Here is a 111,903-nt window from a genome sequence, read left to right on the forward strand (position 1 = left end):
GCCGCCCCGGATCGGCACCGGTCTCGGCGAGCCAGGCCAGCGGCACGGGCGCGAAGGCCTCGTTCACCTCGAACACCCCGACCTCGGACAGCGCCACGCCCGCCTTGCGCAGCACCTTCTCGGTCGCCGGGATCGGACCGGTGAGCATCAGCACCGGGTCGGAGCCCGCCACCGCGCCCGCCCGGTACCGCACGAGCGGCTTCCAGCCCGACTCCCGCGCCTTCTCGGGGGTGGTGACGAGCAGGGCGGCGGCCCCGTCGGAGATCTGCGAGGCGTTCCCCGCGTGGATCACGCCGTCCTCCTGGAAGGAGGGCCTGAGCCCGGCGAGGCTCTCGACGCCGCTGCCCCGCCGGATCCCCTCGTCGGCCACGACACCCGCCACCGGCACGGTCTCCGCCGCGAACGCGCCCGCGTCCTGCGCGGCGGCCGCGCGCTCGTGCGAGAGCGCCGCGAACTCGTCGAGCCGGGTCCGGGTGAACCCCCACTTCCGCGCGATGAGTTCGGCGGACACCCCCTGGTTGAAGGAGAAGTCCTGGTAGCGGGCCAGGACTTGGGGCCCGTACGGTATTCCGCTCGCCCGCGCCGAGCCCAGCGGCACCCGGCTCATCACCTCCACCCCGCCCGCCACGACGAGTTCGTGCTGCCCGGACAGCACCGACTGGACGGCGAACTCCAGCGCCTGCTGACTCGACCCGCAGGCCCGGTTGACCGTCGTCCCCGGCACGCTCTCCGGCCAGCCCGCCGCCAGCACCGCGTACCGGCCGATGTTGCCCGACTGGTCGCCCACCTGGGAGACGCACCCCCAGATCACGTCGTCGACGGCGGCGGGGCCGAGTCCGGTCCGGTCCACCAGCGCGGTGAGCACGGCGGCGGACAGATCGGCGGCGTGCACCTCCGCCAGACCCCCGCCCCGTTTCCCGACGGGCGTCCGCACCGCCGCCACGATCACCGCTTCCCGCATCACGCGTCCTCCGCCCGTCCCGGTACCGCCCAGTCGCCGGTGAACCGCGCGACGCGCTTCTCCGCGAACGCGGCATACGCCTCCGGGGCGTCGGCGGAGGCGAAGTTGACCGACTGCGCCCGCGCCTCGTTCGCCAGGGCCTCCCGCAGGGTGCGGTCGGCGCCCTCGTGCAGCAGCGCCTTGGTCTGGGCGAGCGCGACCGGCGGCCCGGCCGTCAGCCGGGCGGTGACGTCGTCCACGAAGGCGTCCACCTTGTCGCCGTCCACCACCCAGGTGACCAGACCGAGCGCCCGGGCCTCGGCCGCGTCGATCGTCTCCGCCAACAGGGCCAGCCGCTTGGCCTGTTGGAGCCCGACCAGTCTCGGCAGCAGCCAGGACCCGCCCAGGTCCAGGGACAGCCCGCGCCGCGCGAAGATCTGCGAGAACGTCGACTCCGGGGTCGCGACGACCAGATCGCAGCCCAGCGCCAGATTCCAGCCCGCGCCCACCGCCACCCCGGTCACCTTGGCGACCGTCGGCACCGGCAGCTCGTGCAGCAGCAGCGCCAGATCGGTCAACGTCCGCATCCGGTAGAGGGGATGGGCCGCGCTCACCCCGTGGGAGACATCGCCGCCCGAGCAGAACGCCCGGCCCGCCCCCGTCAGCACCAGCGCCCGCACGCTCCGGTCGCCGCCCGCCTCGGCGAGGGCCGCCCGCAGCGCCTCCCAGAGTTCCGCGTCGAGCGCGTTCCTGCGGTGCGGGCGGTTGAGGGTGAGGGTGCGCACACCGTCCCTGTCGCTCGTCAGCAGCACGGTCACCGCACGGCCCCCCGCTCCCGCAGCGCGGCGATCTCGCCCTCGCTCAGCCCGAGTTCGGCGAGCACGGCGTCCGTGTGCTGGCCGAGCGCGGGAATCGCGCCCATCGGCGGGTCGTAGCCGGAGATCACCGCGGGCGGCAGCAGCGCGGAAACGGGTCCGTTCGGCGTGTCGATCTCCCGCCACCGGTCGCGTGCGGCCAGATGCGGATGGGCGACGACCTCGCTCGGCGTGTTGTAGCGGGCGTTGCCGATCCCGGCGGCGTCCGCGCGGTCCTGGACGTACGCCAGGTCGTGCCGGGCGCACCAGGCGGCGATCTCCGTGTCCAGCACGGCCCGGTGCCCGACCCGCCCTGCGTTCGAACGGAACCGGTCGTCGTCGGCGAGGTCGGGTCGGCCCAGCAGATCACGGGCCAGCCGGTCCCACTCGCGGTCGTTCGTCGTACCGAGCACCACGGTCTGCCCGTCGGCCGTCCCGTACGCCCCGTACGGCGCGACCGCCGGCGAACTCATGCCGAGCGGCTGCTGGTCGATCCCCGCATACCGGGTGTACGTCAGGGGGTACCCCATCATCTCGGTCATCGTGTCGAACAGGCTCACCGCCACCGACGCGGCCGGCTGCCCCCGCCCCGTGGCGTACAGCAGCGCCACCACGGACAGCGCGGCGTACAGACCGCTAGACACATCGGCCACCGGCGGCCCGGGCTTGGCCGGCTGCCCGGGCCGGCCCGTCACCGCGCACACCCCCGACTCCGCCTGCACCAGCAGGTCGTAGGCGCGCTTGTGGGAGAGCGGGCCCCCGGGGCCGTACCCGTCGATCTCGACCGGGATGAGACCGGGGTGACGGACCTCCAGGTCGGCGGGGGCGATACCCAGCTTGGCGGTGGCACCCGGGGTGAGGTTGGAGACGAGCACGTCGGCGCGGTCGAGGAGCCGGTGCAGCACCGCGAGCCCGGCCTCGGACTTCAGGTCCAGGGCCACCGACTCCTTGCCGCGGCCGAGCCAGACGAAGTGCGCCCCGAGACCGTGCACGACGTCGTCGTAGTGCCGGGCGAAGTCACCGCCGTCCGGGTTCTCCACCTTGATGACCCGGGCGCCGAAGTCGCCGAGGGTGCGGGTGCAGAAGGGCGCCGACACGGCCTGTTCCAGCGCCACGACCGTGATCCCGGCGAGAGGCCCGCTCGCTGTCGCCATGTCAGGCTCCGAATTCCGCGCGCAACTCGTGCTTGAGCACCTTCTGGCTCGCGTTGCGCGGGAGTCGCCCGACGAACCGCACATGGCGCGGCACCTTGAAGTTGGCCATGTGCTCCCGGGCCCAGGCCACCACGTCCGCCTCGGTGAGCCGCGCCTTTGGCCGCGGGACGACGAACGCGCAGCCCACCTCGCCCAGCCGCTCGTCCGGCACACCGACCACCGCGACCTGCGCGACGCCCTCGTGGCAGAGCAGCAGCTTCTCGATCTCGGCCGGGTAGGCGTTGAACCCGCCGACGATGAACATCTCCTTCTTGCGGTCGACGATCGCCAGGTTGCCCGCCGCGTCGACCTGCCCGACGTCCCCCGTGCGCAGCCACCCGTCGGGGCCGACCGCCTCGGCGGTCGCCTCAGGGTCGTCCCAGTAGCCGCGCGTGACGTTGTATCCGCGTACGAGGATTTCCCCGACGCCCCGCCCGTCGTCGGCGGCGATCCTGACCTCCACGCCGGGGATGGGGCGGCCGGTGGTGCGGGCGACCGTCTCCTCGGTGTCGCCGATGCGCGTCGTCGTGACCAGGGCCGTCGACTCGGTCAGCCCGTACGCGCTGAGCACGATGTCGAAGGACAGCTCCTTCTTCATCGCCCGGATCAGGGACTCCGGGACCGTCGTGCCGCCGGTCATGGAGACCCGCAGGGAGGAGAGGTCGCGCGCGGGCCGGCCGGGGTGGTGGAGCAGGTCGTGGAAGATCGTGGGCGGGCCGAGGAGGATGCTCACCCGCTCCCGCTCGATGATCTCCAGCGCCCGCCCGGCGTCGAAGACCGCCATGGGCACGACGGTCACACCGTGCAGGAAGGACGCCAGCCAGCCCGCCTTGTAGCCGAAGCAGTGGAAGAACGGCGGGACGACCAGGAAGGTGTCCGAGGCGCGGAAGGTGTACTCCTCGGACATCCAGCCGTACGCGCGCAGCGACTGGCCGTGGGTGAGGATCACGCCCTTGGGATGGCCGGTCGTGCCGGAGGTGAACATCACGTCGGAGACGTCGTCCGGGGTGATCCTGTCGATCGCCGTCTGGGCGACGGACTCGTCCAACTCCGCGCCCGCGTCCAGGAACTCCGCCCAGGACAGCCCGGCCGAACCGCGTGGGCCCAGCAGGGAGACCGTGGTGCCGAGCGCGGGCAGAGAGGGGTCGGCCGCCCGCAGGTCGGCCAGGTGGTCGGTGCCGAGGAAGGACGCGGCGGCGAAGAGCGCCCGCGCCCCGGACCTGCGCAGGATGTAGGCGATCTCCCCCGCCTTGAAACGGGTGTTGAGCGGGACGACCACCCCTCCGGCGCCCTGGATGCCGACGGCGGCGACGATCCACTCCGTGGAGTTCGGAGCGCACAGGCCGACCCGGTCGCCCGGCCGGATGCCCAGCGCGACCGCCGACCGCACCGCCCGGAGCATCAGCTCCCGCAAGTCCCGGAAGCTCAGCCGCAGTTCGCCGTCGATGAGCGCCGGTGCGTCGCCGAACCGCTCGGCGGCCCGCCGGATGACGTTCGGGATGCTCAGGAACTCCAGGTCATGACGCACGGGTTGGTCCATCAGTCGGCTCCGTCGGTCAGGCGCAGCACGCGCTTGGCGATGATGTTCCGCTGGATCTGCGACGTGCCGCCGTACACGGAGGCGGCCCTGGAGTACAGGAACTCGGCGAAGACCTCCCCGCCCGGCCCGTGCAGTTCGTCCGGGAACACCTGCAACGCCGTTCGGTACAGGCGCTGTTCGGCCCGGGTCATCAGCAGCTTGTCGATCGACGTCTCGGGCCCGGCGGCCTGTCCGGCGCGCCGCTCCGCGATACGCCGGCGGGCGTGCGCGAGAAGCACCTCGTAGTCGACGAAACACCGCCCGATCTCCGACCGCAGCCCGTCGGGAAGCTCCCCGCCCCGTTCCCGGGCGGTCCGCCGCAGCCGCTCCACGAGCAGCCCGTACTTCGACAGATGGCCGGTGTCCAGCGCGTTGCGTTCGTACGACACCGTCGTCATCGCCAGCGCCCAGCCGTCCCCCTCGGCCCCGATCCGCTCCGAGTCCGCGAGCCGTACGCCGTCCAGGAACAGCTCGCAGAACTCGTCGTCGCCGTTGGCCGCCCGCAGCGGGCGCACGGTCACCCCGGGCCGGTCGAGGGGGAGCACGAACGCGGTGAGGGAGGAGTGCGGGGGAGCGGCGCGGTCGGTGCGGGCCAGCAGCAGGCAGTAGCCGGAGTACTGGGCGTAGCTCGTCCAGAGTTTCTGCCCGCGCACGCTGTAGTGGCCGTCGTCGAGGCGTTCGGCGTACGTCGACATCCCCGCGAGGTCGGAACCGGCGCCCGGTTCGCTGAAGCCCTGGCACCACACGTCGTCCCCGGCGAGCATGCGCGGCAGCAGCCGGCGCCGCTGTTCCTCGGAGGCGAACTCCAGCAGGGCGTGGGCGAGATACCCGATCCGGGGCACACCGGGCGCGCCGCGCGCCCCCAACTCGTCGCTGACGGCGACCTGGTGAAGCGCCGTCAGGCCGCGTCCGCCGTACTCCTCGGGGACGTCGAGGCCGACCCAGCCGCCGGAGTGCAGCAGCCGGTGCCAGCGGTGCAGGAAGAGGGGGAGCGGCTCGTCCGGGAGGCGCTCGGGGAGGGGGTGCCCGGCCAGCCAGGCGCGGAAGCCGGCACGCAGCCGCTCCAGGTCGGCCGGGTCGCCGAACTCCAGGGGGAGGTCCGCGGGAGTGGTCATGCAGCCGCCTCCCCTTCCGCCAGCGCGGGCAGCAGGTCGGCGGTCGTCGCGAGGACGTTCGCCCCCAGCAGGACCCGGCGCAGATACAGATGGGCCACGTGCTCCCAGGTCTGCGCGATCCCGCCGAACACCTGCATTCCGGTGTACACCGCCTCCACGGCCGAGGAGTTGACCTCCGCCTTGGCGACCCGCGCGGCGGTGAGCGCCCGGTCGGCCGGCTCGTGGTCCAGGCACCAGGCGGCGTACCGGACTGCGCTCGTCCCCGCCTCCACCAGGACGGTCGCGTCGGCCAGCAGATGCCGTACCGCCTGGAAGGACCCGATCGGCCGCCCGTACTGGCGGCGCTCGCGGGCGTAGTCCACGCTCAGGGCGGTGAACGCGCGTGCCGCGCCGACGAGTTCGCTCGACACGATGACCAGCGCGTACGCCTGCCAGCGCCGCAGCCCGTCCGGGGTGAGCCTGCCGACGACCGGGCCGGGGTGCGCGGTGCGTACCCCGCGCAGCAGGTCGGCGGTCGGGGCGGGGGCGCCCAACCCGGCCCGGGTCACGGTTCCTTCGGCGTCCACGCACAGGGCGCCGTCCGCGCCCGAGGAGTCCCAGGCGACCAGTTCCGAGGGGGCCACGCCGGGGAAGCGGAGGTCGGGGGCCAGGGCGACCGTGGGGGTTCCGCCGGGGTCGGCGGGGGATCCGCCCGCCGACGCGCCGGGCGCGCCGCGGGCGCTGGTCGGGTGGCCGCGGCGGGCCCTGGGCGCGGACGCGGTCGCCTCCGCCGCGGCACCGGTGAGACGGATCAACTCGGGGGCGAGCAGGACCGTACCGAGCAGGGACGTGGTCAGCGGGTGGGCGCCGTGCTCCTCGGCGAGCAGCGCGCACTCCTGGACGGTGGCCGCGGGCGGTGCCGTACGGCGCAGGCCGCCGAGGCCGAGCGCGTCGAGCGCGTCCTGGGCGGCCGTGCGGCCGGCGGGCTTCGCCTCGTCGGCGGAGCCGACCCGGTAGCGGGCCGCGAACGACCGCAGCAGATCGCGGACCAGCAGGAACTCCTCGGACTCCACGCTCACTCCTTCTCGGTGGCCGCCCGGCGGCGGTCGGCCCGGGAGGCGAGCTCCTCGACGATGCGGATGTGGTCCGGGCTGGTCATCGTGGACCGCTCGGCGAGCAGCGCGGCCTCCATGCCGCCGCGCGAGACCTGCTCGACGACCGCCGCCAGGGCCGCCTTCGTGGCCCGCAGCGCCTCGGCGGGCTGGGCGGCGAGACGGTGGGCGAGGGCCAGCGCCTCCTCCATCAGCCGGTCGCCCGGCACGACCCGGTTGGCCAGGCCCAGTTCGACCGCGGTGGCGGCGGGGATCCGGTCCCCGGTGAAGAGGTACTCCTTCACCCGCAGCAGGCTGGTCAGCAGCGGCCACAGGGTGACCCCGCCGTCGCCCGCCACCAGGCCGACCGACACATGCGGGTCGGCCAGATAGGCGTCCTCGGCCATCAGGACGAGATCGCAGCCCAGCGCCAGCGAGCAACCCAGGCCCACCGCCGGGCCGTTGACCGCGGCGATCACCGGCAGTGGGAAGCGGATCATCTCGGTCTGGATCGTCCGGTCCAGGCGGATCGACCGCTCCCGCAGCTCCGGGTCGGTGTGGTGGCGGCGCAGATGGCCGAAGTCGCCGCCCGCGCTGAACGCCCGGCCCGCGCCGGTCAGGACGACCGCCCGGGCCTTGCCGTCCTCCGCCAGCTCGCGCCACACCTCGGAGATCCTGCGGTGGAGGTCCTCGGACACTCCGTTGAGCCGGTCGGGGCGGTTCAGTGTGACGATGCGGACGTCGCCGTCGGAGGCCACGGTCAGTACGGGACTCACCTCGCTCATACCCGGATGGTAGGGAAGGTCAGACCGAAACTGTCAATGGTGTTGCACGAATACGAGAATCACATTCTCGCACGCTTCAGATCGAGGTACGGTGATCCACCTCGGCCGCCGCCTGCGCGAAACCGCATACGTGCCGGGTCATCCGCCGTGCGGCGGCCGCCTCGTCGCCGGCCCGGATCGCGTCGGTGATCCGGGCGTGGGCGCGGGCGGTCAGCCCACGGATGCCGGCGTCCATGAACGGCTCCAGGTCGGTGGCCGCGTGGATCGACCGGGAGAGCGCGCTCATGAACCCGATGAGCAGCTCGTTCCCGCTCGCCTGCGCCACCACCGTGTGCCAGCGCACGTTGGCGCGCAGAAACCGCTGGATGTCCTCATCGGCCCCGACCAACTCCGCGTGGGCCGCGTCGAGTTCCGCCAGATCCCGGTCGGTGCGGCGGCGGGCCGCCAGCGCGGCGCACGCCGGTTCGATCGCCTCGCGCGTCTCGTGCAGCGCCTCCAGGCGGATGCGCTGGCCCCGGATCACCAGCTGCACCGTGTTCGCCAGCGACTCCCGCCCGGGCCGGTGCACGAAGGCCCCGCCCCCGCGTCCCGGCCGGATCTCCAGCAGCCCCTCGACCTCCAGGATCCGCAGCGCCTCCCGCACCGTCGCCCGGCTCAGCCCCGTCTGCTCCACGAGCTGCCGCTCCGGGGGCAGCGCCGTGCCCTCCCGGAACTCCCCGGACAGAATCCGCTCCCGCACCTCCGCCGCGAGCACGTCCGACGCCTTCGGCACGGTCAGCGTCTCGAAACGGGGGGCGGGCTGCTCGGAGGGCGACACGGAAGGGCCTCTCGTCATGGCGTCGGGTTCGGCTCGACCATTGAATAGGCCATCCCCGACCCCTGTCACATGACCATCCCCGACCCCTGTCACATGACCATGCCCCCGTCCACCGGCAGCACCTGACCCGTGACGAAGTTGGTCTCCGTCATCGGCGTCGCGGCCAGCGGTGCGAGGGCGTTCACCAGGATGTTCCTGCGGGCCAGTTCGCGGGCCAGGGACTTGGTGAGGCCGATGACCGCGGCCTTGGCGGCGGAGTAGTTCACCTGGCCGAGCGTGCCGACCAGGCCGGCGGAGGACGTGACGTTGATGATCCGGCCCCGGCCGTCCTCGGGAAGGTAGGGCAGGGCCGCCTGCGCGCAGCGGTGGGCGCCCAGGACGTGGACGTCGAGGAGCCGGCGGAAGGAGTCCTCCGTCAGCTTCTCGAACATGGCCGAGGCGGTGACCCCCGCGTTGTTGACCAGGATGTGCAGGGTGCCGCCGGTGAGCGCGGCCGCCCTCGCCACCGCCGTGTCGGCCGCCGCACGGTCGCTCACGTCGAGGGCCGCGCCGGCCGCCGTATGCCCCGCCGCGGACAGCCTGTCGGCGACGGCCACCGCGGCCGCCTCGTCCACGTCGGTCACCAGTACCGCCGCACCGGCCCGGGCGAGGGCCTCGGCGACGGCGCGGCCGATGCCGCCCGCCGCGCCCGTGACCAGCGCGGAGCGCCCCGTCAGATCGAACAGACCCGTCCCGTCGGTCATCAATAGCTCCTCGGAAGTCCCAGCGTGTGCGATCCCAGATAGCCGAGGATCATTTCCTGGCTGACCGGCGCGATCCGCATCAGCCGTGCCTCGCGGAAGAAGCGGGCCACCGGGTACTCCTCGGAGTAGCCCATCCCGCCGTGCGTCTGCAGCGCACGGTCGGCGGCGTCGAACCCGGCGTCCGCGCACAGGTACTTGGCGGTGTTCGCCTCCCGCCCGCAGGGCCGCCCCCGGTCGTACAGCCAGGTCGCCTTGCGCAGCACCAGTTCGGCCGCGTCCAGCCGCGCCAGCGAGTCGGCGAGCGGGAACTGCACGCCCTGGTTCATCCCGATCGGCCGCCCGAACACCACCCGCTCACGGCCGTACCGTACGGCCCGGTCGAGGGCGACGCGGCCGATGCCGAGCGCCTCCGCGGCGATCAGCATGCGCTCCGGGTTGAGCCCGTCGAGGAGGTAGCGGAAGCCCTCGCCCTCCTCGCCGACCCGGTCCTCCACGGGGACCCGCAGATCGTCGATGAACAGCTCGTTCGAGGTGACGGCGTTGCGGCCCATCTTCGGGATGGGGCGGATGTCGACCCGGTCGCGGTCGAGGTCGGTGAGGAACAGGGTCATGCCGTCGGTACGGCGGCCGACCTCGGCCGGCCGGGACGTCCGGGTCAGCAGCAGGATCTTCTCCGACTCCACCGCCTTGGAGATCCACACCTTGCGTCCGCTGACGACGTAGTGGTCGCCCTCCCGGCGTGCGTACGTCGTGATGCTCGTGGTGTCCAGACCCGCGCCGGGCTCGGTCACCCCGAAGCAGACGTGCAGGTCGCCGGTGGCGATGCGCGGCAGGGTGCGCCGCTTCAGCTCCTCGGAGCCGTGCACCACCACCGGATGCATGCCGAAGATCGACATGTGGATCGCGCTGGCGGCGTTCATCCCGCCCCCGGAGCGCGCGACCTCCTCGAGCAGCAGCGTCGCCTCGGTGATGCCGAGGCCGTGGCCGCCGTACGCCTCCGGGACGGTGATGCCCAGCCAGCCGCCGCCCGCGACGGCGGCGTAGAACTCCTCGGGGAACGCGTGGTCGCGGTCCTTCTCCATCCAGTACCGGTCGTCGAAGTCCTTCAGGAGTCCGCCTACGGCCCCCCGGATCGTGTTCTGGTCCTCGGTCAGCTCGAAGTCCACGGCGGGGCCACCCCTCAGCCGGATCGTTTGAACATATCAAAGGTCAGACCAAAGTGGCTGTCAACTCCTCCTTACGGGTCCGGCGCCGCGGTGTCCGGAGTGTTGGCGGCGGAGCCGCTTCGACGATCCACCCATAGTGCGCGTATGACGCGTACCCGTACGGCGGTGCTGTGCGCCGCCGCCCTCCTCGTCTCCACCCTCCAGACGGCGGCCGCCACCGCCGCCGCCCCGGACCACCATGACCGGGCCTGTGCCGCCACCCGGAACCCGCAGGGCCAGGCCCGCAAGGTCCTCACCCTCGTCCGCGCCGCCCGGAAGGACCTCGACCTCAAGGCCGCCCTGGTCAAGGTCACGGTCGACGGGCGTGAACTCCTCACCGGCGCGGTCGGCGAGTCCATGACGGACGTGCCCGCCACCCCCGCGATGCACTTCAGGACCGGTTCGGTCGGAATCGCCTTCATGGGCACCGTGCTGCTCCAACTGGTCCAGGAGCACAAGGCGCGCCTCGACGACCCGGTCTCCCGCTGGCTGCCGGGCCTGCCGCACGGCGACAGGATCACCCTGCGCATGCTCGGCGACAGCACCTCCGGCCTCCACGACTACGTCACCGACCCGGTGTTCCTGAAGAAGCTGTACGCCGATCCGTGGCAGCACTGGACGCCCGGGGAAGTCGTCGGGATCTCCCTCGGGCACCCCCTGTGGTACAAGCCCGGCACCAACTGGAGCTACTCGCACGCCAACTTCGTCCTCCTCGGCCGCGCCCTGGAGAAGATCTCCGGCACCCCGCTGGAGCGCCTCCTGCGGGAACGCGTCGTGAAGCCCCTCGGCCTGCGCAACACCCGGAACAACGACACCGCGGAGATCCCGCAGCCCGTCCTGCACGCCTACGACGACGAACGCGGCACCTACGAGGAGTCCACGTACTGGAACCCCTCCTGGACCACCGCCCCCGGCGCCGTCCTCACCCAGGACATCTGCGACCTCGCCCGCTCCGGACGGGCCGTCGGCTCGGGCGAACTGCTCTCGAAGCGCTCCTTCCGTACCCAGCTGAACCCGGGCACGGTCGGCCTCGGCCACCCCACCCGCACCTGCCCCGCCACGGTCTGTCTGCCCATGACCGAGGACTTCCACTTCGGCGTCGGCGTGGTCGTCAAGAACGGCTGGGTGGTGCAGAACCCGTCGTTCTTCGGCTACGCGGCCGTGATGGCGTACGAGCCGCGCAAGCGGCTGTCCATCGCGGTGTCGACGACCGTGGGTCCGAAGGCGCCCGCCGGCAACACCGCCCAGACGGTCACCGAACGGATCGCGGAACTCCTGGACCCGGAGCACCCGCTCGCCGGCTGACTCCCGTTGTCAGCGCCCGGCGCGCACCCCGTCCAGGGCGATGGCCAGGACGCGGTCGCGCTGGGCGTCGTCCGTGAAGGCCGTCGCGGTGACGCCGGCGACCAGCCGCAGCAGATCGCCGAAGTCCATGTCCGCCCGGGCCGCCCCGGCCCGCTGCGCCCGCTCGAACAGCGGCCCGCCCGCCGCGTACATCGAGTCACGGCAGGCCTGGAAGATCTCCGACTCGTCCTCCAGCGCCTCGCGCACCGCCCGCTTGGTGACCATGTATCCGGCGAACCGCTCCAGCCAGGCCGTGAGCGCCTTCCAGGGCTCCAGGCCGGCAAGCTCCACGGCCGACCGGCACAGCGCGTTGACCTCGTCCGCGTACACGCTCTCGAACAGCGCCCGGCGGGTCGGGAAGTTCCGGTACAGCGTGCCGATGCCGACGCCCGCGCGGCGCGATACGTCCTCCAGGGACGCCTCGGAGCCGTGCTCGGTGAACGCCTCGCGCGCGGCGGCCAGCAAGGCGTCGTAGTTGCGGGCCGCGTCCTTACGGTTCGGCCGCTGGGCCGCGACGATCTCGCTGACGGGGAACGACTGGGCGGGCACGGCTGCCTCCTGGACGGGACTCGGTCGGAACGGGGGATCGGTTGAAGCGGAGGTATACCTCCGCTATGGTGGAGGGGTGCCTCCACTTTAACAGTCCGAGGCCCCTTCTCCGTTTCCCGAGAGTCCTTCCGAGAGGCTTCTCATGCCCCGCAAGTCCTCCCGCCTCACCTTCGCGGTCCTCGCGACGGGTGCGGGCGTGTTCTCGATGCTCCAGTCGCTGATAGCGCCGGCCCTGCCGACCGTCCAGCACGCGCTGCACACCTCGCAGTCCACGGCGACCTGGGTGATGACCGCGTATCTGCTCTCCGCCTCGATCTTCACCCCGATCCTCGGCCGCGTCGGCGACCTGATCGGCAAGAAGCGCACCCTCGTCGGGGTCCTCCTCGCCGTCCTGGCCGGCTGTCTCCTCGCCGCCCTCGCACCGACCATCGGCGTGCTGATCGTCGCCCGGGTGGTCCAGGGCATCGGCGGCGCCCTGTTCCCGCTCTCCTTCGGGATCATCCGGGACGAGTTCGCCGCGTCGGAGGTCCCCGGCCGGATCAGCGACCTGTCCGCGGTGATCGCCGCGGGCGGCGGCGTCGGCATGGTCGCCGCCGGACCGATCGTCTCCGCGCTCGACTACCGCTGGCTGTTCTGGATCCCGGTCGCGATCGTCGCCGCCGCCACGCTCATCGCCGTACGCTATGTGCCCGAGTCGCCCAACAGGGGCGCGGGGCAGGTCAACTGGCTCGGCGCCGTCCTGCTCTCCGGCTGGCTGGTGGCCCTGCTGCTGCCGCTCAGCCAGGCGAGCGGGTGGGGCTGGGGTTCGGCCCGGGTGATCGGACTGTTCGCCCTCGCCGTCGTGCTGTTCGCGCTGTGGCTGCTGGCCGAGGCCCGCTCCCGCACCCCGCTGATCGACCTGCGGGTGATGCGACTGCCCGCCGTGTGGACCACCAACCTCGCCGCCCTGCTGTTCGGCGCGGGCATGTACGCGATCTGGTCCTTCCTGCCGGGCTTCGTGCAGACCCCGAGCTCGGCGGGCTACGGCTTCGGCGCGAGCGTCACCGCGTCCGGCCTGCTCATGCTGCCCATGCTGGTCGCGATGTTCGTCTCCGGCGTGCTCAGCGGGCGCCTCGCACCCCGCGTCGGCGCCAAGGCGCTGCTCACCAGCGGTGCCGCGCTCGGCGCGGTGGCCCTGGGCTTCCTCGCCCTCTGGCACGACACACAGTGGCAGATCGCCCTCGTCGCGGGCGTGTTCGGCCTGGGCATCGGCCTCGCCTTCGCCTCGATGGCCAACCTGATCGTCGGCAGCGTCCCGCCCGAGCAGACCGGCGCCGCCACCGGTATGAACGCCAACATCCGCACCATCGGCGGCTCCATCGGCGCCGCGGTGACCAGCGTCCTGGTCACCGGCCGGCTCCAGCCCTCCGGTCTGCCGTACGGCTCCGGCTACACCCACGCCTTCACTCTGCTGGCGCTGCTCTGCCTGGGCGCGGCCCTCGCCGCCCTCCTGGTCCCCGTACGACGCCCCGCCCCGCTGTCGGCCCCGGCCGCACGGCAGGCCCCGGCCCCCGAGTCCGCTCGGGTGCGGTAGGGTTGAGCCGCACGTTCCCGCAGCTCACCGCCGTGGGGACGCGGCGGGACGTGGCGCAGCTTGGTAGCGCACTTGACTGGGGGTCAAGGGGTCGCAGGTTCAAATCCTGTCGTCCCGACAGAGTTCATCAGCGGGTCTGCCGACAACGGCAGGCCCGCTGGGTGCATTTGTGTGACAGGTGATGGCAATCCGCGGCCCGCAAGCTACAACGCGGGCGCGTCCCACCGGCTACCCGGGGTACAGCCAGACATTGCCGTGCGAGCCTGAGAGCGCGGGCATGGCCCGTCGCCTGGTGCGCGTCGCGCTGACCGCCTGGGGCCTGGACGACTTGGCCGACGACGGTGCCCTGATCGTCTCCGAGTTGGTGTCCAACTCCGTCCAGCATGCTCAGAGCCATTTCATCCGGGTCACGGTCACCCGCCCCGGGGTGACGCGTGTGCGCATCGGCGTCGTGGACAAGTCGGAGCGGGCCCCGGTGTGCCGGAAGCCGGCTGAAGAGGACGAGAGCGGGCGCGGTCTCGTGCTCGTGAGAGCGCTGGCGAAGGACTGGGGTGCTGATCGGCTGCCGTGGGGCAAGAGGGTGTGGGCCGAGCTGCGGGGGAAGGAACGCGGATGACTGACGAGCGGCAGCCGTGGGTGGGCGACCTGATTCATGACAAGGACGCCGACCGACGCGGCATCGTCACGGATGTGCGCGTCGGCGCGGTGTGGGTGCTGCGGCCGGAGCGCCTGGTCGTAGTGACGCCGAGTGCGGAGATGCGGAAACAGCCGTAGTCACGTGGAAGGCCTGGCTCGGTGATCGTCGCCGAGCCGGCCCCTTTCGGCCGGCCGTGCTTCGACCATGGAACTCATCCGGCTTCATCCGCTAACATAGAATAATTAGATAGATGATTTGGCGGGTTAAGGGCGAGGGAGTGGCCGTGGACTTCGGGCTGACCGACGAGCAGGACCTGTTGCGCGCGACGGCACGGCAGTTCGTCGCCGACGTGTGCCCGGCCGAGCGGGCCAAGCGCTGGGACGAGGAGGGCGTCGTACCGCCCGAGCTGTTCCGGGGCATGGCCGACCTCGGCTGGTTCTCGCTGCCCTTCGCCGAGGAGGAGGGCGGGGACGGGGGAGGGCCGCTCGAGCTGGTGCTGATCGCCGAGGAGCTCGGGCGGGCCAGTTTCGACGTCGCCATGTGCTACATCGGCGTGCTCATTCCCGGCATCACGGTGTTCCGGTGGGGCGACGAGGCCCAGCGCGACTTCATCCGCGAGCGGGTGATGACCGGCCGGCACCGGCTCGCCGTCGGCCTCAGCGAGCCGGACAGCGGGTCCGACGCGGCGGCCCTGCGCACCACCGCCGAGGACCACGGGGAGCACTTCCTGGTGCGCGGCCAGAAGGCGTGGTGCACGGGAGGAGGGCTGCCGGATACCACCATCGCGACCTATGTCCGCACCGGGCCCCGCGAGCCCAAGCACGGTGGGATCAGCCTGCTGCTCGTCGACCCCACGACCGAGGGGGTCGAGGTCCGCCGCACACCGACGCTGGCCCGGCACATCCTCGGCACCAACGAGGTCTTCTTCAACGACGTCCTGGTGCCCAGGGAGAACCTCGTCGGCCCCCGCGACGAGGGCTGGAAGGTCATGCTCTCCAACATCGAACTGGAGAAGGTGATCATCTCCGGGGGATATCTGGGCGCCGCGCAGGCCACCCTCGACGAGATGCTCGAGTACGCCCGCACCCGGCACGCCTTCGGCCGTCCCATCGGCAACTTCCAGGCCCTCGCCCACGCCATGGCCGACCTCCAGACCGAGATCGACTCCGCCCGGCTGCTCGCGTACCGCGCCGCGTGGCTGCTCGCGCAGGGCAGGCCGTGCACGCGGGAGGGCTCGATGGCGAAGCTGAAGGGCTCGGAGACGTATGTGGCCGCCGCTCGGCTGGGGATGCAGGTCTGTGCGGGGCACGGGTTCTCCACCGAGAGCGTGATGAGCTTCCGCTACCGGGAGTCGATCGTCGCCACGATCTCCGGCGGCACCAGCCAGATCCAGCGCAACGGCATCGCCCGCAGCATGGGGTTGCGCAGCTACTGAGTCAGGACGAGCGGTAGCAGGAGGGGGGAGGCACGATGTGCCTCCCCCCTCCTGCTACCGCTCGTCCTGTTCCGCCAGCCAGTCGGCGTGGCGGGCGAAGTGGCCCTGGTCCCGGGTCACCCAGATGCCGGAGGCCCGGGCCAGTACGGCGCGGGTCGGCAGGAGCACCATCTCGCCGGTGATGTACCAGCGTGAGCCCTCACGCCGCTCGACCCGGGCACTGACCTCCAGCGGCCGTCCCACCGGTACCGGCTTGACGAAGCTGACGGTCAGCTCGGCCGTCACGCTCAACACCCGGTGCAGCAGCGGGAGATGGCCGAGGCAGTCGTCCAGCACGGCCGCCGTCCAGCCGCCGTGCGCGACGTCGGGGCCGCCTTCCTGGTCGCGCGGACAGGTGAGGGCGAACCGGGCCACGCCGTCCTCGTCGAGCCGCTCCCGCTCCACCCCCAGCCGGCAGGTGCCCCGCTCGCGGCAGGCGCCGCACAGGGCGACACCGCCCGGGGTGCGGGGCGGTTCCTGGAAGTCCCCGCCGGCCCGGACCACGGGGCCCGTCGCACCGGATGTCGTCGACATTTCCGCAACTCCTCGATTCAGACGTCGGCCAGCAGGGGGCGCAACTTGCCCGCGATGAGCTGGACCTGACGGGCCACCATGTCCTCCGGCATGCCCGCCAGCGACGCCCACAGGAACACGCCCTCCACCGGCAGTCCCTTGACGTAGGTCCTGATGGCGTCGGCGGTCTCCTCCGGCGTGCCGTACAGGAACTGGCCGACACCGGTTGCCGAAAGGCCCGTCTCCCGCCACTTCTCGGGGTCGATCGGGCGGGGGAGGGGCTGGTCGGTGCCCTCCACCATGTACCGGCGGTAGCTGTCCCACTGGTAGGCGAGGTACTTGCGGACCTCCGGCCAGTCGCCCTCCGGGTCCTCCGTGACGAACGTCGTGAACGAGCCCTGCATCCGCGCCGACGACACGTCGTAGCCGCTCTCCGCGAGCCCGTCCCGGTACGGCGTCAGCAGCGCCGGGTTGAGCGACAGCAGCCCGGTGCCGAGGCGGCCGGCCCGCCGGGCGCCCTGCGGACCCTGGTAGCCCAGCCAGATGGGGAAGGGGTCCTGGACCGGGCCGGGGGTGACCAGCGACTCGGCCCACAGACCGCGGATCTCCCGGACCCGCTGGTCGGTCACGGTGTAGCGCTTGGCGAGGTCGGCGCCGTAGAGCCGGTACTCGGGCACCCGGTAGCCGGTGCCGAGGCCGAGGTCGAGGCGGCCGTCGCTGATGATGTCCACGATGGCCGCCTGTTCGGCGAGTTCGGGGGCCGCGTGCAGGGGCGCCGGGATCACCGCCGTGCCCAGGCGCACCCGGCGGGTGCGGGCGGCGGCCGCCGCGGCCATGGTGAGCGGCTGCGGGAGGTAGCCGTCCTCGAAACCGTGGTGCTCGGAGAACCAGACGGAGTCCAGACCCAGCCGGTCCGCCTCCTCGCACATCTCCAGGGCGAAGCCGTACACACGCGACCAACTCCGCTGCCAGGGCGGGGGGTTGCGCATGTCGAAGTAGATGCCCACCTTCATCGTGCACCTCCAGGGGTGTCGTCGGCCAGCCGGATCGTCGCGTGTGCGACGGCGACCCCGCCGCCCGGCGGCAGCAGTCGTACGGGGCGCAGTTCGAGGGATTCGATCTCGGGGAGGTCCTCGACCATCGCCGAGATCCGCAGCACCGTCTCCTCCAGTGCCGCCAGGTCCACGCCCGGCCCGCCCGTCCTGCCGTCCAGCAGCGGCGCGGCCCGCAGCGAGCGGACCATCTCGCGGGCGTCGCGGTCGCTGAGCGGGGTCACACGGCGGGCGACGTCCGCCATGAGGTCGGCGTAGTCCCCGGTGAGGCCGAAGGAGAGGACCGGCCCGAAGACCGGGTCGGCGTCGACGGAGAGGAACGCGTCCGGGCCGGGGCCGGGACCCGGGTCGTGTACGGCGATGCCGTACGCGGCCAGCAGTCCGGCGGCAGCCGGGGCCGTGGGCCCGGCGAGCAGCGCGCGGGCCCGGTCCACGTCGACGCCCGGGAGGTCGGGTACGACACCGGCGGGCGTGGCGCGCCAGGCCTGGTAGGCCGCCGCGTGGCCGAGCGAGGCGGCTGCGGCCTCGGGGAACGTGTACGTCGGTACCACCAGGTCTCCCCGGCGCAGCAGGTCGGCGACGCCCGCGCCGCCCAGGAAACTGGTGACCACCGGCTTGTCGGGTGCCGCCGCCGCGGCGTCGAGGATCGCGGACGCCACCTCGTCGGGCTTGTCCGCCAGCGGCGGCATGAACAGCACGATCGCCGCGTCGATGCCGTCGTCGTCCAGGACGGCGGCCACCGCCTGCCGGTAGTGCTCGGCGCTGGCCATCGGGGTGAGGTCGATGGGGTTGGCGACGTCCGCGCCCGGCGCGAGGACCGGGGCCAGCCGCCGCCGGGTGCGCTCGCCGAGCGCGGGCACCCGCAGACCGCCCGCCGCGCAGGCGCCGACGGTCAGGGCCGCGGGGCCGCCCGCGTTGGTGATCACGGCGATCCGGTCGCCGGGCGGGGGCGGCTGGTGGGCGAGCAGCAGCGCGACGTCGAAGAGTTCCTGGAGGCTGCGGGTGCGGATCACCCCGGCCTGCGCGAACAGGGAACTGACGGCCGAGTCGGCCTCGCCGCCCGGGTGCACGGCGACGATCGGCTTGCGCGGCGCGACCCGGCGGGCGATGCGGGCGAACCGGCGCGGATTGCCGAAGGTCTCGACGTGCAGCAGGACCACCGAGGTCGCGGGGTCCTCCTCCCACCACTGGAGCAGGTCGTTGGTGGACACGTCCACGGCGTGGCCGACCGACACGAAGCCGGAGAAGCCGAGCCCGAGCCGGCGGGCGAAGTCGAGCACCGCGAGCCCGAGCGGCCCCGACTGGCTGGACATCGCCACCCGGCCGGGTGCCGGCAGGGCGGGCGAGAAGGTCGCGGCGAGCCGCGCGGCGGGCGTCGTGTTGACGACGCCCATGCAGTTCGGGCCGACCAGCCGCATACCGGAGGCGCGGGCGAAGCGGGCCAGTTCGCGCTCGGCGGCCCGCCCGGCGGCACCGGTCTCCCCGAAGCCGCTGGAGACGACCACCACCGCCTTGACACCGGCCTCGGCGCACTCGCGTACGACATCGGGCACGGCCTCGGCCCGTACGGCGACCAGGGCCAGGTCCGGCGGCTCGGGAAGGTCGGCGACCCGGGCGTACGCCCGCACCCCCGCGACCCGCTCGGCGTGCGGGTTGACGGGGAACACCGCGCCCTCGAAGCCGCCCCGCAGCAGGTTGGCCACGATCTCGTGGCCGATGGTCAGGGGGTCCCGGTTGGCGCCGACCACAGCGACCGAGCGCGGTTCGAGCAGGGGCCGCAGGGACCGCCGTACGGCGGTGTGTTCGCGGCGCTCGGCCCGGGCCACGGCCTGGGCCTGCGGGTCGATCGCGATCTCGAAGTGCACGATCTGGCCGGGCGGCCCCGCCTCGACCCGGTAGCCGGAGCCGAGGAACACGTTGATCATGCGGGTGTTGTCGGCGAGGACGTCTGCCTCGAGGACCCTGATGCCCCGGGCACGGGCCGCCGCGGCGATGTGCTCCAGGAGCAGCCGCCCGAAGCCCTCGCTCTGGTGGTCGTCCCGGATGGTGAAGGTGACCTCGGCGTGCTCCGGCTCCTCGGGGTCGCGGACGTAGCGCACCAGGCCCGCGATGTCCTCGCCGGCCAGGGCGACCAGCGCCAGCTCGTTGAGGTAGTCGACGTGTGCGCCGCGCCGGATGACGTCGTCGCGCACCCGGACCACCGGGCCGAGCGAGCGGTAGGCCAGGGTCGCCCTGGACAGCCCGGCGACGAAGGCGACCAGCCGGTCGGCGTCCTCGGGCCGGACCGGCCGGACGAACGTCGACCGGCCGGTCCTGACGAGCCCCGGCCGCTCCAGATCCTCCGGATACGGCGGACCGGCCGGACCGTTCACGGGGCTGTCGCCGCTCAGACGGCCGCCTCCTGGGGAGTCGGCTCGGGCAGCCGGAACAGCTCGTTGAAGGTGCCGCGGGTGACCCGGTCGCGGATGTCGTCCGACACGCCGTCGAACAGGTCGTGCAGCGTGGACTGGGTGTGGCCGTAGGTGCCCTCCAGGTGGGGGTAGTCGTCGCCCCACATGACGTTGCGGTAGCCGGTCGCCTCGACGATCTCCACCGAGCTCTTGTCGTGCTGGAAGGAGGCGTACACCTGCTGGCGGATGATCTCGCTGGGCAGCCGGCTCAGCTTGGGGCGGACGAACATGCCGTGCTGGCGGTACGCCTCGTCCATACGGTCGCCGATGGCCGGCACCCAGCCGGCGCCGCCCTCCGCGATGAGGATCTTCAGGTCCGGGTGCCGGTCCAGGGCGCCGCCCGCGACCATGTGGGAGATCACGCGCATGCCCGGATAGGTGGTCTCCATGTAGTTGACCACCGCGCCGCCGGGGCCGCGGAAGACGACGGTCTCGGAGAAGCCGGTGCCGATGTGGAAGCCGATCGTCAGACCGGCCCGCTCGGCCGCCGCCCACAGCGGATCCCAGCGGTCCAGGGCGTACTCCTCGCCCGGCCGGGTCGAGGACGGCAGGAACACCGCCTGGAAACCGAGCTCCGCGACCCGCTCCACCTCGGCGACCGCGTCGTCGATGTCGGCCGTGGAGACACAGGCGGGGGTGATCACGCGCTTGTTCTTGCACAGGATCTCGTCGTACGCCCAGTCGTTCCAGGCCCGCACGGTCTCCCGGGCCAGCTCGGGCTCGGTGATCGAGACCAGCCAGAACCCCATGGAGGGGAAGGCCAGTTGACCCCAGACGCCCTCCTGGTTGAGGTCCTTGAGGCGGACCTCCAGGTCCCAGGCCCCCGGCGGACGCATGGCGTCCATGAAGTCGCCGAGCTGGCGGTCGACGCGCTCGCCGTCGATGTAGAGCACCTCGTACTTCTCGCCGCGCTCGCTGCGCGGCGCCCGGGCGGCCAGCCGCGGCGGCAGCGCCTCGGTCCACAGGTCGGCCGGCTCCATCACGTGGGAGTCCCCCGAGTTGACCCAGATCTTGGTCATGGCGCTCCTTCGGGTAAATCGATGTAATCAGTTAGCGATTTTAGTTGTATGGGTCCGAGGAGGGAAGCCCGGAATGCGGTGGAGATCGGACGGTCACGGAGATCAGCCCCGCCGCCGCTCGATCTCCTCGACCAGCTGCGGCAGCACCTGGAACAGGTCCCCGACCACTCCGTAGTCGGCGAGTTCGAAGATCGGCGCGTCCGCGTCCTTGTTGACCGCGACGATGGTCCGGGAGGTCTGCATGCCCGCCCGGTGCTGGATCGCGCCGGAGATCCCGGCGGCGAGATACAGCTGCGGGGAGACCTGGGTGCCGGTCTGTCCGACCTGGTGGCTGTGCGGGTACCAGCCCGCGTCCACGGCGGCGCGGGACGCCCCGACGGCCGCGCCCAGCGTGTCGGCGACCCGCTCGACGAGCGCGAAGTTCTCGGCGCCGTTCACTCCGCGCCCGCCGGAGACCACGATGTCCGCCTCGGTCAGCTCCGGGCGCTCGCCGCGCTCCCGGGCGGTGCGGGACACGACCGTGACGGCGGCGGAGGCCGGCCCGAAGACGATGTCCGGCTTCTCCACGAGGGGCGTTACGGGCGCGGGCTCGGGCGGGGTGGCGTTGGGCCGTACGGCGATGACCGGCACGCCGACCGTGACACGGGACGTCACCCGGTGCGTGGCCGCGAACGCCGACTGCTCGGTGACCGGGCCGTCCTGGCCCGCGGTCACGTCCACGGCGTCGGTGATCAGCCCCGAGTCCAGGCGGAGCGCGACCCGGGCGGCGGTCTCCTTGCCGTCGGGCGTCGACGGCAGCAGGATCGCCGCGGGGCCGACGCGTGCGGCGAGCTGCGCGAGGGCGTCGACGGCCGGGGTGACGAGGTGCTCCTCGGTCTCCGGCGCGTCCACGACGTAGACCTTGTGCGCGCCGAAGCGGCCGAGCGTGTCCGTCGCGGCGTCGGCACCCGGCCCGAGGACGACGGCCGAGGGTTCGCCGAGACGGCGGGCGAGGGTGAGCAGTTCGAGAGCCGGCTTGCGCACGGCGCCGTCTGCATGGTCGACGAGGACGAGGATCTCGGCCACGGGTGGCTGCTCCTTGCTCTGTGGAAGGCGGGTCAGACGAACTTGCCGTGGGCGAGGAAGCCGGCCAGGGCCACGCCGGCCTCGCCGTCGTCGGTGACGATCTCGCCCTGGGCGCGCGGTGGGCGCCGGGACGCCTGGTCGACGGCCGAGCGGGCGCCCGCCGTGCCGACCTGGTCGGCCGAGAGGCCGAGGCCGTCGAGGTCCGTGGTCCGTACCGGCTTCTTCTTCGCGGCCATGATCCCCTTGAAGGAGGGGTACCGGGCGTCACCGGAGCGGTCGGTGACCGACACGACGGCCGGGAGGGTGCCCCGTACCCGCACGCTCGCCCCGTCGCCCTCGCGCCGGCCGGTCACCGTGCCGTCCTCGACCGAGACGGACAGCTCCTCGACATGGGTGACGGCGGGCACGCCGAGCCGCTCGGCCAGGAGTGCCGGGACGACGCCCGTGGTGCCGTCCGTGGAGGCCATCCCGCACAGGACGAGGTCGAAGCCGGTCTGTTCGATCGCCCGGGCCAGCACCAGCGAGGTGCCGAACGCGTCGCTCCCGCCGATCGCCTCGTCGCTCACATGGACCGCCCCGTCGCCGCCCATGGCCAGCGCCTTGCGCAGCGCGTCGCGGGCGTCGTCGGGGCCGACGGTGAGGAAGGTGATCTCGGCGTCCGTGCCCGACTCGGCGATCCGCAGGGCCTGCTCGACGGCGTACTCGTCCAGCTCGGACAGCAGCGAGTCCACCGACGCGCGGTCGGTCCTGCCGTCCTCGGCGAAGGTGCGGTCCGCCGTGGCGTCGGGCACGTGCTTCACACAGACGATGATCTTCACAACCGCGCTCCCGACCGCTCCAGAAGGTTGAATGAGTGCTAATAGTTAACTATATATTGAGGCGGGAAGCGAGACCCTGGTTCAATCCGTCGAATTGGTTGACTGATTGCGCTGATAGCTGGAAGATCTGGGCAGCTGAGCCGCGAGGAGGCGTCATGGTCGGTGACGGTGACAGGGACACCGGTGAGAGGTACTTCGAGCCACTGGTGGAGACCATGCCGCGTACCGAGTTGCGGGTGTTGCAGGAGGAGCGGGTCCTGGAGCTCGTCGAGTACGCCTACGGCCGCTCCGACTTCTACCGGGAGCTGTGGGACGCGCACGGGGTGCACCCCCGTGACATCCGCACCCTGGAGGACTTCCGGGCGCGGGTGCCGTTCATCACCAAGGACATGATCCGCGCCCACCGGGCCCGCACCGGCGACCCCTTCGGCGGGATGCTCTGCGTCCCGGTCGAGGAGCTGACCTCGGTCTCCTCCAGTTCGGGCACCACGGGCGACCCGGAGTTCTTCGCCGAGATCTGGCAGGACGCCCCGCCCCTGGTGACCGCGCAGGTGCGCGACCTGTGGGAGCTGGGCCTGAGGCCGGGGGACCGGGTGCTGAGCCCGCCCGGCACCTTCCGCAACCTCATGGACGCCGGCTTCCAGGCGCTGGGGGCCGTGGTCATCGAGGTGGACACCTGGATGGGGAACATGGCCGAGGTCGTCGAGGCCCTGCGCACCTACCGCCCCGCCTATCTGCAGATGATGTATCCGCAGATGGTGGAGCTGGAGCACCTGGCCGAGCGGACGGACCTGAAGGAGGCGTTCTCCTCCCTCAAGGGCGCCTCCTGCGCGGGCCAGCCCCTCAGCCGGCGGATGCGCGAGCGGATCCGCGACGACTGGGGCATCGACGTCTACGAGTACACCAGCGCCGCCGACACCGGCACGGCCTGGGAGTGCCGTGAGCACGACGGTTTCCACCTGTGGGAGGACACCGTCTTCGCGGAGTGCGTGGACGTGGACGAGGCGGGCTGGAGCGACGTCGCCGAGGGCGACCTCGGGGAACTGGTCGCCACCGACCTCGACAACCGCGCCGCCCCCCTCATCCGTTACCGCAGCGAGGACCTCGTCCGGCTCTCCCACGACACCTGCGGCTGCGGCCGTACCCACGCCCGGATGTGGGTGGCAGGCCGGCGCGGCGACGAGACCGTGGTCGGCGGCCGGTCCGTGGTGCTGCGGGACATCTGGCAGGCGGTGGAGGACCAGCCGGAGACCACGGCCGGCGTGTTCCAGATCGTCCGCGAACGGCGCGAGGTCGACGAACTGCGGCTGCGCGTCGGCTTCGACGCCCGGCTCACCGAGGACGTCGACGCCCTGGCCGGCCGGCTGACCGAGGCCGTGCGCGAGCGGACCGGCGTCAAGCCGGTGCTCGACCTGCGCACCGAGGAGGAGCTCTTGAGCACCATGACCAGTGTCGCCAAGTTCCCCCGGGTGGTGAAGAGCTGATGGCCCGCGCCGCCACCCTCGCCCGGGCCCGCGACCTCGACCGGCCCGCACTCGCCTACGTCGTCCGCTTCCCCACCGCCGACGGCACCCGGGACATGGAACTGACCTGGGCGGAACTCGCCCGCGACACCGCCTGGGCCACCGAGCGGCTGCGCGGCCACGGGCTTGCCGCGGGACAGCGGGCCCTGCTGACCACCTCCGGCTTCGAGGGCTTCTGGGGCCAGGCGGTCATCGGCGCCCTGCGCACGCTGCGGGTGACGTACGGCATCGCCGAGGCGATGGGCTGGGACCACCGCCGTACCGCCGTCTTCCACCGCGAACTGCGCCCGGACACGGTGATCGGCCTGTCGGCCGAGACCCTGGAGGGACTGGCAGGCACCGGCGACATCGGCGAGATGTTCCGCCCGCTGGCGACCGTGCTGGCCCGGCCCACCGCCGTACCCGTGCTGCGCGGGGCCGGTGTGACCGCCTGTGTGCTGTCCGCCGTCGGACCGGCCCTCGCGCTGGAGTGCCCCGAGCGCGCCGGCGCGCACGTCAACGCGGCCGAGTGGCGCGTCGGCGAGCGGGACGGGCACCTGCTCGTCGCCGCCGGGGAGTCACGCACCTCGGCACTGCCCGAGACCCCGCTCGCCCTCCGCGGCCGGGTCGTCACCGGCCGCTGCGCCTGCGGCAGCGAGGACCCACGGGTGCTGTTCGCCGACGCCGGCCAGCTTGATTCGCCTTGAACATCAGAGAAGTCGAAGAGGAGTTGAAGATGTCCGAAGGAGTGCTCGACGGCCGGGTCGTGGTCGTCACCGGCGCGGGCAACGGCATCGGCAGGGCACACGCCCTGGCGTCCGGCGCGCAGGGTGCGAAGGTCGTCGTCAACGACCTCGGCGGCGGACGCGACGGAGGCGGTGCCTCCGCCGGGCCCGCCCAGTCCGTCGTGGACGAGATCGTCGCGGCCGGCGGCGAGGCCGTGGCCAACACCGACGACATCGCGACCTGGGAGGGCGCCGGCCGCCTCGTGCGGCAGGCCGTGGACACGTACGGCGGCCTCGACGTCCTGGTCAACAACGCCGGGATCCTGCGCGACCGGATGATCGTGTCGATGACCGAGCGGGACTGGGACAGCGTGGTCGCCGTCCACCTCAAGGGCAGCTTCGCCACCCTCCACCACGCCGCCGCCTACTGGCGCGAGCGCGCCAAGTCCGGTCGGAGCAACGACGCCCGGGTCATCAACACCACTTCTCCTTCAGGGGTGTTCGGCAACCCCGGCCAGTCGAACTACGGCTCGGCCAAGGCCGGCATCGCGAGCCTCACCGTCATCGCCGCGGCCGAACTCGCCCGCTACGGCGTGACGGTGAACGCCATCGCGCCGACCGCGCTCACCCGGCTGACCGAGGACATCGAGATGATGCGACGGGCGGCCGAGGCCGAGGACCTCACCCCGGAGGCGATCTCACCGCTCGTGGTGTGGCTCGGCTCCGCCGCCTCCCGTGAGGTCACCGGCCGCGTCTTCGGCGTCGCCGGCAACCGCGTAACGGTCCTGGAGGGCTGGGTGGGCGGCCCCGCCGCGAGCGCCGAATCCCGTTGGACACAGGACGGGTTGACCTCCGTCGTCCCCAACCTGGTGGCCAAGGCGGCGCCCAACGCCGACGCGCTCGGCAACCGGAACGGGGCCTGAGATGACCACCACACAACTGCCGGTCGCCGAGGGCCTGTTCACCTGGCCGCCCGCTCCGCTCCGGCTCATCGGCTCCGAGTGCGCGTCCTGCGGCCTGGTGAGCTTCCCCGCCGCCACGGACTGCGTCCGCTGCGCGAGCAGGGAGTCGAAGGAACGGCTCCTGGCCGACCGCGGCACGCTGTGGACGTACACCACCCAGAACTTCCGCCCGCCGTCCCCGCCGTACGACGGCCCCGAGGAGTTCGAGCCGTACACCGTCGGATACGTCGAGCTTCCGGGTGAACTCGTGGTCGAGGCCCGGCTGACCGAACCCGACCCGGAGAAGCTGCGCATCGGGCAGCCCATGAGCCTGACCCTGGTGCCCTACACCGTGCGGGACGACGGTACCGAGGTCATGACGTTCGCGTTCACTCCGGAGGAGACATCATGACCGAGGCCGTCATCATCGGAGTGGGCCTGCACCCCTTCGGACGCTTCCCCGGGAAGTCGGCGATGGACATGGGCGCGGACGCGGTCCGCCTGGCGCTCGCCGACGCGGGCGTCACCTGGCCACAGATCCAGGGCGGCTACGTCGGCAGCTACGAGGTGGCCAATCCCGACGCGATCGTGGGCCGCCTCGGCCTGACCGGAGTGCCGCTGCGCGGGGTGTTCAACGGCTGCGCCACGGCCGGTACGGCCATCGCGCTGGCCGCCCGCGCGATCGAGACCGGCGAGCACGACCTGACCGTCGCGATCGGCATGGACAAGCACCCGCGCGGCGCCTTCGCCGCCGACCCGTCCGTGGCCGGCATCCCCGCCTGGTACGGGCAGACCGGGCTCTTCCTCACCACCCACTTCTTCGGCATGAAGATCAACCGCTATATGCACGACCACGGCATCTCCGAGGAGACCCTCGCGCGCGTGGCGTCGAAGAACTTCCGCAACGCCGCCGGCAACGACAAGGCCTGGCGCCGCACCCCGCTGTCGGCCGAGGAGGTCCTCGCCTCACCGGTCCTCAACCACCCCCTGCGCCAGTTCATGTACTGCGGCCCGAACGAAGGCGCGGCGGCCCTCGTGCTGTGCCGCGCCGACCAGGCCCACAAGTACACCTCGCAGCGGCCCGTGCGGGTCAGGGCCACCGCCCTGCGCAGCCGCCGGCTCGGCGCCTTCGAGGTGCAGAGCCCGTCCTTCCCGGTCGGGGACACGGTCGACAGCCCGACGGTGGACGCCTCCCGGGCGGCGTACGAACAGGCGGGGCTGGGCCCCGAGGACGTCGACGTCGCACAGCTCCAGGACACCGACGCCGGGTCGGAGGTCATCCACATGGCGGAGAACGGCCTCTGCAAGGACGGCGAGCAGGAACGCCTGATCGCCGAGGGCGCCACCGAGATCGGCGGCCGGCTCCCCGTCAACACCGACGGCGGACTGCTCGGCAACGGCGAACCCATCGGCGCCTCCGGACTGCGCCAGATCCACGAGATCGTGCTCCAGCTGCGCGGCACCGCCGGCGACCGGCAGATCCCCGGTACCCCCCGCGTCGGCTACACCCACCTGTACGGCGCGCCGGGCGCGTCGGCGGTGACGATCCTCTCGACCTGAACGCGGAGCTCGAAACATGGACCAGGACATGCAGGACTTCGCCGCCGAGGCGCGCCGCTTCCTCGACGCGCACGCGGCCAAGGCACCCGGCCGCACCGCCTTCACCTGGGGTGAGGGCGACGACTCGATGGCCTACTTCAGCAGCCTGCCGCCCGAGGAGGAGAAGGAGGACGTGGCGCGGGCCCGGGCATGGCAGCGGACCCGCCACGAAAACGGCTTCGGCTGGATCACCGGCCCGGCCGAGTACGGCGGCCGGGGCCTCACCCCCGTGCACGACCTCGTCTACGACGCCGTCGAGTCCGAGTACGTCGTCCCCGACACCGGAGTGCTCGGCGTGGTCGGACTCGGCATGATCGGCCCGACGATCCTGGCCCACGCCCAGCCCCGCATCAAGGACGAGTGGCTGCCCGCGATGTACCGCGGCGACGCCATCGCCTGCCAGCTGTTCAGCGAGCCCGGCGCCGGCTCCGACCTGGCGAGCGTGGCCACCCGCGCCGTACGCGAAGGCGACTCATGGGTGCTGAACGGGCAGAAGGTGTGGACCTCCGTCGCCCAGCACAGCCAGATCGGCCTCGCCCTGACCCGCACGAACCCCGACGCCCCCAAGCACAAGGGCATCACGGCCTTCCTGGTGCCCATGGACGCGCCGGGCGTCGAGGTCCGCCCGCTGCGGCAGATGACCGGCGGCGCGGACTTCAACGAGGTGTTCCTCACCGACGTACGCGTCCCCGACGACCACCGCCTCGGCGAGGTCGACGGCGGCTGGACCGTCGCCCTGACCACCCTGATGAACGAACGTGCCACCGTCGGCAGCGAGGGCGCCGCCCCGGTGGCCGCGGCCCTCTCCCCGGAACGGCTCTCGGCGCTCATGCGCGCCACCTGGACCTGGGACGACCGCGCCCTGCGTGCCCGGCTCGCCGAGCTCCTCGTCGACGCCCTCGCGACCGAACACCTCAACAACCGTGCCCTGCGCAAGCTGCGGTCCGGCGCGGCCCCCGGCCCCGAGATGTCCGTGTCCAAGCTGATGTACGGTCAGAACCTCACCAGGGCCGCCCACTTCGTCGCCGACTGCCTCGGACCGCGCGCCATCGCGGACACCGGTCAGTGGGGCACGTACGCCTGGACCGAACTGCTCCTCGCCACGCCCGCGCTGCGGATCCTCGGCGGCACCGAGGAGATCATGAAGAACATCCTCGCGGAACGCGTCCTCGGCCTGCCCAAGGAACCGACGGCCACCGCTGCCAAGGAGGTGCGCGGATGAGCGCCGACGAGACCGAGCTCAACGAACTGCGGGCCTCCGTACGGGAGTTCCTGGCGGCCAAGTCGCCCGAGGAAGCCGTACGCAAACTCATGGAGAGCGAGCAGCGCTTCGACGCCGAGGTATGGGCGCAGGCGGCCGACCAGTTGCGGCTGCCGGGACTCGCCCTCCCGGAGGAGTACGGCGGCGACGGCTTCGGACCCGTCGAACTCGGCGTCGTACTGGAGGAGTCGGGGCGTGCCCTGTGGTGCGCGCCGTTCTTCGCGACCGTCGTCCTGGCCGCCCAGGCCCTGCTGGCCTCCGGTGACAAGGAGGCCTGCGCTCGCCATCTGCCCGGCATCGCGGCCGGATCGACCACGGCCACCCTCGCCGTCGCCGAGGACAGCGGCTCCTGGGACCCCGTCCTGATCTCCACCCGGGCCGTGCCCGACGGGGAGAGCGGGTGGAAGCTCAGCGGGCGCAAGTGCTTCGTGATCGACGGTACGACGGCCGATCTGGTCCTCGTCGTCGCCCGCACCGTCGCCGGGCCCTCGCTCTTCGCCGTGGACCGGGACGCGGCGGGCCTCACGGCCGTACCCATGGAGACACTGGACGCCACCCGGGCGATGGCCCGGCTCACCCTCGACTCCGTACCGGCGACACTCGTCGGCGCGGTCGGTGCGGGCGGACGGGTGATGGCCGAGGTCCTGGACATCGCCTCCGTCGGGCTGGCAGCCGAGCAGGCGGGCGGGGCGCGCCGGTGCCTGGAGACGAGCACCGAGTACGCCCGCACCCGGCACCAGTTCGGTCGGCCGATCGGCTCCTTCCAGGCCGTCAAGCACAAGTGCGCGGACATGCTCGTACAGGTGGAACTCGCCGAGGCCGCCGCCCGGGAAGCGGCCCGGCTGGCCGCCGAGGGCGCCGCGGACTTCGCCGTCGCCGCGGCGGTCGCGCACGCCTGCTGCTCACGGGCCTACCTGAGCACGGCCATGGAGAACATCCAGGTCCACGGCGGCATCGGATTCACCTGGGAGCACCCGGCCCACCTCTACTTCCGGCGGGCCAAGTCCTCGCAGCTGCTCTTCGGGGGACCGGCGGTGTACCACGAGCGGCTGCTGGACCGGCTCGGCATCTGACGGCCGTCAGCCCCACTTCCAGGCCTGGTTGCTGCTGCCCGCGCAGCTCCAGGCCTGTACCCGCTGACCGTCCTGGCCGGAGGTCGCGGCCTCCGCGTCCAGACAGAAGCCGTCCGGAACGCTGACGAGGGTCTTGACGCCGGCCACGCCGGAGGTGCCCAGACTCCACCGCTGTGCGCGCAGCCCGCTGCACCGGGTGCTGTGGATCTGGTTGCCGTTCTGCCCGGCGCCGTCGGCGCCGGACTCCAGGCAACGGTGATTGCCCAGGTTGACGACGGTGTAGTGGGCGGCCTGACCGGGCACGGGGTACAGCGCCCACTTCTGCTGCGGGGCGCCCGTGCACTCCCAGACCTGGACCGTCTGCTCCGTCTGGCCCGCCGTGCCGGTGTCGGCGTCCAGGCATCTCGCGACGTCGACGGAGTGGACGCTCTCGGTCACGGTGACCCGGCCGCTGCGGACGGCACCGCGGGGCTTGCTGTAGAGGAGTTGCCTGGTCTCCGGGCCGACCCTCCCGTCGGCGGTGAGACCGGCCTCGGTCTGGAAGACCTTGACGGCGGCGAGGGTCTGCGCCCCGAACCTCCCGTCGACCGTGACCTGAAGGCCGTAGCCCGAGAGAAGGTACTGGAGGGCGGCGACGCAGTCCCCGTGGGAGCCCGAGGCGAGCTCCGCGAGGCAGGAGGCGGTGGCCCGGAGGTCCAGCTTCTTGGGATCCAGTGCGGGGGTTGTCGCGGAGTGCGAGGCCGTCGGGCCGTCGTCCGGTTCCGTCTCTGTCGCCGAGGGGGTGGCGGAGGCCGTGTCCGGTGCGGGGCCGGACGGCTGGGCCGGGTTCTGCGCCGCGGTCGGGGTGGACGTCTGCTCAGGCCCGGCCGCCGCCGGGGTGTCGCCCCGGCTCAGCAGGGCCACGGTGAGGCCACCGGTGACCAACGCGGCCACCGCGGCGGCCAGCACCACGTTCCGGCGCTGGCGCCGGCGCTCCCGGGGCAGGGCCGTGGCGGGGTCGGCGACGGACGGTGACCCCGACGGACCGGTGGCCGGACCGCCGGGCGCGAGTGCGCCGGGCCCGGAGGACGCCGCGGCCCCGGCCTGCGCCGCGGGCACCCCGAGCGCACCGGAGACGGCGGAGGAGGAGCCGGACCCGGGAGAGGAACCGAAGGGGGAGAAGGAGCCGGGCACTGAGGAAGCGCCGGCCCCGACGGAAGAGCCCGCCTCCGGCGCGGTGCCGAAGGGGGAGAAGGGGCCGGGGGTCGAGGAGACGCCGGGTGCGGGAGAGGAAGCGGCCCCTGGGGCAGCGTCGGTGCCCGGGGCGGCGCCGAACGGGGAGAAGGAGCTGAGCTCGGGGGAGGAGTCGCGCCCTGGGGGAAGGGCCGGCCCGGCCTGCGCGGCGGATGCCGGGAACGCGGCGAATCCGGCGCGCTTCCCGGCGCCGGGCGGATCGCCCGCCGGTGCGGCCAGCTGGTGGCCGATGGCCGTTCTGAACACCACGTCCGGTGCCGGTCGCAGCTCGGGTTCCTTCTGCAGACAGAGCCGGACGAACGCGGCCAGTTCCCGGTCGGCGGCCGCCACCTTGGCGAGGACCTCCTCGCGCGGCGGATCGAAGGCGACCCGGTGCAGCACGTCGACGCCGGTCCCCTCGCCGAACGGCGCCGATCCGGTCACCGCGTACGTCAGGGTCGAGGCGAGGGTGAAGACGTCGGACGCGGCGGTCACCTCCTGGCCCCGGACCTGCTCCGGAGACATGAACGCCACCGTGCCCACGTTCTGGCCGGTGGTGGTGATGGAGGTGGAGTCGGCGGCCTGGACGATGCCGAAGTCGATGACCCGGGCACCGTCGGCCGCGAGGATCACATTGGACGGCTTGAGGTCGCGGTGCACGATCCCCGCCCGCGACATGGCCTCGATCGCCCGTCCCACGTCGGCCATCAGCCGCCAGGCCGCCGCCGCGTCGATCGACCCGAGCTCCTCGACGACGTCGTCGAGCGTGGGCCCGGGTATGTACTCGGTGGCCACCCACAGCAGGCCCCCGTCGTCGCCGCTGCCGAGCAGCCGCACGGTGTGCGCCGCCTGGACCAGGCCCAGCGCGCCGACCTCCCGCTCGAAGCGCTTGCGGAACCTCGGGTCCTCCGCGTACTCGGGCCGGATCACCTTGACGGCGGCGGGACCCGGCCCGCCCTCGGTGTTCCGGCCCAGGTAGACCAGCCCCATCCCGCCACTGCCGAGCACCGACAGGAGCACGTACGGTCCCACCCGCTCGGGGTCGGTCCTCCGGAGGGGGACCGGTGCCGGCGGTTCCATCCCGGCCGCCGCGTAGGCCAGCGCGCGGGACCGGCTGTGAAGAGGGTCAGACATGGGGATTCCGGTCTCTCGCGTGACATGTGCGATGTGCGCGACTGATGTCGGTCAGCGGGAGACTATCGCAACCTCCTTGCGGAAAAGACGAGTTGGTGTTCGAATCAATTCCGTGTCGCGTCGCCCAGCAGGGCCTTCGCGATGATCACCTGCTGGATCTGGCTGGTTCCCTCGTAAATGCGGAACAGTCGGGCGTCCCGGTAGAAGCGCTCGACGGCCACCCCGCGCATATAGCCCGCCCCGCCGTGGATCTGCACCGCGCGGTCCGCGACCCGCCAGACCATCTCGCTCGTGAAGTACTTCGTGCAGGACGGACCGATCTTGGTGTCGGTACCGGCGTCGAAGGCGCGGGCGGCCTCCAGGACGGTGGCGCGGCCGGCGTAGTAGTCGGTCATCGAGTCGGCGATCAGGCCCTGGACGAGCTGGTACGAGCCGATGGGCTTCCCCGACTGCCGGCGGGTGCGGGCGTATTCCACCGACTCGTCGACCAGCCGCTCGGCCATGCCGACGCAGAGGGACGAGATGTGCACCCTGCCGTGCGCGATACAGCCCATCGCCGTGTGGAAGCCACGGTTCAGGCCGTCCTCGCCGCCCACGAGGGCCTCGGCCGGTACGCGTACGTCGTCGAAGAACACGTCGGCGGTCCAGGCGCCGAACTGGCCCATCTTGTGGTCCTTGGGCGCCACCGTGAGGCCCGGGGTGCCGGCCGGGACCAGGAAGGTGGAGATGCCCCGGGTGCGCGGGGCGTCGGGGTCGGTCCGGGCGAAGACCATGAAGACGTCGGCGAGCGGCGCGTTGGTGATGTACCGCTTGGCGCCGTTGATCACCCAGTCGTCACCGTCCCGGTGCGCCCGCGTGGTCAGCGTGGAGGGGTCCGATCCGGCGTCCGGCTCGGTGAGGGCGAAGGACGCCAGCACCTCGCCGGAGGCGATCCGGGGCAGCCAGGAGGCCTTCTGCTCCTCCGTGCCGCCGACCATCAGGACATGTCCGGCGATGCCGTTGTTGGTGCCGAACATCGACCGCAGGGACGGGGTCGTGTAGCCCAGCTCGAACATCAGCTGTGCCTCTTCGTACATCGACAGGCCGAGGCCGCCGTACTCCTCGGGCAGCGCGAAGCCGAAGAGGCCCATCTTCTTCGCCGCCTCGCGGATGTCGGCCGGCATCTCGTCCTTCTCGTCGATCTCCGCCTCCAGCGGTACGACGCGTTCCCGGACGAAACGCCGGACCTCCGACAGCACCGCGGTGAAGTCCTCCGCGTCCATGTGGTCTCCCTTTCCCGTCACTTGTCTGTCTCGTCCGGCTTCTCTTCGGGCCGGTAGCAGGCCGCCAGCAGGGCCGCCGCGCTCACCGCGCCCAGCCCGGCCGCGAACACCGCGGGCCCGGCGCCCGACCGCCGGTGCCCGAACAGCCCGTCCACCGAGTACCGGCCGTTGCCCAGCGCGGCCAGCGCCACGGCCGCGCCGCCCACCACACCGGCGTACTCCCAGCCGCCCTTGAAGACGAAGAAGCCCTTGCCGCGGTGGTCGGTACGGGCCGCCACCGCCATCAGGCCGACGGCGGCCGCGGCGGGGAGCGGGCCCGCCACGCCCAGCGCGATGCCCACTCCCGCCGCGATCTCGGTGCCGGCGGCCATCCGGGCGTGCACGGCGGCGGGCCGCAGTCCGAGTGCCTCGAACCAGCCGGTCGTGCCCTTCAGTCCGCCCGGCCCGGCGACCTTGTTCCAGCCGTGGGCGAAGAGCATCGGACCGAGCGTCGCGCGCAGCGCGAGCGCGGCGGCGTCCTGCCCCTTCACTGGCCCACCCCGGTGGCGCGGCCCGCGGGCGCGGCGCCGTACAACCGCGGTACGGCGTCCATGAGTTCCTCGGGGGTGAGCGCCTCGCCCGACCTGCTGGGGTAGACGCCCGAAACGGTCCAGCCCTCGAGGCGGTTGAGCCGGTTGCCCTCGATGCGCAGCACCTGGCCGGTCAGCCAGGACGCGGCGTCGGAGGCCAGGTAGACGACGACACCGGAGGCGTTGGCCGGGTCGCGCGGGTCGAAGCCGCCGGGGCCGGCCTCCAGGGAGGCGCCGACCTCAAGCCCCTCCGTCATCCGGGTCGCCGCGATGGGCGAGATGGCGTTGGCGGTGACGCCGTAGCGGCGCATCTCCAGCGCGGTGAGGACCGTCAGCCCGGCGATCCCGGCCTTCGCGGCGCCGTAGTTGGACTGGCCCTGGTTGCCGAACAGGCCCGTTCCCGAGGTCGTGTTGATGATCCGGCCGGCGACCCGCTCACCCCGTTTGGACGCCTCCCGCCAGTACGCGCACGCGTGCCGCGTCAGCGCGAACGTGCCCTTCAGATGGACGGCGATCACCGCGTCGAACTCGGCCTCGGTCATCGAGAACAGCATGCGGTCGCGCACGATCCCCGCGTTGTTCACGACGACGTCCAGCCGTCCGAACTCGGCGACGGTGTCCGCCACCAGCGCCTCCGTCGCGTCCCAGTCGCTGACCGAGGCGTGGTTGGCGACCGCCCGCCCGCCGAGCTTGGTGATCTCGGCGACCACCTCGTCGGCCGGGGAGTCACCGGTCCGTTCGCCGTGCACGCCGGCGCCGAGGTCGTTGACCACCACGGCCGCCCCGGCCTCGGCGAGCGCCAGGCAGTGCGCCCGGCCAAGCCCCCTGCCGCCGCCTGTCACGATGGCGACCTTGTCGTCGAGGATGCCCACGCCCTACCTCCCTGTTGTGCCCAGCTCGTTGAGTACTTCGTCGGTGTGCTGGCCCAGCGTCGGCGCACCGCCGCGCGGTTTGTCGTCCACGCCCCAGAAGCCGACCGGTGTCGCCACCGTCCGCAGCGGCGGCGCGTCGCCCATACCGGGCTGTTCGACGAAGGCGCCGACCGCCTCCGCCTGCGGATCGGCCGACACCTCCGCCAGGGTCTGCACGGGCGCCCACCACACGCCCTCGGCGTCGAACCGCGTGGCCCACTCCGCCAGCGGCCGGGTCGCGAACTCCTCGTCGAACACGGCGATCAGTTCGCGTACGTGCCCGCGCCGTGCCTTGCCCGTGGCGAACCGCTCGTCCTGCGCGAGGTCCTCCCGCCCGAGCGCCTTGATCACGCCGGGCCAGTGGCGGTTGCCCTCCAGGCCGACCAGCCAGAACCAGCGGTCGTCGGCGGCCCGGTAGCTGTTGTAGAGCGGGGACTCGTGCTCGGTGCGCGGACGGGTCCGGCCGCGTCTGCCGAAGAAGTTCTGCAGCGCCAGGTCGTTGCCGTTGGCGTACGTCCCCGAGCGCAGCAGCGACACGTCGACCACGCCGCCCTCGCCGGTGCGGGCCCGGCGCAGCAGCGCGGCCAGGACACCGGCCACCAGGTTGGCGGCGGCGGTGCGGTCGCCGAGGCCCGGGCGGATACCGGGCGGCGGCTCTCCGGCCGGGTTGAGCATCGCGGCGATGCCGGGCCTGGCCCAGAACGCGGAGACGTCGTACCCGGCCCGGTCGCGCTCGGCGCCGCTCCAGCCGTATCCGGTCAGGGTGCCGACGACCAGGCGGGGATGCCGGGCCCGGATCTCCTCGGGCCCCAGGCCCAGCCGCTCCAGGGCGCCGGGGCGCAGGTTGGTGACGAACACGTCGGCACGCGCGAGCAGTTGCTCCAGCGCGGCCTTGCCCTCCTCGGACCGCAGGTCGAGGACCACGCTGCGCTTGCCCCGGTTGTCGGTCTCGAACGGGGGCGCGCTGTCGATGTCCTGGCCGACGTGGCGCAGCGTGTACCGGTTGGGGTCGCCGGTCGGCGCCTCCACCTTGATCACGTCCGCGCCCCAGTCCGCCAGCATGGTGGCGGCGGCCGGAGCGGCCACCCACATGCCCAGCTCGACCACGGAAAAGCCTTCCAGCGGACGCACGGCCCACCTCCTCAGATCTTCAGACACCGCGGAACTCCCCAGGGCGCCGCTCACGGAACGCCTTCAGCCCTTCCTCCCGGTCCTCGGTGCAGAACAGCACCGAGACGGTCTCCCGCTCGTAGGCGACGGCCGCCGTCAGGTCCATGCCGAGCCCATGGCCGACCAGGCGCTTGCCCGCCGCGAGCGCCAGCGGGGCCCCGGCGGCGAGCCGGGCCGCCAGCGCCTCGGCGGCCCCCAGGGCCCCGCCGGGCGCGGCCAGTTCGTTGACCAGGCCGAGCGCGTAGGCCCGCTCGGCGTCGACGGGCTCGCCGGTGAGGATCATCTGCCTGGCGACGGCCGGCGGTATCAGCCGCGGCAGCCGCTGGGTGCCGCCCGCGCCCGGCAGGACGCCGAGCTTCATCTCGGGCAGTCCGAGCCGCGCCCCGCGCTCCGCCACCCGGAGATCGCAGGCGAGCGCGAGTTCGAGACCGCCCCCGAAGGCGAAGCCGTGGACGGCCGCCACCGACGGCTTGGGGAACTCCTCAAGGAGTGCGAACGCCTCGGTGAGCCGTCCGACGAAGTCCCGGAACTCCCCGGGCCTGGTGAACGACTCGATCTCGCCGAGGTCGGCGCCGGCCGAGAACGCCCGGCCGGCCCCCGTCAGCACCAGCGCCCGTATGTCGTCGTTGTCGCGCACGTCCTCCAGGGCCGCCCGCAGCCGGGCGACGGTCCGCGTCCCGATCGCGTTGAGGCGTTCGGGCCGGTCCAGGGTGAACACGGCGATCCTGTCGCGGAGTTCGACCCGCAGCACGTCGTTCATCGGGTGCACCTCACAGCATCGTCAGGCCGCCGCTGACCGAGAGCGTCTGCCCGGTCATATAGGCGGCGTCGTCGGACGCGAGGAAGGCCACCACGCCGGCGATCTCGTCGGGACGGGCGACGCGGCGCAGCGGGATGGCGCGCACGGTGGCGTCGTACATCTTCTGGCTGTAGTCGGCGACCTGCCCGAGCAGCGCGGTGTCGGTGGGGCCGGGGCAGACGCTGTTCACGGTGATGTTGTGCCGGGCGACCTCGCGGGCCAGGGCCTTGCCGAAGGCGATCACCCCGCCCTTCGTCGCGGAGTACACCACCTCGCCGGAGGAGCCGACCCGGCCCGCGTCCGAGGCGATGTGGACGATCCGGCCGCCGCCGCGCTCGATCATCGCGTCGAGCACGGCCCGGGTCACGGTGATCGTGCCGCGCAGATTGACGGCGATGATCCGGTCCCAGGTCTCCTCGTCGCTGTCGACGAAGCGGCCGATGACATCGACGGCCGCGTTGTTGACCAGCACGTCCACCGGGCCCAGCGCGGTCGTCACCCGTGCCACGGCCGCGCGCACGGCCGCGCCGTCGGAGATGTCCGCGCCGACCCCCGTGGTGGGCACGCCGTACCGTTCGGCGAGGGTGGCCGCGACCTTGTCCGCGGCCTCCGCGTCCACGTCGCATACGGCGACCCGAGCTCCCTGCGCGGCCAGCGCGCCGGCGATCGCCTCGCCGATGCCCCGGCCCGCCCCGGTGACGAGTGCCACCTTGTCCCGTACGCTCACGCGCCCTCCTGACCTGGATCCAAAACAGCGCTATCGTATAACTACTTAAGCTGAATAAGCGAGATGTAGATTGAGGAGCTGAAGATGCGCCGCACGATCTTCACCGAGGAGCACGAGCTGTTCCGCGAGACCGCCCGCGCCTACTACCTGCGGGAATGCGCCCCGTACGGCGAGCAGTGGGAGCGCGACGGACAGGTGAGCCGGGCCGCCTGGGCGGCGGCGGGCAAGGCCGGACTGATCGGCTGGGAGTTCCCGGAGGAGTACGGCGGCCAGGGCATCCGGGACTTCCGCTACAACGCCATCATGGCGGAGGAGATGGCCGCCACCGGCGCGGTCGGCATCGGGCTCGGGCTGCAGAACGACGTCATCCCGCCCTATCTGATGGGCCTGACCACCCCTGAGCAGCGGGAGCGCTGGCTGCCCGGAGTGGCGAGCGGCGAGACGATCTGCGCGCTCGCCCTGTCGGAACCGGCCGCGGGGTCCGACCTCAAGGGCATCCGCACCACCGCCCGCCGCGACGGCGACGAGTGGGTGATCGACGGCTCCAAGACCTTCATCACCAACGGCATCCTCGCCGACCTGGTCGTCGTCGCCTGCAAGACCGACCCCGACGCCGGACACAAGGGCATCAGCCTGATCGTCGTCGAGCGCGGCGCCGAGGGCTTCGAGCGGGGCCGCAAGCTCGACAAGGTCGGGATGAAGGCCCAGGACACCGCCGAGCTCTTCTTCCGCGAGGTCCGCGTCCCCGTCGGCAACCTGATCGGGCAGGAGGGCCGCGGCTTCTACCACATGATGGGCAACCTCCCCACCGAGCGGCTCGCCATCGCCGTCGCCGCGCTCGCCTCCGCCGAGAAGGCGTTCGGCGTCACGCTGGCGTACGCCAAGGACCGCACCGCCTTCGGCCGGCCGATCGGCGAGTTCCAGGCCAACCGGTTCGCCCTCGCCGACATGAAGGCCAGGATCGCCGCCGCCCGCGGCTACCTCGACGGCTGCATCATGGCGCTGGTCGAGGGCGAGCTGACGGCCGACGAGGCCGCCGCGGCCAAGTACTGGACCACGGAGACCTGCTGGGAGGTCATCGACCGCTGTATGCAGCTGCACGGCGGCTACGGCTACGTCAACGAGTACGAGATCGCCCGCATCTGGCGGGACAGCCGGGTGCAGCGGGTGTTCGGCGGTACCTCGGAGATCATGCAGGAGATCGTGGGCCGGTCGCTGGGGCTCTAGGACCTGGCGAGACTCATTGACTAGCTTGGATAAATAGGTTAGCTATTTAAGCTCAAACTGTGTGCGGCATCGAGGAGGCATCCGTGGTCACGGTCGATGTGCGGCTGCACCAGGACAGAGCCAGGCAGGACCTGCCACGGCCCCGGCTGGTCATCGGCGGCAAGGACGTCACCGACGCGAGCGGCGGAGTCCACGAGCACCGCAACCCGGCGACCGGTCTGGTCCAGGCCCGCATCCCGCTGGCCGGCCCCGCCGAGGTGGACCAGGCGGTCGCCGCCGCGCGCCAGGCCTTCGAGGTATGGGGCCCCATGCGCCCCGCCGAACGCCGCCGTCTGCTCACCCGCTTCGCCGGGCTGATCCGCGACCACATCCCCGACTTCGCGGCGATCTGCCCGCTGGAGAACGGCGTCTGCATCGGCGGCTGGGCGGAGAACGTCGGCCCGCACGTCGCCGACTGGACCGAGTACTACGCCGGCTGGGCCGACAAGATCGAGGGCATGGTCGGGGCCGCGTACAGCCCCTACGAGAACGTCGAGTACACCCTCGCCGAGCCCTACGGCGTGATCGGCCACATCATCACCTGGAACTCGCCCGCGCTGTCCCTGGCGATGAAGGTGCCGCCGTCGCTCGCCGCCGGGAACACCGTCGTGATCAAACCGGCCGAGTCCACCCCGTTCTCCGCGCTGCTCTTCGCCGACCTGGCCCGCGAGGCGGGACTGCCCGACGGCGTGATCAACGTGGTCACCGGGCTCGGCGACGCCGGCGCGGCCCTGGTGCGGCACCCCGGCGTCGACAAGATCTCCTTCACGGGCGGCCCCGCCACCGCCCGCCGCATCATGGCCGACGCCGCGCTCGGTCTGAAGCCGGTCGTGTTCGAGCTGGGCGGCAAGTCCGCCAACCTGCTCTTCGCCGACACCGACCTCGACACCGTCGTGCCGTACTGCGCCGCGTTCGCCATGAGCAACACCGGACAGGGCTGCGCGCTGCCCACCCGGCTGCTGGTCGAGCGCCCGGTCTACGACGAGGTGGTGGCGCGCGTGACCGCGGTCGTCGCCCACCTCCCCGTCGGCGACCCGCTCGACCCGACGACGTTCATCGGCCCGCTCATCGACAGCGCCGCCCGCGACCGCGTCCAGGGCCTGATCGACAAGGCGGTCGAGGAACGGGCCGGCCGGCTCGTGCACGGCGGCGAACGCATCGACTCCGACGGCTACTTCGTGACCCCGACCGTCTTCGCCGACGTCGACAACCGCAGCGACCTCGCCCAGCGGGAGATCTTCGGCCCGGTCCTGGCCATCACCCCCTTCGACACCGAGGACGAGGCGCTCGCGCTCGCCAACGACACCGAGTACGGCCTGTCCGCCTACCTCCAGACCCGCGACATCGGGCGGGTCAACCGGCTCGTGCCACGGCTGAGGGCCGGGACGGTCTACGTCAACCCCGGCCCCAACCCGATCACCTCGCCCGCCACCCCGTTCGGCGGGGTCGGGACCAGCGGCTTCGGCCGGGAGGGCGGCCGGGCCGGACTCGACGAGTTCATCCACGTCAAGGGCGTCGGCGTAGCCCGCGCCTGACGAGACCTCACAGGAGCAATCACATGCATCCCGCCCGCCGCCTGACGTTCGGCGACCTCGTCCGCGAACACCGCCGGTCCTATCCCGAAGGCGTCGCCCTCGTCGACGGCGAAGTCCGGCTCACCTGGCCGCAGTTCGACGAGCGCACCAACCGTCTCGCCCACGCCCTCACGGCCGCCGGCGTCGGCCCCGGCGACCGGATCCTCTGGCTGGGCCAGAACTCCTTCCGCATCTGGGAACTCCTCGGCGCCGCCGCCAAGACCGGCGCCATGGTCTGCCCCGGCTACTGGCGCTGGGCGGCCCCCGAAATGGCCTTCGCCATCGAGGACTTCGACCCCAGGGTCATCGTCTGGCAGGACGAGGAGATCGGCGACACCGTTGCCAAGGCGCGCGCCGAACTGGGCGACGACCACCGGGCGCTGTGGCTGCGGCACGACGCGGAGGGCCCCGACTCCTACGAGTCCTTCCTGGCCTCCGGCGCGCCCGAGGACCCCGCCCTCGACGTCGACCCCGACGCCGCGCTCCTGGTGATCTACACGGCGGCGATCAGCGGCCGGCAGTCCGGCTCGATGCTCTCGCACCGCAACCTGCTCGCCATGGGCGCGAGCGCCGCCTGGATGGGTGACATCGGCCGCGAGACCGCCTTCCTCGGCGCCGGACCCATGTTCCACATCGGCAACTACCAGTTCTGGGGCGTCCCGGCCTTCGTCCACGGCGGCAAGAACGTCGTCGTGCGCCGGGTGGTCGCCGAGGAACTGCTGCCCCTGCTGGCCGAGGAGCGCTGCACCCACGCCTATCTGATGCCCCCCACCATCGCCCAGCTCGTCGCGCTGAACCGCGAGGCGGGCCACGACCTGTCCCAGCTGCGGGCGAGCGTCGCCGCCCCGCTGTGGCAGGGGACCGTGCCCACCGACACCAGCCGCTTCACCCGCAACGGCGGCGGCGAGGGCCGCGGCTACGGCCAGACCGAGGTGACCGGGTTCGCCGTCACCGGCGCCCACGGCGGCAGCGGCCTCGGCAACGCCGGCCGGCCCGGACCCTTCACCGCCGTACGCGTCCTGGACGAGCAGGGTGAGGAGTGCGCCCCCGGCACGGCCGGCGAGATCTGCGTCCGCGGCGACCTCGTCCACCTCGGCTACTGGAACCGCCCCGAGACCAACGAGCACCGCTTCCGCTTCGGCTGGTGGCACACCACCGACCTGGGCCGGCGCGAGGCGGACGGCACGATCAGCTTCCTCGGCACGACCACCCGCATGCTCAAGTCCGCTGCCGAGAACATCTTCCCGGCCGAGGTGGAGAACTGCATCGAGGCCCACCCGGCCGTCAAGGAGGCCGCCGTGATCGGCGTCCCCAACGAACGCTGGGCCCAGGACGTCAAGGCCGTCGTCGTCCTCCAGCCGGACGCCGGACCGCTCACCGCCGAAGAGGTCGTCGAACACTGCCGGGCGCGCATCGCCTCGTACAAGAAGCCGAAGACGGTGGAGTTCGTCGACGCGCTGCCCCGCACGAAGGACTTCGCCAAGGACTACGCGGCGCTCGACGAGCGCTTCGGCGGGGGCGGCTACCCGGGCGGCGACCAGCTCGGCGCCGGACGGTGAGCCCCGTGGACGCCCGTCAGCCCGTCGTCGTCGGCGTGTACGCCACCGAACAGGCGCTGTCCCTGCCCCACCGCGACGCCATGGACCTCGCCCTCGAAGCGGTGACCGGCGCCATCGCGGACGCCGGGCTCACCCCGGCCGACGTGGACGGCGCCCAGGTCGACTGGCCCGGACCCGGCGGCGTACCCGGCGAGGGCAGCTCCTGGGCCCGGATGCTCGGCCGCGACCTGCGCTGGACCAGCGACTCGATGCTCGACAACGCCGGCTCGCGCGGCCTGCTGAAGGCGGCGGCGGCCGTCCGCGCGGGCTTCGCCGACACCGTCGTCGTCGGCGGCTGCAAGCTGGTCTCGCGCGGCGGCGGACCCGTCGGAGCGGGGGTGCCGCTGGAGTTCGCCGACGTCTGGGGGAGTTACGTCGTCGCCCAGTTCGCGCTGGTGGCGGCCCGGCACATGCACGAGTACGGCACGACGCCCCGGCAGCTCGCCGAGGTCGCCGCCACGATCCGCAACAACGGCACCACCAACCCGGAGGCGATGATGTACGGGCGCGGCCCGTACACCGCCGACGACGTGCTCGCGTCCCGCATGGTGGCCACGCCGTTCCATCTGCTGGACTGCTGCATCGTCGGAGAGGGCGGCGCCGCCCTGGTGGTCACCACCGCCGAGCGCGCCCGTGATCTGCCGGGTCCCGGTGTCGCCGTGCTGGGCGGCGGGATGGAGTACCACCAGGCCGCCTACGCCAACCCGGCGCTCTACCGGGAGGTCGGCGGTCTCGGCCGGGACGCCGCCCTCCGTGCCTACGCGATGGCCGGGATCGGCCCGCAGGACGTGGACGTGTTCTCGCTCTACGACCCCAACTCCTTCGAGATCATCCGCCAGTTGGAGATCCTCGGACTGTGCGACGAGGGGGAGGGCGGCCCGCTGGCGGCCAGCGGTGCCATCGCCGTCGGCGGCAAGCACCCGGTCAACCCGGACGGCGGCTGTCTCGCCTACGCGTGGAACGGAACCCAGCAGATGACCCTGAAAGTCGTCGAAGCCGTACGGCAGTTGCGCGGCACCGCGGTCCACCGGGTCGAGGGCGCCGAACTCGCCGTCGTCGGCAACGCCGGATCGGGCGCGCAGCACTACGAGATGAGCGTACTGGGGAGGATGCGATGACCGGCCGGCCCGTTCCCGAGCCCACCGTACTGTCGGAGCCCTTCTGGGCCGCCGCCCGGCGCGGCGAACTCGTGGTACCGCACTGCACCGCCTGCGGCCTGCGCTTCTTCACCCCCGAACCCGCCTGCCCCGGCTGTATGTCCCGGGACTGGACGTACGCGCCGAGCGCCGGCCGGGGCACCGTCTACTCGGTGACCGCGGTGCACCGCGCGCCCGGCCCCGGCTTCGACACACCGTTCACGCTGGCCGTCATCGACCTGGACGACGGCGCCACCCTGCTGTCCCACGTGGACGCGGGCGACGCCGGCGACCCCGGCGACGACTGGATCGGGCAGCGCGTACGCGTGGACTTCCGCGCCCTCACCGACGAGATCGCGCTGCCGTACTTCGTGCCGGAGAGCACTCACTGAGGGTGGAGGTGGGCCAGGTGACGCACACACCGGTGCGGGTGCCCAAGATGGCCGAACTGGTCGCGGCGAGGCTGCGGCGGATGATCGTACGGGGTGAACTCGCCGAGGGCGAGGCGCTGCCGTCCGAGACGGCGCTCATGGAGGAGTTCGCCGTGTCCCGGCCGACGCTGCGCGAGGCGTTCCGGGTGCTGGAGTCGGAGTCCCTGATCAGCGTGCGCCGCGGCGCACGCGGCGGGGCCCGGGTGCAGATCCCGGAGGGCACGGTCGCCGCACGCTACGCGGGCGTCGTCCTCGAGTACCGGGGCACGACCCTCAAGGACGTCTACGACGCCCGTACGGTGATCGAGGCGCCGTGCGCCGGACTGCTCGCCGGGCGGCGCACGGAGGAGGACCTGGAGCGGCTGCGGGCTGCCGTCACCGAGGCGGAGGGGCTGATGGAGGACCCTTCGGCGTTCATCCGCGCCCACATGGAGTTCCACGCGCTCGTCGTCGAACTCGCCGGCAACCAGACGCTGGGCGTTCTCAACGGCATGGTCCGGCACATCATCGACCAGGCCAACTGGTCCCATGTCGACCTCGACGCCGGCAGCCCCGAGAACATCCGGGCCAACCGCCGGGGCTTCCGCGCCCATATGGCGCTCGTCGACCTGGTGGCCGCCCGCCGGACCGAGGCCGCCGAGGAGCTGTGGCGGGTCCATCTCCAGGAGGCCGAGGACTATCTGCTGCAGAGCAGGTCCATGACGACCGTCCTGGACCTGCTCGGCTGACGCTCAGCCCGCTCGGAGCTCCTGGACGATCGGCTCCCACACCTCGGCGTCGATCTCGTACGCGGTGTAGAACGACACCCGGTCGACGAGTGCTCCGTACCGGCTCCGGATCACGCCCGCGACCCGCTCCGGCTCCGCCACCACCGCGAAGGTGTTCAGGACCTCGTCGTCGACGAGCCGGGACATCGCCTCCCACTTGTCCTCGCGCCGCGACGTCGACAACGTGTGCAGTTCGTCGCCGAGTTCGCCCCAGCCGTGCAGTTCCAGGACGCCGCGGTAGGCGGGGGTGCTGCCGTAGAAGGCGATCTGCTGCCGGGTGCCCTCGATCGCGCGGGCCATCTCCTCCTCGGTCCGGCCGGTGGCGGTCAGCAGCAGATGGGAGACGGAGAAGTCCGCCCGGGTACGGCCCGACGTGGCCAGCCCTTCCCCGACGGTCGGCAGGGTCACCTCGCGCAGATAGCGCTCGGTGGTGAAGCCGTGTGCGAGCAGCCCGTCCGCGACCTCGCCCGCCACCCGGGTCATCGCCTCCCCGACGGCGGCCACGAACACCTTGGGCGCCCCGCCGGTGGCGGGCGGCGGGGAGAAGAACGGGGACATCAGGGTGTGCGTGTAGAAGTCGCCCTGGAAGTTGAGGCGTTCGCCCTCGTTCCAGGCGTTCCAGATCGCGTGCAGCGCGCTGACGTACTCCCGCATCCGGGCCGCGGGCCGGCTCCACGGCATCGCGAAGCGCCGCTCGATGTGCGGCTTGATCTGGCTGCCGAGGCCGAGCGAGAACCGTCCGCCGGCGTAGTTCTGCAGATCGTGCGCGGTGTAGGCGAGCTGCATGGGGGAGCGGGCGAAGGCGACGGCGATGGCCGTGCCGACCTCCAGCCGTTCGGTGTGCTCGGCCGCGAGCAGCAGTGGCAGGAAGGGGTCGTGCTTGGACTCCGAGGCCCAGAGGCCGTCGTAGCCCGCCTTCTCGTGGTGTCTGGCCTCCTCCACCACCTCGGCGGTGCTCCACACGTTGAGCTTGCCGTCGACCTTCATGCCGCTCCTCCGACTGGTTCCATGCCGATGCGCCGGGCGAGCAGCTCGCGGTGGTACGCGGGGTCGCCGAACAGCAGCTGTGATGTCTTCGCCCGTTTCAGATACAGATGGGCCGGGTGTTCCCAGGTGAAGCCGATACCGCCGTGCACCTGGATGTTCTCGCTCGTGGCCTGGAGACAGGCGTCGGAGCAGAAGGCCTTGGCCAGGCTCGCCACGGCCGGCAGCCGGGGGTCGTCGTCCTGCGCGGCGAGCAGCGCGTAGTGCGCGGCCGCGCGCGCCGACTCCACCTCGAGCAGGACGTCCGCCAGCAGGTGCTTGACGGCCTGGAAGGAGCCGATGGGCCGCCCGAACTGGTGGCGGACCTTGGCGTACTCCACCGCCGTGTCCAGTGCCCGGGAGGCCACCCCGACCTGCTCGGCGGCCAGCGCCACCGCGCCCCGGTCGAGCACCTGCGCCACCAGGTCCCAGCCGTCGCCGTGCGTGCGCAGCCGCTGTGCCGGTACGTCGTGGTAGTCGAGGCGGGCCTGGCGGCGGGTCGGGTCGAGCGTGGGCAGCGGCTCGCGGGTCAGCCCCGGGGCGTCGCCGTCGACCACGAACACGCCGATGCCGTCGGCCGCCCGGGCCACGGTGAGGACCACGTCGGCCGCCGCGCCGTCGAGGACGAAGGTCTTGTGGCCGTCCAGCAGCCAAGTGCCCTCGCTCTCACGGGCGTTGAGTGCGACCCCGGAGGCGTCCCAGCGGGCGGAGTCCTCGGTGAGGGCCAGCGTCGCGACCAGTTCACCGGCGGCCAGACCGGGCAGCAGCCGCTTGCGGGCCTCCTCGTCGGCGGACCGCAGCAGGGCGGTCGTGGCCAGCACCGCCGAGGACAGGAACGGCGCGCACAGCAGGGCGCGGCCCATCTCCTCCATGACCGCGCCCACTTCGACCGGTCCGCAGCCCGCGCCGCCGTACTCCTCGGGCACGGCCAGCCCCTGGAGACCGAGTTCGGTGCCCATCCGGCGCCACAGCGCCCGGTCGAAGCCGTCCGGGGTGTCCATCAGGCGCCGCATCTCGGACTCGGGGGAAGTGTCCGCGAGGAACGCCCGTACCGTGCGCCGCAGTTCCTCCTGCTCCTCGCTGAACGCGAAGTCCATGCCCTGTGCTCCTCTCCGGTTCGGCGACGGCTGTTTCGTGGCGGCCGCGCCGGCGACGGCTGCTTCAGCGACGGCCGCTCTGCGACGGTCGGCCGCTCTGCGACGGCCGCTCTGCGACGGTCGGCCGCTGCGCGACGGCCGCTCTGCGACGGCCGCTCTGCGACGGTCGGCCGCTGCGCGACGGCCGGTTGGCGACGGCCGGCCGCTGCGCGACGGCCGGTTGGCGACGGACCGCTCAGCGACTGCCGCGCGCGGCGATGATCCGCTCCACGGCGGCTGCGTGGTCCGGGGACCGCATGGTGTCCCGCTCGGCGAGCAGGGCCGGTTCCATCACGGTCTCCAGGGCCCGTTCCAGATGCCGGTTCACCGCCCGCTTGGTCTCGCGCAGCGCCTGCGCGGGCTGGGCGGCCAGCCGTCCGGCCAGCTCCATGGCCTCGGCCGACAGCTTGTCCTTCGGTACGGCACGGTTGGCGAGGCCCAGCCGGACCGCGTCCCCGGCACTCACCCGGTCGCCGAGGAACAGCAGCTCCTTGGCGCGGGTAGCGCCGACGAGCAGCGGCAGCAGATAGGCGCCGCCGTCGCCCGCGACCAGACCGACCTGGACATGCGGGTCGGCCAGATAGGCGTCGTCGGCGATCAGTACCAGGTCGCTGAGCAGGGCCAGGCTGCACCCGAGGCCGACCGCGGGACCGTTGACCGCCGCGACGACGGGCAGCGGGCAGCGGAGCATGCCGACGATGATCCGGCGGGCCTCGTCGACCTGCTGCTCCCGGAAGGACTCGTCGCGCTGGACCCGGGTCATGAGGTCGAGGTTGCCCCCGGCGCTGAACGCCCGGCCGCGCCCGGTGAGCACGATCGCGCCCGCCCCCGGGTCGGCGGCCAGTTCGTCCCAGACCGAGGCGAGCCGGGTGTGCAGCTCCTCGCTCATCGCGTTGCGCTGCTCCGGCCGGTTCAGCTCCACCAGCCTGACCGGCCCGACGGCCGTCACCACCAGATCCGTCTGCTCCGTCAGCTCCGTCATCGCCACCGCCGTATGCCTCTAATGAGTAAGTAGAGTTGAATGGTATAACTAATTTAGCTCAACTGGGAACCGGGTCGCCGGGCGAGAGGACGCGCATGCAGTACGAGACCGTACGGGCCGAGACGGCGGACGGGATCCTCACCGTCACCCTGGACCGGCCCGAGAAGCTGAACGCCTTCAGTCCGCAGATGATGCGGGATCTGCTCGACGTCCTCGACGCGGCCGACGCCGACGACGACGTCCGCGTGATCGTGGTGACCGGCGCCGGGCGTGGCTTCTGCGCGGGCGCCGACGTCAGCGCCGGAGGCTCGTCCTTCGACCACCGCAAGGCCGGCGCCTGGCACCGGGACACCGGCGGCCGGGTCGCGCTGCGCCTCTTCTCCAGCACGAAACCGGTGATCGCGGCGATCAACGGACCGGCCGCGGGCGTCGGGGCCAGCATGACCCTGCCCATGGACATCCGGCTGGCCTCGACCTCGGCGAAGTTCGGCTTCGTCTTCGCCCGGCGCGGGATCGTGCCGGAGTCCGCCGCGAGCTGGTTCCTGCCGCGCGCGGTGGGCATGCAGCGGGCCATGGAGTGGGTCGCGACCGGCCGGCTCTTCGGGCCGGAGGAGGCGCTGGCCGCCGGCCTCGTCCGCTCCGTCCACCCCCCGGAGGAACTGCTCCCGGCGGCGTACGCGCTCGCCCGCGAGATCGCCGACAACACCTCGGCGGTCTCGGTCGCCCTGGCGCGCCAGATGATGTGGCGGATGCTCGGCGAGGCCCACCCCATGACCGCACACCGCGTCGACTCGCGGATCATGAGCCAGATCGGCGGCGGCCCGGACCCCACGGAGGGTGTCCAGTCGTTCCTCGCGAAGCGCCCGCCGAAGTTCCCGGGCCGGGTCAGCGCCGACATGCCGCCCGTCTACCCGTGGTGGCAGGACGACGAATTCCGGCCGATCGACGAGTGACACGGACCCCCTGACCAGGCGAGGCCAGGAGATCTGTCCGAAACATTGTCGTATTTTCCGTGAAGTGTTAGCGTCCGCCCCACGTATTCAGCTGAATGCGTTAACCATTCATCGCTTGGACGGTCACCATGAGCGATGGTTCGCTGCACGAGTCCTTGCGTGGTGTCGACTGGGGCGTCGCCACCGCGGACACCCTCGCCGCCCCGCCGCCGCACCGGCTGGAACGGGGCGGGCACTTCCGGCAGTGGACCGACGACATCCGCCAGGTGGTCGGCGTGGTCCCGGACACCCATCGCATGGTCGCGGGCTGGCCGCGGCTCCAGCCCGACGGACCCGGCAGCTGGGACCGGGCGGCCCTGGACCGCTGCGACCGCGCCCTGGACGCCATGCTGGCGCGCGGCACCCGGCCCGGCCTCACGCTCGTCCACCAGACGCTGCCGCCCTGGCTGGACGACTCCGGCGGCTGGCTGGCCCGCGACACCGCCGAGCACTTCGCCGCGTACGCCGCCGAGCTGGGTCGACGCTTCGGCGACCGGGTGGAGCGCTGGATCACCTCCACCGACCTGGCGAGCCCCACGCTGGCCGACCACGTGGCCGGACTGTATCCACCGAGCCGGGGGATCGGCCGGGACGGGCTGCGCTCGGTCCACCACATCCTGCTCGGGAACGGCCTCGCCCTCCAGGCCCTGCGGGCCGCCGGCGCGTCCGGCCGGCTCGGCACCACGGTCACCCTCGTCGGCGGCTACGCGGCCACCGACGACCCCTTCGACCGGCTCGCCCTGGAACGGCTGGAGAGCTGGACCAACCGGATCTTCCTCGACCCGATGCTGCTCGGCACCCACATGGTGACCGAGGACGACGTCTCACCCGTCGAGGCCACCGGCTGCGTCCACCCCGGCGACCTGGAGACCATCGCCACCGCACAGGACGTCCTGGGCCTGTCCTGGCACACCCCGTTCCGCGTCACCGCCCCGGAGAACCTGCCCCGCGTCCTGCCGGCGCGGAAGTGCCCGGGCACGCTGAACGAGGTGAACCGGCTGCTGGCGGGCCTCGGCTTCGCGATCATCCCCTTCGACGACGTCGAGACCACGGCGTACGGCTGGCCCATCCTCCCCGAGGGCCTCGCCGACGCCGTCGCCGGACTCTGCGACCTCTACGACGAGCTGCTGCCGCCGCTGTCCGTCATCGACAACGGCATGGGCGACCTCGACCTCGTCGACGACACCGGCCACGCCGACGGCGCCCGGCGCCGGTCCCTGCTGCGCGCCCGGCTGACCTGGCTGGCCCGGCTCATGGACCGGGGCGTGGACGTGTGCGGATACGAGTACTGGTCGGTGCTGGACAACCTGGAGGCCAAGCTCCGCTACACCCGGCTCTACGCGATGGCGGTCCCGGACCACGAACCCCCGCCGCGCCCCGAGATGCCGTCCGACTGGGTCCACGGCGGTGCCTTCGCCCCCGCCGTCGCCGCCCCCGGCCCCTCCGGGCTGACCCTCGTGCGGGCTCCTGCCCGCCGCTAGTACTCCAGCAGCGGTTCGCTGTCCGGCCTGGTCGGAGGCATCGTCCGGAGTGCCGGGCGACGGCTTCGAGGTCCGGGCCGCATTCTGGTCCTCCTGTCGGGGCGCCTCGTCCCCCCTCCGGGAGGCAGGGTGAGTCAGGCCCGCAGCGGGTTGGTGCGGGTCGCGGCCAGCAGGTACCAGGCGGTGGCCCCGGTGTGCCGGTAGGGGTAGTAGCCGAACCCGAAACCCGTGTCGAGCGGACTGCTCGCGGAGACGATCCCGGCGGCCTCCGGCAGCGTCCCGCTCCCCATGGTCTGGCCCGCGCCGAGTAGCTCCTGGGCGCGCTCGACGGAGGCGATCAGCCGCCGGGCGCGCGCCTCGTCGGAGCCGGCGCGGCGGTCGCGCAGGGCGAGCGCCAGGTGGGCCGTGCCCTCGAACCACACGCCGTTGCGGTCGGGCTTGGGCTGACCGGCGGCGATCGGCGCGTCCTCGTCGGCCAGAAGGCCCGCCGTGCTGAAGGTCACTCCCTCGTACGACTGGCCCGCGGGCACCGTGCTGTTGGGCCGGTCTGCCGTGTCCACGACGGTCAGGTGGGCCTTGGCCCAGTCCAGCGAGCGGGAGTACGCGGGGGAGGCCAGGGCGAGGCGAGTCCAGGTCTGGGTGTCCTCCGGGACGGGGGACTCGTTGACTGTCACGCCGTCGTCGGTGCCGGTGTAGAAGAATCCCCCGGACGGCTCCCACATCTTCTTGACGAAGGCTTCGGAACGCGCGCGCCGCTCCCGCCACACACCGTCCCCGGTGAGACGGGCGAGCCTGCCGAACAGGCCTATGAGGTCGGTGTTGTGCTCGGTCGAGGTGGCGGGCAGTTTCGTGTCGGCGCCGTCGACCCCGAACTTGTAGCCGCCCAGAGGTTCGTCGGTACGGCAGGTCCGCTCGATCCATTCGCCGATCCGCACGGCGCCGGTGAGGAAGCGGTGCGCACCGGTCCGGTCGGCGAGGGCGCTGAGCGCGAGGCCGGCCCACGCCATGTCGCCCGCTGAGGTACCGGTGAAGCCGAACTGGCTGCCGATGTTGGCCGTACCGTCCGCCCGTACGAAGCCGTCCGGCTGCGGAGAGCCGTCGTAGAAGGTGTACGGGCCGACGTTGTAGGCCTGGCGCAGCCGGCCGTCGTCGTGGCCGGGGTCGTGGGACTGGGCGTAGAGAAGCGCGTCACCGAGCAGCACGGCCCGGGACCGGCCCTCGGCCGTGCCGGACGCGAGGTGGGCCAGGATCGCGAGGGCGTTGTCGTAGGTGAACGCCGTACTGAACAGGCCTGCCTGGTCGCTGTAGCTCTGGGCCAGGCGGACGGTGCCGTGATCCGGGTAGGCGTCCATGGCGGCGGCGAGAAAGGCGAGGGCGCGGCGCGGGGCGGACGGGCGCTCCGCGGCCTGGCCCACGCCGGCCGCGGCCACGGTGAGGACGGCGGCGCCGAGTCCGGTCCCGATGAGCGCGCGGCGGCTGAGTCCCGCGTCCTGGCTGCCGGTCATGGGTCTCCTTGCAAGTGTGTGGGGGAGGAGGCACGACGGGCTTGACAGCTCTCGCGGTTCCGTGCTCATTCTGCTTTCGAACCAGGGGCTGGTCAACGACTGTTCCGCGTGGGTCAGTTGAGACGTGCGGGTGGTCGCGAAAATTCGTGGGCTTAATGTCGAAGTCGTGGGTACTCCGTGGTCAAGATGTGTTGAGACCATGTGCACGAGCTTGGTGAGTCGGAGCATGTCGGACGTCGCGCTCAGAGGACACGCGAAAGGCCTGACGGCATGCCGTGGCCTGTCGGACGTACCTTCCAGTTGGACGGACCGGACGAACCATGAGCACGAGCGACTTGTCCGACCCCGCGCCGCGCTCGGCGCCGCCCACCGCCGGGACCCCGGTGGTCGGGGCTGCCGTGGGCGCGATGCGTAACGCGCGCACCCAACTTGGACAAGGATACGGTCGAACGCGACCTCGTCCGACTGGTGCTCACCGTCGTGGAGTTGCTGCGCCAGCTCATGGAACGGCAGGCCGTCCGCCGAGTCGAACGGAACAACCTGACCGAGGAACAGGAAGAACGCATCGGTATGACGCTCATGATCCTCGACGACCGCATGACCGAACTGCGCGAGCGCTACGACCTGAGCCCCGAAGACCTGAACCTCGACCTCGGCCCACTCGGTCCCCTCCTGCCTCGGCAGGAGGCGCGCCACTGAGTGCCGGGCCCGGGCCTTACCGGGACGCGCCCTGGCCGCCGTCGGCCCGGTAGTCCCGGCCCCGGATCAGCCGTACCGGCGTGTAGACGAGTACCTCCTCGTCGCGCTGGTTGCGGACGGTGATCAGGCTGGTCACCACGCCCCGGCCGGGCTTGCTGGACGGACGGCAGCCGGTGGTCTCCACGACGGCGTACAGCGTGTCGCCGACGTACACCGGCCCCCGCACGGTGAGTTCCATGTGCAGGAAGGCCAGACCGGTCCCGTGCAGCACGTTCGTCTGGAGTACGAGCCCCTCGGCGAGGCAGTAGGTGAGGCCCCCGGGGACCAGCCGCCCGGTGTAGCCGCCCTCCGCGGCGTGCGAGGCGTCCCAGAAGAGGGGCTCGGTGAAGCCGCCCCAGGTGACGAAGTTGACCAGGTCGGTCTCGGTGACGGTCCGCCGGGCGGTCCGGAAGACCTGCCCGACCGGCATCTCCTCGTAGGTGAGTCCCCTGACGAGCGGGGGAACCTCGGTCGCTGTCCGTTCCATCGTGTGTACTCCTCGGGTTCTCGGGCTCACAGGTCGAGCGGGTGCTTGGCGCCCACGCCCTCGAAGTCCGGCGTGCGCTTCTCGCGGTGCGCGGCCAGCCCCTCGACCACCTCGTGGCCGCCGAACCCGAAGAACTCCAGGCCGAGCGAGGCCTCGAAGATCGGCTGGGCGATCCGGTACCAGTGGTTGAGGGACCGCTTGGTCCAGCTGATGGCACTGGCCGGCCCGGCGGCCAGCGCGGTCGCCACCCGCAGACCCTCGGCGTGGACGTCCTCGTCCGCCACGCACTTCGACACCAGACCGATCCGCTCGGCCTCCTCGCCGGTGAGCGCCTCGCAGGTCAGCAGGTAGTACTTGGCCTTGGCCATGCCGCACAGCAGCGGCCAGCAGATCGCGGCGTGGTCACCGGCGGCGACACCGAGCCGGGTGTGCCCGTCCACGATCTTCGCGGTGCGCGCGGCGATCGAGATGTCCGCGAGCATGCCGATGACCAGCCCCGCGCCGACGGCGGGACCGTGGATGGCGGAGACGACGGGCTTGGCGCAGTTCATCACGCCGTACACCATGTCCCGCGCCTCGCGCATGACCCGGGCCCGCACCGCGTGGTCCTCGGCCAGCGCCTCGATGGAGTCGAAGGTGCCGCCGGCCGAGAAGGCCCGGCCGGCGCCCTGGACCAGCACGGCACGCGTCTGATCGTCCCGGTCGATGACCCGCCAGACGTCGGCCAGTTCGCCGTGCATCTTCGGATCGACGGCATTGAGGTGCGGCCCGTCGAGCACGAGGCGCAGCACGCCGGGCGCCGGCCGCTCGAAGGTCAGGCTCCCGAACGCTGCGTACGGATCGGTCACGTCGCCCTCCTGGTGTTTTCGGTCTGGTGCAAGCGGTCTGGTGCAATCAGTGCGGATACTATAATTATCTAACTGTATAGTGGAGTGGGCGGGCAAGCGGCAGGCAGGCGAGGACGGGAAACCCGGCATGGATCTCACCTTCAGCGAGGAACAGGACGAACTGCGGACGGTCGTTCGCTCGTTCCTGGCCAAGTACTCCGACGAGCAGGCCGTGCGCCGGCTCGCCGCCGATCCGCGTGGCCACGACCCCGCCGTCTGGCGGCGCATGGCCACCGAACTCGGCCTCCAGGGACTCGCCGTACCGGAGGAGTACGGCGGCTCAGGATTCGGCTACGTCGAGCTCGGCGTCGTCTTCGAGGAGGCGGGCCGCGCCCTGCTGTGCGCGCCGCACTTCGCCACCGTCGCCCTCGCCGCGGAGGCGCTGCTGCGCTGCGACGACGAGCAGGCCCGACGCGACCTGCTGCCCGGCATCGCGGCCGGCGACACCCTGGCCACCCTGGCGCTCACCGAGGACGCCGGACGCTGGGACGCCGAGGGCATCCGCCTCACCGCGCACGAGGGCGCCACCGGCTGGCGGCTGACCGGCGCGAAGACCTACGTCCCCGACGGACATGTCGCCGACCTGCTGCTCGTCGCCGCCCGCACCCCCTCCGGCGTCAGCCTCTTCGCGGTGGCCGCCGACGCGCCCGGCCTCACCCGCACGACGCTGCCCACACTCGACCAGACCCGCGGACAGGCCCGGGTGGAGTTCACCGGCACCCCCGCCCGGCTGCTCGGCGCCGAGGGCACGGCGTGGCCGGTCCTGGAACGCACCCTCGCCACCGCCGCCGTCCTGCTGGCCGCCGAACAGGTCGGCGGAGCGGCGGCGGCCCTGGACGGGGCGGTGGAGTACGCGAAGATCCGCGAGCAGTACGGGCGGCCGATCGGCTCCTTCCAGGGGATCAAGCACAAGTGCGCCGACATGCTCATGGAGATCGAGTCGGCCCGCTCCGCCGCCTACGGCGGACTGTGGGCGCTGGACGCGGGCGACGAGACGGAGATCGCCGTCGCCTCCGCCCTGGCCCGGGTCTGCTGCTCGGAGGCGTTCACCAGGGTCGCCGCCGACGCGATCCAGGTCCACGGCGGCATCGGCTTCACCTGGGAGCACCCCGCCCACCTGTACTTCAAGCGGGCGAAGAGCACGGAGACGCTGCTCGGTACGCCCTCGTACCACCGGGAACTGCTCGCCGCCCGGCTCGGCATCTGAGACCCACGGAGGCTTGGACATGGAAGTGGACTTCGGGTCCGCGGTGCGCGAGTTCCGCGAGGAACTGCGGGACTGGCTGGCCGACCACCTCGTCGGGGAGTTCGCCGAACACCGCGGTGTGGGCGGTCCCGTCGACGGCGCGGCCTGGGAGGTCCGCCTCGCCTGGGACCGCGAGCTGTCCGCCGGGAACTGGCTCGGCGTCGGCTGGCCGAAGGAGTACGGCGGCCGGGGCCTGGGACTGCTCGAGGAGATCGTCTTCGAGTACGAGTACGCCCGCGCCGACGCCCCCTACCGGGCCACCACCAACTCCCTCGACCTGCTCGGCCCGATGCTCCTCGAAGTGGGCTCCGAGACCCAGCGGAAGCGTTTCCTGCCGCCGATCCTCGCCGTCGAGGAACTGTGGGGACAGGGCTTCAGCGAACCCGGCGCCGGCTCCGACCTGGCGTCCGTGCGCACCCGGGCCGAGCGCGACGGCGAGGGATGGGTGGTCAGCGGGCAGAAGGTGTGGACCTCCTTCGGCATGCACGCCGACTGGCTCTACGTCCTCACCCGCACCGACCCCGACTCCCGCCGGCACAAGGGGCTGACCATGCTGCTCCTGCCGACCGACCAGCCCGGTGTGGAGATCCGCCCCATCCGCAACCTCGCGGGCCAGGAGGAGTTCGCCGAGGTGTTCCTGTCCGACGCCCGCACCGGCGCGGACATGGTCGTCGGCGAGGTCGGCCAGGGCTGGCGCACCGCGATGGCCACGCTCGGCATCGAGCGCGGCGCGACCCTGCTGCCCCAGCAGCTCACCTTCGAGCGCGAGGCGGACGCACTCGTCGAACTGGCCCGGGAGCGGGGCGCTCTCGACGACCCCATGCTGCGCCGCCGGATCGTGGACGCCTGGATCTCGGTCCGCATCATGCGCACCACCAATCTGCGCACGGTCGCCGAACTCCTCGCGGGCCGCACCCCGGGCGCCCAGGCCACCACCGCCAAGCTGTACGCCTCCACCCGGCACCAGGAACTCGGCCACCTCGCGATGGAGCTGGCCGGACCGGCCGGACAGATCGTCGGCGAGGACTACGGCCTGGACCGGCGCCAGCGCTCCTTCCTGCTCTCCCTCGCCGAGACGATCTACGGCGGGTCGAGCGAGATCCAGCGCAACATCATCGGCGAGCAGGTGCTCGGCCTGCCGAAGGAGCCACGCCCGTGACCTCGACTTCGCTGGAGCAGCGCCTCGACCGCATCGAGTCCCATCTGGCGATCCAGCAGCTCCCCGTGCGCTACGCGCTGGCCGTGGACGGCCGCGACCTCGACGCCTGGGCGGGCTGCTTCCGCCCCGACGTGGAGATGGGGCGCCATGGCCGGGGCCGGGCGGCGCTGCGGTCGTACATCGAGCCCCTTGTGCGGGGATTCCACCGCTCGGTCCACCAGATCTGCGGCCACCGGGTCGAGTTCACCGGCCGCGACACCGCCACCGGGGCCGTCTACTGCCGGGCCGAGCACGAGGTGGGGGAGCGGTGGATCGTGATGGCCATCCTCTATCTCGACGAGTACGCGCGCGTGGGCGGCGAGTGGTACTTCTCCCGGCGCCGTGAGCAGCACTGGTACGCGGCGGACGTGACCGAGCGCCCCCAGGCGGTCGGCTTCGAGGGCTGGGAGGGCGCGGGGCGGCCCGCGCTGCCCGACGCCTTTCCCGCCTGGACGGATTTCTGGACGGCTTTCGAGAAGGAGACGTGATGGCACGGTTGTCGGGGAGGGCGGCGCTGGTCACCGGCGGCGGTCAGGGGGTCGGCCGGGGCATCGCGCTCGCGCTGGCGGCCGAGGGCGCGGCGGTGGTGATCACCGGCCGCACCGAGCGCACCCTGAAGGACACCGCCGATGAGATCGCGGGGCGCGGCGGCCGGGTGCACACCGTGCTCGGGGACGTCGGCGACCGGGACGACGTCGACCGCATGGTGGCGGAGACGGTACGGGAGTTCGGCCGGCTGGACACGCTGGTCAACAACGCGCAGAGCTCGGTGCAGCGCCCGCTCGAGCAGACGACGTACGCCGACCTCGAACTCACCTACCGCAGCGGCCCGTTGGCGGTCTTCCACGCCATGCAGGCCGCGCTGCCGCACCTTCGGGAGAGCCGGGGGAGCGTGGTCAACCTGGGCTCCTCCGCCGCGGTGCAGGGCGAGGTGAGCTTCGCGGCCTACGCGATGGCCAAGGAGGCGATCCGGGGGCTGACCAGGGTCGCCGCGCGGGAGTGGGGCGCGTACGGGATCCGGGTGAACGTGGTCTGCCCGGCGGCACTGAGCCCGGCGGCGGAGGAGTTCTTCGCCGCGCACCCGGACAAGGCCGAACGCGTCCTGTCCGCCATCCCCCTGGGCCGGATGGGCGACCCGGAGACCGATATCGGCCGCGCGGTCGCCGCCCTCGTCAGCGACGACATGACCTACCTGACGGGCGCCACCCTGATGCTGGAGGGCGGCCGAACCCTCCTCGGCTGACGTCAGACGACCCCTCGGGCGCGCAACCGGGAGAGCTGATCCTCCGTCACCCCCGCCAGCTCGCGCAGGACTTCCGCCGTGTGTTCGCCCAGAGCGGGGGGCGGGGCGTATCCCTCGACGGGGGTTGCCGAGAAGCGGATGGGGTTGGCGAGCAGGGGGAGGCCTCCGGCCTCGGTCAGCATCTCGCGGTGGCGGATCTGGGGGTCGGCGAAGACCTCGGGCATCTCGTTGTACGGGCCGGCCGGCACGTCGTGGCGGTCGAGCACGGCAAGCCACTCGTCCCGGGTCCGGGTGCGCAGGATGTCCTGGAGCACCGGCAGGATCTCCGTGCGGTGGCTGATCCGCGCGGAGGTCGTGGCGAACCGCGGGTCCTGGAGCAGGTCGGTGCGGTCGGCCGCGGCGCAGAACGCGGAGAACTGCTTGTCGTTGCCGGCCACCAGGAACAGCGGCCTGTCGCTGCACATGAACGCCTGGGACGGGATCCCGCCGTAGCCGCCGTTCCCACGCCGCTCGGGCACCTCGCCGGACACCAGGTAGTTCATCGCGAAGTGCGAGAGCGAGGCGAGCCCGCAGTCGAGCAGGGAGAGGTCGATGAACTGGCCCTCCCCGGTCGCGTCCCGGTGCCGCAGCGCCGCGAGGACGGCCGTGGCGGCGTACAGCCCGGTGAGGATGTCGACCATGCTGACGCCGACCTTCATCGGCTCCTCGGGATGCCCGGAGACGCTCATCATCCCGGACATGGCCTGGAAGATCCCGTCGTAGCCGGGCCGCTGCGCGTAGGGGCCGGTCTGCCCGAAGCCGGTGACCGAGAGGTAGACCAGGCGCGGGTTGGCCTCGCGCAGGCTCTCGTGGTCGAGCCCGTACTTCGCCAGGGTCCCCGCCCGGAAGTTCTCGACCAGCACGTCCGAGCGGGCCGCGAGGGCGCGGATCAGCTCCTGCCCCTCGGCGGTCGCGTGGTTCACGGTGACCGAGCGCTTGTTGCGGTTGCAGGAGAGGTAGAAGGCTGCGGTGTCCGTCCCGGGGGCGAACGGGGGGCCGTACGTGCGTGAGTCGTCGCCCGTGCCGGGCCGTTCGACCTTGACGACCTCGGCGCCCAGGTCGGCCAGCAGCTGGGTGGCCAGCGGCGCGGCGAGGATGCGGGACAGGTCGAGCACACGGGTTCCGGACAGGGCGGTCGACGGCATCTCGGGAGCCTCCCTCGACAAGCTTAATGAGTTAGATAAATAATACATACGGAGGCGGTTGCGGTCGTCCCCGCAATTGCTTCAACTAGACAAATCATGTAACTATATCGACCGGCTGACAGGTCGAGACCGGAGGGCGTGCGCATGACCGTCGCGGCGAGGACCCTCACCGATCAGGAACAGCGCGAACGCCGCGAGTGGTTCCGGGCCCGCTGGGAGCGCGGGGTCGCCTTCAACCGCCTGTGCCGCATCCGCGTCCTGCGCTGGGAGGCGGACGGCGTCGAGGTGCTGCTCCCCTACGCCGAGGAGCTCTCCGCCCACGAAGGCGTCTTCCACGGCGGTGTGATCTCGGCACTGATCGACACCGCCGGCGCCGGCGCCGTGATCGCCGGACACGACTTCACCAAGGGGAGCCGGCTCAGCACCGTCTCGATGTCGGTGCAGTACCTCGCGCCCGCCCGGGGCCGGGAGGCCGTCGCCCACGCCCGCTGTGTGCGGCGCGGGCGCCGGGTGCACTTCGCCGACGTCGACGTGATCGCCGACGGCCGCGTCTGCGCCCGGGGGCAGGTCGTGGTGACCATCTCGGGGGAGCGGCCGGGCGTCGGCGACCCCATCGAACCGCTGTCGGAGGAGTGACGCGATGTCCGAGGAAACGCAGGACGACCTGGTCCTGTACGAGGTCGACGAGGACGGCGTCGCCACGCTCACCCTCAACCGGCCCGAGCGGAAGAACGCCTGGAGCATCCCCATGGAGAACCGCTTCTTCGCGCTCCTGGACGAGGCCGCCCAGGACCCGGCGGTCCGCGCCGTGATCGTCACCGGGGCGGGCCGGGCGTTCTGCCCCGGGATGGACATGCAGCGCCTGGAGCAGAACTCGCAGCCGGGCCAGTCCCTCAACCTCCGGGCCCGGGTGCCCATGTACAGCAGGCGCACCCTGCCGAAGCCGGTGATCGCCGCGATCAACGGCGCCTGCGCCGGCATCGGCCTGGTCCAGGCGCTGATCTGCGACGTCCGCTTCGCCGCCCGCGGCGCCCGGTTCACCACCGCCTTCACCCGCCGCGGGCTGGCCGGCGAGTACAACCTGCCCTACGTCCTCCCGCGCGTCGTCGGCCTGGAGAACGCGCTCGACCTGCTGCTGTCCGGCCGGGTCGTCGACGCCGACGAGGCGAAGGAACTCCGGCTGGTCAGCCGGGTCGTCGAACCCGACCAGCTGCTCGACGCCGCGCGCGCCTACGCCCGCGACATCGCCCGCAACTGCTCGCCGCGCGCCCTGGCCGTCGTACGCCACCAGGTGTACGGCGATCTCGACCGGACCTTCACCGACGCCCTCGCCCGCTCCTACTCCGCCATGGAGTTCTTCGCGGGCTCGCCCGACTTCCGGGAGGGCGTGGCGAGCTTCGTGGAGAAGCGGGAGCCGAAGTTCGAGGGCCTGCCGCCGGACTTCGACCCCGCGGACGCCACCCGCGACGCGTTCCTGCCGTACTGACCGAGGAGAGCCCGAGACATGTCAGGTCAGCCGTTCCCCGTCGAGGCCGGGCACATCATGATGTTCGCCCGCGCCATCGGCGACGACAGCCCCGCCCACCAGGGCGAGAGCCCCCTCGCACCGCCCACCTTCACCATGGCGAGCGCCCACTACGACCCCGACTACCATCTGCGGCCCAAGCCGGGCGAGGAGTGGTTCGGGTCGGGCGGCGGCCCCGGCACGATGGCCGAGGGCGGCGGCGGACTGCACGCCGAGCAGCACTTCGAGTACCACCGACCGGTGCGCGCCGGCGAGACCCTCTACGCCCACACCGTGCCCGGCCGCAGCTGGGAGAAGCAGGGCCGCACCGGCCGGCTCCTGTTCAGCGAACGCATCACCGAGTACCGGGACGCCGACGGCGAACCGGTCGTCAGAGCCCTTACCGTGGCCGTCGTGCCCGAGGGCCCCGCCACCCGGAAGGAAGCGTGATGAGCGGCCTGAGCGTCGACGCCGTCAAGGCCGGCGAGACCCGTGAGAGCGTCCTGGTCGACGACCTCAAGCGCACCCGGATCGTCCAGTACGCGGGCGCCTCCGGCGACTTCAACCCGCTGCACACCGACGAGCGCTTCGCCGTCGAGGCCGCCGGGTATCCGGGGGTGTTCGCCCACGGCATGCTGACGATGGGCATGACCGGCCGGGTCCTCACCGACTGGGTGGGCACCGAGGCACTGCTGCGCTACGGCGTCCGCTTCAAGGCCCAGGTCTGGCCCGGCGACACCCTGACCGCCACGGCCACCGTCGAGTCGGTCGAGGACACCCCCGCAGGACCGGTCGCCCACTTCACGCTGCGCACGGTCAACCAGCACGGCGCCGAGGTGGTCACCGGCACCGCGACGGCCCGCCTGGAACCCTGAGCCGGTGACTGCCCGACCGGAAACGTGGACCGCGCTGGTGGGCCGTGCCTACGACCACACCCGCCCCGCCGTCCGCTTCGGTGACCTCACCTGGAGCGGGCGCGAGCTCCTGGACCGCGCGGGCGGCGCGGCCGGCTGGCTGGACACCCTGGGCCTGGCGCCCGGTGCCCCGGTACCCGCGCTGGTCGCCACCTCCGCCGAGGCGCTCGCGCTGGTGGTCGGCGGCGCGGGGTCCGGCCACCCGCTCGCCCCGCTCGGGGTGCGTATGACGGCGTACGAGATCGCCGCGGTCGTGGAGAGCATGGACTCCGAAGTCCTGCTGGCGCAGCCCGAGTTCGTCGGGCTCGCCTACCAGGTGGCCGAGCTGTCCGGGCGCCGCCTCGCCGTGGTCCCCGAACTGCCGTCCAGCTCACGGTCGTTGACCTCCGCACCCGACGAACTCGCCGCCGTCCTGCACACCTCCGGCACGACCGGCCGGCCCAAACCCGTCCCCATGACCCAGCGGCGGCTGGCCGCCCGGGCCGGGGTCAACGGACGGCTGTGCGCGCTCGACCCCGACAGCTTCTACGGCGGCAGCGCCCCCTTCCACCACATCGCGGGGCTCGGCAACCTCGCCGTCGCGCTCGCCGCGGGCGCCCTGATCACCGGGCTGCCCCGCTTCACCGTGGACGGCTGGGCCCGACTGCGGCAGCTCGGCACCACGCACACCAGCATGGTCCCGGCGATGCTGGAGACGCTGCACGCGGCCGGACAGGCCCGCCACGAGACGCTGCGGGTCCTGCAGTACGGCGGAGCGCCCATCCGGCCCGGCACCCTGCGGCAGACGTACGAGGCGATGCCCGGCGTCCGCATGCTCAACATGTTCGGCCAGACCGAGGGCTCGCCGATCAGCGTGCTCACCCCCGAGGACCACCGCGAGGCGGTCGCCGGGCGCACCGAGCTGCTCCGGTCCGTCGGACGGGCCGCCCCCGGCACCGAGCTGAGGGTGCACGGCGCCGGCCCCGACGGGATCGGCGAGATCCACGCCCGCGGCGACCATCTCTTCCGGGTGGACGCCGAGGGCTGGCTGCACAGCGGTGACCTGGGCCGGGTGGCGCCCGACGGGTACGTCTACCTCTCCGGCCGGCACAGCGACATGATCATCCGCGGTGGTGAGAACGTCCATCCGCTGGAGGTGGAGACCGTCCTCGCAGGCCACCCCGGGGTCTCGGACGCGGCGGTCACGGGTGCGCCCGACGAGCGGCTCGGCCAGACCGTCGTCGCCTTCGTCGTGCCGTCCGACCCCGCCGCCCCGCCGGATCCGGCGGGGCTCAGGGCATACGCCCGCGACCGGCTGTCCGGGTTCAAGGTCCCCGTCCGCTGGTGGTTCGTGTCCGACCTGCCCCGCAACGCGAACGGCAAGGTTCTGCGCCGTAGCCTGCGGGAGCCCTGAGAAGGAGCAACAAGTGCCTGACCATGTCGACGACGTGGACCCGCAGAGACTCGCCACCCTCCTGAGCCGGATCCGCCGGGAGGTCGAGCACGGCCCCCTGCCGTCCGCCCAGGTCGCCGTCGCCCGCCACGGCCGCCTGGCGGCCTTCGAGACCTACGGTGACGCCGGCCCCGGCACCCGCTACGTCCTGCAGTCCGTCGGACGGTCGATCGTCGCGGGCGCGGTGTGGAAGCTGATCGGTGACGGACTCCTGGACGTGGGTGAGCAAGTCGCCGCGATCATCCCGGAGTTCGCGCCGAACGGGAAGGAGACGGTGACCGTCGAGCAGGTGCTCACCCACACCGCCGGCTTCCCCTTCGCCCCGCTCGGGTACCCGAAGATGCTGGACCGCGAGCAGCGGCTGGCCGCGTTCGGGCGCTGGCGCCTCGACTACCCGCCGGGCAGCCGCTTCCAGTTCCATCTCACCTCGGCGGCCTGGCTGATCGCCGAGATCGTCGAGCGGCGCACAGGGCTGGCCTTCGCCGACTACCTGCGCGAGCGGATCGTACGGCCGCTGGGCCTGTCCTCGATCGAGCTCGGGGTGCCGGTGGACCGCCAGCCGGGCAGCGTCGCCCCGATGCTCGCCACCGACCGCACCGGCGACGACCAGGAACCCGACCCGTGGGGGCCGTGGTACCTGTCCGACCCGAAGGTGCTGGCGGCCGGAGAGCCCAGCCACGCGCTGGTCGCCACCGCGGCCGACGTCGCGCTCTACTTCCAGGCGCTGGTCCACTCCGGCCTGTGGACGCCGGAGGCGGTGGCCGAGGGCACCAGGATCCGGCTGACCGACCGTCCGCACGGCGAGCAGGTCTACGGCGGTGGCGGCAGCCGCCGTACGAGCATGGCGCTGTTCGTGACCGTGGCCGGCCCCGACGCGGGCAGCAACCTGCCGTCGACCGGCTCGCCCGCGCTCTTCGGCAGCGCCGGAGCGGCCTACCAACTGGGCTTCATGGACCCGGAGTCGGGCCTGTCCTTCGCCTGCCTGAGCAACGGCTACCCGCTCGCCGGCTACGACCACACCCCGCACGGCACCGCATTGCTCACCGACATCGCGAACCTGGCGGCGGGCCTGGTCGGTTAGACCGGGCCCGCCGCCAGGCGGGGGAAGTACGGCGCGCTCAGCGGGTGATCAGCTGCTGGGCGTTGTTGTACATGATGTCGTCCTGGGCCGGTTCGTCGAGTTCCGCGATCAGCTTGCGGAAGTCGGCGGGGGAGGCAAGGCCCTCCGCGTGCGGGAAGTCGGAGCCCATGACGATGGAATCGTGGTAGCCGAGCTTCTTGACGACGCCCACGATGTCGTCCTCGGGGTAGGGCACCACGCGGACGTGCTTGCGGAAGACCTGGCTCGGCCGCTCGTCCAACTGGCCGCCGATCCACGGGCCGTTGCGGCCCATGCCGCGGCTCTTGTCCATGTGGCGCACGAAGTGCGGCACCCACTCGGAGCCGAACTCGGACACCAGCACGTTGATGTCGGGGAACCGGCCGAAGAGGTTGTCGAAGATCAGCGCGGACAGCGTCTCCTCGACGGGCCGCTGCCCGTAGGTGTTCTGCCACTGCCAGGCCGACATCCGGAAGTGGATGGGGTTCGGGTCGAAGCCCCAGGCCGGCGCGACCTGCGAGTTGTAGTAGAACTCGCTGATGTGGTAGCAGACGCTCGCCTTGGCCTCGTTGACCAGCTTCCAGAACGGGTCGAAGTACGGGTCGCCCGGTGAGCGGCCGTACATCGGCCCGGTGGGCAGCAGGATGAAGCGGGCGCCCTGGTTCAGGACGTACTCCAGCTCCTTCACCGCGTGGTCCAGGTCGCGCAGCGACAGCAGGGCCGGGGCGTAGATACGGCCCTGGTGGTTGAAGCCCCAGACCTCGTTCATGTACCGGTTGAAGGAGTGGTAGTTGGCGTAGAGCGGCTCGACGCCCTTCACGTACTCCTCGGCGACGAGTGCCCAGCCGCCCGGATACATGATCGACTGGTCCAGGCCCTGCTCGTCCATGACCCGCAGCCGGGCGTCGCGGTTCTGGTACGACTCGTGCATCGGCTCGAACTGGTAGGTCTCCTCGGGGTTGCCCGAGGCCATCGCCTTGAGCATCTCCTTCAGCGAGCCGGGACGGTAGACCTGCCCGAACTCCGGTTCGAGACAGACCACGATCCGGTCCCCGGCGAGGATCACCTCGCGTCCGTCCGGCAGCGTCACCGGTGCGACAGCCGCACCGAGGAACTCCTTCGGGAGATAGCGGGTGAAGGAGTCCCGCTCCTCGTACATGTGCTGATCGCAGTCGAAGATGGGCTTGCGCTTCTCGGCCATCGCCGTCGCCTCCGGACCCCAGAACTAATCGGTACGCCTTCTATAATTATCTAACTGTTTCTCGGAAGCAAGGGGGAGGCGAGGAGGTGGTGGCGAAGAGTGCCGGGACGGGGTCAGTCGAGGAGTTCGAGCACCGTCTTCGGTCCGGCCGCGTTGACCACGTCGTCCGCGGCGGTGATGTGCCGCTGCCAGAGCTTCTCGGCCTCGTCCGCCTTGCCGGCCTCGATCAGGCCGACCAGCCGCACATGGGCGCGGTGGCCCTTGAGGGCCTGCGCCTGCTGGGTCGCGGCGTCGGTGGCGGCGGCGGTGTAGGAGGCGTTGGCCCGGTCGATGATGTTGCGCAGCATGCCGCACAGCAGGATCAGGGTCTGGTTGCCGGTGAGCTCCACCAGCACGGCGTGGAAGGTGTCCTGCGCCTCCACCAGGTCCAGCGGGTGCTCCAGGGCGGCCTTCTCGGCGGCCACCGCGTCCCGCAGCCGCTTGATGTCCTCCGCCGTGTGCTTGACGGCGACCTGGCGGACGCAGGGCGGCTCGATGAGCGCGGCGGCGCGGTAGAGGTCGCCCAGGGTGGCGCCGCGGTACTCCAGGATCAGCCCGGCGAACCGGGCCGCCACGTCGGCGTCGGGCGCGCTGACCCGGGCGCCGCCGTGCGCTCCGCGCCGGACCGTGATCAGCGACTCCGACTCCAGGACGCGGAACGCCTCGCGCAGGGTCGGCCGCGAGATGCCGAACTGCTCCATCAGGCCCGACTCGGGAGGCAGCGCGTCGCCCGGCGTCAGTTCGCCGCGGACGATCTGCCGGCGCAGATGCGCGGCGACCAGTTCGGCGGTCTTCGGTACGCGCACCTGGCGTCCGACGCGGCCTCGGGCGGGGGCGGGCACGGTCGCCGGTTCGCTTGCGCGGGCTGCCTCGGCCACGGTGGGCTCCTCGTATAGGTCACATATAGCAAAATGAATCGTCTTAGTGCATCGAGGGTACCAGGTCAAGGGTTGGATGATCGTCCCTGATCAGATATAGATGATTCATCTAGCTATTAGCGGGATGGGGCCAGGGCCCGGAGTCCGGCCCCCGACGGGAGTGACCTCCATGACCGAGAATCCGATCCCGGTGATCCGCACCGAGCTCACCGACGAGGGGGTCATGCTGCTCACCCTGAACCGGCCCGAGCGGCACAACGCCTGGACCCTGGAGATGGAGCTGCTCTACAACGAGCTGTTCGACCGGGCCGAGGCGGATCCCCGGGTGCGGGCCGTGGTGCTCACCGGCGCCGGACGCAGCTTCTGTCCGGGGATGGACATGAGCGTGCTGGACGGGGCGTCCTCGGGTGCCCGGCCCTGGCCGACCGACAGCCTGCCCCCGCGCACCCGCCCGATGTCCTTCCCGAAGCCGGTCGTGGCCGCGATCAACGGCGCCTGCGCCGGCATCGGCTTCAACCAGGCGCTGATGTGCGACATCCGCTTCGCCGTGCCGGAGGCCAAGTTCGCCGCCGCGTTCAGCGCGCGCGGCCTGGTCGCCGAGGACGGGGTGGCCTGGCTGCTGCCCCGGATCGTGGGCTACGGCAACGCGGCCGACCTGCTGCTCTCCTCACGGAAGATCACCGGTCCGGAGGCCCTCGCGATGGGCCTGGTCAACCGGCTGGTCGAGCCGGCGCAACTCCTCCCCGCGGCGCTCGCGTACGCGACCGAGCTGGCCCGCTCGGCCAGCCCCTACGCGATGTCCCTGATCAAGCGGCAGCTCGCCGACGACCAGGCGCGGACCTTCACCGAGAGCCGCGACAGCGCCGCCGCGCTGCTGGCCACGGCCAAGCGTGCCCCCGACTACCGCGAGGGCGTGCTCAGCTTCATCGAACGCCGGCGACCCGAGTTCGCGGGACTCGAAACGGAACGGGAAGCGACCCGGGAAGCGGCACGGGAAGAGGCGTCCGCGTGACGCGCGCCGAGGTTCCGCTGCACCGCCGTACGGTCACCGTCACCGCGTACGAGGAGGACGGCGGGGAGATCTCCGTCGAGGCGGAGCTGAGCGACGAGCGGCCCTGGGAGGCGTCGCCGGGCGGGGTCGTGCACCGGATGGCGCTCGCCGTGCGGGTCCGTCTCGACGACATGGTGATCACGGCCGCCGACGCGCGCATGCGGGAGTTCCCGCACACCGAGTGCCCGCTGATCGCCCCGGCCTTCGGGAGCCTGGTCGGACTGAGTGTCGCCGCCGGCTACAACCGGGTCGTCCAGGAGCGCTTCCGCGGGGTCTCCGGCTGCACCCACCTCTACGAGCTGACCCGCGCGCTGGGCCCGGCCACCGTCCAGGCGGCGATCTCCGCGGGCGCGTTCCGCCGTGCCGCCGACGGCTCGGGGGTCCACAACCCGCGTGCCACCGCGGGCGTCCTCAACAGCTGCCACATCTGGGCACCGGACGGCGTGGGCCTGCGCAAACTCGACGCGGGCTGGCGCCCGGGCACGGGCCCACGCCCGGTCCCGCCCCTCAAGACGTTCACGCACCCACCGGGTTAGGCACCCCCACTCGCCCACCAGGTCAGGCACCCCCGCTCGCCCATCGGGTCAGGCGCCCCTGCTCGGCCGCCGCGTCGGGCGAGCCCACGCGGCCCCTGGCCCAGGCGTGTTTGCCGGGCTGTCGGTCGGGTGAGTTGCTGGGTTGCCGGGTCGGGCGTGTTTGCCGAGCCCGCCGCATGGGCGCCCCCACTCGGCCGCCGCATTGGGCGAGCCCACGCGGCCCCTGGGCCAGGCGTGTTCGCTGGGCTGCTGGGTAGGGCGGGTTCGCCGAGTTGTCGGTTGGGCGGGTTCGCCGAGCTGCCGAGTTCGGCGGTCTCGTTCAGTGGCCGAGGTAGGCGAGTTCCGGGAAGTGCCGTTGGTAGGCGTCCAGCAGGCGCTTGGCGACGGCGTAGGAGTCGATCAGTGGGTGGATCGTCAGCGCCTTCACCGCATCGGTGCGGTCGGCGGTGGTGGCGGCCCGGATCACCGCCCGCTCGACGGCCTTGACGGCACACACCAGGCCCTGGCCGTGTTCGGGCAGCGGGGCCCCGCCGATGGGCCGGGCGCCGTTGGCGTCCACATGGCAGGGGACCTCGATGACGGCGTCGTCGTCCAGGACCGGGACGCGGCCACGGCCACGGACGTTGAGGACGAGGGTGGTGCGCTCGTCCAGGGCGATGGCCCGCATGAGGGCGAGGGCCACCTGCTCGTACCCGCCGGACTCCAGGTCGCAGGAGTCCCGCTCGCCCATGCCGACGGCGTCGCGGTTCTCCGCCATGTAGGTGGTCTCGCGTTCCAGGCGGGTGGCGTCCCAGGCGTTCCACGCGGCGCGCGGGGCGGGCGCTTCGACCGCCACGGCGCCCATCGCGTCGTAGAACCGCTGCTGCTGGGAGTGGAGGAAGGCGCCGCGGGTCTGTCCCAGGGCCCGCGCGGAGCCGACCGACTCGCGGTGGAAGTAGTAGTAGTGCAGGTACTCGTTGGGCAGCGCGCCGAGCGTGCGCAGCAGGTCCGCGCCGAAGAGTTTGCCCTCCTCGAAGGAGGTCAGCGCGGCCTCGTCCGCGAACAGGGACGGCAGCAGGTCCCGGCCGTCGGCGTACAGACCGCACAGCCAGCCCAGGTGGTTGAGGCCCACGTAGTCCAGGCGGGTGCGCGCCGGGTCGACACCGAGGGCTCCGGCCGCGCGCCGGCCGAGGCCGACCGGCGAGTCGCAGATCCCGATCACCCGGTCGCCCAGGAGGGCGGTCATCGCCTCGGTGACCATGCCGGCGGGGTTGGTGAAGTTGATGACCCAGGCGTCGGGGGCGAGGGCGGCGACACGGCGGGCGATCTCCAGGGCCACCGGGATGGTGCGCAGGCCGTAGGAGATGCCGCCGGCGCCGACGGTCTCCTGGCCCAGTACGCCCTCCTCCAGGGCGATCCGCTCGTCCGCGGCCCGGCCGGCGAGCCCGCCGACGCGGATGGCGGAGAACACGAAGTCGGCTCCGGTGACCGCCTCGTCCAGGTCGGTGGTGACCCTGACGGCCGGCGGATCGGGGTGTCCGGCGGCCTGGTCGGCGAGGACCTTGCGGATGGTCGCAAGGCGGGAGGCGTCCAGGTCGTACAGGGTCACCTCGGTGACGCGGCCTCCGCCGCGGTCCCCGAGCAGTGCCCGGTAGACGAGCGGGACCCGGAAGCCCCCGCCGCCCAGGATCGTCAGTCTCATACTTCGACCACCTCAACTCCCGCCTCGCGCAGCCGATTACAGGTCTTCTCGTGCCCCGGCGCGTTGGTCACCACGAGGTCGAGCTCCTCGGGACCGCACACCCGGGCCATTCCGGTTCCGGGGAACTTGCCGGCGTCCGCCAGCAGCACCACCTGGGCGCTGGCGGCGATCATCGCCCGCTTGACGGGCACCTCGACGGCGGTGGTGTCCAGCACCTGGCCGTCGGGGCGGACCCCGCTGGTGCCGAGGAACAGCCGGTCGGCGTGGACCTGCCGCAGGTTGTCCTCGGTGAGGAAGCCGACCAGCGAGCGGTAGTCGCGCCGCACCACCCCGCCCAGCAAAATCAGCTGGACGTCCTTGTCGTCCTGGAGCTCCTCGTAGACCGCCAGATTGCTGGTGATCACGGTCAGCGAGCGGCCGTGCAGATGGCGGGCCACCCGGTGGGCGGTGGTGCCGATGTCGAGCAGCACGGTCTCGCCGTCCCTGACGAGGTTCGCGCACCACGCGGCCAGCGCGTCCTTGGCCTCGACCCGCACCGTGGCCACATCGGCGAACGGGTCGTCCTGACCGAGGACGGGAGCGGCACCGCCGTAGACGCGCTTGAGCAGTCCCTCGTCCTCCAGCTGTGCGAGATCGCGCCGGATGGTGGCCTGACTCGCCCCGACCTTCTCGGCCAGGGAAGCCACCGTGATGGGGCCGTCCGCGCGCAGGGCACGCAGGATCAGCTGATGTCTTCGGTCAGGAAGCATGCGCCGACGATACTCGCCAACTCGCCAAACTCAAGCAAAGTCGCGCAAGAATGTCTCGATACGTGCTTGACCCTTGTCAAACCCGCGCACCGGGTGCACTCTCTTGCGTAATTCGGAGCCCGGTCCGGCCCCCCACTCCGGTCGGTCGAAGTGGACGGACGGCGCATTCCGCCGTCACCAAGCCTCGACGCCGTCTGAGAGGACCAGGTCACAACAGCCCCGAGTGGCTGAAGGGTTCAACACCACGCCGATGCTCTTCAGCCACTCGGCTCCCCTCCCGTCCCGCTGTCGCCCACGACCACCAGTCCTTGCCGGACATGCCGGACACGACCGGACGCGCTCAAAAACTAGGAGAAGATCGTGGACCTTTCCCGCAGACGATTCCTTCAGGCCGCCGTGCTGACCGCGGCCGCCGCCGGCGCCACCGCGGCGTGCGGTGGCGGCTCCGGAGCCGGCGGCAGCAAGGACAGCAAGAACCTGAGCCTGTGGTACTGGGCCGGCGGACTGAGCGACAAGGTCGTGGCGGACGCCAAGAAGCACTTCTCCGACGACACCCTCAAGACCTCCGTGGTCGGCGGCGACTTCAAGACCAAGCTGCTCACCGGTCTGCGGTCGGCCCAGGCCGCCCCCGACATCACCGGCATCAAGGGTGAGGACATCGCGTCCTTCCTGCCCAACGCCAACCGCTTCGTCGACCTGAACACGGTCGGCGGGGGACAGCTGGCCCCGCAGTACCTGTCGTGGAAGCTGAAGCAGGCCACCACCCAGGACGGCAAGCTCATCGGCTTCCCGATCGACATCGGCCCCTGCGCCACCTTCTACCGCGAGGACCTCTTCGAGAAGGCGGGGCTGCCCACCGACCCCGCCAAGGTCTCCGCCCAACTGTCCACCTGGGACGACTACTTCGCGGCCGGCGTTGAACTGCACAAGGCCGTGCCCAAGACCTTCCTGGTCAACAACATCGGCTCGGTCTTCACGATGATGGTCGGCCAGGGCACCGAGCGGTTCATCGACAAGGACAACCACTTCATCGGCGACCAGGACCACATCCGCACCGCCTGGACCACAGCCGTGAAGCCCTACACCCTCGGCATCGACGCCAAGATCAACGACAACACCTGGAACGCCGCGATCGGCAGCGGTGCCCTGGGCACCGAGATCGGTGCCGCCTGGCACGCGCTGGACATCAGCAACGCCGCGCCGAACACCAAGGGCAAGTGGCGGGTGGCGAACCTGCCCGGCGGGCCGTCGAACCTCGGCGGGTCCTTCCTGGCCATCCCCGCGACCAGCGGCAACCCGGAAGAGGCCTTCAAGATCATCAGCTGGATCCTCAGCCCGGAGAACCAGGCCCGCGGCTTCACCGACGCGGCCCTCTTTCCGACCGCCCCGGCCGCGTACAAGCTGCCCGCGCTGACCGGCGGCGACGCCTTCTTCGGCGGCCAGAAGACCATCGAGATCTTCGGCCCGGCGGCCGAGAAGATCCCCACCGCCTACGAGGCCCCGGCCGACGCGGCCGTCGCGGCGCCCTTCTACAGCGAACTCACCAGCATCGAGGCCAAGGGCAAGGACCCCGACGAGGCCTGGAAGGACGCGGTTTCCCAGGCCAAGCAGATCGCCCAGCGGCAGGGAGTGAAGTGACATGTCGTCAAGCCCGGTAGCCGGCCCGGCCCCCACCGGACCGTCCTCCGGATCCGGCACGGGAGCATCCGGCGGCGCATCCGCCGGTGCCGGTACCGCATCCGGCACCGGGTCCGCCGGCCGGTCTCGTCCGGTGCCCGGCCCGGGCCCCGGCGGAAGGTCCTCAGGTACTGGCCGCAGTATCTGGCCGTCTCGCCGTACTACCTGCTCTTCACGGTGTTCATGATGTTCCCGGTGCTCTACACCGTCTTTCTGGCGTTCCAGAGGTGGGACGGCATCGGGGACATGCAGTTCGTCGGGTTCCAGCAGTTCCGCTTCCTGTGGGACGACTCGGTGTTCTGGCTGTCGGTGCGCAACACCCTGGTCATCTGGGTGCTGTCCACGGTGCCGATGCTGTTCCTCGCGCTGGTGCTCGCGGTGCTGGTGAACTCCACCAAACGCTTCACGTCGTTCTACCGGGTCGCGCTGTTCATCCCCAGCATCACCTCACTGGTGGCCATCGCGATCTTCTTCGGCGCGGTCTTCAGCAACAACTTCGGCCTGATCAACGCCGTCCTGCGTGGCCTGCACATCTCGGCCGTGCCCTGGATGAGCAACGAGTGGACGATCAAACTGGTGATCGCGTCCCTGATGACCTGGCAGTGGACCGGCTACAACTCGATCATCTACCTCGCCGGACTGCAGGCGATTCCCTCGGAGCTCTACGAGGCGGCCCGGATGGACGGGGCCGGCCCGGTGCGGATCTTCTTCTCCATCACGATCCCGCTGCTGCGGCCCATCATCCTGTTCACCGTGGTGGTCTCCACCGTCACGGGTCTGCAGAGCTTCACCGAACCACAGGTCCTCTTCGGCAGCGACGCGTCCACCAACCCCAACTCCGGCGGACCGGGCCAGGCGGGCATGACCACCCTGCTCTACTTCTACCACCAGGCCTTCGACAACAACGACTTCGGCTACGGGGCCGCGATCGTCTGGGCCTTCTTCCTGCTGATCCTGCTCATCGTCGCCGTCAACTGGCGCCTGGTGCAGCGTGGGGACAAGGAGCGACGGCCGTGAACAGCCTGAACCGTAAACGCATGCGGGGGTTCGGCGTCCACGCCGTTCTGATGACCGGCGTCGTCATCTCCGTGTTCCCGTTCTACTGGATCGTCGTCATGGCGACGAACACCTCGCAGGACATCTACAGTTACCCGCCGAAGCTGTGGTTCGGCGATCATCTGCTGACCAACATCCAGCACCTGTTCGACAAGATGGATTTCTTCGGATCGCTGTTCAACACGGTGACCGTGGCGGTCTGTACGACGGTGCTGGTGCTGTTCTTCGACTCGCTGGCCGCGTTCGCCTTCGCCAAGTACGACTTCCCCGGCAAGAAGTTCCTGTTCGCCCTGCTGCTGTCGATGTACATCCTGCCGACCCAGCTGGCGATCATCCCGCAGTACGAGATCATGGTGCAGCTGGGCTGGCTGGGCACCCTGAAGGCGCTGATCGTGCCCGCCGCGGCCAACGCCTTCGGCATCTTCTGGATGCGCCAGTACACGGCCAGCGGCGTCCCCGACGAACTCCTGGACGCGGCCCGGATCGAGGGCGCCGGGTTCTTCCGCCAGTACTGGCACGTGGTGCTGCCGTGCGTCCGCCCGGCCCTGGCGTTCCTCGGCATCTACACCTTCATCGCCTCCTGGAACGACTACATCCTGCCGTTGGTGATGCTGGTCAACCCGGACAAGCTCACCCTCCAGGTGGCCCTCGCCCAGTTGTACGCGGGGCACTCCACCGACTACAGCATGGTGATGGCCGGGGTGCTGCTGTCGGTCGCCCCGCTGGTGATGGTGTTCACGTTCTTCGCCCGCGGGTTCATCGCCGACGCCACGAAGGGGGCGCTGCGCTGATCAGGCCCCCCTCGGCTCGCGGGGAAGGCCCAGCACCTTCTCCGCGAGGATGTTCCGCTGGATCTGCGAGGTGCCCGCGTAGATCGTGCCGGAACGGGCGATCAGATACGTCGTCGACCAGGAGGCCGAGGAGTTGGCGGCCCCGGGGTCGTCGGCGCGGTACGTCCGCAGCGGCAGCCGGCCCGCCGGCACCTGGCCGTGCAGGCCCATGATGTCCATCGCCAGGTCGGTGACCTCGGTGTGGTACTCGCTCCAGAACAGCTTGGCGATCGACGACTCGGGGCCCGGCTCGGCGCCCTTGAGCCAGCCGGTGAGGATGCGGTAGCCGAGAAAGCGCATGATCTCGACCTTGGACCAGCACCAGGCGATCCGCTGCCGGATCACCGGGTCCTGGTCCTTGCCGTACTCGCGCGCCAGCCGGACAAGGCGTTCCACCTCGGCCCGGAACAGGATCGGGTTGGTCGCCGCCTCCTCGCCGCGCTCCACGCCCAGCAGGCTCTGCGCGACCGTCCAGCCGTTGTCGACCCCGCCCACGACGAGGTCGGCGCGGGTGCGGGCGCCGTTGAAGAAGACCTCGTTGAAATGCAGCTGCCCGCTCATCATGCGGAAGGGCCGCACCTCGACGCCCGGCTGGTCGAGCGGCACCAGGAGGAAGGAGATGCCCCGGTGCTTCGGCGCCTCACGGTTCGTGCGCGCCAGGACGAAGATCCAGTCGCTGTGGTGGGCGCCCGAGGTCCACACCTTCTGGCCGTCGATCACCCACTCGTCGCCCTCGCGCACGGCACGTGTCGTCAGTGACGCCAGGTCCGAGCCCGCGTCAGGCTCCGAGTAGCCCTGGCACCAGGTGTCCTCGCCACTGAGGATGCGCGGCAGGAAGTGGCTCTTCTGCTCCTCGGTGCCCCAGCGCAGCAGGGTGTTCGCCAGCATCTTCACGCCGAAGGTGTCCTGCGGCAGCCCGAACGGCACGCCCGCCAGGGCCAGTTCCTCCATCAGCACGACCTGGTGGAGCTTGGACAGGCCGCGCCCGCCGTACTCCTTCGGCCAGGTGAGCGAGAGGAGGCCGCGCTCCGCGAGCCGCCGGCGCCAGTCGCGGGCGAAGGCCCAGGCCGACTCCTCGTCGAGGGCGCCGATGCCCTTCCAGTCCGGCGGCAGCGCTTCGGCGAGGAAGCTTTTGACCTCGGTGCGCAGCGCCTCGGTCTGCGGCGGATAGCTGATGTCCACCTGTTCTGCCTCCCTCCCCGGCCGACCGTCGGCGCGGTTGATACTTTCAGCATAATAGGTTATCTATTTAAGTGGAATAGAGGCAAGGATCGGCGACTGGGCAGGGGCGGGCTGACATGGGTTTGCTGGACGGCCGGAGTGCCGTGGTCACCGGTGGCGCACAAGGCATCGGCTACGAGATCGCCGGAGTCCTCGGCGGCGCCGGTGCCCGCGTGGTCATCGGCGACATCGACGAGGACGCCGCGGCCGAAGCCGCCGGGCGTCTGGAGAAGACCGGCGTCGCGGCCTCCTCGCTGCGCTGCGACGTCACCGACGAGGACGAGGTCGCCGCCCTCGTCGCACACTGCGCGGAGGTCTTCGGACCGGTCGGCGTCATGGTCAACAACGCCGGCTTCACCCGGGACGCCACCCTGCGCAAGATGCCCGTCGCCGACTTCCGCGCCGTCCTCGACGTCCACCTCACGGGCGCCTGGAACGGCACCCGGTTCGCCGCCGAGGCCATGCGCGCGCACGGACAGGGCGGCAGCATCGTCAACATCTCCTCCATCGCGGGCAAGGTCGGCAACTTCGGGCAGACCAACTACAGCGCGGCCAAGGCCGGGCTCGTCGGCCTCACCAAGGCCTCCGCCAAGGAACTCGCCAGGGCGGGCATCCGCGTCAACGCCGTACAGCCCGGTCTGATCCGCACCGCGATGACCGAGGCGATGCCGGCGGCGGCCTGGGACGCGAAGCTCGCCGAGATCCCCCTGGGCCGCGCGGGCGAACCCGCCGAGGTCGCCCAGACGGTCCTCTTCCTCGCCTCCGACATGGCGAGCTACCTCACCGGAGCCGTCCTCGAAGTGACCGGCGGCCGGTACATGTGACCCCGCCGCCCCTTTTTCAGAAAGGCAGGACCGATGCGTGACGCGGTGATCTGCGAACCCGTGCGCACCCCCGTCGGCGGCTACGGCGGCGTCTTCCGGGACGTCACGGCGGCCGAGCTGGCGGCCACGGTCGTACGCGCCGTGCTGGAGCGCACCGGCATACCGCCCGGTGCCGTCGACGACGTGCTCCTCGGCCAGTGCTACCCCAACGGCGAGGCCCCGGCCATCGGCCGCGTCGCCGCCCTGGACGCCGGGCTGCCCGTGGAGGTGCCCGGACTCCAGATCGACCGCCGCTGCGGCTCCGGCCTCCAGGCGATCATCACCGCCGCGATGCAGGTGCAGACCGGCGCGAGCGACCTCGTCCTGGCCGGCGGCGTGGAGTCCATGAGCCAGGCCGAGTTCTACACCACCGACGCCCGCTGGGGCGTACGCGGCGCGGGCACCATGCTGCACGACCGGCTGGCCCGTGGCCGGGTCACCTCCGGCGGCGTCCACCACCCGGTCCCCGGCGGCATGCTGGAGACGGCTGAGAACCTGCGGCGCGAGTACGGCATCCCGCGCGAGGAGCAGGACCAACTGGCCCTGAACTCGCACCGGAAGGCGGTGGCGGCGCAGCAACAGGGCCGGTTCACCGACGAGATCGTCCCCGTCACGGTACGCACCCGAAAGGGCGAGACGGTCGTCGACACCGACGAACACCCGCGCCCCGACTCGTCGTTGGAGAAGCTCGCGACACTCCGTCCCGTGCTCGGCCGTACGGACCCGGACGCCACGGTGACCGCCGGCAACGCCAGCGGCCAGAACGACGGCGCCGCGCTCTGTGTCGTCACCCACCCCGAACGCGCCGCCGAACTCGGTCTGCGGCCCCTCGCCCGCCTGGTCTCCTGGGCCGTCGTCGGCGTACCGCCCCGGACGATGGGCATCGGCCCCGTTCCCGCCACGGCCAGGGCGCTGGAGCGGGCGGGGCTCAAGCTCGCCGACATCGACCTGATCGAGCTCAACGAGGCCTTCGCCGCCCAGGTGCTGGCCTGCACCCGCGCGTGGGGCCTGACCGAGGCCGACTTCGAGCGGTTCAACGTCAACGGCTCCGGCATCTCGCTGGGCCACCCCGTCGGCGCCACCGGTGGCCGCATCCTCGCCACCCTGCTGCGCGAACTCGACCGCCGCCAGGCCCGCTACGGCCTGGAGACCATGTGCCTGGGCGGCGGACAGGGCCTGGCCGCCGTCTTCGAGGCACCCACAGCTCATGGAAGGCACTGACATGGCCGGACTGATCGCCTACGGCGCCCATGTGCCGTACCACCGCCTCGCCCGGGCCGATGTCGCCGCCGCCCTCGGCACGGCGGGCGGCCGCGGCACCCGCGCGGTCGCGGGCTACGACGAGGACACCACGTCCATGGCCGTCGAGGCGGCCCGCGGCGCCCTGGGCCAGGGCGGCCTGCGCGCCCGCGTCGGCCAGCTCTTCCTCGCCACCGCCACGCCCGCCTACCTCGACAAGACGAACGCGACCGCCGTGCACGCCGCCCTCGGGCTGGACGAGCACGTCCTCGCCGTCGACATGGCCGGTTCGGTCCGTTCGGGCCTCGGCGCCCTGGTCGCCGCCGCCCGCTCCCCGGTCCCCACCCTGGCCGTCCTCTCCGACCTGCGCACCGGACTGCCCGGCGGCGCCGAGGAGATCGCGGGCGGCGACGCGGCGGCGGCGTTCGTCTTCGGCGGCCACCGCAACGGGGCGCCCGTCCTCGCCGAGCTGCTCGCCCACGACACCGTCAGCGACGAGATCCTCGACCGCTGGCGGCTGCCCGGCGCCCCCGCCTCCCGCGTCTGGGAGGAGCGCTTCGCCGAGCAGATCTACGTCTCCGTCGCCGAGAAGGCGCTCACCGCCGCCCTCGACCACGCCGGCCTGGAGCGGGGCGCCATCGACCACTTCGTCGTCGCCGGACTGCACGCACGCGCGTGCGCGGCGGTACGGCGCGGGTCGGGCGTCCGCCCCGAGACGGTCACCGCGGACCTCACCGGCACGGTCGGCAACCCCGGCACCGCCCAGCCCGGACTCCTCCTCGCCGACGTACTCGACCGGGCCCGGCCCGGCGAGCTGATCGCGCTGGTCGTGCTCGGCGACGGCGCCGGAGTCCTGCTGCTGCGCACCACCGACGCCCTCCCCGAGCACCGCGCGGCCCGTCCGGTCGCCGCGCAGATCGCCGCGGGCGGCCCCCCGATGCCGTACGCCGCCTATCTCTCCTGGCGCGGCCTTCTCGACCGGGAACCGCCCCGCCGCCCCGACCCGGAACCGCCCTATGCCCCGCCCGCGCACCGGCGCGCCGGCTGGAAGTACGGCTTCGTCGCCGCCCGCTGCGAGAAGTGCGGCACCCGGCAGCTGCCGCCGGACCGGGTGTGCGCCTCCTGCCACGCCGTGGACTCCATGACCGACGAGCCGATGGACGCCGTACGGGGCACGGTGGCGACCTTCACCGTGGACCGACTGGCGTACACGCCGAGCCCGCCCATGCTGGTAGTGGTGGTCGACTACGACGGCGGCGGCCGGTTCCGCTGCCAGCTGACCGACGCGACCGAGGCCGACGCGGTCATCGGCGCCCGGGTGGAGATGACGTTCCGGCGCACGGTCACCGCGTCAGGCATCCACAACTACTTCTGGAAGGCCCGGCCGGTGCGTTCGGGAGACGACAAGGAGACGGTCGGATGAGTTCGAACGGAATCCGGGACCGGGTCGCGATCGTCGGCATGGGCTGCACGCCGTTCGGCGAGCACTGGACCAAGTCGGCGGACGATCTGCTGGTCGACTCGGTGGGCGCGGCGGTGACCTCCGCCGGCATCGCCCTCGACGACATCGACGCGTTCTGGTTCGGCACCCAGGCCTCCGGCGTGTCAGGACTGACCCTGAGCCGCGCCCTGCGCCTGCCGAACAAGCCGGTCACCCGCGTCGAGAACATGTGCGCGACCGGCTCCGAGGCGCTGCGCAACGCCTGCTACGCGGTCGCCTCCGGCGCCTACGACGTGGCGATGGCGGTCGGCGTGGAGAAGCTCAAGGACTCCGGCATGTCCGGTCTGTCCGGCACGGCGATCCCCGGCGCGGGCGACGACAGCCGCGGCGAGATCACCGCCCCCGCCAACTTCTCCCTCCTCGCCCCCGCCTACGCCGCCAAGTACGGCCTGTCGGAGGAGGAGCTGAAGGACGTCATCACCCGTATCGCCTGGAAGAACCACGTCAACGGCGCCCGCAACCCGCGCGCCCAGTTCCGCAAGGAGGTGCCGCTGGAGCGCATCCGGTCGGCGCCGATCGTCGCGGGCATGCTCGGTGTGTTCGACTGCTCCGGTGTCTCGGACGGCTCGGCCGCCGCGATCGTGGTCCGCGCCGAGGACGCCTACCAGTACACCGACAAGCCGATCTTCGTGAAGGCGCTGTCCTTCGTCGCGGGCCCGGCGGACGGGCTGATCGACCCGGAGTACGACTTCACCACCTTCCCCGAGGTCGTCGCCTCCGCGCAGGAGGCCTACCGGCAGGCCGGCATCACCGACCCGCGCGCCGAACTCGCCCTCGCCGAGGTCCACGACTGCTTCACCCCGACGGAACTGGTGCTGATGGAGGACCTGGGCTTCGCCGAGCGCGGCCAGGCCTGGAAGGACGTGAGCAGCGGGGCGTTCGATCTCGACGGCGCGCTCCCGGTCAACCCGGACGGCGGCCTCAAGGCCTTCGGCCACCCGATCGGCGCCTCCGGCCTGCGCATGATGTTCGAGGCCTGGCTGCAACTGCGCGGCGAGGCCCCGCCGGAGCGCACGGTGAAGACCGTCGCCGAGGGCCGCTCCCTCGCCCTCACCCACAACCTGGGCGGCGGACCGGGCGAATGCGTCTCCTTCGTGTCCGTCGTCGGCAGCGAACTGAGCGACTGACTCTCCGACTGAGAAAGGCGGTTCGGGCATGGGACGGCTCGACGAGAAGATCGCGGTCATCACCGGCGCCGCGTCCGGCATCGGCGCGGCCACCGCCCGCCGTGTGGCCGCCGAGGGCGCCCACACGGTCGTGGCGGATCTGAACCTGGAAGGCGCCGAGGCGGTCACGGAGGAGATCCGTGCCGCCGGCGGCTCCGCGACGGCGGTCGCCGTCGACCTCGGCGACGCCGACAGCGTACGGGCCATGGTGGCGTCGGCCGTCGAGACGTACGGCGGTCTCGACGTCCTGCACAACAACGCCGCGGCCACCCATCTGGCCGCCCGTCTGGACCTCGCCGTCGCCGAGGCCGATCCCGCGGTCTGGGACGACACCATGCGGATCAACCTGCGCGGCACGATGGTCGCCATCCAGTCCGCCGTCCCGCACCTGGTCGCCCGGGGCGGCGGCTCGATCATCAACACCTCCTCGGGCGCCGGCCTCGCCGGGGACCTGCGCAATCCCGCGTACGGTGCCTCGAAGGCCGCGCTGATCAACCTCACGCAGTACGTCGCCACCCAGTACGGCAAACAGGGCGTGCGCTGCAACGCCATCGCGCCCGGCTTCATCGTCACGCCGGCCAGTTCCGGCTCGGCGCACGGGGCGATCCGGGAGGCGATGCTGCGCCACCACCTCACCCCGCGCCTGGGGCGCCCGGAGGACGTCGCCTCGGCGGTCGTCTTCCTCGCCTCCGACGAGTCCGCCTTCGTCACCGGCCACACCCTGCGCGTCGACGGCGGCCTGCTGGCCCACCAGCCCTACGTGGCCGACCTGCGCGACGCCTGACCTGAGCCGGAAAGAGCGCCCTGCGGTAATCCCAAGGACGACCGCAGGGCGCTTCTGGCATGCTCGGCGCATGAGGACCGAGCCCAGAAAGGGCGATGCCGCGTAGCCGGCCGTCGCGACTCCGTGCCGCGCGCCCCGTACGGCGGCACCGATCGTCCGCCCGGCGCGAACCGGGTCTGCCCCGCGCCTCCAGCACGCTGGCGGCGGCGGTCGTGCTCCTGGAGCACCGGCGCCTGTGGCCCGGTGCGGTGGCACAGGCCCTGCGGCAGTGGTCACGCCACGCCCGCCGCCCGGGGCTCGCGCTCTCGGGAGGCTGCGGCTGTCCGCTCTGCGATCCCTTCTCCTCGACCGAGGAGCGCGCGGTCCTCGAACTCGCTCTCCGCGCGCTCCCGCCACGGCCGGCCCGTGAGCTGCGACTCCTGGTCCAGCCACTCGACGAGCTGTTCCTCTCCCGCAGCTCGCCCGACCCCTTCGCCCCGTCGGACGAAGGGTGGTGGACCCGGCGATGCTGGGGCTGACCGCGGTCAGGCCAGCGCCTCCGGCTCCAGGTCGCCCAGGTAGGCCGCCCGTACCGCAGGGTCGCGCCGCACCTCCTGCGGGGTGCCGGCGCAGATCCGGCGGCCGAAGTCGAGGACGACGACCTCGTCGCAGACGCTCATCACCATGTCGACGTCGTGCTCGACGAGCAGCACCCCCATGCCCCAGTCCTCGGCGAGCCGCCGCACCAGCGCCGCCAGCTCGCGCGTCTCGTCGTCGGACAGGCCGGCGGCCGGCTCGTCCAGGAGCAGCACGGACGGCGCCGCCGCCACCGCGCGGGCGATCGCCAGCAGCCGCCGCTCCCCGTACGACAGGTCGCCCACCGGCCGGTGCAGGCTGTCCCGCAGCCCGAACTCCCGTACGGCGACGAGGACATGGGCGGGCAGTGGCCGGCGCCCCGGCCGGACCAGGTCGGTGAGGTACGCCCACGGTCCCGGCCGGTCGCAGGCGGCGTACAGGTTGTCCAGGACTGTCATGTCCTCGAACAGTTCCAGTGACTGGAAGGACCGGCTCACCCCGGCGCCGGCCCGTCGGTGCACGGGCAGCCGGGTCAGGTCCCGCTCGCCGAGGCGTACGGTGCCCGACGCGGCCCGGGTGAAGCCGGTGACGGCGTCGATCGCGGAGGTCTTGCCGGCCCCGTTGGGCCCGATGAGACCGACGACCCGGCCCGGCTCGACGTCGAAGGAGAGCCCGTCGACGGCGACGACACCGCCGTAGCGCACGGTCAGTCCCTGGACGCGCAGGGCGAGCGGAGCGGCCCGGTGGGTCTCCGGCTCGGGCTCCTCACTCAGGAGCTCGGGTGCGGGTGCGGGCCGCTTCGGAAGCAGGCGCGCCGCACCCTTGCCGACCTCCCGGCCGATGCCGTCCTGGTTGCCCACCAGGGTCAGCACCAGGGCGACCCCGCCGATCAGCGGCATCCAGTCGCTCAGCCCGGGCAGGATCAGGTCGCCGAAGCGGGCGCCGACCGTGCCCGCCGCGAAGGTGGCGCCGAACAGCGGGCCGACCAGGAAGCCGGCGCCGCCGATGACGGCGAGTCCGAGCGCGGTGATGGAGTCGAAGCTGGCGAAGTCGGCGAAGACCACCGAGGTCGAGCGGAAGCCGATGAGGACCCCGGCGAGCGCGGCGACGGCCGCGGACAGCCCGAAGGCGTAGAGCTTGACCGCACGGACGTCGATGCCGAGGGCCGCGGCGGCCCGCTCGTTCGCCCGGACGGCGACGAGCCGGCGGCCGGTGCGCCCGCGCCGCACGTTGGCGACCACGAGCGTGGCGGCGACGAAGAGGAGCAGGACCACGGTGGCGTAGCGCTGGGGATGGTCGACCCCGGAGATGCTGATGCCGAACAGGGTCTGCTTGCCCACCGCGATGCCGTCGCTGCCCGGTGTGGTGGCCAGGTCGGTGTTCTGGAAGACCATCGCCTCCAGGGTCGTGCCGAGGCCGAGCGTGATGATGGCGAGGTTGACGCCGCGGGTGCGGACCGCCGGCAGGGCGAACAGCAGGCCGATCGGCACCGTGCCCAACACACCTGCGAGCAGGGCGAGTTCGAACGGCCAGCCCCAGTCGGCGGCGGCGTGTCCGGCGATGAAGGCACCGGTCCCGGCGAGGGCGTAGGCTGCGAGAGAGACCTGTCCCGCGTATCCGGTCACGACGACGATCGACAGGATGATCAGCGAGAGCACCAGGGTGTTGGTGATCGCGTCGGCCCACAGCGGGGTCGACACGCTCACCAGGACCAGTGCGACCACGACGGCGAGGACCAGCGGGACGGGGCGGACCCGGCCGGTGCCCAGGGCGGGCAGCCGGTCGAGGAAGGTGCCGCGCAGCGGCAGCGCCCGGCCGCGCGCGACCAGCACGAGGGCGATGAACAGGAAGGGGACCGACGAGGCGAGCCCGGTGACGCCGGAGCCGAAGCGGGTCAGCTCGGACTGTACGACCCCGATGACGAGGCCGCCCGCCAGGGTGACGGGGAACGAGGAGAACCGGCCGACCAGGGCGGCGGCCAGCGCGCTCAGCAGGAGTGTGGTCAGGCCCGACACCGACAGGCCGATCACCGGGACGATCAGGATGCCCGTGAGACCGGCGAGCGCGGAGCCCAGTGTCCAGTTGGCGCCGGCGATCAGGTCCGGGGACCAGCCGAGCGAGGCGGCGATGCCCTCGTTCTCCGCGACCGCGGTGGTGCCGAGCCCGAACAGGGTGTGGCGGTAGAGGAGGTGCAGGCCGACGGTGATGACTACGGCGATGGCGAGGAGCCAGACGCGGTCCTCGGAGACCGTGGCCCCGGCGATGTCCAGCAGCTTGGTCGGCAGCTTGCCCGGCACCAGTTCCAGGCTGTCGCCGTAGCGTTTGACGGCGACGGCGGTGATCACGATGAACACCGCCAGCGTGCCCACCAGACGGGCAAGCGAGGACGCCCGGCGCAGCGGGCGGATCACCAGCAGGTGAGTGAGCAGCCCCAGCAGCGCGGAGGCGATGACCCCGCAGACCGTGGCGGGCCAGTACGGCACGCCGTGCTGTGCGGAGAGCTCCCACTGCACGTACGCACCGGCCATGCCGATCGCGCCGTGGGCGAGATTGAGCACGCCGGAGCCTCGGTAGACCAGCACGATGCCGTGCGCGGTGAGCGCGTAGAGGGCTCCAAGCCCCAGGCCGAGCAGTGCGAAACGCAGGACGTCGTCCATCTGTGGCACCTCCAGACAGACAGAGTAATTATTTAAATAATTGTGTCCAGAGTACTTCACTAACGAATGTCGCGGCTCCATGCTGTTCGGCATCTCGACGTCGCCCGATTTCCGGGCGCGAGCCTCGTGGAGGAACCATGAACCACCCGCTCCGACGCAGAACCGCAGCGGCAGGCTGCCTCGCGCTGACCACCACCCTGCTCGCCGCCGGCTGCGGGGGAGGGAGCTCCGACAGCTCCGCCGAGACCTCCTCGCTGAAGGGCACGCCCGTCAAGGTGATGGTCTGGGCGCCGGAGGACACCCAGGGCAGCGCCCAGCCGGGCGTGCGGCTCACCGCCCAAGCCTACGAGAAGTGGGTCAACGCCAACGGCGGGATCAAGGGCGCGCCGCTGAAGGTGCTCACCTGCAACGAGAAGAACGACCCCGACGAGGCCGAGAAGTGCGCCCAGCAGGCGGTCGCCGACAAGGTGGTCGCGGTCGTCGGCTCCTACAGCCTGGCCGGTGACCGGTACATGCCGATCCTGGAGAAGGCCGGCATCCCCTACCTGGGCGGCACCGGGGTCTCGGCGGCGGAGTTCTCCAGCCCGCTGTCCTTCCCGGTCAACGGCGGCACCCCGGCGGTGTTCGCGGCCCACGGCCGGCAGCTGGTGGAGTCCGGCTGCAAGAAGATCTCCGGCGTGCGGTACGACGTCGCCGCCGCCGCGATCGTCTCGCAGTTCCTCACCCTGGGCGCGGTGGCCGCAGGCGGCTCGGCGCCCAAGGACCTCAAGGTGCCCCTCACCGCCACCGACCTCGCCCCGCAGGTCGCCGCCGCCACCAAGGGCAGTGACTGCGTCAGCGTCATCCTCGGCACGCACTCCGACCTGTTCGTGAAGGCGTACGTGCAGTCCGGCGCGAAGACGAAGCTCGGCAGCGTGGTCGGCAACCTCACCCCAGAGCTTGCGGCGAGCACCGGCGGCAGCAGCAGCCCGCTGGAGGGCTCCGTGATCACCGGCTACTACCCGCCGGTCTCCGACGCGTCCTGGAAGAACTTCACCGACGCCGCCGGCGGCAACAAGGAGATCGACACCTCCAACGGCGCCAACGAGACCACCTGGGTCGCCTTCACCGTCTTCACCCAGGCCGTCAAGCAGCTGTCGGCGATCACCCCGAAGGCCCTGGTGCAGGAGCTGAACACCACCTCCGGCATCAGCACCGGCGGCCTCACCCCGCCGCTGACCTGGAGCGCGTCCACCGCCCTTCCGATCAAGGGCCTCAACCGCATCCACAACACCACCGCCACCGAGCTGGTCATCCGCGACGGCAAGATCGAGTGGGCGAAGTCCGGATCGACCTTCGTCGACGTCCGCAAGGACCTGACGGCCGCCTCAGCCGGCTGACCTGCCGGCCGAGTGACTTGAGGAGAACGTCCGTGCACGACACCGGACAGCCCCTGATCGAAGCCCGCGCCCTGTCCGCCGGATACGGCGCACGGCCCGTCGTCAGCGATCTCGACATCGAGGTCCGCCCCGGCGAGGTCGTCGCCCTCCTCGGACCCAACGGCGCCGGCAAGACCACGACACTCCGTGTCCTGTCGGGCGATCTGACCCCCATGGGCGGCGAGGTGCTGTGGCTGGGTACCAGCGGCCACGCACCGCTGCACCGGCGCGCCCGTGAGGGCCTCGCGTACGTCGGCGAGCGGGCCGTCTTCAGCCGCCTCGACACCGCCGACAACCTCCGGGTGGGCCGGGTGAGGGCCGAGCGGGCCCTCGCCCTCTTCCCCGAACTCGAAAAACGCATGAAGACCGGCGGCGGGATGCTGTCGGGCGGCGAGCAGCAGATGCTCTCGCTGGCCCGCGCGCTCAGCCGCGACCCGAAGCTGCTCCTCGCGGACGAACTCTCCCTCGGCCTCGCCCCCCTCGTGGTCGACCGCCTCCTGCGCGCGGTCCGGGAGGCGGCCGACCAGGGGCTCGGCGCCCTGCTGGTGGAGCAGCACGTGCGCAAGGTGCTCGACATCGCCGACCGTGTCTACGTCCTGAGCCGGGGCCGGGTCACCATGACCGGCACCCCGAAGGAACTGCGCGGACAGCTCGACGCGATCGAGTCCTCCTACCTCGCGAACCACCCGACCCCCTGACCCGATTGAGGTGATGCCCGTGCCCAGCGCACGCGAACAGATCCGGTCCCTCGCGGTGACCGGCGGCACCTTCGACCAACCCGCCGACGAACTGCGGGAGTTGCAGCTGGAAGCGGCGAGGGAGACCTTCGCCGCGCACCGCGAGCGCATCCCGCTGCTGCGCACCCGGGCCGAGGAGACCGGAGTGCGCGACATCGGCGGCTTCGAGGACCTCGTACCGCTGCTGTTCTCGCACACCAGCTACAAGTCGTACCCCGTCTCCTTCATCACCCAGGGCCGCTGGGACCGCCTGCTGCGCTGGTACTCGACCGTCTCCGTGGTCGAACCGGACGAGGTCGACGTGGCCGGCGTCCGCGACATCGACGAGTGGACCGACCGCGTCACGGCGGCCGGCCACCGCCCCTACATCACCAGCGGCACCTCCGGGAAGGTCTCCTTCCTCAACTGCGACACCAGCGACCTGGACTTCCTGCACGACATCCTGGAGAACCTCACCTGCTGGCCCGACCCCCTGCCGCCCAAGCCCACCCGCCGCGCCTATCTGCTCGCCCCCGCGAGCGGCCCGATGCGCTCCATCGACGGCTACCGCTGGCACGCGGAGGTCTTCGGCCGGCCGGGCGAGACCCGGCTGCTCACCGACGAACCACTGCGTGTCTCCGACCTGATGAGCAGCGCGCTGCTGCGCCGCCGCATGGCGGAGGGCACCGCGACCCCGCAGGAGATCAGCACCTTCGAGAACGTGTCGGCGGCCCGGGAACGGGACCTGGACGAGGCCGTGACCCGGATCGTCGACGACATCGCCGAGCACCGCGACGAACCGCTCCTCATCGCCGGGATGAACAACCAGCAGTTCACCCTGATCCAGGCGCTGCGGGCGCGCGGCGTCACCGACGGCAGCCTGCACCCCGACACCCTGGTCCTCAGCGGCGGCGGCAACAAGCTCCGCGCCCTGCCCGACGACTACCAGCAGCAGTTCGCCTCCTTCTACGAGGGTGTCCGGCGGGTCCGCAGCTACGGTATGACGGAGCTCCAGGGCTCCTGCCTCGCCTGCGAGGAGGGCCACTACCACCTGCCGCCGTGGGTGATCCCGCTGGTGCTCGACCAGCCGGGCGAGAAGCTGCTCAACACCGAACAGGCCGTCGTGGAGGGGCGGTTCGCGTTCCTCGACGTCTCCCTCGAAGGCCGCTGGGGCGGACTGATCAGCGGCGACCGGGTCTTCGTCGACTTCGCGCGGTGCCCCTGCGGCCGGCCCGGACCCGCGGTCCTGCCCGACATCCAGCGCTACGGCGACCTCGGCGGCGACGACAAGATCACCTGTGCCTCGACACTCGACACCTACGTACGAGGGATGATCCACGGATGACCGGCACGACACTCGACGGCGCCGTCGCCGTCGTCCACGTGATCCGCGGCGAGGTCGACGAGGGCCCGCACATCACCCACGGCCGGGGCGGCTTCACCGCACCCGCCCTCGACCTGGACGGTCTGGTCTGGCCGCGCCCCGAGCCCGGCCCCGCCTTCCATGTGCCCACGGCGGAGATCGTCGACCTGCTGGTGGCCACCGGCGAGGCGCTCAAGGCGGACCGCGGCGGTCTGCTCGCCGAGGCGCTGGAGCGCATGACCCCGCTCAGCTCGCTCCCCGCGGAGGTCCTCGAACGCGCCTACGCCGCCCTCTGGCGCAGCTTCCAACGGCCTTCCCTGCACGCCCAGATCGACCACGAACTCGGTGGCGCGGAGACGCTCGACGGCTGGCGCGAGGTACGGCTGCCCGACGGCCGGATCGCCGCCACCCGCGCCCACCCGCCGCGCCTGGTGCACATCATCGCCGGCAACGCGCCCGGTGTCGCCGCGATGTCCGTCGTGCGCGGCGCCCTCACCAAGGGCGTCAACCTGCTGAAACTGCCCTCGAACGACCTGTTCACCGCGACCGCGATCCTGCGCACCATGGCATCGGTGGCCCCCGGGCACCCCGTGGTGCGCTCGTTCTCCGCCGTGTACTGGCGCGGCGGCGACGAGAGCGTGGAGAGCGTGCTCTTCCGCCCGCAGTTCTTCGACAAGCTGGTCGCCTGGGGCGGCGAGTCCACCATCCGAGGCGCCCTGAAGTACGTGGGCCCCGGCTTCGAGCTGGTCTCCTTCGACCCCAAGACGTCCATCTCGATGATCGGCCGCGAGGCCTTCGACTCCGAGGAGTCCCTGGCCCGGGCCGCCGAGGCGGGCGCGGCCGACGCCGCGTTCTTCAACCAGCAGGCGTGCGTGGCCAGCCGCTTCCAGTTCGTCGAGGGCACCGAGGAGGAGGCCGACCGCTACGCCGCGCTGCTGTGCGAACGCCTCGGCGTGGCACGGGAGTTCAACTCGGCGGGCGGGCCGCGGGTACCGGCCGAACTCCGCGAGGAGATCGACGTACTGCGGTCCATGGAGCCCGACTACCGGGTGTGGGGCGGCTACGACGGCCACGGTCTGGTCGTCCGGTCTCCCGAACCGGTGGACTTCCACCCGGACGGCAAGATCGTCAACGTGGTGCCGGTGGCGGCCCTCTCCGACGCCGTCACCCACGCCGGAGTCGCCACCCAGACCGTCGGTGTGTACCCGGACGCCCGCAAGGCGGAGCTGCGCGACGCCCTCGCCTGCGCCGGGGTGCAGCGCGTGGTGTCGATCGGCAAGGCCGGAGGCATGCCACCGGGCCTCTCGCACGACGGGTTCCACCCGCTGCGGCGGCTCATGCGCTGGGTGAACGACGAGTGACCTCCGTCAGATAGCCCCGCAGCATCACCTTCGCCTCGTCCAGCAGGGCCGCGTCGCCGTCCGGGGCCCGGCGGAAGGCCTCCTGGGCGAGGGCGTCGGCCGCGAGCATCGCGGCGTGGCAGGCACGGGCGAGCGCCTCGTCGTCGCGGGCCATCCCGAGTGCCAGCAGCACCCGGCGGATCCCGTCGGACATCCGCCGTTTGTGCTCGCGGTCGGCGGCCCGGGTCCGCTCGGTCAGGCCGCTGCCGAACCACAGGGCACGAAAGCCGTGTTCGGTGCGGTAGACCGCCGCGAACGCGTCGACCAGGACCCCGACCGGGTCCGCCCAGCGGTCCTGCGCGGCGGCCAGGACCAGGTCGTCCATCGCGGATTCCAGGCGCTCGAAATACCCGGCGGCCAGCGCGTCGATGATCGCGTTCCGGTCGGGCAGGTACTGGTACAGCGAGCCGACCGACACCTTCGCCTCGGCCGCCACCCGCGTCGTCGTCAGCGCCTCGACACCTTCGTCCACCAGGATGCGCTCGGCCGCCCGCAGCACCAGTGCGAGGCGTGCTCTGCTGCGGGCCTGGCTGGGGGTACGGCGCAGCACGAAATCGTCTCCGAACGTGAACGTGACTTTGTTTCAGGTTTACGCTACCTTCGCGCCCATGACCGCCTCAAGCCCGTCGCTGAGCCAGGCGCGGACCGCCGTCGCGGACGCATGCCGGCGCCTGGGGGCCGAAGGCCTCCTCATCGGCACCGCAGGGAACGTGAGCCTCCGTGTCGAGGACCGGGTCGCCATCACCGCGACCGGGGCGGTCCTCGCCCAACTCACCCCGTACCAGGTGACGGTGGTGGACCTCGACGGGAAGATCGTCGACGGGACGCTTCAACCCACGTCCGAACTCGACCTGCATCTCGGCGTCTACCGCCGCTACGGCACCGGCGCGGTCGTCCACACCCACGCCCCGCTGGCCACGGCCGTGGGCCTGGTGTTGGACGAACTCCCGTGCATCCACTACCAGTTGCTCGCCCTCGGCGGCACGGTACGGGTCGCGCCGTACGCCACCTTCGGCACCCCCGAACTCGCCGAGTCGGTGCTCACCGCGCTCGACGGGCGCGGCGCCGCCCTGATGGCCAACCACGGCGCGGTCACCCACGCGACGACCCTCGACAAGGCCGTCGAGAACGCCCTGCTCCTCGAATGGGCCTGCGGCGTCTACCAGCACGCCGCCGTCATGGGCCGCCCCCGCGCCCTCGACGAACAGCAGCAACTCGCGGTGATCGAGGCCGCCATCGCCCGTGACTACGGCACCACCCACCCCGTACCACCCGCGCAGGAGGGAACCCGATGAAGGTCTTCACGATGGGCGTGCATGTGCTGGACGTCCTGGTGCGGCCCGTGGAGGCCATACCCGAGGGCCAGGGCGCCACGCTGGTCGAGGACATCCGCATGACCGCCGCCGGCACCGCGGGCGGCACCGCCCTCACCCTCGCCAAGCTCGGCGCGCAGGTCCGCAGCGCCGGCGCCGTCGGCTCCGACCCGACCGGCGACATGCTCGTGCAGCTGCTGAACAAGGCGGGCATCGACACCGAGTTCCTCGTGCGCCGCGCCAGCGCCGCCACCTCCGCGAGCGTCCTGCCCATCCGCCCCAACGGCGACCGCCCCTCGCTGCACCTGCTCGGCGCCAACATCACCTACGGCCTCGACGACGTCCCCTGGGGGGCCCTCGCCGACGCCACCCATCTGCACCTCGGCGGCCCCGAGCTGATCGGCGTCGACGTCGCGACGCGCATCCTGTCGTACGCGAAGGAACACGGCGTCGTCACCTCCGTCGACCTGCTCGCACCGGGTGTCCTCGGCAGCTTCGAGCAGATCGAGGCGGCCCTGCCCTACGTCGACCACTTCCTGCCCAACGAGGACCAGATCCTCGGCTTCACCGGCGAGACCGACCTGCTGACGGGGGCCCGCAAGCTGCTCAGTGCCGGCGTGGGCGTCGTCGCGGTCACCCGCGGCGGCGACGGCGCGCTCGTGGTGACCGCCGACGGCGCGGAACCGGTGCCCGCCTTCGTCGTGGACGTCGTCGACACCACCGGCTGCGGCGACGCGTTCTCGGCGGGCTATCTGCGGGGGATCGGCCTGGGCCGTGCGCCGGGCGACGCCGCCGTCCTCGGCAGCGCCGCCGCGGCACTCGTCGCCCAGGGCCTCGGCAGCGACCACGGCGACTTCGACCTGACGGCCGCCGACACGTTCGCGGCGACGGCCAAGTCCCACGCCTGACCCGGCCCGGCTGGGACTCGGGGGCCCTTCTCGTCGGGCGTCGAACCTGCGCACCTCGTTGCGGATGCGCGGTGCGGCGGCAAGCCCGAGCGCGGCGTCCACCACGACGTTCCCTTCGGCCGGCGTCGGTCCGTCCGTGACGCGGCGGAGCCCCGGGGCGGCGTACCCGGTGCCGTCCGAGACCCCGCTGGGTGGGCGGGCCGCCGCGGGTCCCGGGCCTGCGGCCGCAGGCCCGAGAGGACGGGGCCCAGCCCGTCGGGCGACTCGTGCCGCAGGTCCTGGAACGGCCGGCCCTCGGCCCGCCGGGCCCCGCCGCCCGGCGTCCCGGACGTGACGCAGCCCCCGTAGGGGAATCCCCACGGGGGCTGCGGCGGTGTGCCTCGGCGGTGTGCCTCGGCGGTGTGCCTCGTCCGTGTCAGGTCATGCCTTGCTGTGCGCCCTGGAACCGGAGGCCGTCGCGCGGGTCGTCGCCCTGCGGGCCGTGCCCGCCTTCTTGGCCGGTGCCGTCGGCTCCGCCTCCGCGGGTTCCTCGGCAGGCGCCCCGCCCGTGATTCCGCCCAGGCAGAACGCCCACACCTCGTCCGAGGAGATCGGCGAGGGGTGCGCGCCGACCGGCGCCGAGGGCGCCCGGGCCGTGAACATCGCCGTCTGCATGATCAGCGAGGCGGTGCGGCGCGGCTTGGGCGCGACGGCCTGGCCCGCAGCGACGGCCTCCTCGACCAGCTCGGTGAAGAAGCCGAGCAGCGGCAGATGCGCGGTGGCCACCTGGTCGGGATGGCTGACGAGAAGCTGGATGGCGAAGTCGGTGAACAGCGGGGACTGCGCACCGGGCTTGGGCTCGGAGGAGTGGAAGAGCAGGTCGACCGCGATCCGGAGCCGCTCCAGCGGGTCGCGGCCGGTCGCCGCGGACTCGCGGATCTCGACGGCCGACCGGGACAGCGCGTCCTCGAAGAGCGCGAGCAGCAGCTCGTGCTTGCCGTCGAAGTGCTGGTAGAAGCTGCGCAGCGACTGACGGGAACGCTCCACGACCTCCTGCACGGTGAAGTCGGTGGTGCCCTTGTCGGCGATCAGCTCCTGGGCGGCGTCGAGGAAACGCTGCACGCGCTGCTCCGCGCGGGCCTTCGCGGCGCGCGTGGAGCGCTCGACGGCTCGCTGCCGCCAGGCGGGCTCGGGTGTCTCGACCGGGTCTGTGGGGACGGCACTCATGGGTAGAACGGTACTCCACGTATGTGAAAAGAGAGGGCACGCCCCCTACCGAATTGCACTGCCTCGGAAACAAGACTCTTACTTCCCAACAGCGAGAATGATATTCTCACCCATCGGTACGGCGAGGTCGGTACGGCGAGAGGGCGGAGGCCGGGCGTGGAGTTCGAACTCGACGACGATCAGCGGCTGCTGCGCCGCACGGTGCGCGAGACGGTCGCCAAGGTGCGCGGCCGTCCCGAGGACCAGCAGTGGGACACCTATCTGCGGCTCGGCTGGCTGGAGGCGCCTCCGCTGGAACTCACCATCGTCCTGGAGGAGTTGGGCTACGTGGCCGACCCGACCCCGTTCCTGGCCACCGCCACCTGGTTCGCCCCGCTGGCCGGCCGCCTCCCCGAGGGCAGCGGCACCGCGGTCTTCGACGGCGTCGGCCGCCACGTCCTCGACGCCGACCGCGCCGACGAGGTCGCCCTGCTCACGCCCGACGGCGTCACCGTCGTACGCGGCGCCGACCTCGCGGCCGAACGGATCCCCGTCCTCGACCCCAACCTCCACGTGGCCCGCGTCGAAGCGGGCCGACTCCTCGCGGGCGTCCCCGACCTGGCGCTCACCGGACTCGCCGCCACCGCCGTCGGTGCCTGCCGCCGCATCCTCGACCTCGTCCTGACCCATGTGAGGCAGCGGGCGCAGTTCGGCCGGCCGCTCGGCTCGTTCCAGGCCGTCAAGCACAAGGCCGCCGACATGCACGTGGCGATCGAACGGGCCCGGGCGCTCACCCACTTCGCCGCCCTGACGATCGCCGAGGACGACCCGCGCCGCACCCGCGCCGCGCACATGGCCAAGGCGGCGGCGGGGGAGTGCCAGCGGCTGGTCTTCCGGCACGGGCTCCAGCTCTTCGGCGCGATGGGCTTCACCTGGGAGAACGAACTCCAGTACCACCTGAAGCGGGCCCAGGCCTGCGATCTCCTCCTCGGCACCGCGTCCGCCCACCGGAAGGCGCTGGTCGCATGATGAAACTGGCCGACGACCCCCAAGTGGCCGCGTTCCACGCCGAGTTCGCCGCCTTCCTGGACGCCCGTCTGCCCGCCGAGGCCGAGGCGCAGGAGCGCTCCCGCTCCAGCGCCGACATCCCCGACTGGGCCCGCCGCTGGCAGCGCGCCCTCTTCGACCACGGCTGGCTGCTCCCCGGCCAGCCACCCGAGTACGGCGGCCGGAACGCGACCCTCCCCCAACAGCTCGCCCATCTGGAGGAGTTGGCCCACCGCCGGATCTACCACAGCTTCAACCCGCAGGGCCTCGGCATCATCGCCGCGTCCCTGCTCACCTTCGGCACCGAGCAGCAGAAGTCCCGCTGGGCGGTGCCGATCCTGCGCGCCGAGGTCACCGCAGCGCTCGGCATGAGCGAGCCGGAGGCCGGCTCCGACCTCGCCTCCCTGCGCACCAGGGCGGCGCTCCAGGGCGATGCCTTCGTCGTCAACGGGCAGAAGATCTGGACCTCCGGCGCGCACGACGCCGACGTCCTGCTGGCCTTCGTCCGCACCGACCCCGACGCCCCCAGGCACCAGGGCATCAGCGCCCTGCTGATCCCGACGGACACCGAGGGTGTCGTCCGCCGCCCCTTCGGGTCGATCGCCGCCGAGGACGACCTCGACTTCAACGAGGTGTTCCTCACCGACGTCCGCGTGCCCCGAGAGAACCTCGTCGGCCCCCTCAACGGCGGCTGGCGGGTCGCGGGCGGCTCCCTCGGCCACGAACGCACCCTGCTCTGGCTGTCGTACGCCGAACGCCTCGAGGACCTGATGCGCGACGCGGCCGGCACGGGCGGCGACCAGGAGTGGTACGCCACGCTGGAGATGGACCTCCAGGCGCTGCGCCTGCTCGGCTACCGCGGGCTCGGCCCGGACCGCGACCCCGCCGAGATCTCCGTACTGAAACTGCTGGGCTCCGAGGCCGTGCAGTCGGCCTCCCTGTACGCCCTGGAGGCCGCGGGGGCCGACGGGCTGCCGCACCCGGCACCGACCGGCCCCCACCACCACATGAACAACGAGAACTTCGTGTCCAGTTGGTTCGAGCGGTACGCGCGCAGTTTCGCCGGCACCATCGCCGGCGGCACCAGCGAGATCCAGCGCAACATCATCGCCGAGCGCGTCCTCGGCCTGCCCCGCTGACCACCCCTGAGGAGCCAGCCGTATGGACCGGATTCTGTACGAGGCCGAGGACGGCATCGCGACCATCGCCCTGAACCGCCCCGAGGCCGCCAACGCCCAGACCATGGCCCTCCTCGACGACCTCGACGCGGCCCTCACCCGCGCCGCCCGCGACGAGGACGTCCGCGTGGTGGTGCTGCGCGCCAACGGCCGCCACTTCTCCGCCGGGCACGACCTCAAGGACCGCTGGCCGGGGCCCGGCGAGATCACCCTGGAGTGGATCTACGACGCCGAGACGCGCCGCTATCTGGAGTACGCGCTGAAGTGGCGCAACCTGCCCAAGCCCACCATCGCCGCCGTCCAGGGCAAGTGCATCGCCGCCGGGCTGATGCTCTGCTGGCCCTGCGACCTGATCGTCGCCGCCGAGAACGCCGAGTTCTCCGACCCGGTGGTGCACATGGGCATCGGCGGCGTCGAATACCACGGCCACACCTGGGAGTTGGGCCCGCGCAAGGCCAAGGAGATCCTCTTCACCGGCCGCCCGCTCACCGCCCGCGAGGCCGAACAGACCGGCATGGTCAACAAGGTCGTCCCGCTCGGTGAACTCGACACCGCGACCCGTGAGTTGGCCGAACGCATCGCCCGCATGCCCCCCTTCGGCCTCCGCCAGGCCAAACGGGCCGTCAACCAGACCCTCGACGTCCAGGGCTTCTACGCCGCCCTCCAGTCCGTCTTCGACATCCACCAGACCGGCCACGGCAACGCCCTGAGCGTCTCCGGCTACCCCATCCTGACCAGGCTCGCCGATATGAAGGAGCACGTCGGGAAGGCCTGACCCGACCGGAAGGGCCGGGTCAGGCGGTCCGCGTGCCGGTCAGCCGGCCGGGGTCAGCCGCCAGAGAGACGTGATCTCGGCACCGCGTGCGGCGTGGAGCGGATCGTCGGGGTCCTGAGCCCGTGGGTGCGTGGGCCTGGTGCCGATCCTGTCCACGACCCGGAGGTCCGCCGCCCGGACGGCGGCGAGCAGTTGACCACGGGTCCTGAGACCGAGGTGCTCCGCCAGGTCCGACAGGACGAGCCACCCCTCGCCGCCCGGTCGGAGATGGGCGGCCAGACCGGTGAGGAAGCCGTCGAGCATGGCGCCGTCCGGGTCGTAGACGCCCTGCTCGACGGGGCCGGTGGGGCGGGCCGGGAGCCAGGGCGGGTTGCAGACGACGAGGTCGGCACGGCCCTCGGGGAACAGACAGGGGCCCACCACGTCGATCCGGCCGCTCGGTGCCAGCCGTCGGACGTTCTCCCGGGCGCAGGCCAGGGCGCGTGGGCTGATGTCGGTGGCCACGACATGGCCGACTCCCCGGCGGGCGAGCACGGCGGCGAGGACACCGGTTCCGGTGCCGAGGTCGAACGCGGTACGGGGAACCGGTCGTAGCGGAGTGCGCGCGACCAGGTCGACGTACTCGCCCCTCACCGGTGCGAACACTCCGTAGTGGGGGTGGACGCGGGCGCCGAGCGCCGGCACGTCGACCCCCTTCAGACGCCACTGATGGGCGCCGATCACTCCGAGCAGCTCCCGGAGCGAGACCACCACGGGTCCCCTCGGCGGACCGTATGCCTCCAGGCACGCCTGGCGGACATCGGGCGCCCTGCGCAACGCCAGGGTGTAGTCGTCGCCCAGCAGCACCAACAACCTGCCGAGCACGCCGGCGCGCTGGCCTTTGGCGCGTCGATGCAGGTGGAACGCGTCACTGGGGGAGGTGCCGGCCCTGCGTGGCCCGCGGTCGACGCGACGGCCCATCGCCCCCAGCAGTTGGCGGGCGTTGTGGAAGTCGCCGCCCAGCCAGAGCAGGGCGGTTCCCCCGGCGGCATGACGGCAGGCCTGGTCGGCCCTCATCCGGTCGTCGGCGAGGACGACTCGTCGGGGAAGGGGGGTGCTGTTCTCGGAATGCCAGCGGGCGGACTGGTGGGTGTGGCCTTCTGTCCAGTGGATCGTGGACACCACGTACTCCTCGTGGTCGAACGTGCGGTGGGCACGAAGAGCACTTCGACGAGGAGAGGAGCGGAGACAGGTGGTCGCTACCGCTCCCGCGTCGAAGCGCGGGAGCGGAGGTCCCAGACAACCATGCCCAGCATCACGGTCGGCCCTTTCGGAGGAGAGGCCGAGAATTATAGGTGTACGACGGCCTCACCCATCCCCCCGTCGTCCATCCCGGCGTCCGGCTCCACCCCGAAGGTGTTGTACGCCATCGCCTGCATCGCGTACGCGCCGACGGTGAACACGAGCTCCATCAGCTGGCGTTCGTCCAGTTCCTCTCCCAGCTCCGCGTAGGTCTCGTCGCGGAGCGTGGAGGTGGTCTCCAGTTCGTCCACGGCACGGTTGAGGAGGGTGTCGCTGCCCTCGCGCACGCCTGCCAACTCCTCCTCCGTCACCCCTGCCTGACGTGCCATCAGTACATGGTGGGCCCACTCGTAGCGGCAGCGGCGCCGCCAGGCGACCCGTAGGACCGTCAGCTCACGCATCCGCGCGGGCAGCGAACCGCGGTACACCAGTTGGGTGCTGAAGGTCAGGAACGCCTGCGCCAGACGAGGGTGGTTGAGGAGGAGGCCGAGCGCGTTGGACGGCGGTACGGTGCGCCCGCCCGTCAGGGGGTGCAGGACGTCGGCGTCCCACTCCTCGTAGGGGATCGGAGGCACCCGCGTCATGTGTTGCGGCCCCCGTTCACCCCGAGGATCTGGCCGGTGATGTAGCCGGCCTCCTCGCTCACCAGGAAGGAGCAGGCCGCGGCGATGTCCTCGGGGCGCCCCACCCGCCGGACCGGGGTGCGGGCGATGTGGTCCTCGACGGTGCCGCCGAGCTGCTCCCTGCTCTCGGCGCTGCGCAGCATCGGCGTGTCGACGAACCCCGGCGGGATCGCGTTGACGGTGATGCCCCGCGGACCGAGCTCCAGGGCGAGGGACTTGGTGAGCCCGTTCACCGCGGACTTGGCGGCGACGTAGTGGGCCATGAACGGCTGGCCGGAGTGCGTGCTGCTGGAGGAGATGTTGACGATCCGGCCCCAGCGGGCCTCCCACATGTCCGGCAGCGCCGACTGCACACAGTGGAAGACGCCGTTGAGGTTGATGTCGACGACCCGCTGCCAGTCCGCGAAGGACAGGCTGCCGAAGCGGGTGAAGCCGTCCTTGCCTGCCGCGTTCACCAGTACCGACACCGGCCCCAGGCGCTCGCGCACCGCGTCCATCGCCTTGTCCACCTGCGCCCGGTCGGTGACGTCGACCGTGAGGCCGTGGCCCTCCTCGGCGGGCGCGATGTCGAGGACGGCGACCTTCATGCCGTCGGCGGCGAGGCGCCGCGCGATGGCCCGGCCGATACCGGAGGCGCCGCCGGTGACCACGGCGGTCCGGCCGGCGCCGCCGCCGCTGGGGGCGGTCATCCGAAGGCCTCGTCGCCGACGACGGTCGTTCGGTGCAGCAGCCGTTCGGAGCTGTCGTCGTACGGCAGCGCCCGGTGCAGGACCCCGGTGTTGTCCCAGATCACCAGGTCGCCCAGCGACCAGTCGTGGGTGTACCGGAACCGCTCCTGGGTGGTCCAGTCGAGGAGTTCGTCGAGTACGGCGCGGCTCTCCTCGGGATCCATGCCGACCACGTGGTCGGCGGTCGTACCGGTGACCAGCGAGCGGCGGCCGTCGCGGCGGCGCCACACCAGGGCCACCTCATGGGTGGGCTGGGTGCGCCAGGCCGCCAGTTCCTCGTCCGTGGGGTCCGGGGTCACCAGCCGCTGGGAAGCCTCGAAGCTGTGCACCACGCGCAGGTTCTCGTACCGCTCGCGGTCCTTCTCCGGCAGGTTCTCGTAGGCGGCGTACGTGGTGGCGAACTCGGTTCCGCCGCCCACCGTGGCGACATGACGCGCCGTCAGCGTGGTCGCCTTGACGGGCACGTCGTCGCTGGTGCCGTCCAGGTGCCAGAAGAAGGCGCCCCTGAGGTACTTGGCGCTGCTGCTCTTCTCCGGGTTGATCGAGATCGGGAAGATCTCCTGGCCGCGCAGCGCGACCACCTCGCCGAGCCGCCGGCTGAACGCCAGCTGCTGCTCGTCGTCGAGGTGCAGCCCGCGGACGAGGAGCACCCCCCGCCACTTGAGGGCTTCGGCGGCGCGCTCGACGAAGGCGTCGTCGAGGGGATCGGTCACGCCGGTGAACTCCACCCCGAGCGACGGGCTCAGGGCCTTCGAGTCGATCATGGAAACACCCCTTCCATACGGGAGAACCATATTCTCACCATGGCCTGGGGTGGAAGTGGAGAGCATCAGATTCTCCTGTCCGGATTATTGATTCACGCAAATGGAGAATGTAGTTTCCGCATCGGGGGCGAGCGACCGAACTAGGAGGGCTGGGATGCGGTTCAAGGACAAGGTGGCGATCGTCACCGGGGCCGGACAGGGCATCGGCGAGGGGTACGCCAGGGCGCTGGCCGCCGAGGGGGCGCGGGTCGTCGTCGCCGAGCTGAACGAGGAGCAGGGGCAGCGGGTCGCCAAGGAGATCGGCGACGCCCTCTTCGTGAAGGTCGACGTCGCCGACCCGGCCTCGGCACAGGAACTCGCCGACACCGTCGTCCGGGAGTTCGGACGCATCGACTACCTGGTGAACAACGCCGCCATCTTCCACGGCATGCGACGCGAGGGCATCGTCACCGTCGACTACGACTACCTCGACCGGTTCCTCAAGGTGAACCTCCTCGGCGCGCTCCATGTGACCCGCGCCGTCCTGCCGCACCTCGAGGAGGGCGCGGCCATCGTCAACCAGTCCTCCACCGCCGCCTATCAGCCCACCGGCTTCTACGGCCTCGCCAAGGCCGGCATCAACCACCTCACGGTCTCCCTCGCCGCCGAACTCGGCGGACGCGGCATCCGGGTCAACGCCATCGCGCCCGGGCCCACGGACACCGAGGCCACCCGCAGCATCGTCCCGGAGGAGTACCGCGGCGCGATGGTGCAGTCCCTCGCCCTCAAGCGCATGGGCACCCCCGCCGACCAGGCGGGCGCCGTGCTCTTCCTGCTCTCCGACGACGCGAGCTGGCTCACCGGACAGATCCTCGCCGTGGACGGCGGACAGGTGGTACGGCTGTGAGCGCCCTCATCGTGAAGTCCCAGCTGATCGACGGCAAACTGGTCGCCGCGGAGAGCACGTTCCCCTCCCACAACCCCGCCACCGGCGAACTGCTCGGCCACGCCCCGGACGCCGGCCAGGCCGACGCCGAGACCGCCGTCGCCGCCGCCCGCCGCGCCTTCGACACCACCGACTGGTCCACCGACACGGAACTCCGGGTGCGCTGTCTGCGCCAGTTGAAGCAGGCCCTCGACGAACACCGCGAGGAACTCCGCGAGTTGACGATCGCCGAGGTCGGCGCCCCGCTCCAGCTCACCCACGGCCCCCAACTGGACGAGCCGATCGGCCTGGTGGGGTTCTACGCCGACCTGCTGGAGAAGTACGAGTTCACCGAGGACCTCGGCGAGGTCGCGTCACGCGGCCAGCGCCACCACCGCTGGGTGGAGAAGGAGGCGGCCGGGGTCGTCGCCGCGATCCTGCCGTACAACTACCCCAACCAGCTCGCCCTCGCCAAGCTCGCCCCCGCGCTCGCCGCCGGCTGCACCGTCGTACTCAAAGGCGCACCGCAGAACCCCCTCATCACCCTGGCGCTCGGCGAACTGATCGCCGAGCACACCGACATACCGCCGGGCGTGGTCAACGTGCTCAGCTCCTCGCGCGCCGAGGTCGGCGAACTCCTCACCACCCACCCGGAGGTGGACGCGGTCACCTTCACCGGGTCGACCCCCGTCGGCCGCCGGATCATGGCCGCCGCGGCCGACACCGTGAAGCGGGTCTTCCTGGAACTGGGCGGCAAGTCCGCGATGATCGTCTTCGAGGACGCGGACTTCCCGAAGGCGGCCATGTTCGCCGCGTTCACCATCTGCTCCCACTCCGGCCAGGGCTGCGCGCTCACCTCCCGCCTCCTCGTCCCGCGCGCCCACCACGACGAGATCGTGCGGCTCGTCGCGGCCGGCCTGGAGCGCGTCAGGGTCGGCGACCCCACCGACCCGAAGACCGCCATGGGCCCGCTCATCAGCGAAGAGCAGCGCGACAAGGTCGACGGCATGGTCCAGCGGGCGGTCTCCGACGGAGCGACCCTCGTGCGTGGCGGCCGGCGCATCGATCCCGGCTGGTTCTACGAGCCGACCCTCCTCGCGAACGTCGACCCCGACAGCGAGATCGCCCAGGAGGAGGTCTTCGGACCGGTCCTCGCGGTGATCCCCTTCGACGACGAGGAGGACGCCGTCCGCATCGCCAACAACTCCAGGTACGGACTCTCCGGCGCCGTGCACAGCGCCGACGAGGAGCGCGCGCTCCGGGTCGCCCGCCGGATCCGCACCGGCACCTTCTCCATCAACGGCGGCAACTACTTCGCCCCCGACGTGCCGTTCGGCGGCTACAAGCAGTCCGGCGTCGGCCGGGAGAGCGGCCGGGCCGGGTTCGAGGAGTTCCTGGAGGAGAAGTCGTTCGCGCGGGTGGTCGTATGAGGCCGCTGGAGGGCATCCGCGTGCTGGAGGTGGCGATGTACGGCTTCGTGCCCTCCGCCGGCGCCGTGCTCGCCGACTGGGGCGCGGACGTCGTCAAGGTCGAGCACGCCGTCACCGGCGACCCGCAGCGCGGACTGCGCCAGACCGGCACCTTCAAGGTCGAGGGCGACCCCAACCCCAACGTCGCCCACGCCAACCGGGGCAAGCGCTCCATCGGCCTCGACATGGCGACCCCCGACGGCCGCGAGGTGCTCCACCAACTGGTCAGGGAGGCGGACGTCTTCCTCACCAGCTTCATGCCCGCCTCCCGCGCCCGCCTCGCCATCGACGTCGACGACATCCGCGCCGTCAACCCGCGGATCGTCTACGCCCGCGGCAGCGCCCTCGGCCCGCGCGGCCCCGAGTCCGACAAGGGCGGCTACGACATGACCGCCTTCTGGGCCCGCGCCGGCACGGCCGTCACCGTCACCCCGGCCGGCACCGAGGGCCTGATCAGCCCGCCCGGACCGGCCTACGGCGACACGGTCTCCGGCACCAACCTCGCGGGCGGCGTCGCGGCGGCCCTGCTGCGCCGCGAGCGCACCGGCGAGGCCCCGGTCGTCGACGTGTCCCTGCTCGGCAGCGGCGTATGGGCGCTCGGCCACTCCATCGCCCTGTCCATGCACCTCGACCGGGCCTGGGAGGGCGTGACCCCCTCCGCCCACGGCTCGCCCACCAACCCCCTCTCCGGCCTCTACCGCACCGCCGACGACCGCTATCTCTCCTTCGTCATGCTCCAGCCGGCGAGGTTCTGGTCGAACGTCTGCCACTGCCTCGGCCGCCCCGAACTCGCCGACGATCCCCGCTTCGCCACCGCCGAGTCCATCGCGGCGCACACCGACGACGCGGTGAAGATCCTCCGCGAGGTCGTCGCGACCCGCACCCTCGCCGAGTGGGCGAAGGACCTGGCCGCCCTCGACGGCCCCTGGGCCCCGGTCCAGGACACCCTCCAGGCCGCCGCCGACGCGCAGGTGCGCGCCAACGGCTACATCGGACGGGCCGGTGACCTCGAACTCGTCGCCAGCCCCGTCCAGTTCGACGTCGAGGACACCCGCCTCGGCCCCGCCCCCGAGTTCGCCGCGCAGACGGAGGAGATCCTCTCCGAGCTCGGCCACGACTGGGACCGCATCCTCGCGCTCAAGGCGAGCGGCGCGGTCACCTGACCCGTTTTCTGAGTCACCTCTCTCGGACGACGGCGTCCGAGCTCCCCGAGGAGGCACCTTGCGCAGGCTGCTGATCGGCTCGGTCACCGTGCTCGCGGTGATGCTGGCCGGCTGTTCCACCAGATCCGACGACGACTCGAACACCGGCGCCGGGCAGACGACCCCGGCCGCCGGCGCCTCCACGGCGTCGGCCGACCTCGGCACCCTCAAGAACGTGTGCGGTGCAGGCACCGCCAAGTCCTCGACCGTGCAGGGCGTCACCGACAAGAGCATCCAGGTCGGCGTCATGTCCGACGTCGGCTTCACCAAGAAGTCCGAATTCGTGGACGCCGCCAAGGTGTTCACCGAGTGGTGCAACGACGCGGGCGGCATCAACGGGCGGAAGATCGAGCCCGTGACCCGCGACACCAAGCTGATGGAGGTCCGCCAGCGCGTGCTGGAGGCCTGCAAGTCCGACTTCGCGCTGGTCGGCGGCGGCGCCGCGCTGGACAACCTGGGCGTGCAGGACCGGCTGAAGTGCCTGCTGCCCAACTTCCCCGGCCAGTCCAGCCAGATCGGCGCCATCGGCTCCGACCTCCAGGTGGTCGCCGCGCAGCCGACCGCGGGCTACTTCTCGTACGCCGGCTACTTCACCTGGCTGCTCAAGGAGAAGTACCCCGCCTCCGCGCAGAAGGTCGGCGTCATCGCCGGCGACGTCCCCGTCACCAAGGTGATCTCCGCCCAGTTCAAGGAGGCCATCCCGGCCCTCGGCGGCAAGGTCTCCTACTCCGACCTCTACCCGGCGGCCGGCGTCTCCGACTGGACCCCGTACGCCCAGTCCATCAAGAGCAGGGGCGTCAAGGGCCTCGTGTTCCTGGGGGACTTCGCGAGTCTCGCCAAGCTGGAGCAGGCCCTCACCAACATCGGCTACACCCCCGACTGGATCGACGCCAACAGCAACGCCTACGGCCCCGCCTTCCAGCAACTCGCGGGGGCGGCCCTGGCCAAGCAGCACAACTACGCCGAACTCTTCGCCACCGCACCGCTGGAGAGCGCCGCTGAGAACCCGGCCACCCAGCAGGTGATCGACCTGTTCAAGAAGTACGCGCCCGACAAGCAGATCACCTACCCGGTGCTGCGCGCCTTCTCCGCCTGGCTGCTGTTCGCGACCTCGGCCCGTGACTGCGCCGAACTCACCCGCAAGTGCGTCTACGACAACGCCCTCAAGCAGACCGCGTGGACCGCCGGCGGCCTCCAGGCCCCCTTCGACCTGTCCTCGAAGGTGCCGACCAAGTGCTACTCCGTCGTCGAGGCGACCACCAAGGGCTGGCAGCCGGCCGACTTCGACCCCGACCAGGGCGCCTACCGCTGCGACGCCCCCGTCTACAAGTACAAGGGGAACTACGGCGAGCCCGCCACCCTGGCCTCCGTCGGCAAGTCCCTGTCCGACCTCACCTGAACGGGAGTTGAGTGACGTGAAGGTCCGCGTCGACGCCGAGCGCTGCCAGGGCCACACCCTGTGCTTCATGCGCGCCCCGGACGTCTTCGAGCTCAGCGAGATCGACGGCCACTCCTCGCCCCTGGTCGAAGAGGTCCCCGAGGACCAGGAGAACCGGGTCGTCGAAGCCGTCCGGTCCTGCCCCGAACGGGCGATCAGCGTCTTCTGAGCACCGGCACTTCGGAAGGAGGCACACCACATGACCGATGACGACGAGGCCCGCAAACAGCCCCGGGTCCACTTCGACCGGCACGCCCCCGAGTACCGCGACGAGTTCGAGGAGCAGACCCGCGCCTTCCACGCGGGCTGCCCGCTCGCCTGGTCCGACACCTACGGCGGACACTGGGTGGCCGCGGGCAACCGTGAACTGCTCGCCCTCGCCAGGGAACAGGACAAGCTCTCCAACGACCACGACGTGCACGGCGAGCGCCGCGGCTACCAGGGCATCAGCATCCCCGCGCCGAAACGCGGCCGGGGCATCCGCGGCGGCTTCCTGGAGATGGACCCGCCCGAGCAGCGCACCTACCGGGGCGCCCTCAACCCCTACCTCTCCCCGGCGGCGATCGCCCGCTGGATCCCCTTCATCGACGAGGTGGCCCGCGCCTGCCTCGACGAGCGGATCGAGTCCGGCCGCATCGACTTCGTCGACGACCTCGCCAACATCGTCCCGGCCGTCTTCACCCTCGCCATGATGGGCATCCCGCTCAAGAAGTGGGAGCTGTACAACGAACCCGCCCACGCCGGCGTCTACACCCCGCCGAGCTCGCCGGAGATGGCCCGGGTGATCGAGGCCCACAAGGCCATGATCAAGGACATCGGCGCGACCCTCCACGAGGTGCGGGCCGACCCGCGCCCCGGTCTCGCCGACGCCCTCGCCCGCATGGAGATCGACGGCGAACCACCCTCCGACGGCGACCTCGTGGGCGCCCTCGCCCTCCTCATCGGCGGCGGCTTCGACACCACCACCGCGCTCACCGCGCACGCCCTGGAATGGCTCTCCGGGCACCCCGCCGAACGAGCCCGGTTGAGCCGCGAGCGGGACACCCTCCTGGACTCGGCGACCGAGGAGTTCCTGCGCTACTTCACCCCGGCGCCCGGCGACGGACGCACCGTCGCGGAGGACTGCCGAATCGCCGGCAAAGAGTTCAAGGAGGGCGACCGCCTCTGGCTCTCCTGGGCGATGGCCAACCGCGACCCGGCCGTCTTCCCCGACCCCGACCGGGTCGACCTCGCCCGCCCCGGCAACCGCCACACCGCGTTCGGCCTCGGCATCCACCGCTGCATCGGCTCCAACGTGGCCCGCACGGTGTTCAAGCGGATGCTCCTCCAAGTCCTCGACCGGATACCGGACTTCTCCTGCGACCCCGAGGGCGCCGTGCACTACGAGACCATCGGCGTCATCCAGGGCATGCGCCACCTCCCGGCCGTCTTCACCCCCGGGCCGCGGCTCGGGCCCGGCCTGGAGGAGACCCTGGTCGCCCTCCAACGGGCCTGTGACGAACAGGGGTTGGCGAAACCCGTCACCGACCGCAAGGCGGAGGCGAAGGTCCGTTGACCGGCGCCGAGGAAGCCGCCCGTCCGCAGCCGGCGACCACCCAGGAGACCGAGTTCTTCTGGACCTCCGGCCGCGACGGGCGGCTCCGTTTCCAGTCCTGCACGGCCTGCGACGCGCTGATCCACCCGCCGGGGCCCGTGTGCCGCCACTGCCGCTCCCACGCCACCGAGATCCGCGAGGTCTCCGGCCGCGCCACGCTCATCGGCTTCACCGTCAACCACCGCTTCCCGTTCCCGGGCCTGCCGACCCCCTTCGTCCTCGCCCAGGTGGCGATCGAGGAGGACCCGAGGGTCCGGCTGACGACCAACGCCGTCGACTGCGCGCCCGAGGACCTGCGGATCGGCCTGCGCATGGAGGCCGTCTTCGAGCGGGCGGGGGAGACCTGGCTGCCCCTGTTCCGCCCGGCCCCCGACCAGTCGGAGCCCGGTGAGCCGTCCGCCCCCGGCCGGCCGGAGCCGGGGCAACTGCCCGCCGACGACCCGCCCCCCGAGCGCGTCCGCGACCGCATCCGCCCTCCCGTCCACTCACGCAGGTTCGAGGAACGGGCCGTCATCACCGGCGCCGGGGCCTCCCGCCTCGGCCGCCGCCTCATGGTGCCGCCCCTCGAACTCACCGTGGAGGCCTGCGAGAAGGCCGTCGCCGACGCCGGACTCACCTTCGACGACATCGACGGACTCTCCACCTACCCCGGCGGCGGCGCCTACGGCGGCTTCGCCGAAGGGGGCGTCACCGCACTGGAGTCGGCGCTCGGTATCCGCCCGGTCTGGCACAACGGCGCCGGCGAGACCTTCGGCCCCGGCGGATCCGTCATCGCGGCGATGCTGGCCGTCGCGGGCGGCCTCGCCCGGCACGTCCTGTGCTTCCGCACGGTGTGGGAGGCCACGTACGCCGAACTCATCCGCCAGGGACGCCTCCGCCTGCCTCGACCGGCGGGCCCGGAAGGCTGGTTCAAGCCCTTCGGCGCGGTCTCGCCCTCGATGATGCTGGCGATGAACGCCCAACGGCACATGCACCGCTACGGCAGCACCCGCGAGACCCTCGGCTGGATCGCGCTCAACCAGCGCGCGGGCGCCGCCCTGCACCCGGACGCGATCTACCGCGACCCGCTCACCATGGACGACTACCTGTCCGCGCGCACCATCACCACCCCCTTCGGCCTCTACGACTGCGACGTCCCGTGCGACGCGGCGACCGCCGTGGTGGTCTCCGCCGCCGAGACCGCCCCCGACCTCCCGGGGCAGGCCGTACGCATCGAGGCCGTCGGCACCCAGATCGTCGAACGCCCCGAGTGGGACCAGGCGAGCCTCACCCACGAACCCCAAGTGCTCGGCCAGGCAGCCCACTTGTGGACCCGTACCGCACTGCGCCCCGCCGACGTCGACGTGGCGCTGCTCTACGACGGCTTCACCTTCAACTGCCTGTCCTGGCTGGAGGCGTTGGGTTTCTGCGGCATCGGCGAGGCCCGTGACTTCCTGGACGGCGGCAAGAACATCGCCCGCGACGGGGTGATCCCGCTCAACCCGCACGGCGGCCAGCTCTCCCACGGCCGCACCCACGGCATGGGCCTGCTGCACGAGGCCGTGCTCCAGCTCCGGGGCGAGGCCGGCGCGCGGCAGGTGGCGGGCGCGCGGACCGCCGTGGTCTCCAGCGGCGGGCTCACCCCGGGCGGCGTACTCCTGCTCAGGACGGACGGATGACCTCACTCGGACCCGATCTCACCACCGCCGTGCACCGAGAGGTCGTCGACGTGCACGGCGTCCCCGCCTCCGCCCTGGTCGCCGAGGCGGCCCGCCCGCAGGCGGTGATCGTGGCCCTGCACGGCGGCGCCACCACGTCCGCCTACTTCGACCACCCGGGACACCCCCGGCTCTCCCTGCTGCGCACCGCGGCCGCCACCGGCTTCACCGTCATCGCCATCGACCGTCCGGGGTACGGGAGTTCGGCCCGGTACGAGGAGCGGATGCGCAAGCCCGAGCAGCGTACGGACTTCGCGTTCGCCGCGGTCGAGGCGCTGCTCGCGGGCCTGGAGCGCGGAGTGGGCGTGTTCGTGTGGGCGCACTCCGCGGGCTGCGAACTCACCGTCCGGATGGCGAGCGACCCGCGCGGCGCCGAACTGCTGGGCGTGGAGCTGGCCGGGATGGGCCGCATCCACCACCCGCGGGCGGTGCGGGCGATGGAGGAGTGGCGGCGCGACCCCACCCGGACCCGCCCCAACCTCCGCCGGGCGCTGTGGCATCCGCCACACGCCTATCCGCCGGACGTCCACGGCGGTCGCACCATCGGCTCCGCCTCGCCCTCCTACGAGGGCCACCGGGAGGGCTGGCAGGAGGAGTTCGCCCAGCTCGCGGCGCGGGTCCCGGTGCCCGTGCACCTGACCCTCGCCGAGCACGAGCAGGTGTGGGCCAACGGCCCCGAGGGACTGGCCGATCTCGCCTCGATGTTCACCGGAGCCCCACGGGTGGTACGGCACGAACAGGCGGGCGCCGGTCACAACACCAGCGTCGGCCGCACCGCCCTCGCCTACCACCTGAGCGTCCTCTCGTTCGTCGAGGAGTGCGCCCTGGGGGTTCGGGCGCTGCCCACGGAGAAGGGGAAGCCGGGATGAGTGAGGCCACGGACACCGCTCTGCTGCTGGTGCGGGTCGTGCTGGGTGTGGTGATGGCCGTGCACGGCTGGAACCACTGGCGCGGCGGGGGAGGTATCGCGGGCACCGCCGGCTGGTTCGGCGGCCTCGGCCTGACCCGCCCGCAGCTGCAGGCCTGGCTCAGCGTCCTCACCGAACTCGGCGCCGGAGTCCTGCTGTTGGCGGGTCTGCTGACCTCCCTCGCCTGCGCGGCGGTGCTGTCCGTGATGCTCGTGGCCGGACTGCTCGCCCACCGCAGGAACGGCTTCTTCGTGTTCAAGGAGGGCTACGAGTACGTCCTCGTCCTGGGCGTCCTCGCGGTGGCGCTCGGGATGTGGGGGCCGGGGGAGTACTCGGTGGACGAGGCCGCGGACATCGCCGTGACCGGCTGGGCGGGCGGCTCGGTGGTGCTCGGGGTGGGTGTGGTGGCGACGGCCGGACTGCTGGCCGTGTTCTGGCGTCCGCAGCGGAAGGACTGACAGTCATGCGAGTCGGATTCATCGGCCTGGGCAGCCAGGGGGCGCCCATGGCCCGCCGGATCGTCGAGGCGGGCTTCGAGACCACCCTGTGGGCCCGCCGGCCCGAGAGCCTCGCCCCCTTCGCCGACACCCCCGCCGAGGTCGCGGGCTCACCGGCCGAACTCGGCGCCGCCGCCGACCTGGTGTGCCTGTGCGTGGTCGACGACGGCGATGTGGGGAAGGTGGGCGAAGGGGTCCTCGAAGGGCTGCGGCCCGGCGGGTTCCTCGCCGTGCACTCCACCGTCCACCCCGACACCTGCCGCCGGCTCGCCGAACGGGCCGCCGCCCAGGACGTCACCGTCCTGGACGCCCCGGTCAGCGGCGGCGGACGGGCCGCCGAACAGGGCACCCTCCTCGTCATGGTCGGCGGCGACGAGAAGGCGTACGACACCTGCCGCCCGGTGTTCGCCGCCTACGGCGACCCGGTCGCCCACCTCGGCCCCCTCGGCTCCGGACAGGTCGCCAAACTCCTCAACAACCTGTTGTTCACGGCCCAGTTGGGGCTGGCCGCCGACACCCTCGCGCTCGGCGACCGGCTGGGCCTGGACCCCGCCGCACTCGGCCGGCTCCTCCCACGCGGCAGCTCCGCGAGCTTCGCCCTGGAGCGGGTGGTCGACTCCGGCGGCACCCTCGACCGGATCGGCGCAAGCGCGGGCCGGCTGCTCGCCAAGGACGTACGGCTGCTCACCGAGGTCGCGGGCGGGAGCGCCCCGGGACCGGCCGGGGAGGCCGCCCGCGCCGCCCTGCGTGCGATGGGTCTGTGACGAAGGTCCCGGAATCGGTACTGTGTGCGGGCACCCGTCCAACGGCGGAAAGGGGCGGCCCCGTGGTCTGCGCGCGGCGTGAGGAGATCCTCGAGTCGGCACTGGAGGTGCTGGCGGAGCGGGGGTTCAAGGGCACCTCGATCGACGCCGTCGCCGAGCGCGCCGGGCTCACCCGGCAGGGCGTCCTGCACTACTTCCCCAGCAAGAAGCGGCTGCTCCTGGAGGTCCTGAAGCTCCGCGAACGGCTCAACCGCGAGCACCTGGCCGGCCGCAACATGGGCGAGGACTGGGCCGGGGACTTCGCGGAGGCCGTCGCCTTCGAGCAGAACCACCCCGCGCTCGCCCGGGTGCACAATGTGCTCCTGGCCGAGGCCGTCACCGGCCAGGAACCCGCCCTCGCCTATGTGCACGACCGCTGTCTCGCCGTCCAGGACCATCTCACCGCACACCTGGTCGCGCGGTACGGGGAGCGGCTGCCGAGCGGCCTCGACGCCCGCACCGGAGCCACCGCCGTCTTCGCCCTCGTCGAGGGCATCCACCAGCTGTGGCTGGTCGACGAGGACGGCGACGACCGCTACCCCGAGGTCGTGCGCGAGGTGCTGCTGGTACTGCTCGGAGGCTCGGCGGCGGACGCCGCCGCCCCGGCACCGGTGGTGAAGGGGTAGATCCGGGTGAAGTCGGCCCCCGGATCCGCCGCCGCGAACGCCTCCCACACCGATTCCGTCACCCCCGCCACCACCGCGGCGCCGCCCAGCCCCGCGGCCTCCCGCAGATACAGCCGTACGTCCTTCGCCATCAGCGTGTTGCTGAAACCGGAGGCGTAACGGCCGGTCAGCACCTCGTCCGGGAACTTGTCGGCGGTGGCCCCGCTGCGCCCGCTGGAGGCGTTGAGGACCTCCAGCATCACCGCCGGGTCGAGCCCGGCCGCCGTACCGAAGGCCACGGCCTCGCTGGTCGCGGCCAGCGCGGTGGCCGACAGGAAGTTGTTGGCGAGCTTCAGCGCCTGCGCCTGCCCGGGCCGGTCCCCGACCCGCCGCCGGCGGTCGCTGAGCCCGGCCAGCACCGGCTCGACATACGCGCAGTGCTCGTCCGTGCCCGCGTACATGACCATCAGGGTGCGTCTACGGGCCCCCGCGGCGCCGCCCGACACCGGCGCGTCCACGTACGCGAGCCCCGCCAGGGCGAGCCTGCGCGCCGCCGACACCCCGACCGTGGAGGTGTCCACGACATGCGTGACCCGCCGGTCCCGGGCGGTCGCGAGATCCCGGACCACCTCCTCGCACACCGTCCCGTCGGGCAGACTCAGCACGGCCACATCGGCGGCGCGCGCCAGCTCCGCCGGACCGGGCGCCCAGCGGGCCCCCAGCGGCGTACGGTCCGGCCCGGCGGCGTCGTACGCGACGACCTCGAACCCGGCCCGCACCAGGTTGGCGGCCAGCGCGCCACCCATGTTCCCGAGCCCGACGAACCCGACGACGAGCCCCTTCATACGGACTCCCGCGCGGAACGCACCTCGCGGATGACCGAGCGGGCCGCGTTCCCGGCCGGTGCCCCGCAGTAGGCCGTGATCTGGTACAGCAGCTCGTTCACCTCGTCGTCGGTCACCCCCGCGTTGGCGGACGCCCGCAGATGGATGCGGAACTCGTCCATGCGCCCGGCCGCCGCCGTCATCGCCAGCACCAGCAGGCTGCGGTCGCGGTTGCTCAGCGGGCCGCCCCGGGCCCAGACGCCCCAGGCCATGGCGGTGAGATAGTCCTGGTACTCGGGCGGTACCGGGTCCCCGGGCGGGGCCGTCCGGCCGCCGTCGTCGCCGATGACCTCCGCGCGCACCGCCCGTGCGGCCCGCTGCCAGTCCTCGTCGTACATCCGCTGCCTCCCTCTCCCTCTCCTGCTCCCCGAAGTGCCCTACAGGTTCGCGCTGACGGTCTTCAGCTGTGCGTACTCGTGCAGGGCGGCCAGGCCCTTCTCCCGCCCGTAACCGCTGCCCTTGTAACCGCCGAACGGCGTCTCCACGGTCAACGGGCCGCCGTTGACAGCCACTTGACCGGCGTCGATACGTTCGGCCAGCCGCAGCCCGCGGCCCAGGTCGCCGCTCCACACGGCGGCCACCAGCCCGTACTCCGTGTCGTTGGCGAGCGCGAGGGCCTCCGCCTCGTCCCGGAACGGCATCGTGACCAGCACCGGTCCGAACACCTCCTCGCGGGCGATCCGGGCGCCCGGATCGACGCGGGCGTACACGGTGGGCCGTACGTAGAGCCCGCGCGCCGCCGGGCCCTCGGTGTACGGCCCGCCACCCGTGGCCGCTCCCGGCGTGTCCGCGAGGAGGCCGAGCACCTTCCCGTACTGCGCCTCGGTGATCAACGGGCCGAAGTCCACGCCCGGTTGGAGCTTCTCCGCGGCCGCGACGACCCGGTCCACCACCTCGTCGTGGACCGACTCCTCCACCAGCAGCCGGGCGGTCGCCGAGCAGATCTGACCGGCGTTGGCCGCGAGCGCCGTCACGGCCGCCGCGACCGCGCGGTCCAGGTCGGCGTCCGCGAACACCAACAGGGGCGACTTGCCGCCCAGTTCGAGGGTGAGCGGGATCAGCCGGCCGGCGGCGACCGCCGCGAGACGGCGTCCGGTGGCCACCGACCCGGTGAAGGCGAGCCGCCGCACCCCCGGATGTGCGGCGAGCGCGGCGCCCGCCTGCGGACCCGTGCCGGTGACCACGTTCAGCACCCCGTCCGGCAGCCCGGCCCGCGAGGCCAGCCGCGCCAGGTGCAGCGTCGAGACGGAGGTGAACTCGGAGGGCTTGGCCACCACCGCGTTGCCCATGGCCAGCGCCGGTGCGAGCGCCCGGCAGGCCTGGTTGAGGGGCAGGTTCCACGGGGTGATCACCCCGACCACGCCGTAGGGCTCGTGGCGGGTGTACGTGTGGGTGCCCGCGCCCTGCTCGATCACCTGCCCCTGCCCCGCGGCCCGTACGACGCCCGCGTAGTAGCGGAAGTACTGCGCCGACATGTCGACTTCGAGGCGGAGCTGCGCCGGAACCTTCCCGGTGCACTCCCGCTCCAGGCGCATCAGCGTCTCGGCGTCTCCCTCCATCGCGTCGGCGATCCGGTGCAGCACGGCCGCCCGCCCGGCGGGGGAGCGGCCGGCCCAGCCGCGCCGGGCCCGTTCGGCGGCCGTCACCGCCCGGTCCACGTCGGCCGCCCCGCCCGCGGCGATCTCGTCGCCGGGTTCACGGGTGACCGGATCGAGGGTCGGCAGCCAGGCCCCGCTGTCGGGCGGTGCGTCCAGGCCGTCGATCCAGTGCCGGTGACGAGCGGTCGCGGTCACGTGCGTCCTCCCTGTGCCCAGACGTGTGGAGAGCTGTCCTGACGATAAGCGGAAACGGTATTCTCCTCAAGAGAGATCACTGTTATCTTGACGGGGTCAACCGACCGGAGGTTCCGTTCCATGGCGCACTTCCCGAAGCCCTCCGAGGGCAGCTGGACCGAGCACTTCAAGATCGACACCGAGCCGGTCTCGTACGCGGACTCGATCTCGCCGGAGCACTACG

The 111,903-nt window shown here is 72.0% G+C and carries 109 protein-coding genes and 1 tRNA gene (2 of these 110 running past the window's edge); 64 read left to right on the forward strand and 46 right to left on the reverse strand.

What is annotated here, in order from left to right:
- The 10 genes from ACFPIH_RS28415 to ACFPIH_RS28460 all read right to left on the reverse strand — a co-directional run.
- Positions 1-961, reverse strand: the 5' portion of a protein-coding gene (locus ACFPIH_RS28415) for a thiolase family protein (RefSeq protein ID WP_381178045.1). It extends 173 nt beyond the left edge of the window; only the first 961 of its 1,134 coding nucleotides appear in the window; its start codon is at positions 959-961; its stop codon lies beyond the left edge, outside the window.
- Entirely contained in the window at positions 961-1,758 is a 798-nt protein-coding gene (locus ACFPIH_RS28420) for an enoyl-CoA hydratase/isomerase family protein (protein WP_381178048.1), read from the reverse strand. The genes ACFPIH_RS28415 and ACFPIH_RS28420 overlap by 1 nt, the downstream gene beginning before the upstream one ends.
- Positions 1,755-2,948: a CaiB/BaiF CoA transferase family protein gene (locus tag ACFPIH_RS28425; protein ID WP_381178051.1), complete on the reverse strand. Its 1,194-nt coding sequence runs from the start codon at positions 2,946-2,948 to the stop codon at positions 1,755-1,757. Before ACFPIH_RS28425 ends, ACFPIH_RS28420 begins: the two co-directional genes overlap by 4 nt.
- Position 2,949: 1 nt before the next feature.
- The gene (locus ACFPIH_RS28430; protein ID WP_381178054.1) at positions 2,950-4,527 is read right to left on the reverse strand and encodes a FadD3 family acyl-CoA ligase; all 1,578 of its coding nucleotides are present in this window, start codon (positions 4,525-4,527) and stop codon (positions 2,950-2,952) included.
- Positions 4,527-5,681, reverse strand: coding sequence for an acyl-CoA dehydrogenase family protein (locus ACFPIH_RS28435; protein ID WP_381178057.1), 1,155 nt, complete (start codon positions 5,679-5,681; stop codon positions 4,527-4,529). The genes ACFPIH_RS28430 and ACFPIH_RS28435 overlap by 1 nt, the downstream gene beginning before the upstream one ends.
- Positions 5,678-6,733: an acyl-CoA dehydrogenase family protein gene (locus tag ACFPIH_RS28440; protein ID WP_381178060.1), complete on the reverse strand. Its 1,056-nt coding sequence runs from the start codon at positions 6,731-6,733 to the stop codon at positions 5,678-5,680. The genes ACFPIH_RS28435 and ACFPIH_RS28440 overlap by 4 nt, the downstream gene beginning before the upstream one ends.
- Positions 6,734-6,735: 2 nt before the next feature.
- On the reverse strand, positions 6,736-7,536 hold the full coding sequence (locus tag ACFPIH_RS28445; protein ID WP_381178063.1) for an enoyl-CoA hydratase/isomerase family protein: 801 nt from the start codon (positions 7,534-7,536) through the stop codon (positions 6,736-6,738).
- 76 nt (positions 7,537-7,612) lie between these two features.
- Entirely contained in the window at positions 7,613-8,371 is a 759-nt protein-coding gene (locus ACFPIH_RS28450) for a FadR/GntR family transcriptional regulator (protein ID WP_381178066.1), read from the reverse strand.
- A gap of 71 nt (positions 8,372-8,442) precedes the next feature.
- On the reverse strand, positions 8,443-9,096 hold the full coding sequence (locus tag ACFPIH_RS28455) for an SDR family NAD(P)-dependent oxidoreductase (RefSeq protein WP_381178069.1): 654 nt from the start codon (positions 9,094-9,096) through the stop codon (positions 8,443-8,445).
- Positions 9,096-10,262 (reverse strand): acyl-CoA dehydrogenase family protein, encoded by a 1,167-nt coding sequence (locus ACFPIH_RS28460; protein WP_381178072.1) that lies wholly within the window; start codon positions 10,260-10,262, stop codon positions 9,096-9,098. Before ACFPIH_RS28460 ends, ACFPIH_RS28455 begins: the two co-directional genes overlap by 1 nt.
- Before the next feature lie 144 nt (positions 10,263-10,406).
- Between ACFPIH_RS28460 and ACFPIH_RS28465 the strand changes: the two genes are divergently transcribed.
- Complete coding sequence (locus tag ACFPIH_RS28465; RefSeq protein WP_381178074.1) at positions 10,407-11,606, forward strand: serine hydrolase domain-containing protein; 1,200 nt, start codon at positions 10,407-10,409, stop codon at positions 11,604-11,606.
- Between the two features lie 9 nt (positions 11,607-11,615).
- On the opposite strand, the gene ACFPIH_RS28470 is transcribed toward ACFPIH_RS28465, so the two are convergent.
- The gene (locus tag ACFPIH_RS28470) at positions 11,616-12,194 is read right to left on the reverse strand and encodes a TetR/AcrR family transcriptional regulator (RefSeq protein WP_381178077.1); all 579 of its coding nucleotides are present in this window, start codon (positions 12,192-12,194) and stop codon (positions 11,616-11,618) included.
- A gap of 142 nt (positions 12,195-12,336) precedes the next feature.
- Between ACFPIH_RS28470 and ACFPIH_RS28475 the strand changes: the two genes are divergently transcribed.
- The 5 genes from ACFPIH_RS28475 to ACFPIH_RS28495 all read left to right on the forward strand — a co-directional run bounded on the left by ACFPIH_RS28475 (position 12,337) and on the right by ACFPIH_RS28495 (position 15,839).
- Entirely contained in the window at positions 12,337-13,767 is a 1,431-nt protein-coding gene (locus ACFPIH_RS28475; RefSeq protein WP_381178080.1) for an MFS transporter, read from the forward strand.
- A gap of 44 nt (positions 13,768-13,811) precedes the next feature.
- Positions 13,812-13,885 (forward strand) — tRNA-Pro (locus tag ACFPIH_RS28480).
- 63 nt (positions 13,886-13,948) lie between these two features.
- Positions 13,949-14,383, forward strand: coding sequence for an ATP-binding protein (locus ACFPIH_RS28485; protein WP_381178083.1), 435 nt, complete (start codon positions 13,949-13,951; stop codon positions 14,381-14,383).
- Positions 14,380-14,541 (forward strand): hypothetical protein, encoded by a 162-nt coding sequence (locus tag ACFPIH_RS28490; protein WP_381178086.1) that lies wholly within the window; start codon positions 14,380-14,382, stop codon positions 14,539-14,541. Before ACFPIH_RS28485 ends, ACFPIH_RS28490 begins: the two co-directional genes overlap by 4 nt.
- Before the next feature lie 113 nt (positions 14,542-14,654).
- The gene (locus tag ACFPIH_RS28495; RefSeq protein ID WP_381178088.1) at positions 14,655-15,839 is read left to right on the forward strand and encodes an acyl-CoA dehydrogenase family protein; all 1,185 of its coding nucleotides are present in this window, start codon (positions 14,655-14,657) and stop codon (positions 15,837-15,839) included.
- A 54-nt stretch (positions 15,840-15,893) separates the two neighbouring features.
- On the opposite strand, the gene ACFPIH_RS28500 is transcribed toward ACFPIH_RS28495, so the two are convergent.
- The 6 genes from ACFPIH_RS28500 to ACFPIH_RS28525 form a co-directional block, all read right to left on the reverse strand.
- On the reverse strand, positions 15,894-16,412 hold the full coding sequence (locus ACFPIH_RS28500; RefSeq protein WP_381178091.1) for a PaaI family thioesterase: 519 nt from the start codon (positions 16,410-16,412) through the stop codon (positions 15,894-15,896).
- Positions 16,413-16,429: 17 nt separating this feature from the next.
- Positions 16,430-17,404, reverse strand: coding sequence for an LLM class flavin-dependent oxidoreductase (locus ACFPIH_RS28505; protein WP_381178094.1), 975 nt, complete (start codon positions 17,402-17,404; stop codon positions 16,430-16,432).
- The gene (locus ACFPIH_RS28510) at positions 17,401-19,815 is read right to left on the reverse strand and encodes a bifunctional acetate--CoA ligase family protein/GNAT family N-acetyltransferase (RefSeq protein ID WP_381178096.1); all 2,415 of its coding nucleotides are present in this window, start codon (positions 19,813-19,815) and stop codon (positions 17,401-17,403) included. The genes ACFPIH_RS28505 and ACFPIH_RS28510 overlap by 4 nt, the downstream gene beginning before the upstream one ends.
- 14 nt (positions 19,816-19,829) lie before the next feature.
- Positions 19,830-20,912, reverse strand: a complete 1,083-nt coding sequence (locus tag ACFPIH_RS28515; protein WP_381178098.1) for an amidohydrolase family protein — start codon at positions 20,910-20,912, stop codon at positions 19,830-19,832.
- A gap of 102 nt (positions 20,913-21,014) precedes the next feature.
- Positions 21,015-21,977, reverse strand: coding sequence for an electron transfer flavoprotein subunit alpha/FixB family protein (locus tag ACFPIH_RS28520; RefSeq protein WP_381178100.1), 963 nt, complete (start codon positions 21,975-21,977; stop codon positions 21,015-21,017).
- Between the two features lie 32 nt (positions 21,978-22,009).
- Positions 22,010-22,777 carry an electron transfer flavoprotein subunit beta/FixA family protein gene (locus tag ACFPIH_RS28525; protein ID WP_381178102.1) on the reverse strand — a complete coding sequence of 256 codons (768 nt, stop codon included), beginning with the start codon at positions 22,775-22,777 and terminating at the stop codon, positions 22,010-22,012.
- 173 nt (positions 22,778-22,950) lie between these two features.
- Between ACFPIH_RS28525 and ACFPIH_RS28530 the strand changes: the two genes are divergently transcribed.
- From ACFPIH_RS28530 to ACFPIH_RS28560, 7 genes are read left to right on the forward strand one after another with little or no spacing between them, the layout of a single operon-like run.
- Positions 22,951-24,279, forward strand: coding sequence for a phenylacetate--CoA ligase family protein (locus ACFPIH_RS28530; protein ID WP_381178104.1), 1,329 nt, complete (start codon positions 22,951-22,953; stop codon positions 24,277-24,279).
- On the forward strand, positions 24,279-25,004 hold the full coding sequence (locus ACFPIH_RS28535) for a hypothetical protein (protein ID WP_381178106.1): 726 nt from the start codon (positions 24,279-24,281) through the stop codon (positions 25,002-25,004). Before ACFPIH_RS28530 ends, ACFPIH_RS28535 begins: the two co-directional genes overlap by 1 nt.
- 29 nt (positions 25,005-25,033) lie before the next feature.
- Positions 25,034-25,945: an SDR family oxidoreductase gene (locus ACFPIH_RS28540; RefSeq protein ID WP_381178110.1), complete on the forward strand. Its 912-nt coding sequence runs from the start codon at positions 25,034-25,036 to the stop codon at positions 25,943-25,945.
- A 1-nt stretch (position 25,946) separates the two neighbouring features.
- Positions 25,947-26,375, forward strand: a complete 429-nt coding sequence (locus ACFPIH_RS28545) for a Zn-ribbon domain-containing OB-fold protein (protein WP_381178113.1) — start codon at positions 25,947-25,949, stop codon at positions 26,373-26,375.
- Positions 26,372-27,523: a thiolase family protein gene (locus tag ACFPIH_RS28550; protein ID WP_381178115.1), complete on the forward strand. Its 1,152-nt coding sequence runs from the start codon at positions 26,372-26,374 to the stop codon at positions 27,521-27,523. The genes ACFPIH_RS28545 and ACFPIH_RS28550 overlap by 4 nt, the downstream gene beginning before the upstream one ends.
- A gap of 16 nt (positions 27,524-27,539) precedes the next feature.
- Positions 27,540-28,784, forward strand: coding sequence for an acyl-CoA dehydrogenase family protein (locus ACFPIH_RS28555; RefSeq protein WP_381178118.1), 1,245 nt, complete (start codon positions 27,540-27,542; stop codon positions 28,782-28,784).
- On the forward strand, positions 28,781-29,896 hold the full coding sequence (locus tag ACFPIH_RS28560) for an acyl-CoA dehydrogenase family protein (protein WP_381178121.1): 1,116 nt from the start codon (positions 28,781-28,783) through the stop codon (positions 29,894-29,896). Before ACFPIH_RS28555 ends, ACFPIH_RS28560 begins: the two co-directional genes overlap by 4 nt.
- Positions 29,897-29,902: 6 nt before the next feature.
- On the opposite strand, the gene ACFPIH_RS28565 is transcribed toward ACFPIH_RS28560, so the two are convergent.
- The 7 genes from ACFPIH_RS28565 to ACFPIH_RS28595 all read right to left on the reverse strand — a co-directional run bounded on the left by ACFPIH_RS28565 (position 29,903) and on the right by ACFPIH_RS28595 (position 37,680).
- Positions 29,903-32,242 carry a protein kinase domain-containing protein gene (locus ACFPIH_RS28565; RefSeq protein ID WP_381178124.1) on the reverse strand — a complete coding sequence of 780 codons (2,340 nt, stop codon included), beginning with the start codon at positions 32,240-32,242 and terminating at the stop codon, positions 29,903-29,905.
- Positions 32,243-32,346: 104 nt separating this feature from the next.
- Complete coding sequence (locus tag ACFPIH_RS28570; RefSeq protein WP_381178127.1) at positions 32,347-33,504, reverse strand: acyl-CoA dehydrogenase family protein; 1,158 nt, start codon at positions 33,502-33,504, stop codon at positions 32,347-32,349.
- A gap of 17 nt (positions 33,505-33,521) precedes the next feature.
- A complete protein-coding gene (locus ACFPIH_RS28575) occupies positions 33,522-34,034 on the reverse strand; it encodes a DoxX family protein (RefSeq protein ID WP_381178130.1) in 513 nt (170 codons plus the stop codon).
- The gene (locus ACFPIH_RS28580; RefSeq protein ID WP_381178133.1) at positions 34,031-34,945 is read right to left on the reverse strand and encodes an SDR family NAD(P)-dependent oxidoreductase; all 915 of its coding nucleotides are present in this window, start codon (positions 34,943-34,945) and stop codon (positions 34,031-34,033) included. The genes ACFPIH_RS28575 and ACFPIH_RS28580 overlap by 4 nt, the downstream gene beginning before the upstream one ends.
- Positions 34,946-34,948: 3 nt before the next feature.
- Positions 34,949-36,115, reverse strand: a complete 1,167-nt coding sequence (locus ACFPIH_RS28585) for a CaiB/BaiF CoA transferase family protein (RefSeq protein ID WP_381178136.1) — start codon at positions 36,113-36,115, stop codon at positions 34,949-34,951.
- Positions 36,116-36,134: 19 nt separating this feature from the next.
- Entirely contained in the window at positions 36,135-36,914 is a 780-nt protein-coding gene (locus ACFPIH_RS28590; RefSeq protein ID WP_381178139.1) for an enoyl-CoA hydratase/isomerase family protein, read from the reverse strand.
- Positions 36,915-36,924: 10 nt separating this feature from the next.
- On the reverse strand, positions 36,925-37,680 hold the full coding sequence (locus ACFPIH_RS28595) for an SDR family NAD(P)-dependent oxidoreductase (RefSeq protein WP_381178142.1): 756 nt from the start codon (positions 37,678-37,680) through the stop codon (positions 36,925-36,927).
- Between the two features lie 84 nt (positions 37,681-37,764).
- Here ACFPIH_RS28595 and ACFPIH_RS28600 point away from each other — a divergent pair, with 84 nt between their 5' ends.
- From ACFPIH_RS28600 to ACFPIH_RS28625, 6 genes are read left to right on the forward strand one after another with little or no spacing between them, the layout of a single operon-like run.
- On the forward strand, positions 37,765-38,907 hold the full coding sequence (locus ACFPIH_RS28600; RefSeq protein ID WP_381178145.1) for an acyl-CoA dehydrogenase family protein: 1,143 nt from the start codon (positions 37,765-37,767) through the stop codon (positions 38,905-38,907).
- Positions 38,908-38,966: 59 nt separating this feature from the next.
- Positions 38,967-40,481 carry an aldehyde dehydrogenase family protein gene (locus tag ACFPIH_RS28605; protein ID WP_381178148.1) on the forward strand — a complete coding sequence of 505 codons (1,515 nt, stop codon included), beginning with the start codon at positions 38,967-38,969 and terminating at the stop codon, positions 40,479-40,481.
- Positions 40,482-40,504: 23 nt separating this feature from the next.
- A complete protein-coding gene (locus tag ACFPIH_RS28610; RefSeq protein WP_381178151.1) occupies positions 40,505-42,079 on the forward strand; it encodes an AMP-binding protein in 1,575 nt (524 codons plus the stop codon).
- Between the two features lie 5 nt (positions 42,080-42,084).
- Positions 42,085-43,236, forward strand: coding sequence for a thiolase family protein (locus tag ACFPIH_RS28615; RefSeq protein ID WP_381178154.1), 1,152 nt, complete (start codon positions 42,085-42,087; stop codon positions 43,234-43,236).
- Positions 43,233-43,646, forward strand: a complete 414-nt coding sequence (locus tag ACFPIH_RS28620; RefSeq protein ID WP_381178156.1) for a Zn-ribbon domain-containing OB-fold protein — start codon at positions 43,233-43,235, stop codon at positions 43,644-43,646. The genes ACFPIH_RS28615 and ACFPIH_RS28620 overlap by 4 nt, the downstream gene beginning before the upstream one ends.
- A 17-nt stretch (positions 43,647-43,663) precedes the next feature.
- The gene (locus ACFPIH_RS28625; protein WP_381178158.1) at positions 43,664-44,413 is read left to right on the forward strand and encodes a FadR/GntR family transcriptional regulator; all 750 of its coding nucleotides are present in this window, start codon (positions 43,664-43,666) and stop codon (positions 44,411-44,413) included.
- A gap of 3 nt (positions 44,414-44,416) precedes the next feature.
- Here ACFPIH_RS28625 and ACFPIH_RS28630 read toward each other — a convergent pair whose 3' ends face one another.
- The 3 genes from ACFPIH_RS28630 to ACFPIH_RS28640 form a co-directional block, all read right to left on the reverse strand.
- A complete protein-coding gene (locus ACFPIH_RS28630) occupies positions 44,417-45,439 on the reverse strand; it encodes an LLM class F420-dependent oxidoreductase (protein ID WP_381178161.1) in 1,023 nt (340 codons plus the stop codon).
- Positions 45,436-46,572, reverse strand: a complete 1,137-nt coding sequence (locus ACFPIH_RS28635; RefSeq protein WP_381178163.1) for an acyl-CoA dehydrogenase family protein — start codon at positions 46,570-46,572, stop codon at positions 45,436-45,438. Before ACFPIH_RS28635 ends, ACFPIH_RS28630 begins: the two co-directional genes overlap by 4 nt.
- 235 nt (positions 46,573-46,807) lie before the next feature.
- Positions 46,808-47,593: an enoyl-CoA hydratase/isomerase family protein gene (locus tag ACFPIH_RS28640; RefSeq protein WP_381178166.1), complete on the reverse strand. Its 786-nt coding sequence runs from the start codon at positions 47,591-47,593 to the stop codon at positions 46,808-46,810.
- A gap of 95 nt (positions 47,594-47,688) precedes the next feature.
- Here ACFPIH_RS28640 and ACFPIH_RS28645 point away from each other — a divergent pair, with 95 nt between their 5' ends.
- Entirely contained in the window at positions 47,689-48,546 is an 858-nt protein-coding gene (locus tag ACFPIH_RS28645) for a crotonase/enoyl-CoA hydratase family protein (protein WP_381178168.1), read from the forward strand.
- A gap of 128 nt (positions 48,547-48,674) precedes the next feature.
- Positions 48,675-50,066: a family 1 glycosylhydrolase gene (locus ACFPIH_RS28650; protein ID WP_381178171.1), complete on the forward strand. Its 1,392-nt coding sequence runs from the start codon at positions 48,675-48,677 to the stop codon at positions 50,064-50,066.
- Positions 50,067-50,200: 134 nt separating this feature from the next.
- Here ACFPIH_RS28650 and ACFPIH_RS28655 read toward each other — a convergent pair whose 3' ends face one another.
- Positions 50,201-51,571, reverse strand: a complete 1,371-nt coding sequence (locus ACFPIH_RS28655) for a Tat pathway signal sequence domain protein (RefSeq protein WP_381178174.1) — start codon at positions 51,569-51,571, stop codon at positions 50,201-50,203.
- A 429-nt stretch (positions 51,572-52,000) separates the two neighbouring features.
- Here ACFPIH_RS28655 and ACFPIH_RS28660 point away from each other — a divergent pair, with 429 nt between their 5' ends.
- Positions 52,001-52,270, forward strand: a complete 270-nt coding sequence (locus ACFPIH_RS28660; protein ID WP_381178177.1) for a gas vesicle protein K — start codon at positions 52,001-52,003, stop codon at positions 52,268-52,270.
- Between the two features lie 16 nt (positions 52,271-52,286).
- Here ACFPIH_RS28660 and ACFPIH_RS28665 read toward each other — a convergent pair whose 3' ends face one another.
- Together ACFPIH_RS28665 and ACFPIH_RS28670 are read right to left on the reverse strand one after the other, a co-directional pair.
- Positions 52,287-52,796, reverse strand: a complete 510-nt coding sequence (locus ACFPIH_RS28665) for a MaoC family dehydratase (RefSeq protein WP_381178180.1) — start codon at positions 52,794-52,796, stop codon at positions 52,287-52,289.
- Between the two features lie 26 nt (positions 52,797-52,822).
- A complete protein-coding gene (locus ACFPIH_RS28670) occupies positions 52,823-53,644 on the reverse strand; it encodes an enoyl-CoA hydratase/isomerase family protein (RefSeq protein WP_381178183.1) in 822 nt (273 codons plus the stop codon).
- Positions 53,645-53,771: 127 nt separating this feature from the next.
- On the opposite strand from ACFPIH_RS28670, the gene ACFPIH_RS28675 reads away from it, so the two are divergent.
- From ACFPIH_RS28675 to ACFPIH_RS28690, 4 genes are read left to right on the forward strand one after another with little or no spacing between them, the layout of a single operon-like run.
- Positions 53,772-54,890 carry an acyl-CoA dehydrogenase family protein gene (locus ACFPIH_RS28675; protein ID WP_381178186.1) on the forward strand — a complete coding sequence of 373 codons (1,119 nt, stop codon included), beginning with the start codon at positions 53,772-53,774 and terminating at the stop codon, positions 54,888-54,890.
- A 19-nt stretch (positions 54,891-54,909) separates the two neighbouring features.
- Complete coding sequence (locus ACFPIH_RS28680; RefSeq protein ID WP_381178189.1) at positions 54,910-56,088, forward strand: acyl-CoA dehydrogenase family protein; 1,179 nt, start codon at positions 54,910-54,912, stop codon at positions 56,086-56,088.
- Entirely contained in the window at positions 56,085-56,615 is a 531-nt protein-coding gene (locus ACFPIH_RS28685) for a nuclear transport factor 2 family protein (protein ID WP_381178192.1), read from the forward strand. Before ACFPIH_RS28680 ends, ACFPIH_RS28685 begins: the two co-directional genes overlap by 4 nt.
- Positions 56,615-57,370: an SDR family NAD(P)-dependent oxidoreductase gene (locus tag ACFPIH_RS28690; protein ID WP_381178195.1), complete on the forward strand. Its 756-nt coding sequence runs from the start codon at positions 56,615-56,617 to the stop codon at positions 57,368-57,370. Before ACFPIH_RS28685 ends, ACFPIH_RS28690 begins: the two co-directional genes overlap by 1 nt.
- A 2-nt stretch (positions 57,371-57,372) precedes the next feature.
- Here ACFPIH_RS28690 and ACFPIH_RS28695 read toward each other — a convergent pair whose 3' ends face one another.
- Positions 57,373-58,554, reverse strand: a complete 1,182-nt coding sequence (locus ACFPIH_RS28695) for a CaiB/BaiF CoA transferase family protein (RefSeq protein WP_381178198.1) — start codon at positions 58,552-58,554, stop codon at positions 57,373-57,375.
- 144 nt (positions 58,555-58,698) lie between these two features.
- Between ACFPIH_RS28695 and ACFPIH_RS28700 the strand changes: the two genes are divergently transcribed.
- The 6 genes from ACFPIH_RS28700 to ACFPIH_RS28725 are packed head-to-tail and all read left to right on the forward strand — an operon-like array spanning position 58,699 to position 63,485.
- Positions 58,699-59,190: a PaaI family thioesterase gene (locus tag ACFPIH_RS28700; protein WP_381178201.1), complete on the forward strand. Its 492-nt coding sequence runs from the start codon at positions 58,699-58,701 to the stop codon at positions 59,188-59,190.
- 4 nt (positions 59,191-59,194) lie between these two features.
- Entirely contained in the window at positions 59,195-60,040 is an 846-nt protein-coding gene (locus tag ACFPIH_RS28705) for an enoyl-CoA hydratase-related protein (protein ID WP_381178204.1), read from the forward strand.
- An 18-nt stretch (positions 60,041-60,058) separates the two neighbouring features.
- Positions 60,059-60,508, forward strand: a complete 450-nt coding sequence (locus tag ACFPIH_RS28710) for an FAS1-like dehydratase domain-containing protein (RefSeq protein WP_381178207.1) — start codon at positions 60,059-60,061, stop codon at positions 60,506-60,508.
- On the forward strand, positions 60,508-60,933 hold the full coding sequence (locus ACFPIH_RS28715; protein ID WP_381178210.1) for a MaoC/PaaZ C-terminal domain-containing protein: 426 nt from the start codon (positions 60,508-60,510) through the stop codon (positions 60,931-60,933). The genes ACFPIH_RS28710 and ACFPIH_RS28715 overlap by 1 nt, the downstream gene beginning before the upstream one ends.
- Positions 60,934-60,937: 4 nt before the next feature.
- Positions 60,938-62,365, forward strand: coding sequence for a class I adenylate-forming enzyme family protein (locus ACFPIH_RS28720; RefSeq protein WP_381178213.1), 1,428 nt, complete (start codon positions 60,938-60,940; stop codon positions 62,363-62,365).
- A 13-nt stretch (positions 62,366-62,378) separates the two neighbouring features.
- Entirely contained in the window at positions 62,379-63,485 is a 1,107-nt protein-coding gene (locus ACFPIH_RS28725) for a serine hydrolase domain-containing protein (RefSeq protein ID WP_381178215.1), read from the forward strand.
- A 37-nt stretch (positions 63,486-63,522) separates the two neighbouring features.
- Here ACFPIH_RS28725 and ACFPIH_RS28730 read toward each other — a convergent pair whose 3' ends face one another.
- Together ACFPIH_RS28730 and ACFPIH_RS28735 are read right to left on the reverse strand one after the other, a co-directional pair.
- Complete coding sequence (locus ACFPIH_RS28730) at positions 63,523-64,704, reverse strand: amidohydrolase family protein (protein WP_381178218.1); 1,182 nt, start codon at positions 64,702-64,704, stop codon at positions 63,523-63,525.
- Positions 64,705-64,817: 113 nt separating this feature from the next.
- Entirely contained in the window at positions 64,818-65,621 is an 804-nt protein-coding gene (locus tag ACFPIH_RS28735) for a FadR/GntR family transcriptional regulator (RefSeq protein WP_381178221.1), read from the reverse strand.
- A gap of 169 nt (positions 65,622-65,790) precedes the next feature.
- On the opposite strand from ACFPIH_RS28735, the gene ACFPIH_RS28740 reads away from it, so the two are divergent.
- Both ACFPIH_RS28740 and ACFPIH_RS28745 read left to right on the forward strand, forming a co-directional pair.
- On the forward strand, positions 65,791-66,633 hold the full coding sequence (locus ACFPIH_RS28740; RefSeq protein WP_381178224.1) for an enoyl-CoA hydratase-related protein: 843 nt from the start codon (positions 65,791-65,793) through the stop codon (positions 66,631-66,633).
- Positions 66,630-67,208 carry a DUF2889 domain-containing protein gene (locus ACFPIH_RS28745; protein WP_381178227.1) on the forward strand — a complete coding sequence of 193 codons (579 nt, stop codon included), beginning with the start codon at positions 66,630-66,632 and terminating at the stop codon, positions 67,206-67,208. The genes ACFPIH_RS28740 and ACFPIH_RS28745 overlap by 4 nt, the downstream gene beginning before the upstream one ends.
- Positions 67,209-67,527: 319 nt before the next feature.
- Here ACFPIH_RS28745 and ACFPIH_RS28750 read toward each other — a convergent pair whose 3' ends face one another.
- Together ACFPIH_RS28750 and ACFPIH_RS28755 are read right to left on the reverse strand one after the other, a co-directional pair.
- Entirely contained in the window at positions 67,528-68,889 is a 1,362-nt protein-coding gene (locus ACFPIH_RS28750) for a 6-phospho-beta-glucosidase (RefSeq protein WP_381178230.1), read from the reverse strand.
- Positions 68,886-69,638, reverse strand: a complete 753-nt coding sequence (locus ACFPIH_RS28755) for a DeoR/GlpR family DNA-binding transcription regulator (protein WP_381178233.1) — start codon at positions 69,636-69,638, stop codon at positions 68,886-68,888. Before ACFPIH_RS28755 ends, ACFPIH_RS28750 begins: the two co-directional genes overlap by 4 nt.
- 360 nt (positions 69,639-69,998) lie before the next feature.
- On the opposite strand from ACFPIH_RS28755, the gene ACFPIH_RS28760 reads away from it, so the two are divergent.
- The 3 genes from ACFPIH_RS28760 (at position 69,999) to ACFPIH_RS28770 (ending at position 73,162) form a co-directional block, all read left to right on the forward strand.
- Positions 69,999-71,276 carry an extracellular solute-binding protein gene (locus ACFPIH_RS28760; protein ID WP_381178235.1) on the forward strand — a complete coding sequence of 426 codons (1,278 nt, stop codon included), beginning with the start codon at positions 69,999-70,001 and terminating at the stop codon, positions 71,274-71,276.
- Positions 71,277-71,510: 234 nt separating this feature from the next.
- Positions 71,511-72,332 carry a carbohydrate ABC transporter permease gene (locus ACFPIH_RS28765; RefSeq protein WP_381178238.1) on the forward strand — a complete coding sequence of 274 codons (822 nt, stop codon included), beginning with the start codon at positions 71,511-71,513 and terminating at the stop codon, positions 72,330-72,332.
- A 20-nt stretch (positions 72,333-72,352) separates the two neighbouring features.
- Positions 72,353-73,162 carry a carbohydrate ABC transporter permease gene (locus tag ACFPIH_RS28770; protein WP_381178455.1) on the forward strand — a complete coding sequence of 270 codons (810 nt, stop codon included), beginning with the start codon at positions 72,353-72,355 and terminating at the stop codon, positions 73,160-73,162.
- Here ACFPIH_RS28770 and ACFPIH_RS28775 read toward each other — a convergent pair whose 3' ends face one another.
- A complete protein-coding gene (locus ACFPIH_RS28775; protein WP_381178241.1) occupies positions 73,163-74,383 on the reverse strand; it encodes an acyl-CoA dehydrogenase family protein in 1,221 nt (406 codons plus the stop codon).
- A gap of 116 nt (positions 74,384-74,499) precedes the next feature.
- Here ACFPIH_RS28775 and fabG point away from each other — a divergent pair, with 116 nt between their 5' ends.
- The 6 genes from fabG (at position 74,500) to ACFPIH_RS28805 (ending at position 80,493) form a co-directional block, all read left to right on the forward strand.
- Positions 74,500-75,246, forward strand: a complete 747-nt coding sequence (gene fabG, locus ACFPIH_RS28780; RefSeq protein ID WP_381178244.1) for a 3-oxoacyl-ACP reductase FabG — start codon at positions 74,500-74,502, stop codon at positions 75,244-75,246.
- A 33-nt stretch (positions 75,247-75,279) separates the two neighbouring features.
- Complete coding sequence (locus tag ACFPIH_RS28785) at positions 75,280-76,506, forward strand: acetyl-CoA C-acetyltransferase (protein ID WP_381178247.1); 1,227 nt, start codon at positions 75,280-75,282, stop codon at positions 76,504-76,506.
- Complete coding sequence (locus ACFPIH_RS28790; RefSeq protein WP_381178250.1) at positions 76,493-77,947, forward strand: OB-fold domain-containing protein; 1,455 nt, start codon at positions 76,493-76,495, stop codon at positions 77,945-77,947. The genes ACFPIH_RS28785 and ACFPIH_RS28790 overlap by 14 nt, the downstream gene beginning before the upstream one ends.
- Positions 77,944-79,152 (forward strand): acetyl-CoA acetyltransferase, encoded by a 1,209-nt coding sequence (locus tag ACFPIH_RS28795; RefSeq protein WP_381178253.1) that lies wholly within the window; start codon positions 77,944-77,946, stop codon positions 79,150-79,152. Before ACFPIH_RS28790 ends, ACFPIH_RS28795 begins: the two co-directional genes overlap by 4 nt.
- A gap of 28 nt (positions 79,153-79,180) precedes the next feature.
- Positions 79,181-79,975 carry an SDR family NAD(P)-dependent oxidoreductase gene (locus ACFPIH_RS28800; RefSeq protein ID WP_381178255.1) on the forward strand — a complete coding sequence of 265 codons (795 nt, stop codon included), beginning with the start codon at positions 79,181-79,183 and terminating at the stop codon, positions 79,973-79,975.
- Between the two features lie 95 nt (positions 79,976-80,070).
- Positions 80,071-80,493 (forward strand): hypothetical protein, encoded by a 423-nt coding sequence (locus ACFPIH_RS28805; protein WP_381178258.1) that lies wholly within the window; start codon positions 80,071-80,073, stop codon positions 80,491-80,493.
- A gap of 6 nt (positions 80,494-80,499) precedes the next feature.
- Here the strand turns inward: ACFPIH_RS28805 and ACFPIH_RS28810 are convergent, their stop codons facing one another.
- Entirely contained in the window at positions 80,500-83,187 is a 2,688-nt protein-coding gene (locus ACFPIH_RS28810; RefSeq protein ID WP_381178260.1) for an ABC transporter permease subunit, read from the reverse strand.
- Positions 83,188-83,324: 137 nt separating this feature from the next.
- On the opposite strand from ACFPIH_RS28810, the gene ACFPIH_RS28815 reads away from it, so the two are divergent.
- The 4 genes from ACFPIH_RS28815 to ACFPIH_RS28830 are packed head-to-tail and all read left to right on the forward strand — an operon-like array spanning position 83,325 to position 88,045.
- A complete protein-coding gene (locus tag ACFPIH_RS28815) occupies positions 83,325-84,566 on the forward strand; it encodes an ABC transporter substrate-binding protein (protein WP_381178263.1) in 1,242 nt (413 codons plus the stop codon).
- A 32-nt stretch (positions 84,567-84,598) separates the two neighbouring features.
- Positions 84,599-85,303 carry an ABC transporter ATP-binding protein gene (locus ACFPIH_RS28820; protein WP_381178266.1) on the forward strand — a complete coding sequence of 235 codons (705 nt, stop codon included), beginning with the start codon at positions 84,599-84,601 and terminating at the stop codon, positions 85,301-85,303.
- Positions 85,304-85,316: 13 nt separating this feature from the next.
- The gene (locus ACFPIH_RS28825) at positions 85,317-86,666 is read left to right on the forward strand and encodes a phenylacetate--CoA ligase family protein (protein ID WP_381178269.1); all 1,350 of its coding nucleotides are present in this window, start codon (positions 85,317-85,319) and stop codon (positions 86,664-86,666) included.
- A complete protein-coding gene (locus ACFPIH_RS28830; protein WP_381178271.1) occupies positions 86,663-88,045 on the forward strand; it encodes an acyl-CoA reductase in 1,383 nt (460 codons plus the stop codon). Before ACFPIH_RS28825 ends, ACFPIH_RS28830 begins: the two co-directional genes overlap by 4 nt.
- Here the strand turns inward: ACFPIH_RS28830 and ACFPIH_RS28835 are convergent.
- On the reverse strand, positions 88,020-88,634 hold the full coding sequence (locus tag ACFPIH_RS28835; protein WP_381178274.1) for a TetR/AcrR family transcriptional regulator: 615 nt from the start codon (positions 88,632-88,634) through the stop codon (positions 88,020-88,022). The two genes, ACFPIH_RS28830 and ACFPIH_RS28835, sit on opposite strands and share 26 nt — an antisense overlap.
- Before the next feature lie 58 nt (positions 88,635-88,692).
- On the opposite strand from ACFPIH_RS28835, the gene ACFPIH_RS28840 reads away from it, so the two are divergent.
- Positions 88,693-89,379 (forward strand): class II aldolase/adducin family protein, encoded by a 687-nt coding sequence (locus ACFPIH_RS28840; RefSeq protein ID WP_381178277.1) that lies wholly within the window; start codon positions 88,693-88,695, stop codon positions 89,377-89,379.
- Complete coding sequence (locus ACFPIH_RS28845) at positions 89,376-90,305, forward strand: carbohydrate kinase family protein (protein WP_381178280.1); 930 nt, start codon at positions 89,376-89,378, stop codon at positions 90,303-90,305. Before ACFPIH_RS28840 ends, ACFPIH_RS28845 begins: the two co-directional genes overlap by 4 nt.
- Before the next feature lie 420 nt (positions 90,306-90,725).
- Here the strand turns inward: ACFPIH_RS28845 and ACFPIH_RS28850 are convergent, their stop codons facing one another.
- Positions 90,726-91,511 (reverse strand): TetR/AcrR family transcriptional regulator, encoded by a 786-nt coding sequence (locus tag ACFPIH_RS28850; RefSeq protein ID WP_381178283.1) that lies wholly within the window; start codon positions 91,509-91,511, stop codon positions 90,726-90,728.
- Between the two features lie 156 nt (positions 91,512-91,667).
- Between ACFPIH_RS28850 and ACFPIH_RS28855 the strand changes: the two genes are divergently transcribed.
- From ACFPIH_RS28855 to ACFPIH_RS28865, 3 genes are read left to right on the forward strand one after another with little or no spacing between them, the layout of a single operon-like run.
- Positions 91,668-92,519: an acyl-CoA dehydrogenase family protein gene (locus ACFPIH_RS28855; protein ID WP_381178286.1), complete on the forward strand. Its 852-nt coding sequence runs from the start codon at positions 91,668-91,670 to the stop codon at positions 92,517-92,519.
- Positions 92,516-93,676: an acyl-CoA dehydrogenase family protein gene (locus ACFPIH_RS28860; RefSeq protein WP_381178289.1), complete on the forward strand. Its 1,161-nt coding sequence runs from the start codon at positions 92,516-92,518 to the stop codon at positions 93,674-93,676. Before ACFPIH_RS28855 ends, ACFPIH_RS28860 begins: the two co-directional genes overlap by 4 nt.
- A gap of 22 nt (positions 93,677-93,698) precedes the next feature.
- Positions 93,699-94,490 carry an enoyl-CoA hydratase gene (locus ACFPIH_RS28865; protein WP_381178292.1) on the forward strand — a complete coding sequence of 264 codons (792 nt, stop codon included), beginning with the start codon at positions 93,699-93,701 and terminating at the stop codon, positions 94,488-94,490.
- Between the two features lie 39 nt (positions 94,491-94,529).
- Here the strand turns inward: ACFPIH_RS28865 and ACFPIH_RS28870 are convergent, their stop codons facing one another.
- The 4 genes from ACFPIH_RS28870 to ACFPIH_RS28885 all read right to left on the reverse strand — a co-directional run bounded on the left by ACFPIH_RS28870 (position 94,530) and on the right by ACFPIH_RS28885 (position 97,886).
- Positions 94,530-95,651: a methyltransferase gene (locus tag ACFPIH_RS28870; RefSeq protein ID WP_381178295.1), complete on the reverse strand. Its 1,122-nt coding sequence runs from the start codon at positions 95,649-95,651 to the stop codon at positions 94,530-94,532.
- Positions 95,652-95,818: 167 nt separating this feature from the next.
- A complete protein-coding gene (locus tag ACFPIH_RS28875) occupies positions 95,819-96,355 on the reverse strand; it encodes a carboxymuconolactone decarboxylase family protein (protein WP_381178298.1) in 537 nt (178 codons plus the stop codon).
- Entirely contained in the window at positions 96,352-97,083 is a 732-nt protein-coding gene (locus ACFPIH_RS28880; protein ID WP_381178301.1) for an SDR family NAD(P)-dependent oxidoreductase, read from the reverse strand. The genes ACFPIH_RS28875 and ACFPIH_RS28880 overlap by 4 nt, the downstream gene beginning before the upstream one ends.
- Positions 97,080-97,886 (reverse strand): TauD/TfdA dioxygenase family protein, encoded by an 807-nt coding sequence (locus tag ACFPIH_RS28885; protein ID WP_381178303.1) that lies wholly within the window; start codon positions 97,884-97,886, stop codon positions 97,080-97,082. The genes ACFPIH_RS28880 and ACFPIH_RS28885 overlap by 4 nt, the downstream gene beginning before the upstream one ends.
- A 154-nt stretch (positions 97,887-98,040) precedes the next feature.
- Between ACFPIH_RS28885 and ACFPIH_RS28890 the strand changes: the two genes are divergently transcribed.
- The 11 genes from ACFPIH_RS28890 to ACFPIH_RS28940 all read left to right on the forward strand — a co-directional run bounded on the left by ACFPIH_RS28890 (position 98,041) and on the right by ACFPIH_RS28940 (position 109,024).
- Positions 98,041-98,772, forward strand: a complete 732-nt coding sequence (locus ACFPIH_RS28890) for an SDR family oxidoreductase (protein ID WP_381178306.1) — start codon at positions 98,041-98,043, stop codon at positions 98,770-98,772.
- Positions 98,769-100,220, forward strand: a complete 1,452-nt coding sequence (locus tag ACFPIH_RS28895; RefSeq protein ID WP_381178308.1) for an aldehyde dehydrogenase family protein — start codon at positions 98,769-98,771, stop codon at positions 100,218-100,220. Before ACFPIH_RS28890 ends, ACFPIH_RS28895 begins: the two co-directional genes overlap by 4 nt.
- The gene (locus ACFPIH_RS28900; RefSeq protein WP_381178311.1) at positions 100,217-101,422 is read left to right on the forward strand and encodes a CaiB/BaiF CoA transferase family protein; all 1,206 of its coding nucleotides are present in this window, start codon (positions 100,217-100,219) and stop codon (positions 101,420-101,422) included. Before ACFPIH_RS28895 ends, ACFPIH_RS28900 begins: the two co-directional genes overlap by 4 nt.
- Positions 101,423-101,480: 58 nt before the next feature.
- Positions 101,481-102,860, forward strand: coding sequence for an ABC transporter substrate-binding protein (locus ACFPIH_RS28905; protein ID WP_381178314.1), 1,380 nt, complete (start codon positions 101,481-101,483; stop codon positions 102,858-102,860).
- Between the two features lie 16 nt (positions 102,861-102,876).
- On the forward strand, positions 102,877-103,068 hold the full coding sequence (locus ACFPIH_RS28910) for a ferredoxin (RefSeq protein ID WP_381178317.1): 192 nt from the start codon (positions 102,877-102,879) through the stop codon (positions 103,066-103,068).
- Positions 103,069-103,098: 30 nt separating this feature from the next.
- Complete coding sequence (locus ACFPIH_RS28915) at positions 103,099-104,454, forward strand: cytochrome P450 (RefSeq protein WP_381178320.1); 1,356 nt, start codon at positions 103,099-103,101, stop codon at positions 104,452-104,454.
- Positions 104,451-106,151 (forward strand): thiolase C-terminal domain-containing protein, encoded by a 1,701-nt coding sequence (locus ACFPIH_RS28920; RefSeq protein ID WP_381178323.1) that lies wholly within the window; start codon positions 104,451-104,453, stop codon positions 106,149-106,151. The genes ACFPIH_RS28915 and ACFPIH_RS28920 overlap by 4 nt, the downstream gene beginning before the upstream one ends.
- The gene (locus ACFPIH_RS28925) at positions 106,148-107,059 is read left to right on the forward strand and encodes an alpha/beta hydrolase (RefSeq protein WP_381178326.1); all 912 of its coding nucleotides are present in this window, start codon (positions 106,148-106,150) and stop codon (positions 107,057-107,059) included. Before ACFPIH_RS28920 ends, ACFPIH_RS28925 begins: the two co-directional genes overlap by 4 nt.
- Positions 107,056-107,556, forward strand: coding sequence for a DoxX family protein (locus ACFPIH_RS28930; RefSeq protein ID WP_381178329.1), 501 nt, complete (start codon positions 107,056-107,058; stop codon positions 107,554-107,556). The genes ACFPIH_RS28925 and ACFPIH_RS28930 overlap by 4 nt, the downstream gene beginning before the upstream one ends.
- A gap of 5 nt (positions 107,557-107,561) precedes the next feature.
- Complete coding sequence (locus ACFPIH_RS28935) at positions 107,562-108,359, forward strand: NAD(P)-dependent oxidoreductase (protein ID WP_381178332.1); 798 nt, start codon at positions 107,562-107,564, stop codon at positions 108,357-108,359.
- A 62-nt stretch (positions 108,360-108,421) separates the two neighbouring features.
- The gene (locus ACFPIH_RS28940) at positions 108,422-109,024 is read left to right on the forward strand and encodes a TetR/AcrR family transcriptional regulator (RefSeq protein WP_381178335.1); all 603 of its coding nucleotides are present in this window, start codon (positions 108,422-108,424) and stop codon (positions 109,022-109,024) included.
- On the opposite strand, the gene ACFPIH_RS28945 is transcribed toward ACFPIH_RS28940, so the two are convergent.
- From ACFPIH_RS28945 to ACFPIH_RS28955, 3 genes are read right to left on the reverse strand one after another with little or no spacing between them, the layout of a single operon-like run.
- Positions 108,934-109,848 carry an NAD(P)-dependent oxidoreductase gene (locus ACFPIH_RS28945; protein ID WP_381178338.1) on the reverse strand — a complete coding sequence of 305 codons (915 nt, stop codon included), beginning with the start codon at positions 109,846-109,848 and terminating at the stop codon, positions 108,934-108,936. The genes ACFPIH_RS28940 and ACFPIH_RS28945 overlap by 91 nt on opposite strands.
- Complete coding sequence (locus ACFPIH_RS28950; RefSeq protein ID WP_381178341.1) at positions 109,845-110,225, reverse strand: carboxymuconolactone decarboxylase family protein; 381 nt, start codon at positions 110,223-110,225, stop codon at positions 109,845-109,847. Before ACFPIH_RS28950 ends, ACFPIH_RS28945 begins: the two co-directional genes overlap by 4 nt.
- 39 nt (positions 110,226-110,264) lie before the next feature.
- Positions 110,265-111,680: an aldehyde dehydrogenase family protein gene (locus tag ACFPIH_RS28955; RefSeq protein WP_381178345.1), complete on the reverse strand. Its 1,416-nt coding sequence runs from the start codon at positions 111,678-111,680 to the stop codon at positions 110,265-110,267.
- Between the two features lie 120 nt (positions 111,681-111,800).
- Here ACFPIH_RS28955 and ACFPIH_RS28960 point away from each other — a divergent pair, with 120 nt between their 5' ends.
- On the forward strand, positions 111,801-111,903 hold the 5' end (the start) of the coding sequence (locus ACFPIH_RS28960; protein ID WP_381178348.1) for an aromatic ring-hydroxylating oxygenase subunit alpha. Its footprint extends 1,157 nt past the window's final position; 103 of the gene's 1,260 nt are visible here — the first part of the coding sequence; the start codon lies at positions 111,801-111,803; its stop codon lies beyond the right edge, outside the window.

The organism is Streptomyces vulcanius, assembly GCF_042653945.1.
Lineage (GTDB): Bacteria > Actinomycetota > Actinomycetes > Streptomycetales > Streptomycetaceae > Streptomyces > Streptomyces mangrovi.

Coding starts and splice junctions, on each gene's coding strand:
- ACFPIH_RS28425 (WP_381178051.1), bottom strand. CDS start 2,948: ATGGCGACAGCGAGCGGGCCTCTCGCCGGGATCACGGTCGTGGCGCTG.
- ACFPIH_RS28430 (WP_381178054.1), bottom strand. CDS start 4,527: ATGGACCAACCCGTGCGTCATGACCTGGAGTTCCTGAGCATCCCGAAC.
- ACFPIH_RS28435 (WP_381178057.1), bottom strand. CDS start 5,681: ATGACCACTCCCGCGGACCTCCCCCTGGAGTTCGGCGACCCGGCCGAC.
- ACFPIH_RS28445 (WP_381178063.1), bottom strand. CDS start 7,536: ATGAGCGAGGTGAGTCCCGTACTGACCGTGGCCTCCGACGGCGACGTC.
- ACFPIH_RS28450 (WP_381178066.1), bottom strand. CDS start 8,371: ATGACGAGAGGCCCTTCCGTGTCGCCCTCCGAGCAGCCCGCCCCCCGT.
- ACFPIH_RS28455 (WP_381178069.1), bottom strand. CDS start 9,096: ATGACCGACGGGACGGGTCTGTTCGATCTGACGGGGCGCTCCGCGCTG.
- ACFPIH_RS28465 (WP_381178074.1), top strand. CDS start 10,407: ATGACGCGTACCCGTACGGCGGTGCTGTGCGCCGCCGCCCTCCTCGTC.
- ACFPIH_RS28475 (WP_381178080.1), top strand. CDS start 12,337: ATGCCCCGCAAGTCCTCCCGCCTCACCTTCGCGGTCCTCGCGACGGGT.
- ACFPIH_RS28485 (WP_381178083.1), top strand. CDS start 13,949: ATGGCAATCCGCGGCCCGCAAGCTACAACGCGGGCGCGTCCCACCGGC.
- ACFPIH_RS28490 (WP_381178086.1), top strand. CDS start 14,380: ATGACTGACGAGCGGCAGCCGTGGGTGGGCGACCTGATTCATGACAAG.
- ACFPIH_RS28495 (WP_381178088.1), top strand. CDS start 14,655: ATGATTTGGCGGGTTAAGGGCGAGGGAGTGGCCGTGGACTTCGGGCTG.
- ACFPIH_RS28500 (WP_381178091.1), bottom strand. CDS start 16,412: ATGTCGACGACATCCGGTGCGACGGGCCCCGTGGTCCGGGCCGGCGGG.
- ACFPIH_RS28505 (WP_381178094.1), bottom strand. CDS start 17,404: ATGAAGGTGGGCATCTACTTCGACATGCGCAACCCCCCGCCCTGGCAG.
- ACFPIH_RS28515 (WP_381178098.1), bottom strand. CDS start 20,912: ATGACCAAGATCTGGGTCAACTCGGGGGACTCCCACGTGATGGAGCCG.
- ACFPIH_RS28530 (WP_381178104.1), top strand. CDS start 22,951: ATGGTCGGTGACGGTGACAGGGACACCGGTGAGAGGTACTTCGAGCCA.
- ACFPIH_RS28535 (WP_381178106.1), top strand. CDS start 24,279: ATGGCCCGCGCCGCCACCCTCGCCCGGGCCCGCGACCTCGACCGGCCC.
- ACFPIH_RS28540 (WP_381178110.1), top strand. CDS start 25,034: ATGTCCGAAGGAGTGCTCGACGGCCGGGTCGTGGTCGTCACCGGCGCG.
- ACFPIH_RS28545 (WP_381178113.1), top strand. CDS start 25,947: ATGACCACCACACAACTGCCGGTCGCCGAGGGCCTGTTCACCTGGCCG.
- ACFPIH_RS28550 (WP_381178115.1), top strand. CDS start 26,372: ATGACCGAGGCCGTCATCATCGGAGTGGGCCTGCACCCCTTCGGACGC.
- ACFPIH_RS28555 (WP_381178118.1), top strand. CDS start 27,540: ATGGACCAGGACATGCAGGACTTCGCCGCCGAGGCGCGCCGCTTCCTC.
- ACFPIH_RS28560 (WP_381178121.1), top strand. CDS start 28,781: ATGAGCGCCGACGAGACCGAGCTCAACGAACTGCGGGCCTCCGTACGG.
- ACFPIH_RS28565 (WP_381178124.1), bottom strand. CDS start 32,242: ATGTCTGACCCTCTTCACAGCCGGTCCCGCGCGCTGGCCTACGCGGCG.
- ACFPIH_RS28570 (WP_381178127.1), bottom strand. CDS start 33,504: ATGGACGCGGAGGACTTCACCGCGGTGCTGTCGGAGGTCCGGCGTTTC.
- ACFPIH_RS28590 (WP_381178139.1), bottom strand. CDS start 36,914: ATGAACGACGTGCTGCGGGTCGAACTCCGCGACAGGATCGCCGTGTTC.
- ACFPIH_RS28600 (WP_381178145.1), top strand. CDS start 37,765: ATGCGCCGCACGATCTTCACCGAGGAGCACGAGCTGTTCCGCGAGACC.
- ACFPIH_RS28610 (WP_381178151.1), top strand. CDS start 40,505: ATGCATCCCGCCCGCCGCCTGACGTTCGGCGACCTCGTCCGCGAACAC.
- ACFPIH_RS28620 (WP_381178156.1), top strand. CDS start 43,233: ATGACCGGCCGGCCCGTTCCCGAGCCCACCGTACTGTCGGAGCCCTTC.
- ACFPIH_RS28630 (WP_381178161.1), bottom strand. CDS start 45,439: ATGAAGGTCGACGGCAAGCTCAACGTGTGGAGCACCGCCGAGGTGGTG.
- ACFPIH_RS28635 (WP_381178163.1), bottom strand. CDS start 46,572: ATGGACTTCGCGTTCAGCGAGGAGCAGGAGGAACTGCGGCGCACGGTA.
- ACFPIH_RS28640 (WP_381178166.1), bottom strand. CDS start 47,593: ATGACGGAGCTGACGGAGCAGACGGATCTGGTGGTGACGGCCGTCGGG.
- ACFPIH_RS28645 (WP_381178168.1), top strand. CDS start 47,689: ATGCAGTACGAGACCGTACGGGCCGAGACGGCGGACGGGATCCTCACC.
- ACFPIH_RS28650 (WP_381178171.1), top strand. CDS start 48,675: ATGAGCGATGGTTCGCTGCACGAGTCCTTGCGTGGTGTCGACTGGGGC.
- ACFPIH_RS28655 (WP_381178174.1), bottom strand. CDS start 51,571: ATGACCGGCAGCCAGGACGCGGGACTCAGCCGCCGCGCGCTCATCGGG.
- ACFPIH_RS28665 (WP_381178180.1), bottom strand. CDS start 52,796: ATGGAACGGACAGCGACCGAGGTTCCCCCGCTCGTCAGGGGACTCACC.
- ACFPIH_RS28675 (WP_381178186.1), top strand. CDS start 53,772: ATGGATCTCACCTTCAGCGAGGAACAGGACGAACTGCGGACGGTCGTT.
- ACFPIH_RS28680 (WP_381178189.1), top strand. CDS start 54,910: ATGGAAGTGGACTTCGGGTCCGCGGTGCGCGAGTTCCGCGAGGAACTG.
- ACFPIH_RS28690 (WP_381178195.1), top strand. CDS start 56,615: ATGGCACGGTTGTCGGGGAGGGCGGCGCTGGTCACCGGCGGCGGTCAG.
- ACFPIH_RS28695 (WP_381178198.1), bottom strand. CDS start 58,554: ATGCCGTCGACCGCCCTGTCCGGAACCCGTGTGCTCGACCTGTCCCGC.
- ACFPIH_RS28700 (WP_381178201.1), top strand. CDS start 58,699: ATGACCGTCGCGGCGAGGACCCTCACCGATCAGGAACAGCGCGAACGC.
- ACFPIH_RS28705 (WP_381178204.1), top strand. CDS start 59,195: ATGTCCGAGGAAACGCAGGACGACCTGGTCCTGTACGAGGTCGACGAG.
- ACFPIH_RS28710 (WP_381178207.1), top strand. CDS start 60,059: ATGTCAGGTCAGCCGTTCCCCGTCGAGGCCGGGCACATCATGATGTTC.
- ACFPIH_RS28715 (WP_381178210.1), top strand. CDS start 60,508: ATGAGCGGCCTGAGCGTCGACGCCGTCAAGGCCGGCGAGACCCGTGAG.
- ACFPIH_RS28730 (WP_381178218.1), bottom strand. CDS start 64,704: ATGGCCGAGAAGCGCAAGCCCATCTTCGACTGCGATCAGCACATGTAC.
- ACFPIH_RS28740 (WP_381178224.1), top strand. CDS start 65,791: ATGACCGAGAATCCGATCCCGGTGATCCGCACCGAGCTCACCGACGAG.
- ACFPIH_RS28750 (WP_381178230.1), bottom strand. CDS start 68,889: ATGAGACTGACGATCCTGGGCGGCGGGGGCTTCCGGGTCCCGCTCGTC.
- ACFPIH_RS28755 (WP_381178233.1), bottom strand. CDS start 69,638: ATGCTTCCTGACCGAAGACATCAGCTGATCCTGCGTGCCCTGCGCGCG.
- ACFPIH_RS28770 (WP_381178455.1), top strand. CDS start 72,353: ATGCGGGGGTTCGGCGTCCACGCCGTTCTGATGACCGGCGTCGTCATC.
- fabG (WP_381178244.1), top strand. CDS start 74,500: ATGGGTTTGCTGGACGGCCGGAGTGCCGTGGTCACCGGTGGCGCACAA.
- ACFPIH_RS28785 (WP_381178247.1), top strand. CDS start 75,280: ATGCGTGACGCGGTGATCTGCGAACCCGTGCGCACCCCCGTCGGCGGC.
- ACFPIH_RS28790 (WP_381178250.1), top strand. CDS start 76,493: ATGGAAGGCACTGACATGGCCGGACTGATCGCCTACGGCGCCCATGTG.
- ACFPIH_RS28795 (WP_381178253.1), top strand. CDS start 77,944: ATGAGTTCGAACGGAATCCGGGACCGGGTCGCGATCGTCGGCATGGGC.
- ACFPIH_RS28800 (WP_381178255.1), top strand. CDS start 79,181: ATGGGACGGCTCGACGAGAAGATCGCGGTCATCACCGGCGCCGCGTCC.
- ACFPIH_RS28805 (WP_381178258.1), top strand. CDS start 80,071: ATGCCGCGTAGCCGGCCGTCGCGACTCCGTGCCGCGCGCCCCGTACGG.
- ACFPIH_RS28810 (WP_381178260.1), bottom strand. CDS start 83,187: ATGGACGACGTCCTGCGTTTCGCACTGCTCGGCCTGGGGCTTGGAGCC.
- ACFPIH_RS28815 (WP_381178263.1), top strand. CDS start 83,325: ATGAACCACCCGCTCCGACGCAGAACCGCAGCGGCAGGCTGCCTCGCG.
- ACFPIH_RS28825 (WP_381178269.1), top strand. CDS start 85,317: ATGCCCGTGCCCAGCGCACGCGAACAGATCCGGTCCCTCGCGGTGACC.
- ACFPIH_RS28830 (WP_381178271.1), top strand. CDS start 86,663: ATGACCGGCACGACACTCGACGGCGCCGTCGCCGTCGTCCACGTGATC.
- ACFPIH_RS28840 (WP_381178277.1), top strand. CDS start 88,693: ATGACCGCCTCAAGCCCGTCGCTGAGCCAGGCGCGGACCGCCGTCGCG.
- ACFPIH_RS28845 (WP_381178280.1), top strand. CDS start 89,376: ATGAAGGTCTTCACGATGGGCGTGCATGTGCTGGACGTCCTGGTGCGG.
- ACFPIH_RS28850 (WP_381178283.1), bottom strand. CDS start 91,511: ATGAGTGCCGTCCCCACAGACCCGGTCGAGACACCCGAGCCCGCCTGG.
- ACFPIH_RS28860 (WP_381178289.1), top strand. CDS start 92,516: ATGATGAAACTGGCCGACGACCCCCAAGTGGCCGCGTTCCACGCCGAG.
- ACFPIH_RS28865 (WP_381178292.1), top strand. CDS start 93,699: ATGGACCGGATTCTGTACGAGGCCGAGGACGGCATCGCGACCATCGCC.
- ACFPIH_RS28875 (WP_381178298.1), bottom strand. CDS start 96,355: ATGACGCGGGTGCCTCCGATCCCCTACGAGGAGTGGGACGCCGACGTC.
- ACFPIH_RS28880 (WP_381178301.1), bottom strand. CDS start 97,083: ATGACCGCCCCCAGCGGCGGCGGCGCCGGCCGGACCGCCGTGGTCACC.
- ACFPIH_RS28885 (WP_381178303.1), bottom strand. CDS start 97,886: ATGATCGACTCGAAGGCCCTGAGCCCGTCGCTCGGGGTGGAGTTCACC.
- ACFPIH_RS28890 (WP_381178306.1), top strand. CDS start 98,041: ATGCGGTTCAAGGACAAGGTGGCGATCGTCACCGGGGCCGGACAGGGC.
- ACFPIH_RS28900 (WP_381178311.1), top strand. CDS start 100,217: ATGAGGCCGCTGGAGGGCATCCGCGTGCTGGAGGTGGCGATGTACGGC.
- ACFPIH_RS28915 (WP_381178320.1), top strand. CDS start 103,099: ATGACCGATGACGACGAGGCCCGCAAACAGCCCCGGGTCCACTTCGAC.
- ACFPIH_RS28925 (WP_381178326.1), top strand. CDS start 106,148: ATGACCTCACTCGGACCCGATCTCACCACCGCCGTGCACCGAGAGGTC.
- ACFPIH_RS28930 (WP_381178329.1), top strand. CDS start 107,056: ATGAGTGAGGCCACGGACACCGCTCTGCTGCTGGTGCGGGTCGTGCTG.
- ACFPIH_RS28935 (WP_381178332.1), top strand. CDS start 107,562: ATGCGAGTCGGATTCATCGGCCTGGGCAGCCAGGGGGCGCCCATGGCC.
- ACFPIH_RS28945 (WP_381178338.1), bottom strand. CDS start 109,848: ATGAAGGGGCTCGTCGTCGGGTTCGTCGGGCTCGGGAACATGGGTGGC.
- ACFPIH_RS28950 (WP_381178341.1), bottom strand. CDS start 110,225: ATGTACGACGAGGACTGGCAGCGGGCCGCACGGGCGGTGCGCGCGGAG.